At 42.9% G+C, this 115,343-nt stretch carries 100 protein-coding genes, 1 pseudogene and 2 riboswitches (2 of these 103 running past the window's edge); of the genes and pseudogenes, 71 read left to right on the top strand and 30 right to left on the bottom strand.

The window, feature by feature from the left end; translation table 11 throughout:
* From AAC978_RS04830 to larA, 16 genes are all read left to right on the top strand, one after another.
* Positions 1 to 117, top strand: the 3' end of a protein-coding gene (locus AAC978_RS04830; protein ID WP_341546878.1) for a sugar transferase. Its footprint begins 771 nt before the window's first position; the window shows 117 of its 888 coding nt (coding positions 772-888); the start codon falls outside the window, past its left edge; its stop codon occupies positions 115 to 117.
* A complete protein-coding gene (locus tag AAC978_RS04825) occupies positions 74 to 1,030 on the top strand; it encodes a glycosyltransferase (protein WP_341546877.1) in 957 nt (318 codons plus the stop codon). The genes AAC978_RS04830 and AAC978_RS04825 overlap by 44 nt, the downstream gene beginning before the upstream one ends.
* A gap of 4 nt (positions 1,031 to 1,034) precedes the next feature.
* A complete protein-coding gene (locus AAC978_RS04820; protein ID WP_341546876.1) occupies positions 1,035 to 2,192 on the top strand; it encodes an O-antigen ligase family protein in 1,158 nt (385 codons plus the stop codon).
* A complete protein-coding gene (locus AAC978_RS04815) occupies positions 2,182 to 2,928 on the top strand; it encodes a glycosyltransferase family 32 protein (RefSeq protein ID WP_341546875.1) in 747 nt (248 codons plus the stop codon). Before AAC978_RS04820 ends, AAC978_RS04815 begins: the two co-directional genes overlap by 11 nt.
* The gene (locus tag AAC978_RS04810; protein ID WP_341546874.1) at positions 2,925 to 3,824 is read left to right on the top strand and encodes a glycosyltransferase family A protein; all 900 of its coding nucleotides are present in this window, start codon (positions 2,925 to 2,927) and stop codon (positions 3,822 to 3,824) included. Before AAC978_RS04815 ends, AAC978_RS04810 begins: the two co-directional genes overlap by 4 nt.
* Entirely contained in the window at positions 3,814 to 5,340 is a 1,527-nt protein-coding gene (locus AAC978_RS04805; protein WP_341546873.1) for a lipopolysaccharide biosynthesis protein, read from the top strand. The genes AAC978_RS04810 and AAC978_RS04805 overlap by 11 nt, the downstream gene beginning before the upstream one ends.
* Before the next feature lie 13 nt (positions 5,341 to 5,353).
* Positions 5,354 to 6,496 (top strand): polysaccharide pyruvyl transferase family protein, encoded by a 1,143-nt coding sequence (locus tag AAC978_RS04800; protein ID WP_341546872.1) that lies wholly within the window; start codon positions 5,354 to 5,356, stop codon positions 6,494 to 6,496.
* Between the two features lies 1 nt (position 6,497).
* A complete protein-coding gene (locus tag AAC978_RS04795; RefSeq protein WP_341546871.1) occupies positions 6,498 to 7,691 on the top strand; it encodes a Coenzyme F420 hydrogenase/dehydrogenase, beta subunit C-terminal domain in 1,194 nt (397 codons plus the stop codon).
* A gap of 98 nt (positions 7,692 to 7,789) precedes the next feature.
* Positions 7,790 to 8,740, top strand: a complete 951-nt coding sequence (locus AAC978_RS04790) for a glycosyltransferase family 2 protein (protein WP_341546870.1) — start codon at positions 7,790 to 7,792, stop codon at positions 8,738 to 8,740.
* Between the two features lie 141 nt (positions 8,741 to 8,881).
* Entirely contained in the window at positions 8,882 to 9,811 is a 930-nt protein-coding gene (gene rfbD / locus AAC978_RS04785) for a dTDP-4-dehydrorhamnose reductase (RefSeq protein ID WP_341546869.1), read from the top strand.
* Positions 9,744 to 10,493: a sugar phosphate nucleotidyltransferase gene (locus tag AAC978_RS04780; RefSeq protein WP_341546868.1), complete on the top strand. Its 750-nt coding sequence runs from the start codon at positions 9,744 to 9,746 to the stop codon at positions 10,491 to 10,493. Before rfbD ends, AAC978_RS04780 begins: the two co-directional genes overlap by 68 nt.
* A gap of 69 nt (positions 10,494 to 10,562) precedes the next feature.
* Positions 10,563 to 11,024: a dTDP-4-dehydrorhamnose 3,5-epimerase family protein gene (locus AAC978_RS04775; RefSeq protein WP_341546867.1), complete on the top strand. Its 462-nt coding sequence runs from the start codon at positions 10,563 to 10,565 to the stop codon at positions 11,022 to 11,024.
* Between the two features lie 104 nt (positions 11,025 to 11,128).
* Positions 11,129 to 11,917: an ABC transporter permease gene (locus tag AAC978_RS04770; protein ID WP_341546866.1), complete on the top strand. Its 789-nt coding sequence runs from the start codon at positions 11,129 to 11,131 to the stop codon at positions 11,915 to 11,917.
* Positions 11,907 to 13,109: an ABC transporter ATP-binding protein gene (locus tag AAC978_RS04765; RefSeq protein ID WP_341546865.1), complete on the top strand. Its 1,203-nt coding sequence runs from the start codon at positions 11,907 to 11,909 to the stop codon at positions 13,107 to 13,109. The genes AAC978_RS04770 and AAC978_RS04765 overlap by 11 nt, the downstream gene beginning before the upstream one ends.
* 2 nt (positions 13,110 to 13,111) lie before the next feature.
* A complete protein-coding gene (locus tag AAC978_RS04760) occupies positions 13,112 to 16,954 on the top strand; it encodes a glycosyltransferase (RefSeq protein ID WP_341546864.1) in 3,843 nt (1,280 codons plus the stop codon).
* A gap of 36 nt (positions 16,955 to 16,990) precedes the next feature.
* Positions 16,991 to 18,268 carry a nickel-dependent lactate racemase gene (larA, locus tag AAC978_RS04755; protein WP_341546863.1) on the top strand — a complete coding sequence of 426 codons (1,278 nt, stop codon included), beginning with the start codon at positions 16,991 to 16,993 and terminating at the stop codon, positions 18,266 to 18,268.
* Between the two features lie 203 nt (positions 18,269 to 18,471).
* Here the strand turns inward: larA and AAC978_RS04750 are convergent, their stop codons facing one another.
* A complete protein-coding gene (locus AAC978_RS04750) occupies positions 18,472 to 20,577 on the bottom strand; it encodes an FAD-binding protein (protein ID WP_341546862.1) in 2,106 nt (701 codons plus the stop codon).
* Between the two features lie 238 nt (positions 20,578 to 20,815).
* Between AAC978_RS04750 and AAC978_RS04745 the strand changes: the two genes are divergently transcribed.
* The 4 genes and pseudogenes from AAC978_RS04745 to AAC978_RS04730 all read left to right on the top strand — a co-directional run bounded on the left by AAC978_RS04745 (position 20,816) and on the right by AAC978_RS04730 (position 25,660).
* Positions 20,816 to 21,361, top strand: a complete 546-nt coding sequence (locus AAC978_RS04745) for a hypothetical protein (RefSeq protein WP_341546861.1) — start codon at positions 20,816 to 20,818, stop codon at positions 21,359 to 21,361.
* Between the two features lie 524 nt (positions 21,362 to 21,885).
* A pseudogene (gene ftsH / locus AAC978_RS04740) lies at positions 21,886 to 23,698 on the top strand (ATP-dependent zinc metalloprotease FtsH).
* 101 nt (positions 23,699 to 23,799) lie between these two features.
* Positions 23,800 to 23,885, top strand: a riboswitch (NiCo riboswitch).
* A gap of 49 nt (positions 23,886 to 23,934) precedes the next feature.
* On the top strand, positions 23,935 to 24,837 hold the full coding sequence (locus tag AAC978_RS04735) for a cation diffusion facilitator family transporter (RefSeq protein WP_341546860.1): 903 nt from the start codon (positions 23,935 to 23,937) through the stop codon (positions 24,835 to 24,837).
* A 46-nt stretch (positions 24,838 to 24,883) separates the two neighbouring features.
* Positions 24,884 to 25,660, top strand: a complete 777-nt coding sequence (locus AAC978_RS04730; RefSeq protein WP_341546859.1) for a Crp/Fnr family transcriptional regulator — start codon at positions 24,884 to 24,886, stop codon at positions 25,658 to 25,660.
* A gap of 188 nt (positions 25,661 to 25,848) precedes the next feature.
* On the opposite strand, the gene AAC978_RS04725 is transcribed toward AAC978_RS04730, so the two are convergent.
* From AAC978_RS04725 to AAC978_RS04715, 3 genes are read right to left on the bottom strand one after another with little or no spacing between them, the layout of a single operon-like run.
* On the bottom strand, positions 25,849 to 26,646 hold the full coding sequence (locus AAC978_RS04725) for an ABC transporter ATP-binding protein (protein WP_341546858.1): 798 nt from the start codon (positions 26,644 to 26,646) through the stop codon (positions 25,849 to 25,851).
* The gene (locus AAC978_RS04720) at positions 26,639 to 27,538 is read right to left on the bottom strand and encodes an ABC transporter permease (protein WP_341546857.1); all 900 of its coding nucleotides are present in this window, start codon (positions 27,536 to 27,538) and stop codon (positions 26,639 to 26,641) included. The genes AAC978_RS04725 and AAC978_RS04720 overlap by 8 nt, the downstream gene beginning before the upstream one ends.
* A 35-nt stretch (positions 27,539 to 27,573) precedes the next feature.
* The gene (locus AAC978_RS04715; RefSeq protein WP_341546856.1) at positions 27,574 to 28,557 is read right to left on the bottom strand and encodes an ABC transporter substrate-binding protein; all 984 of its coding nucleotides are present in this window, start codon (positions 28,555 to 28,557) and stop codon (positions 27,574 to 27,576) included.
* Positions 28,558 to 29,194: 637 nt separating this feature from the next.
* Here AAC978_RS04715 and AAC978_RS04710 point away from each other — a divergent pair.
* Positions 29,195 to 32,266, top strand: a complete 3,072-nt coding sequence (locus tag AAC978_RS04710) for an EAL domain-containing protein (RefSeq protein ID WP_341546855.1) — start codon at positions 29,195 to 29,197, stop codon at positions 32,264 to 32,266.
* A gap of 156 nt (positions 32,267 to 32,422) precedes the next feature.
* Here the strand turns inward: AAC978_RS04710 and AAC978_RS04705 are convergent, their stop codons facing one another.
* On the bottom strand, positions 32,423 to 32,794 hold the full coding sequence (locus tag AAC978_RS04705) for a YegP family protein (RefSeq protein WP_341546854.1): 372 nt from the start codon (positions 32,792 to 32,794) through the stop codon (positions 32,423 to 32,425).
* Positions 32,795 to 32,934: 140 nt separating this feature from the next.
* On the opposite strand from AAC978_RS04705, the gene AAC978_RS04700 reads away from it, so the two are divergent.
* Positions 32,935 to 33,066 carry a hypothetical protein gene (locus tag AAC978_RS04700; protein ID WP_341546853.1) on the top strand — a complete coding sequence of 44 codons (132 nt, stop codon included), beginning with the start codon at positions 32,935 to 32,937 and terminating at the stop codon, positions 33,064 to 33,066.
* Positions 33,067 to 33,097: 31 nt separating this feature from the next.
* Here AAC978_RS04700 and AAC978_RS04695 read toward each other — a convergent pair whose 3' ends face one another.
* Complete coding sequence (locus AAC978_RS04695) at positions 33,098 to 33,649, bottom strand: hemerythrin domain-containing protein (RefSeq protein ID WP_341546852.1); 552 nt, start codon at positions 33,647 to 33,649, stop codon at positions 33,098 to 33,100.
* Between the two features lie 414 nt (positions 33,650 to 34,063).
* Here AAC978_RS04695 and AAC978_RS04690 point away from each other — a divergent pair, with 414 nt between their 5' ends.
* Positions 34,064 to 36,061, top strand: a complete 1,998-nt coding sequence (locus tag AAC978_RS04690; RefSeq protein WP_341546851.1) for a methyl-accepting chemotaxis protein — start codon at positions 34,064 to 34,066, stop codon at positions 36,059 to 36,061.
* Positions 36,062 to 36,181: 120 nt separating this feature from the next.
* Here AAC978_RS04690 and AAC978_RS04685 read toward each other — a convergent pair whose 3' ends face one another.
* Positions 36,182 to 36,943, bottom strand: a complete 762-nt coding sequence (locus tag AAC978_RS04685) for an SDR family NAD(P)-dependent oxidoreductase (protein WP_341546850.1) — start codon at positions 36,941 to 36,943, stop codon at positions 36,182 to 36,184.
* Between the two features lie 221 nt (positions 36,944 to 37,164).
* Between AAC978_RS04685 and AAC978_RS04680 the strand changes: the two genes are divergently transcribed.
* The 12 genes from AAC978_RS04680 (at position 37,165) to AAC978_RS04625 (ending at position 47,870) form a co-directional block, all read left to right on the top strand.
* On the top strand, positions 37,165 to 37,314 hold the full coding sequence (locus AAC978_RS04680; RefSeq protein WP_341546849.1) for a hypothetical protein: 150 nt from the start codon (positions 37,165 to 37,167) through the stop codon (positions 37,312 to 37,314).
* A gap of 134 nt (positions 37,315 to 37,448) precedes the next feature.
* Positions 37,449 to 37,874: a MarR family winged helix-turn-helix transcriptional regulator gene (locus AAC978_RS04675; protein WP_341546848.1), complete on the top strand. Its 426-nt coding sequence runs from the start codon at positions 37,449 to 37,451 to the stop codon at positions 37,872 to 37,874.
* 52 nt (positions 37,875 to 37,926) lie between these two features.
* The gene (locus tag AAC978_RS04670; RefSeq protein WP_341546847.1) at positions 37,927 to 38,835 is read left to right on the top strand and encodes a DsbA family protein; all 909 of its coding nucleotides are present in this window, start codon (positions 37,927 to 37,929) and stop codon (positions 38,833 to 38,835) included.
* Positions 38,836 to 38,850: 15 nt separating this feature from the next.
* Positions 38,851 to 39,693 (top strand): pirin family protein, encoded by an 843-nt coding sequence (locus tag AAC978_RS04665; protein ID WP_341546846.1) that lies wholly within the window; start codon positions 38,851 to 38,853, stop codon positions 39,691 to 39,693.
* Between the two features lie 194 nt (positions 39,694 to 39,887).
* Positions 39,888 to 40,274, top strand: coding sequence for a helix-turn-helix domain-containing protein (locus AAC978_RS04660; protein WP_341546845.1), 387 nt, complete (start codon positions 39,888 to 39,890; stop codon positions 40,272 to 40,274).
* 129 nt (positions 40,275 to 40,403) lie between these two features.
* Positions 40,404 to 40,727, top strand: coding sequence for a DUF362 domain-containing protein (locus AAC978_RS04655; RefSeq protein ID WP_341546844.1), 324 nt, complete (start codon positions 40,404 to 40,406; stop codon positions 40,725 to 40,727).
* A gap of 682 nt (positions 40,728 to 41,409) precedes the next feature.
* A complete protein-coding gene (locus AAC978_RS04650; RefSeq protein ID WP_341546842.1) occupies positions 41,410 to 41,835 on the top strand; it encodes a NapC/NirT family cytochrome c in 426 nt (141 codons plus the stop codon).
* A gap of 16 nt (positions 41,836 to 41,851) precedes the next feature.
* On the top strand, positions 41,852 to 43,117 hold the full coding sequence (locus tag AAC978_RS04645; protein WP_341546841.1) for an ammonia-forming cytochrome c nitrite reductase subunit c552: 1,266 nt from the start codon (positions 41,852 to 41,854) through the stop codon (positions 43,115 to 43,117).
* Complete coding sequence (locus AAC978_RS04640) at positions 43,114 to 44,886, top strand: FAD-dependent oxidoreductase (protein WP_341546840.1); 1,773 nt, start codon at positions 43,114 to 43,116, stop codon at positions 44,884 to 44,886. The genes AAC978_RS04645 and AAC978_RS04640 overlap by 4 nt, the downstream gene beginning before the upstream one ends.
* Before the next feature lie 188 nt (positions 44,887 to 45,074).
* Complete coding sequence (locus AAC978_RS04635) at positions 45,075 to 45,629, top strand: NADPH-dependent FMN reductase (RefSeq protein ID WP_341546839.1); 555 nt, start codon at positions 45,075 to 45,077, stop codon at positions 45,627 to 45,629.
* A gap of 152 nt (positions 45,630 to 45,781) precedes the next feature.
* Positions 45,782 to 46,861 (top strand): PrpR N-terminal domain-containing protein, encoded by a 1,080-nt coding sequence (locus AAC978_RS04630; RefSeq protein ID WP_341546838.1) that lies wholly within the window; start codon positions 45,782 to 45,784, stop codon positions 46,859 to 46,861.
* 289 nt (positions 46,862 to 47,150) lie between these two features.
* Positions 47,151 to 47,870, top strand: coding sequence for a hypothetical protein (locus AAC978_RS04625; RefSeq protein WP_341546837.1), 720 nt, complete (start codon positions 47,151 to 47,153; stop codon positions 47,868 to 47,870).
* Positions 47,871 to 47,971: 101 nt separating this feature from the next.
* On the opposite strand, the gene AAC978_RS04620 is transcribed toward AAC978_RS04625, so the two are convergent.
* From AAC978_RS04620 to AAC978_RS04605, 4 genes are read right to left on the bottom strand one after another with little or no spacing between them, the layout of a single operon-like run.
* Entirely contained in the window at positions 47,972 to 49,417 is a 1,446-nt protein-coding gene (locus AAC978_RS04620; RefSeq protein WP_341546836.1) for a vWA domain-containing protein, read from the bottom strand.
* Between the two features lie 6 nt (positions 49,418 to 49,423).
* Positions 49,424 to 50,548, bottom strand: a complete 1,125-nt coding sequence (locus AAC978_RS04615) for an ATP-binding protein (RefSeq protein ID WP_341546835.1) — start codon at positions 50,546 to 50,548, stop codon at positions 49,424 to 49,426.
* A 14-nt stretch (positions 50,549 to 50,562) separates the two neighbouring features.
* Positions 50,563 to 51,366: a hypothetical protein gene (locus tag AAC978_RS04610; RefSeq protein ID WP_341546944.1), complete on the bottom strand. Its 804-nt coding sequence runs from the start codon at positions 51,364 to 51,366 to the stop codon at positions 50,563 to 50,565.
* Complete coding sequence (locus AAC978_RS04605) at positions 51,366 to 52,058, bottom strand: class I SAM-dependent methyltransferase (RefSeq protein ID WP_341546834.1); 693 nt, start codon at positions 52,056 to 52,058, stop codon at positions 51,366 to 51,368. Before AAC978_RS04605 ends, AAC978_RS04610 begins: the two co-directional genes overlap by 1 nt.
* Before the next feature lie 312 nt (positions 52,059 to 52,370).
* On the opposite strand from AAC978_RS04605, the gene AAC978_RS04600 reads away from it, so the two are divergent.
* From AAC978_RS04600 to AAC978_RS04590, 3 genes are all read left to right on the top strand, one after another.
* Positions 52,371 to 52,979 (top strand): hypothetical protein, encoded by a 609-nt coding sequence (locus AAC978_RS04600; protein WP_341546833.1) that lies wholly within the window; start codon positions 52,371 to 52,373, stop codon positions 52,977 to 52,979.
* 595 nt (positions 52,980 to 53,574) lie between these two features.
* Positions 53,575 to 56,235 carry a translation factor GTPase family protein gene (locus tag AAC978_RS04595; protein WP_341546832.1) on the top strand — a complete coding sequence of 887 codons (2,661 nt, stop codon included), beginning with the start codon at positions 53,575 to 53,577 and terminating at the stop codon, positions 56,233 to 56,235.
* A 72-nt stretch (positions 56,236 to 56,307) separates the two neighbouring features.
* On the top strand, positions 56,308 to 56,802 hold the full coding sequence (locus tag AAC978_RS04590) for a rubrerythrin family protein (protein ID WP_341546831.1): 495 nt from the start codon (positions 56,308 to 56,310) through the stop codon (positions 56,800 to 56,802).
* Between the two features lie 71 nt (positions 56,803 to 56,873).
* On the opposite strand, the gene AAC978_RS04585 is transcribed toward AAC978_RS04590, so the two are convergent.
* Positions 56,874 to 57,032 carry a hypothetical protein gene (locus AAC978_RS04585; RefSeq protein ID WP_341546830.1) on the bottom strand — a complete coding sequence of 53 codons (159 nt, stop codon included), beginning with the start codon at positions 57,030 to 57,032 and terminating at the stop codon, positions 56,874 to 56,876.
* 271 nt (positions 57,033 to 57,303) lie between these two features.
* Between AAC978_RS04585 and tsaA the strand changes: the two genes are divergently transcribed.
* From tsaA to AAC978_RS04550, 7 genes are all read left to right on the top strand, one after another.
* Positions 57,304 to 58,005 (top strand): tRNA (N6-threonylcarbamoyladenosine(37)-N6)-methyltransferase TrmO, encoded by a 702-nt coding sequence (tsaA, locus tag AAC978_RS04580; protein ID WP_341546829.1) that lies wholly within the window; start codon positions 57,304 to 57,306, stop codon positions 58,003 to 58,005.
* An 82-nt stretch (positions 58,006 to 58,087) separates the two neighbouring features.
* Entirely contained in the window at positions 58,088 to 59,218 is a 1,131-nt protein-coding gene (locus AAC978_RS04575) for an AI-2E family transporter (protein ID WP_341546828.1), read from the top strand.
* Positions 59,219 to 59,340: 122 nt separating this feature from the next.
* Positions 59,341 to 59,805 carry a MarR family winged helix-turn-helix transcriptional regulator gene (locus AAC978_RS04570; RefSeq protein WP_341546827.1) on the top strand — a complete coding sequence of 155 codons (465 nt, stop codon included), beginning with the start codon at positions 59,341 to 59,343 and terminating at the stop codon, positions 59,803 to 59,805.
* Positions 59,798 to 61,555, top strand: coding sequence for an ABC transporter ATP-binding protein (locus AAC978_RS04565; protein ID WP_341546826.1), 1,758 nt, complete (start codon positions 59,798 to 59,800; stop codon positions 61,553 to 61,555). The genes AAC978_RS04570 and AAC978_RS04565 overlap by 8 nt, the downstream gene beginning before the upstream one ends.
* A complete protein-coding gene (locus AAC978_RS04560; RefSeq protein WP_341546825.1) occupies positions 61,542 to 63,485 on the top strand; it encodes an ABC transporter ATP-binding protein in 1,944 nt (647 codons plus the stop codon). The genes AAC978_RS04565 and AAC978_RS04560 overlap by 14 nt, the downstream gene beginning before the upstream one ends.
* A 220-nt stretch (positions 63,486 to 63,705) precedes the next feature.
* On the top strand, positions 63,706 to 64,554 hold the full coding sequence (locus tag AAC978_RS04555) for a 2-oxo acid dehydrogenase subunit E2 (protein ID WP_341546824.1): 849 nt from the start codon (positions 63,706 to 63,708) through the stop codon (positions 64,552 to 64,554).
* A gap of 82 nt (positions 64,555 to 64,636) precedes the next feature.
* Positions 64,637 to 65,356 carry a DUF169 domain-containing protein gene (locus tag AAC978_RS04550; protein WP_341546823.1) on the top strand — a complete coding sequence of 240 codons (720 nt, stop codon included), beginning with the start codon at positions 64,637 to 64,639 and terminating at the stop codon, positions 65,354 to 65,356.
* Positions 65,357 to 65,360: 4 nt separating this feature from the next.
* Here AAC978_RS04550 and AAC978_RS04545 read toward each other — a convergent pair whose 3' ends face one another.
* The 6 genes from AAC978_RS04545 to AAC978_RS04520 form a co-directional block, all read right to left on the bottom strand.
* Entirely contained in the window at positions 65,361 to 66,707 is a 1,347-nt protein-coding gene (locus tag AAC978_RS04545; RefSeq protein WP_341546943.1) for a cbb3-type cytochrome c oxidase subunit I, read from the bottom strand.
* Positions 66,704 to 67,105, bottom strand: coding sequence for a c-type cytochrome (locus AAC978_RS04540; RefSeq protein ID WP_341546822.1), 402 nt, complete (start codon positions 67,103 to 67,105; stop codon positions 66,704 to 66,706). The genes AAC978_RS04545 and AAC978_RS04540 overlap by 4 nt, the downstream gene beginning before the upstream one ends.
* Before the next feature lie 182 nt (positions 67,106 to 67,287).
* The gene (locus tag AAC978_RS04535) at positions 67,288 to 68,253 is read right to left on the bottom strand and encodes an ABC transporter permease (RefSeq protein WP_341546821.1); all 966 of its coding nucleotides are present in this window, start codon (positions 68,251 to 68,253) and stop codon (positions 67,288 to 67,290) included.
* 1 nt (position 68,254) lies between these two features.
* Positions 68,255 to 69,391 (bottom strand): ABC transporter permease, encoded by a 1,137-nt coding sequence (locus AAC978_RS04530; RefSeq protein WP_341546820.1) that lies wholly within the window; start codon positions 69,389 to 69,391, stop codon positions 68,255 to 68,257.
* Positions 69,372 to 70,928, bottom strand: coding sequence for an ABC transporter ATP-binding protein (locus AAC978_RS04525; RefSeq protein ID WP_341546819.1), 1,557 nt, complete (start codon positions 70,926 to 70,928; stop codon positions 69,372 to 69,374). The genes AAC978_RS04530 and AAC978_RS04525 overlap by 20 nt, the downstream gene beginning before the upstream one ends.
* A gap of 110 nt (positions 70,929 to 71,038) precedes the next feature.
* Positions 71,039 to 72,220, bottom strand: coding sequence for a BMP family lipoprotein (locus AAC978_RS04520; RefSeq protein ID WP_341546818.1), 1,182 nt, complete (start codon positions 72,218 to 72,220; stop codon positions 71,039 to 71,041).
* A gap of 254 nt (positions 72,221 to 72,474) precedes the next feature.
* Between AAC978_RS04520 and AAC978_RS04515 the strand changes: the two genes are divergently transcribed.
* The 5 genes from AAC978_RS04515 (at position 72,475) to AAC978_RS04495 (ending at position 77,577) form a co-directional block, all read left to right on the top strand.
* A complete protein-coding gene (locus AAC978_RS04515) occupies positions 72,475 to 73,287 on the top strand; it encodes a TVP38/TMEM64 family protein (RefSeq protein ID WP_341546817.1) in 813 nt (270 codons plus the stop codon).
* A gap of 203 nt (positions 73,288 to 73,490) precedes the next feature.
* A complete protein-coding gene (locus AAC978_RS04510) occupies positions 73,491 to 74,336 on the top strand; it encodes a YitT family protein (RefSeq protein ID WP_341546942.1) in 846 nt (281 codons plus the stop codon).
* A 254-nt stretch (positions 74,337 to 74,590) separates the two neighbouring features.
* Entirely contained in the window at positions 74,591 to 75,904 is a 1,314-nt protein-coding gene (gene brnQ, locus AAC978_RS04505) for a branched-chain amino acid transport system II carrier protein (RefSeq protein WP_341546816.1), read from the top strand.
* Between the two features lie 178 nt (positions 75,905 to 76,082).
* Positions 76,083 to 77,195, top strand: coding sequence for a GGDEF domain-containing protein (locus AAC978_RS04500; RefSeq protein ID WP_341546815.1), 1,113 nt, complete (start codon positions 76,083 to 76,085; stop codon positions 77,193 to 77,195).
* Positions 77,196 to 77,268: 73 nt separating this feature from the next.
* The gene (locus tag AAC978_RS04495; protein ID WP_341546814.1) at positions 77,269 to 77,577 is read left to right on the top strand and encodes a hypothetical protein; all 309 of its coding nucleotides are present in this window, start codon (positions 77,269 to 77,271) and stop codon (positions 77,575 to 77,577) included.
* Between the two features lie 233 nt (positions 77,578 to 77,810).
* On the opposite strand, the gene AAC978_RS04490 is transcribed toward AAC978_RS04495, so the two are convergent.
* The 4 genes from AAC978_RS04490 to AAC978_RS04475 all read right to left on the bottom strand — a co-directional run bounded on the left by AAC978_RS04490 (position 77,811) and on the right by AAC978_RS04475 (position 81,410).
* A complete protein-coding gene (locus AAC978_RS04490) occupies positions 77,811 to 78,404 on the bottom strand; it encodes a TlpA family protein disulfide reductase (RefSeq protein ID WP_341546813.1) in 594 nt (197 codons plus the stop codon).
* A gap of 88 nt (positions 78,405 to 78,492) precedes the next feature.
* Positions 78,493 to 79,161: a cytochrome c biogenesis CcdA family protein gene (locus AAC978_RS04485; protein ID WP_341546812.1), complete on the bottom strand. Its 669-nt coding sequence runs from the start codon at positions 79,159 to 79,161 to the stop codon at positions 78,493 to 78,495.
* Positions 79,162 to 79,165: 4 nt separating this feature from the next.
* Positions 79,166 to 80,725 carry a sensor histidine kinase gene (locus tag AAC978_RS04480; RefSeq protein ID WP_341546811.1) on the bottom strand — a complete coding sequence of 520 codons (1,560 nt, stop codon included), beginning with the start codon at positions 80,723 to 80,725 and terminating at the stop codon, positions 79,166 to 79,168.
* Positions 80,715 to 81,410: a response regulator transcription factor gene (locus tag AAC978_RS04475; protein ID WP_341546810.1), complete on the bottom strand. Its 696-nt coding sequence runs from the start codon at positions 81,408 to 81,410 to the stop codon at positions 80,715 to 80,717. The genes AAC978_RS04480 and AAC978_RS04475 overlap by 11 nt, the downstream gene beginning before the upstream one ends.
* Positions 81,411 to 81,641: 231 nt before the next feature.
* Between AAC978_RS04475 and AAC978_RS04470 the strand changes: the two genes are divergently transcribed.
* On the top strand, positions 81,642 to 82,103 hold the full coding sequence (locus tag AAC978_RS04470) for a DUF2680 domain-containing protein (protein WP_341546809.1): 462 nt from the start codon (positions 81,642 to 81,644) through the stop codon (positions 82,101 to 82,103).
* Between the two features lie 141 nt (positions 82,104 to 82,244).
* Here AAC978_RS04470 and AAC978_RS04465 read toward each other — a convergent pair whose 3' ends face one another.
* The gene (locus AAC978_RS04465) at positions 82,245 to 82,919 is read right to left on the bottom strand and encodes a uracil-DNA glycosylase (RefSeq protein WP_341546941.1); all 675 of its coding nucleotides are present in this window, start codon (positions 82,917 to 82,919) and stop codon (positions 82,245 to 82,247) included.
* Between the two features lie 127 nt (positions 82,920 to 83,046).
* Here AAC978_RS04465 and AAC978_RS04460 point away from each other — a divergent pair, with 127 nt between their 5' ends.
* From AAC978_RS04460 to AAC978_RS04440, 5 genes are all read left to right on the top strand, one after another.
* Positions 83,047 to 85,953, top strand: a complete 2,907-nt coding sequence (locus AAC978_RS04460; RefSeq protein WP_341546808.1) for an ABC transporter substrate binding protein — start codon at positions 83,047 to 83,049, stop codon at positions 85,951 to 85,953.
* A gap of 29 nt (positions 85,954 to 85,982) precedes the next feature.
* Positions 85,983 to 86,387, top strand: coding sequence for a (deoxy)nucleoside triphosphate pyrophosphohydrolase (locus AAC978_RS04455; protein ID WP_341546807.1), 405 nt, complete (start codon positions 85,983 to 85,985; stop codon positions 86,385 to 86,387).
* A gap of 48 nt (positions 86,388 to 86,435) precedes the next feature.
* Positions 86,436 to 86,617, top strand: a riboswitch (Lysine riboswitch).
* 118 nt (positions 86,618 to 86,735) lie between these two features.
* A complete protein-coding gene (locus AAC978_RS04450) occupies positions 86,736 to 87,590 on the top strand; it encodes a transporter substrate-binding domain-containing protein (protein ID WP_341546806.1) in 855 nt (284 codons plus the stop codon).
* Between the two features lie 147 nt (positions 87,591 to 87,737).
* A complete protein-coding gene (locus tag AAC978_RS04445) occupies positions 87,738 to 88,502 on the top strand; it encodes an amino acid ABC transporter permease (RefSeq protein WP_341546805.1) in 765 nt (254 codons plus the stop codon).
* 16 nt (positions 88,503 to 88,518) lie between these two features.
* The gene (locus AAC978_RS04440; RefSeq protein ID WP_341546804.1) at positions 88,519 to 89,256 is read left to right on the top strand and encodes an amino acid ABC transporter ATP-binding protein; all 738 of its coding nucleotides are present in this window, start codon (positions 88,519 to 88,521) and stop codon (positions 89,254 to 89,256) included.
* A 122-nt stretch (positions 89,257 to 89,378) separates the two neighbouring features.
* Here the strand turns inward: AAC978_RS04440 and AAC978_RS04435 are convergent, their stop codons facing one another.
* Positions 89,379 to 91,214, bottom strand: coding sequence for an ABC transporter ATP-binding protein (locus AAC978_RS04435; protein ID WP_341546803.1), 1,836 nt, complete (start codon positions 91,212 to 91,214; stop codon positions 89,379 to 89,381).
* A 476-nt stretch (positions 91,215 to 91,690) separates the two neighbouring features.
* On the opposite strand from AAC978_RS04435, the gene AAC978_RS04430 reads away from it, so the two are divergent.
* The 6 genes from AAC978_RS04430 to AAC978_RS04405 all read left to right on the top strand — a co-directional run bounded on the left by AAC978_RS04430 (position 91,691) and on the right by AAC978_RS04405 (position 98,740).
* On the top strand, positions 91,691 to 92,251 hold the full coding sequence (locus AAC978_RS04430; protein WP_341546802.1) for a manganese efflux pump MntP: 561 nt from the start codon (positions 91,691 to 91,693) through the stop codon (positions 92,249 to 92,251).
* Between the two features lie 144 nt (positions 92,252 to 92,395).
* On the top strand, positions 92,396 to 92,881 hold the full coding sequence (locus AAC978_RS04425; RefSeq protein WP_341546801.1) for a ferritin-like domain-containing protein: 486 nt from the start codon (positions 92,396 to 92,398) through the stop codon (positions 92,879 to 92,881).
* Between the two features lie 142 nt (positions 92,882 to 93,023).
* Complete coding sequence (locus AAC978_RS04420) at positions 93,024 to 94,217, top strand: pyridoxal phosphate-dependent aminotransferase (RefSeq protein ID WP_341546800.1); 1,194 nt, start codon at positions 93,024 to 93,026, stop codon at positions 94,215 to 94,217.
* An 85-nt stretch (positions 94,218 to 94,302) separates the two neighbouring features.
* On the top strand, positions 94,303 to 94,452 hold the full coding sequence (locus AAC978_RS04415; RefSeq protein WP_445900281.1) for a cell wall-binding repeat-containing protein: 150 nt from the start codon (positions 94,303 to 94,305) through the stop codon (positions 94,450 to 94,452).
* A 225-nt stretch (positions 94,453 to 94,677) separates the two neighbouring features.
* Positions 94,678 to 95,616: a DegV family protein gene (locus AAC978_RS04410; RefSeq protein ID WP_341546799.1), complete on the top strand. Its 939-nt coding sequence runs from the start codon at positions 94,678 to 94,680 to the stop codon at positions 95,614 to 95,616.
* Between the two features lie 175 nt (positions 95,617 to 95,791).
* Positions 95,792 to 98,740: an ABC transporter substrate binding protein gene (locus AAC978_RS04405; RefSeq protein WP_341546798.1), complete on the top strand. Its 2,949-nt coding sequence runs from the start codon at positions 95,792 to 95,794 to the stop codon at positions 98,738 to 98,740.
* A gap of 2 nt (positions 98,741 to 98,742) precedes the next feature.
* Here AAC978_RS04405 and AAC978_RS04400 read toward each other — a convergent pair whose 3' ends face one another.
* From AAC978_RS04400 to AAC978_RS04390, 3 genes are all read right to left on the bottom strand, one after another.
* Entirely contained in the window at positions 98,743 to 99,372 is a 630-nt protein-coding gene (locus AAC978_RS04400) for a hypothetical protein (RefSeq protein ID WP_341546797.1), read from the bottom strand.
* A gap of 249 nt (positions 99,373 to 99,621) precedes the next feature.
* Positions 99,622 to 102,273: a cation-translocating P-type ATPase gene (locus AAC978_RS04395; RefSeq protein WP_341546796.1), complete on the bottom strand. Its 2,652-nt coding sequence runs from the start codon at positions 102,271 to 102,273 to the stop codon at positions 99,622 to 99,624.
* Positions 102,274 to 102,327: 54 nt separating this feature from the next.
* Positions 102,328 to 103,536 (bottom strand): cation diffusion facilitator family transporter, encoded by a 1,209-nt coding sequence (locus tag AAC978_RS04390; protein WP_341546795.1) that lies wholly within the window; start codon positions 103,534 to 103,536, stop codon positions 102,328 to 102,330.
* 173 nt (positions 103,537 to 103,709) lie between these two features.
* Here AAC978_RS04390 and AAC978_RS04385 point away from each other — a divergent pair, with 173 nt between their 5' ends.
* From AAC978_RS04385 to AAC978_RS04375, 3 genes are all read left to right on the top strand, one after another.
* On the top strand, positions 103,710 to 104,612 hold the full coding sequence (locus AAC978_RS04385) for a DUF2156 domain-containing protein (protein ID WP_341546794.1): 903 nt from the start codon (positions 103,710 to 103,712) through the stop codon (positions 104,610 to 104,612).
* A 28-nt stretch (positions 104,613 to 104,640) separates the two neighbouring features.
* Entirely contained in the window at positions 104,641 to 105,516 is an 876-nt protein-coding gene (locus tag AAC978_RS04380) for a GNAT family N-acetyltransferase (protein ID WP_341546793.1), read from the top strand.
* 91 nt (positions 105,517 to 105,607) lie between these two features.
* Positions 105,608 to 106,465 carry a DegV family protein gene (locus AAC978_RS04375; RefSeq protein WP_341546792.1) on the top strand — a complete coding sequence of 286 codons (858 nt, stop codon included), beginning with the start codon at positions 105,608 to 105,610 and terminating at the stop codon, positions 106,463 to 106,465.
* Positions 106,466 to 106,483: 18 nt separating this feature from the next.
* Here the strand turns inward: AAC978_RS04375 and AAC978_RS04370 are convergent, their stop codons facing one another.
* A complete protein-coding gene (locus tag AAC978_RS04370) occupies positions 106,484 to 107,422 on the bottom strand; it encodes a class I SAM-dependent methyltransferase (protein ID WP_341546791.1) in 939 nt (312 codons plus the stop codon).
* A gap of 191 nt (positions 107,423 to 107,613) precedes the next feature.
* Here AAC978_RS04370 and mscL point away from each other — a divergent pair, with 191 nt between their 5' ends.
* Positions 107,614 to 108,066, top strand: a complete 453-nt coding sequence (gene mscL, locus AAC978_RS04365; protein ID WP_341546790.1) for a large conductance mechanosensitive channel protein MscL — start codon at positions 107,614 to 107,616, stop codon at positions 108,064 to 108,066.
* A gap of 31 nt (positions 108,067 to 108,097) precedes the next feature.
* On the opposite strand, the gene AAC978_RS04360 is transcribed toward mscL, so the two are convergent.
* Entirely contained in the window at positions 108,098 to 109,006 is a 909-nt protein-coding gene (locus AAC978_RS04360) for an RluA family pseudouridine synthase (RefSeq protein ID WP_341546789.1), read from the bottom strand.
* Between the two features lie 46 nt (positions 109,007 to 109,052).
* On the opposite strand from AAC978_RS04360, the gene AAC978_RS04355 reads away from it, so the two are divergent.
* From AAC978_RS04355 to queG, 5 genes are all read left to right on the top strand, one after another.
* The gene (locus AAC978_RS04355; RefSeq protein ID WP_341546788.1) at positions 109,053 to 110,165 is read left to right on the top strand and encodes an aminopeptidase; all 1,113 of its coding nucleotides are present in this window, start codon (positions 109,053 to 109,055) and stop codon (positions 110,163 to 110,165) included.
* A 53-nt stretch (positions 110,166 to 110,218) separates the two neighbouring features.
* Entirely contained in the window at positions 110,219 to 111,100 is an 882-nt protein-coding gene (locus AAC978_RS04350) for a diacylglycerol/lipid kinase family protein (protein ID WP_341546787.1), read from the top strand.
* 48 nt (positions 111,101 to 111,148) lie between these two features.
* Positions 111,149 to 112,726 (top strand): CCA tRNA nucleotidyltransferase, encoded by a 1,578-nt coding sequence (locus tag AAC978_RS04345; RefSeq protein ID WP_341546786.1) that lies wholly within the window; start codon positions 111,149 to 111,151, stop codon positions 112,724 to 112,726.
* 66 nt (positions 112,727 to 112,792) lie between these two features.
* Complete coding sequence (locus AAC978_RS04340) at positions 112,793 to 113,449, top strand: flavin reductase (RefSeq protein ID WP_341546785.1); 657 nt, start codon at positions 112,793 to 112,795, stop codon at positions 113,447 to 113,449.
* A 36-nt stretch (positions 113,450 to 113,485) separates the two neighbouring features.
* Entirely contained in the window at positions 113,486 to 114,436 is a 951-nt protein-coding gene (queG, locus tag AAC978_RS04335) for a tRNA epoxyqueuosine(34) reductase QueG (protein ID WP_341546784.1), read from the top strand.
* A 113-nt stretch (positions 114,437 to 114,549) separates the two neighbouring features.
* Here queG and AAC978_RS04330 read toward each other — a convergent pair whose 3' ends face one another.
* Positions 114,550 to 115,343 carry the 3' portion of an aminotransferase class I/II-fold pyridoxal phosphate-dependent enzyme gene (locus tag AAC978_RS04330; protein ID WP_341546783.1) on the bottom strand. It continues 370 nt past the right edge of the window, so 794 of the gene's 1,164 nt are visible here — the last part of the coding sequence; the start codon falls outside the window, past its right edge — the gene reads right to left on this strand; the stop codon is at positions 114,550 to 114,552.

Genomic DNA, 115,343 nt, shown 5'->3' with positions numbered 1-115,343 from the left:
ATTCTACTGCAAACGGTGAGGGTGGTGTTAAAGAGGGAAAAGGCAGCGGGGGTGAGAGTTAGGAGAGAAGGTAATGAACCCAAAGATATCGATAGTTGTTCCTATTTACAACGTTGAAAGGCATTTGGACCAGTGCGTCGGGAGTATAAGGGATCAGACCTATTCGCACCTAGAAATAATCTTGGTGGATGACGGGAGCCCAGATGGTTGCCCGGAAATGTGTGATGACTATGCTAAGCAGGATTCACGAATTAAAGTGATCCATCAAATAAATAGCGGGTTGTCTGAGGCCAGGAACAGTGGTCTGAGTGTCGCAACGGGAGAATATATTCTATTTGTCGACGCAGATGATTATATTGATCTTAATGCCTGTGAACGTTTGATTGATATCATGAACAATCAAAAGCCTGATATTGTGGCGGGCAATGTCAGAAGAATAGAAGGTAGCAAGGTATTCGAAATGAGCCATGCCTTAGATACCCAAGCAAAGACGATAGCAGGAGCGGATTTTTTAAAGAACGAGCTTAAAACCAAAACGATGCATAGGGTTGTCTGCCCTAATCTATTTAAAAGGGAATTTCTTTTAGCGCATCAATTAAAATTCAAAGTTGGAATTCTTCATGAAGATGCTCAATTTACGCCTAGAGCTTTTCTGAGGGCCAATGAAGTAATGGGTACGAATTTAACTTTCTATAATTATTTAATTCGCGAGGGGTCAATTACCAAGAAGGCCGACTTGACAGTTAACGGAATCGATCTTATACAAACGTGTTATGAGTTAGCGGGGATATATAAAACTTTAGAAGATAAAGAGTTAATACGTCTCTTAAATGATGATTTAGTAACCTTGTATTTGTATGGATTTCAAATAGGTCGCCTTTATCGAAAAGAATATAATCCGTTGATTAGTAAGGGGTTTCTTATCAAACGAGCACTATCCTTAAGAAATCGCGGCAAAGTTATTTTGTTTGTGATTAGTATAAGGTTGTATTTTTTCATAAATGCATTTCTCAAAGCACTCAGGAGGTAAGCATGTGGGGAAAGATTATGGGCTATGGATATTTGCCCCCTTTACCATAATAATGACATTAATATTTGCTAAGAATATGCAAGTTCCCTTAAATCCTTATGTAGTACCATTTGGTATGCTAGTCATTGTATCTATAGGTGCCCTTATCCTTTTCTTATTTACAATTAAACATAAATTGCCTTATATAGTAGTTCAACTTATTCTTTTTGCTATTTTAGCAATTCTATCCACATATATAAACGGTGAATATATGGATGGAGATTTTTTACTAACCATTATCTCTATAGTGCTTTGGATCTTTGTCTATATTGCTTCCTATATAGTCACGAGGAAAAGCCAAAATTCACGAGGTCCCTTTTACATTGTTGCTCTTACCTTGCCATTCATCGCCTATTTGTATTATCTAATTTTTCAAGTGCAGGTTAATGGTATATATTATGTACTTATATTTCTACCGATTATCTTAACCTTACAAAAAACTTATCTTAAAGTATTTGGGATATTTGTTATATTTGCCTGCGTGATTGTTTCGCTAAAGAGAACAGCGTTAATAGCAGCCGTATTAGCAGTTTTTTTTTACTTCTTTATTACATCAAGTCAAGCCAAAAAGCAGGAACATAATATCAAAAATACACTAATTGCCTTAGGGGTTGTGCTAACTGTCAGCATTGGGGTTGCTTATTTGTACGAGTACCTAAGTCAATATTTTAATTTAGACTGGCTAGCTCGCCTGCAAGCATTACAAACCGACGGCGGATCTAATCGAGATATAGTATGGAAGACTACAATCAACATGCAGTTTAACTCCACTGCTTTGGAGTGGCTATTCGGGCATGGCTATAATGCAGTACTAAGATATTCTCCTTTTGAATTAAGTGCTCATAATGACTTTTTGGAAGTGTTATTTGATTATGGACTTTCAGGGTTTGCTTTTTACATTTCGTTTATTATTTCTCTCTTTAGAGTATTTAACAGAATGTATCGAGATAAATTTGTCTTAGTAGCACAATTTGCGTCTTCACTAATCATATTTTTAGTAATGTCGACAACAAGTCATTTAGTCATTTATCCTACCTACTTTATTTATCTGGCTTTTTTTTGGGGAGTTTCAATTGCCCAATATGAGAATCAGAAAAAGGGGGTGCTTAAAATTGTGCAGTGATAATGGTATTCCCCGGATCATCCATTATTGTTGGTTCGGAGGAAGTTCACTACCACTTCTTGCTGTTAAATGCATAGATAGCTGGAAAAGGGTGCTTCCAGATTTTGAGCTTCGAGAATGGAATGAAGAAAATTTTGATTTGGCATGTAACCAATATGTGCAGCAGGCCAACGAGAGTAGAAAATGGGCTTTTGTGACAGACTTTGTTCGCTTAAAGGTACTTTATGACTTTGGCGGAATTTACATGGATACCGATGTCGAGGTTATCAAACCTTTGGATGAATTCATGAAATTGCCCGCCTTTTCGGGGTTCGAAGGTGAGGCTTATATAAACACGGGAATTATTGGGGCAAAGAAAGGGAATAAGTGGATTAAAGAGTTAATAAAAGACTATGATGATAGAGTGTTCATCAAAGAGGATGGTAGCTATGATCAAACGACGAATGTAAAGATAATTACCAATACTACTAAAAATATGTATCCCATTAATCTGGATAATACGCTGCAAGCGTTTGACGATGTGTCATTTTACCCTTTGGACTGGTTCTGTGCTAAGTCCTACGAAACTGGAGAAATAGTCAGGACCGAGAACACACATACCATTCATCATTTCTCGGGTTCGTGGCTGCCTTGGTCACATAGATTAAAAAGCTCTCTAACACGAGCCATTGGCAATGAAGGCATGAGAAAGATGTCACATGTAAAACAGTTTCTTTTGAGAGGTATAAGGAAATGAATGTAGTGACAATCTTCACTCCTACCTTTAATCGAGCATACCTATTGTCTGATCTGTATGAGAGCCTGCTTCGCCAATCCAACAGAGGTTTTGAGTGGCTAATTGTTGATGATGGGTCAAGTGATGACACAGCCGAACTCGTCGCGAATTGGATTAACGATGGTGAAATTCTTATACGCTACTATAAACAAGAAAACCAAGGTAAGCATATAGCCCATAATAAGGGGGTGGAGCTTTGCCATACACCCTTGTTTTTCTGTGTCGATTCAGATGATCGTTTGCCTAGGGAGGCTGTTCAGTTCATATATGATTTATATGAAGAGGAAAAAGGAAAAAGGATACTGGGGTTTTATATGCGCAAAAGTGACTTTAGCGGTCATACTCAAGGAATGAATTGGCCACATCATGTCCAATATGCAACGTTAAATGAACTTTATCAAAAATACCGGTACCGCGGCGAGGCAGCCATTATTCTCTTTACCGAGGCGATTAAACCGTATTCATTTCCACAGTTTGCGGGGGAGAAGTTTGTGACTGAAACAGTGTTCTATGATCAGATCAGTGCTATTGCCCCCATGCGTTTAGATAATCGTATATGTTATCTATTTGAATATAAAAGGGATGGATATACTCTTCAAGGAATGAGACTTCAATTTAATAATCCAGTAGGTACGGGGTATAATTTTTTACACCATATTGGTTATATGAGCGGGTTTCTCAAAAAATGCAAAACTATGGGTCAATTTTTGGCGTGGACAGAAATGTTTGCTATTGATGAGCCGCTCTATAAAACAATCCAAACGCCAATGTATGTTAAATTCTTTGGGCACATCCTCAAGTCACATTATTTAAAGCTATTTATTAGACATAGAGGGGCGCTGAGTAATGAGGCTTGAGGCATCAATTAAAAACACCTTTTCCGCTATTACGATGCAGCTAGTAGCCATGCTCATCGGATTGATATTGCCACGTCTATACTTATCGAATTTTGGGTCGGAGGTCAATGGGTTAGTGAGTTCAATTACTCAGTTTATTGCCTATTTCACTTTGGTTGAGGCAGGTTTAGCAAGTGCTACGACAACGACGCTTTATCTGCCTTTGGCTGAAGATAATCATAATAGAGTCAATGAAATATTAGCTGCTGCCAAAGAGTTTTACTTTCACATTGGCTATATTTTTAGCGGCTTAGTCTTATGTCTAGCTCTCATTTACCCCTCTGTCATTAAGACGAATTCCTTAACTAATATAGAGATGGGAATTCTGGTTTTAGTACTGGGTTTTAATGGAGCCTTTGATTTCTTTACTCTTTCTCGATATCGAGCACTACTCACGGCAGATCAGCGATATTACATTGTCGCAAATGCATCAACGCTTGCGAGTATTATAAATTTCCTTCTGGTCGTCCTTACTATGTATTTTAATTGTAGCGTTGTTGTCGTAAGAACAGTGGCTTTAACTAGCTTTATTTTGCGAAGTCTTCTTTTAAATATCTATGTGCGTCGAAACTACAAATATGTAGATTATTCGGTTACCCCTGATCATCAGGCCTTAAATAAACGTTGGGATGCCATGATTTTACAATTGCTTGGGTTAGTCCAGAATGCGCTGCCGGTTGTTATGCTCACCTTCTTTAGCAACTTAAAAGTTGTCAGTGTCTATAGCATATATAATATGGTGGCGGCAAGTATTCTTTCGATACTGGCGTCAATTACGAATGGGTTTTCAGCATCGTTCGGTGATATGATCGCCAAAAAGGAAACCGAGGTGTTACAAAAAACATATATACAATATGAACTCCTATTTTTCATGCTTATGATTTGGGCCTATTCCTGCATGAATATTCTCTACCTATCCTTTATTCGGATCTATACAGCGGGTATCCATGACGTTAATTACCTAGAACCCTTAGTAGCGTTTCTATTTGTGTTAAATGGTCTCGCTTATAGCTTTAAGACACCCGCAGGAACACTCATCGGTTCGGCTGGGGTTTTCAAAGAGACTAAACCTTCGACGATGATTCAAACGGCTATCGCCATAGGATTATCCTTGCTTTTAACACCCTTTTGGGGTATCGTCGGGGTTTTAATTGCCCTCATAATATCTAATCTATATCGCGATATTGACTTGGTAATATTTATGTCAAAAAATGTAACGAAGCTGCCATGCAGACAGTCCTTTATACGTATACTTAACGGTATCCTAATGTTTGGTATCACAAATTTACCCTTTCATTTCCTTGTTATTGATACAGGAGGTTTTGGGCAATGGTTTCTCACGGCAATAGGAGTTGCCCTCTGGAGTATGGTCGTAGTAATAACCTATAACTTAATCGCTGATAGAGAAGTATTATTTCAGATTTTGCGAAGGCTAAACGGTTCAAAAATAAAGCTTTACAGGAGAAGGAAGCTTTAAAGGAGAGGGAAGTATGAAAATTGGCATAATGACTTTTCATCGAGCCTTAAACTATGGGGCACTCCTGCAAGCGTATGCCTTGCAAGAAACCATGCTATCTTTAGGGGCTGATTGCGAAATAATTGATTATCGCAATCCCTTAATGGAAGACTTATATAGGGTTAAATCCTATAGGGAATGTAGTGGCATAAAAGAGCGCATATCATGCGTATTACATGCATCCTCGGACAAAAGAACTCATGAAGCTTATGAAAAGTTCAGGAGGGATTATCTTATACTTTCTCCTAAAATGAACCTGGATAGCAAGGACTTAAGCTCCTGCAACAACGAATATGATAGGATCATCTGCGGAAGCGACCAAGTTTGGAATTACAGAGCGCTTAATTTTGATAAGAACTACTTCTTGGATTTTATAACTGATCGGGATATGAAGTATTCCTACGCAGCTAGTTTTGGTGTGGACACTATACCTGAGGAATATTACGAAGAATACAGACGTCTTTTACTCGATTTTTCGCATTTATCAGTAAGGGAGAGCCAAGGATGTGAGCTCGTTTATGCTATATGCGGCTTGAGACCGGAACAGCATATTGACCCTGTGTTCTTGCTTTCGGGTGAGATGTGGGCAGAGAAGATGGGGTGTACTCCCCCTCAAGAAGATGATTATATTCTTGTCTATTCATTTGAACTTACCGATACAATGAAGAGGTTTATAAGTGATTTAGCAAGGAGGACTGGGAGCAAGGTTTTGGTGTTTGGACGTTCATTTAAGAAAATACTGAATGCGCCCTACGAAAACATCCATAGTATATCTCCTCGTGAGTTTGTAAGGTATTTTTTTAATGCGAGATACGTGGTAACAAACTCTTTTCATGGCACAGCCTTCTCCATTCTCTTTAATAAGGAGTTTTATACAGAATTGCTGGTTTCAAGTAACCAGGTAAATAGTCGTTTAGAAAATATATTAAAAGTAATGAACCTCGAAGATCGGAAAATAACTGAAACTTATGAAGAGGACCATCTTCTGGCTAGTAGGGTGAAATGGGATGAAGTGAACGAGATCGTTAGTGCAGAGCGACGAAAAGCACTACATTACTTAAAGTCTTTAGCACAGATCTCTCCTGGAGGGACTGAAACAATAGGGAGGGTAATGTAATGTGGTTACTATATTCGTAAAAAGGGAAGATTGTTGTGGCTGTACAGCCTGTTTCAGCGTGTGCCCAAAGCTGGCTATTACTATGAAACCGGATCAGGAAGGGTTTCTATATCCTCATATTGACTATGGTTTATGCGTAGAATGCGGGCTCTGCCAAAAGGTATGCGCCTTTCAAAATGGCTATGAAACATTGGACAACTTTTCCGAGCCAGAGGTTTATGCGATTAAACACAAAACAGAAGAGATCCGTGCTGTAAGTACGTCGGGGGGGATGTTCACAGCTCTGACCGATGAGATCTTAGCTTGGGGTGGCGTGGTCTATGGTGTTGGCTACGATGATAATATGGTGGTATATCACCAACGGGCAGAAGATGCTGATCAACGAAATACATTGCGGGGTTCAAAGTATGTTCAGAGTGAAATGAGACAGACCTTCTCGGCTCTTAAGAAGGATCTCAGAGCGGGCAGAAGGGTTTTATTCACGGGTACTCCCTGCCAGGTTGCTGGACTAAGAGATTATCTGTATCAATCTGGTGCCGATATCTCAAATTTAATACTGTGCGATATAGTTTGCCATGGAACCCCTAGCCCGTTGATATTCGCTGAATATCTAAAAGTTTGCGAAGCTAAACGTGGTAAGAAGATAGTTAATCACTTCTGTCGATCTAAAGTTGAAGGGTGGCATGCCCATGTAGAGATGAACGTTTTTTCTGATGGGCAAGAAGATTATAAGTCATTTTTATCACAGCTTTATAAAAAAATTTTTCAATCTCATATCGCCTATAGACCTGCTTGCCACAATTGTAAATATACTAATCTAAGGAGACCCTCAGATATAACGATAGCGGATTTTTGGGGTGTTGATCAAACACTGCCAGAGGTTGACGATAACAAGGGCGTGTCCTTAGTGCTCATTAATTCGGGAAAGGGGAAGAAGATATTTGAAAAAATATGTTCCCGAGTTTTGTACATACGAAGCAATGCAGCAGCCTGTTTACAACCCAACTTGGAAAAGCCAACCCAGCCATCGCCTAAGCGAGATGAATTTTGGCAGAATTATAAGACGTATGGATTTGCTTATGTGATTAAGAAATACTTCGGATATGGGGTTAAAGGAGATATAAGGCGCCTTATCTCGAAGATTTTGCGTAATACTGGGCTTTTACCTACAGTGAAGAAGGTGCTGGGGAAATAATTGAATATCCCAAATGAAAAAGTCAACTGCTTGGGGATAAAGAGGATAATTTTGGGAGATATTATTGATATATGCCAAGGGAAGTGAGGACATATATCATGGACTTAAGTATCGTCATTGTCAACTGGAATTCCGCCGAGTTGTTGATGAAATGTTTAATTTCGATGGAAAAATGGTTTCAGGGTTTAACCTATGAGGTATTTGTGGTAGATAATTGTTCCAGTGAAGACGATATTGTCATACTCAGGAATGAAATCCAACCCCGGTTTCCTAAGGTTAATATTTCCTATAATGCAACGAATATTGGTTTCGGACGGGCTAATAACCAGGTTCAATCCCTATGCTCAGGAAAATACACCTTATTTCTAAATCCGGATACCTGTTTTATCAGCACCGGGATGAAGGAACTGTTGACAACCTTTGACCAAGATGACATCGGTTTGGTGGGCTGTAAGCTGTTAAAGGGTGATTATACTGTGCAGTTATCCTGCTTTCATTTCCCGTACTTTTGGAGTGTTGTAGCCAACTCCTTGTTAATAAGCAAGCTATTACCGATAAAAATACGAAGAACCTTTAGCTATGGTATTGCAGACCAAGCAAAGTCATTTCACCCAGATTGGGTACTGGGTGCTTTTATGGTATTACCCACAACGGTCATAAGCAGGGTGGGCGGGTTTGACCCCGCTATCTTTTTGTATGGAGAAGACATGGAGCTTTGTTACCAAGTAAGAAAAATCGGACTGAAAGTATGCTATGTCCCAGATTTTGCGATTGTCCATTATGGTGGTTGTTCTTGGCGCAAAGCTTGGTCAGAGTCTAGAAAAGAGGCTAAGGTGCATAAAGCAATCCTCTACTTTTACCATAAACATAAAGGTAGAGGGCTAGAGTCGGCTGTACGGGTTATTTTCGCCCTCGGTGCACTTATTCGGATAATCATTTATACCTTAGGATATATTCTGCCAAGGGATTTAAGGCAGAGTACAAAGAAAATAAAAACCCAGTGGTTAATTCTATTAACCCAATTCAGAAGGGAATTTTACAGTGATTGATAAGTAGCTTGCAGAAGGCTACTTTTTTTGCGCAAATTTGTGTGTACTAGTCAATTGGCCAAGAGCATAAAATGTTACCATATTAAGATTTCGAGGAGGACCCTAGCTATTGTTAGATTAGATAGCTAAGGAGGATTTGCTGTGAAGGTTGTTGTGTGTGGTGCAGGTGGTATGTTGGCTTCTGATGTCAGTACAATTTTTGACCAAAGGGGACATCGCGTAACCAACTTAAGTAGCGAGGATTTAGATATAACTAAGCTTGAAGCAGTCAGGGTCAAGCTGAAAGACCTACAGCCTGACTTGGTATTCAATGCAGCAGCCTATACCAATGTGGATGCGTGTGAAAGTAAACCTGAGCTTGCTTATCAGGTGAATTGCCTAGGGACGCGCAACTTAGCAATAATTGCTGATAAAATCGATGCTGCTCTGGTCCATATTAGCACTGACTATGTGTTTGGAGGTCAGGGCAACAAGCCTTATCGGGAGTATGACCCGGTTAATCCGCAAAGTGTCTATGGTAAGTCGAAGCTTGATGGGGAATTAATGGTGCGCCAACACTGTCGACGACATTATATCGTAAGAACTGCCTGGCTTTTTGGTTATTACGGTAACAATTTCGTGCGGACGATGCTTCGTTTGGCAAAAGAGCATGAATACTTAAGGGTGGTTAACGACCAAAGGGGTAGCCCCACTTATACACGAGATTTAGCCATAGCTATTGCTGATTTGGTCGAAAAGGACACTTATGGGACGTACCACCTTACCAATGGTGGTAGCTGCACTTGGTTTACATATACGCAGGAAATAATGGAATTGGCAGGACTCAATAACGTTAAGCTAGAGCCTATCACGACCCAGCAGTTAGACAGACCGGCAGAACGACCAAGGTATTCTGTGCTGGACAACTACGTGTGGCGCCTAGATGGACACCAACCGTTACGCCCCTATAGGGAGGCATTAGTAGACTATCTCGAGCAAGAGGGCTTGATTAGGGGGGATAGACATGAAGGGCGTGGTATTGGCCGGGGGGACGGGATCAAGAATTTTTCCCTTAACGAAGGTGACCAATAAGCATTTATTGCCGGTTGGTAAATGTCCCATGATTTATTATCCAATAGCCAAACTGAAAGAGGCTGGGATAACCGAAATATTAGTTGTGACCGGTAGGGAACATATGGGGGAAGTCGTCAATCTGCTGGGAAGTGGCAATGATTTGGGCTTGAATTTTACCTTTAAAGTACAAGATCAGGCGGGGGGAATTGCCCAAGCGTTGAGTTTGGCAGAAAACTTCGCAGTTCAAGATGCGGTGACCGTGATCTTGGGTGACAACGTTTTTGAGGAAAGCTTGCGGGATTATGTAGAGGAATTTCGAGGGCAAGGACATGGTGCGAAGATATTGCTGCAGAAAGTGCAAGATCCTGGTAGATATGGGGTGGCTGAATTAGATGAAAATAATAAGGTCCTATCCATTGAAGAAAAGCCGACGACGCCAAAAAGCAACTACTGTGTAACTGGAATCTATATGTTTGATGCTGAGGTTTATAGCATAGTGAAAACCTTGAAGCCTTCAAAGCGTGGGGAGTTGGAGATAACCGACGTGAATAATGCCTATATTCAAGCGGGTAGCTTGTCTGCAGATATTATTTCGAGTTGGTGGATCGATGCAGGGACCTTCGACTCCTTAAAAACTGCCCACGACCTGGTGCATGAATTTAAATTAGATGATCGAGTACTTAAGATACTAGAAGCTTAATTAAGCATAGCTAATTAGAAGCATAGTTAATTAGAAGCTTAACTATTAGGTGGTTAGGGGGACTCAAAAATGGTTAGAATTGAAGGAGTAGTAACAAAGCGACTGGTGAGACATTGCGATGACCGTGGATTTTTTATGGAAATCCTCCGTGACGATGATGAGTTGCTGGCGCGTTTTGGTCAGGCATCCCTATCCATGTCTTATCCCGGTGTGATTAAGGCCTTTCATTATCACGACCGCCAGGACGATTTGTGGTTTTTTCCTGTGGGCAGTGCCCAGGTTGTATTGTATGACTTGCGTGAAGGATCGCCAACTAAGGGGGCTACCCAAGTTTTTTACATGGGGGAAACCAATCCGTTACTGTTGGTGATACCTAAGGGGGTTGCTCATGGCTATCGGGTTTTAGGGCCAAACCCGTTGATTATTACCTACTTCACTACGGAGTCTTACAATCCAGCCGACCCTGATGAACAAAGACTGGCTTGGAATGATAAGGGTATTAACTTTGATTGGAGTACCCAAAATCGCTAAGGCTTCATGGAATAAGATATGGAGAGTTTGGAATCTGAATGGGCGAATTTAGAGCAGATTTAGGTATAGGCAGAAAAAAACAGAGTTTTTGGGATCCTAGTTCTATGGTCGCAAGTCTATGGCAAAACCACGAGTTAATTAAACAATTTGTTAAGCGTGAAGTGATTGGCCGCTACAAGGGGTCTTATTTGGGTTTGCTTTGGTCCTTTCTCAATCCACTATTTATGCTTGCTGTGTATTCCTTTGTATTTAGCGTGGTGTTTGAGGCTAAATGGGGAATGGGTACAGGAAGCAAAATTGAATTTGCATTAGTCTTGTTTTGTGGCTTAACCACCTTCAACATTTTTGGGGAAGTAATCTCCCGTGCTCCTCATTTAATTATTGCCAATGTAAACTATGTCAAAAAAGTGGTGTTTCCACTAGAAATTTTACCCGTCGTAGCCTTAGGCTCTGCTCTAGTACAAGCTGCAATCAGCTTGGCACTTTTAGTCGGTGCCTTGGTTGTTTTCACGGGGATATTTCACTGGACAATGATTATGTTCCCGCTGGTGTTATTACCGCAATTATTATTAGTCTTAGGAGCGAGCTGGTTTTTAGCCTCCTTAGGCACTTTCCTGCGTGATATTGGTCACGTGGTTGCAATCATAGTGCAAGTTCTGATGTTTATGACACCGATCTTTTATCCCCTTACCGCTGTGCCGGAAAAGCTGCGTTGGCTGTTTGAGATAAGTCCGATTTACCATGTGGTGGACGATATGCGTCGTATATTTATCTGGGGCCAGCTGCCCAGCTGGAGCTGGCTTATCCTTAATATCTTGCTCAGCAGTTGTATAGCTATGCTGGGCTACGTTTGGTTTCAAAGAACACGAGGTGGCTTCGCTGATGTCCTCTGATCTTGCGGTATCCCTTAAAAATGTGAGTAAATGCTACCATATTTATGATCGTCCCAAGGACAGGCTATTGCAGGGACTCTGGCGCGGTAACAAGCAATTCTATCGTGAATTTTGGGCGCTCAGGGGCGTTTCCTTTGATGTGAGAAGGGGCGAAACCATCGGCATTATTGGGCGCAACGGCTCTGGTAAGAGTACAATTCTGCAGATTATTGCGGGAACGCTGACGCCGACTGACGGTAGTCATGCTACAAGGGGCCGGGTGTCGGCCTTGTTAGAGCTGGGCAGTGGTTTTAATCCTGAATTTACTGGACGGGAAAATGTCATCATGAGCGGGGCGATTATGGGGCTGTCCAAACAAGAGATTCTCCAGCGTATGCCGTTAATCGAGCAGTTTGCGGAGATCGGGGAATTTATCGATCAGCCCGTAAAGCTCTATTCGTCGGGGATGTACGTTCGTCTAGCTTTCGCCTGTGCCATCAACGTGGACCCGGATATCTTAGTCATCGATGAAGCCTTAGCGGTAGGTGATTTGCAGTTTCAGCTGAAGTGTATCGAAAAAATGAAAAGCTTCAAGCGTGCAGGGAAAACGATCGTGTTTGTCAGTCATGATGTCTACACCGTGCGTAATTTTTGCGATACAGCTATTTGGATGAAGGACGGAAAAGTGCATCTATATGATGATGTTAATACCGTCACGGAGCGCTATCTGGATTATATGCAATATACGGGCACAACGAAGGAAGAGCCGAGGGATGTAGCCGTAGTAAAAAAGAGTAGTATTTTAACCATTGATAACGTGATGTTTTTAAACGAGAATCGAAATCCGCAAAGGGATTTCTACTTTGCGGAACCGGTTACAGTGCAGATAGACTATACCTTGCACACTCCCAAGGAAGGAATTGTGGGTGGGGTGGCGATATATGACAAGCAAAATACCTATGTCTGTGGTTTAAATACAAAACTTGATAAGCAGGCTTTACCCAATCAACCGGGTCGATACCGATTAGAATTGTCCTATCAAGAAATGTCCCTCTTGCCGGGCACCTATTTCGTTGATGTAGGATTCTTTGAGGATTCTGCAGTAATCCAATTGGATTACAAAAGCAGAGTAAAATCCTTTCGCATTTTTTCAGGCGAATATATCGGTGAAGGGTTAACCCTGCTTAAACACGATTGGAGTTGCAGGTCTTAAGCATGAGTTGTAAATATGATTATCAAATTGATCTAACCGAGAAAACCTCCCATTCCTTGCTTTTGAAGCGCATAACCCCGGGGTCGCAGATTTTGGAATTGGGATCAGCTACTGGGTATATGACACGTTATTTAAAAGAGGAACTAGGGTGTACAGTGACCTGTGTAGAAATCGACGCCATGGCGGCAGCTAAAGGGAGTATATACAGCGCGAAAATGATCGTCGCTGATTTGGACTTGATGGAGTGGAATAAGGAGTTACAGGGGAAAAGCTTTGACCATGTTGTGATTGCTGATGTCCTTGAACACCTCAATGACCCTTGGCAGGTAGTCCGGGTGGCAGTGCAATTTCTAAAGCCGCAAGCTACCCTGTTAATTTCTGTACCGAACATTGGACACAGCTCAATCCTGATGGAGCTTCTGGAAGGTAGATTTGACTATCGACCGACAGGACTACTTGATGATACACATATTCGCTTCTTTACCCGCAAAAGTCTGTTAGATTTGTTGGATCGGGCGGGAATGTGTCCCATTGAGTTAATGGGTACGGAGATAGAGCCGGAAGATACTGAATTTGGGCAAAGCTATGGTTCGAAGACGGCACCGCTGGCGAGGATACTGAAGGATAGAGAGGATGCCCATATCTATCAGTTCGTTGTTGTGGCGAAGAGACAAGAGGAGGTAGCAGACCATGTGTACCCCCGGCATTTGACTATTGAGAGCAGTTCGAAGAGCAAGGATTTTTTGCAAATATATTGGTCCGATTGGGGCTTCTCAGAAAGCAAATCTGTGACGGTTCCCTTGGGCCGCGACCAACAGGAATTTGTAGATCATAAAATTGTACTACCTGAGAGTGTGGGTGAAAACGGGGTGTTGCGTTTAGACCCTACAAATTTTCCCGCTTTTGTGGAAATTAGAGATATTGAACTGAAAACTTGGGATAAGCATGGTCCGGGCCAACTGGTCAGTCAATGGTCCGCAGAAACCGGTTATAGCAATATAAATTTAAGTCAGGGTATGATCAGAATCAGTGATGTGGCTAGTTTAAAAATACTTTGTCCCAATGACGATCCCCAGGTGACCTTGTCTGAGGTGCCGCCACTTAAAGAGCAAAGTGTGCTGTGTTTTAAGATGCGGGTATCAAGGGATTTACAACAAGCAGCCTTAGGGGAAGTGGTCGCTCAACAGGCTAACATAATAGAGTTACGCCAATCCCTTAAAAATCGAATGGCGGATGATCATGAGTTGAATTCTGTTTTGCAAAGAAGTTATGAAGAGCATGATAACCGGGTAGCGGAGATCAAGGAGTTGAATTCTGCTTTAGCTAGAAGTCAAGAGGAGCTCGGTAGGCGGGTAACGCATATCGATGAGTTAAAAAATGCTTTAAACAAGAGCCAACTGGAACTTGCTAACCAAGCAACTGATATTGATGAGCTGAACGCTATTATCGAAAGCAGCCAAGAGGAGTTAAAACAACGGCGGGCTAAGGTTGCTGATTATGAGCAACAGCTCAAGGAAATTAAGAGCTCGACGGTTTGGCGCACCACCTCAAAGTTAATGAGAATTGCCTGCTGGAGTCGTAAGCAAATAAAACTAGGTCGTGATCTGCTTCGGGGTGGATATAAGCAAAGGCTAATCCCCTTAGATAATATTATTCCTTTAGCGGATGAGGGTCCCAGCTATTGGCAAGCGGTGGGAGAAGATCCAAAGTTTTTGTTATCGGGTCCTTTTCCGCACGGTTGGTCGGAGATTCGCTTTAAGGCTGCAAGCCCACTTCCTTTGAAGGTACGGATCTATTTTGACCGGGGCAGAGGGTTTAATGAGACGGAAAGCTTGGTTCTTGAGGTTGTCTGCGGGGAAAATATACAGGATTACCGCGTCATAGTCTTAGTTGGTTATGATATTAAGCAAGTAAGGCTTGACCCGGGTGAGGAGGAAGGAACGTTTGCCATTGATTCCTGTAAAATTGCCAGAGTTACCCGCCTAGGCATTCTATTGCGGGCATTCGGGCTGTTTTTCCAACGTCAAGGTTATTCTGGGCACAGCATGAAGCTGTGGGCAACGCAAATAGGGAGTGCGCTCAAAAGAGGTGGGCCAAAGGGTTTGTGGCGCTGGGCGAAAAACTTGATTAACCCCCAAGAAGATTACAACCTCTGGCTCAAATATCACACCTTAACAGAAGCACGCAAGGAAATACTCCAGACCCAATGCTCAGAATTGACCTTAAAGCCGGTAATCTCTATTTTGGTGCCAGTTTATAATGTGGACGAAAGATGGTTGCGCTGTTGTCTGGATTCTGTACGGGAGCAAGTTTACCCCCATTGGGAGCTATGTATAGCTGATGATGCCTCAACAGATCCCAGAGTGCAAAAAACACTTAAGGAGTACGCGGCTAAGGATGCAAGAATAAAAGTTGTCTATAGGGAAAAGAATGGTCATATATCGGCTGCTTCTAATTCTGCCTTGGAATTAGCAACGGGTGAATATATTGGTCTATTGGATCATGACGATTGCCTAACGGCGGATGCCCTCTACGAGAATGCCCTACTTATCAATCAATATCCTGAGGCAGTGATGATCTATAGTGACGAGGATAAAATTAGCGAGGATGGGGTTAGACATTCACCCTATTTCAAACCCGATTGGTCGCCCGACAACCTATTAGCCCAGATGTATACCTGTCATTTTGGGGTGTACAAGACCAGTGTGGTTCGGGAGCTGGGTGGGTTCCGTCGCGGGTTCGAGGGAAGTCAAGACCACGACCTTGCCTTGAGAGTTTCAGAAACCACCAATAAAATTTACCATATCCCCAGAGTACTTTATCATTGGCGTACTGTAGCAGAGTCCACTGCGGCAAGTGTCGGGGCTAAGAGCTATGCGACAATTGCCGGTCTAAAGGCTGTGGGTGAAGCCCTAGACAGGCGGGGAGAAGGAGGCTGGGCAGAGTCTTTAGAGCACTATCCATACTATAGGGTACATTATCCGGTGAAGGGGGACCCTTTAATTTCGATTATCATTCCGACACGGGATATGGCTCGACTGTTAGGAAAATGCTTAGAGACTATTTTTAATAAAACGACTTATGCCCATTACGAGGTATTGATTGTTGATAATGGTAGTGTCAAGCCGGAAACAAAGCAACTCTTTGCCAAGTGGCAGCAGCTTGAACCGCAAAGATTCCGAGTCATTCATCTCGATATGCCCTTTAATTACTCTCGCTTGAACAATCAGGCGGTGCAACAGGCTAAGGGTGAGCTGGTCGTGTTGTTAAATAATGATATGGAGATCATCACCCCGAGCTGGCTGGAGGAGATGGCCGGTCAGGCAATGCGCCCCAGTATTGGCGCAGTTGGTGCAAAGCTTCTGTATGCAGACCAAACCATTCAACACTCTGGCGTAACACTGGGGATAGGGGGGGTAGGGGGCCACAGCTATCGTGGATACGATTCGGAGGAGCCGGGTTACTTTGGCCGTTTGGTCATTGTGGCTAATTATGCTGCAGTGACAGGTGCCTGCCTGATGGTAAAGAGAGAGTTGTTTGACCAAGTGGGTGGTCTAGAGGAAGAATTGACGGTGGCCTTTAACGATGTTGATTTTTGTCTGAAGCTGTGGGCCAAGGGTTATTACAATGTGGTGTTGCCTCAAGTGAAGCTGTATCATTTTGAATCAAAAAGCAGGGGCTATGAAGATACCCCGGAAAAAATGCAGCGCTTCCTTGGTGAAGTAACCTATATGAAGAAGCACTGGCAAAATTGTTTGGAACGCGATCCTTTCTACAATCCAAATCTGACCCTAGATAAAGAGGATTATGCTATTGATTTTCTAAGGTGGCAGAGTTTACAATAGGAAAAAAGCTTGGGCAAGGAAAGGAATGGGATAAGGATGAAACGAGAGTATAAGTTTAAATATGATGAAGAGTACCTTAGCCTAGCGCTGAATCCGGATCAGATCATCCAGGAGCTCCAGGCAAAAGATATTCAGCCTCTTGAGGATGTAGTCAAGGAAGTCAACAAGGTTCTCGATGCTCCGATTGCTTCGCCGCCGTTTAATACCCTTTTTCAAGCAGGTGATCAGGTGACGATCGTCGTGAGTGATATTACCCGCTTGGTTAAGCTACATGAGTACTTGCCGACCATTGTCAATCGCTTGAATTCCCTGGGTATACCTGATAAGGATATACTTATCTTGACTGCTACCGGTACACATCGCGGGCAGACAGCTGATGAGAAAAAGAAAGTAGTCGGTGCGGAGATGTATGGTCGCTTGGAAGTCATTGACCATGACTGCGATCTTTCCGAGATGGTATATGTTGGAAAGACTCCACGAGGAACGGAAGTTGTGGTTAATCGTTTGGTGGTTGAGCGCAAGGTTATTCTCACAGGTGGAATCGTTCACCACTTAATGGCTGGTTTCGGTGGGGGACGCAAGTCAATTCTTCCGGGCGTAGCCAGTAGAGAGACCATTGCTCAAAACCATCTCCACTCTTTAGATCCCCATGCGGAACAGTCGAACCCCTTGATCGGGGTAGGAGCGCTCATTGATAACCCTTTACATGAGGATATGGTCGATGCCACTCAATTTGTGAATCCGGCCTTTCTCCTCAACGCGGTGATTCATACGGATGGACGCATTGCCAAGCTCTTCGCCGGTCATTGGCTAAAGGCTTGGGAAGAGGGCTGTGTATGGGCTGATGAAAATTATGGAGTACCGATTGAGAAAAAGGCCGATTTGGTGATTGCCAGCTGCGGTGGTTTCCCTAAAGATATTTCTCTTTATCAAAGCACTAAGACCTTATTTAATGCTTCCTTGGCTGTCAAGCCTGGGGGGAGGATTCTCGTTCTGGCAGGATGCCGAGAGGGTGCCGGAGCGGATGAGTTCTTCGGTTGGAGTGAACCTCTTAAGGAGCAAAAGCTTGATCCGGAGCTCCGCAAGAACTTTACGATTCCCGGCTATATTTTCTATGCTGCTGTAGAATCAGCGCGCAAGGCAAAAGTCATCCTATACTCGATGATTGAACCTGAGCTGGTTAAACCCATGGGGATGACCGGAGTGACCTCCCTAGACAAGGCTTTAGAATTAGCACAAGTAGACAGAGAGAATCAGGATATAATCATCATGCCTTATGGGGGAGCGACAATTCCCCTCTATCAAAAACGGTAAACTCTTCAAGAGTAAATTCTTCTTATTGATACTTATTTTTGACAAAAGCCGATTCGAATGATGAATCAGGCATAACAAATTAATTAGTAACAAGAAAACCGAGGCGGACCTCGGTTTTTCTGTGTGCGACAGGTAGTCGCACCGACTTGTTTAACATGGAAACTTTGTGAATTATGAACTTGGCTTAATAGACACTTCCTGTTTTAGGCGGATGCCTTGGCAAGCGCGTCATTAACTGCGTCATTGAAGCCTTTCATAGTTAGGGTCGCGCCGGAGATTACGTCAATCCCAGTGGACTGGTTAGCAATGACCGCTTCAACGTATTTAGGCAACGCTGCGCCACCAATGGTTTCGGTCTCTTTTTGTTCGTCTACAGTAATGGCTGTGATCTTTCCGCTGGCAATCGTGACGCTCACTTTAATATCGTCTCCGAAAACCCCGGCACCAGTGCCTTGATAGGTACCGTCCTTCCAGTTGCCGGAAGAACCGACGGAGCTTGCCGTAACGGCGGTGGTGCCAGACTCAGAAATCGTTGCGTTACCGCCGGAAAGGGAGGAGGCGTGCTTCCCGGCCAGACGACCAAAGGTGTAGCAGCGGCCGATGGAAAGACCTGTAGCATGGAAGGGATAATCTGCCCCGCCGTAGAACTGTCCGCCGAGGTTACCGGCGCAGTAAAGTCCTTCAATAGGCTTCTTATTTTCATCAAGTGCCTGTGCGTTGGCGTTTGTATAAACGCCGGAGCAGAGGGCCGAGACACGTAGATGGCGTCGGATTCCATAAAAAGGAGCTTTCTTAATTGGATTCAGCCATTTTTTATCCTTGCCGAAATCTTCATCTGATCCACTTTCGCACAGTGCATTGTAGCGCTCGACAGTAGCAAGAAATGCTTGCTTATCCTCAATGCCAAGCTTGTCAGCCAGCTCTTCAAGGGAGTCAGCACGCCAAGTATCGATCAGGTGAGAGAAGACGCCAGTGCGGGCTGAACCATTGTGGGAGGCAGCATATTGTTCATCGGAAATCTCCGGCATGTATTTTTCCATGACGGTAGGGGGGACAACGGATTCGAAGGCTTCGTTATTCATATAGTTGCTATCGTAGACTTGGCAATACCAACCGAGAGAACCCTTCTCCGGATCGTCGTAGTTCTTGCCGCCCTTGTACATATCTTCATGGAGCATAAGGTCGTTCATGTAGACAAAGCCAATGAACTCGTTGCAGAAGCGTTTACCTTTCATGTTTACGGAAAGGAAGGGTTCTTCGAACATGAGTCCCGCGTCAAAGTCGTGGAGCATTTTGGTATGCCCAAGTTTTTCCATGACTGCCCCGGCAGTGATCGCGAGAAGGTGACCGTCGCCTGTCTTCTGGTACTGTTTCTTGTCAAAGTTCTCCACATCAGGGCACCAGTGCTTCACCATAGAAGGGTTGTTTTGATAGTCACCGGTGGCTAGGATAACGGCTTTGTTAGCGTTGAATTTTACATAAGTCCCGTCGGAAAGCTGGCCGACGACACCTTTCACCTTACCACCATCCACAATAAGCTGAACCCCAGGAGTGCTGTAATAGATCTTCATGCGGTCAGAATACTGCTGGGCGGCCTCGTCAAGCACATAGCTCAGGAAAGTACCGATATTATTTGGTTTTGGTCCAATCCAGGGCGCATACATATGGGCCTTAGCTGTGCCATAGTCGAACTTGGAATAGCGATGATCGGTCCATTCCCCAGTAAAATCCATGCTGGTGTCCAGGAAGGCGAAGAGTCCTTTGTCATTGGGCTTTTTGGCAGAAGTACCGGTCAGACGCGCGCGGTCGTATACCCATTGCACGGCTTCGCCGGAATTCAATACGTAGGCTTTAAGAAGCTCAGGATCAGAACGCCAGTTGTTTAGACTGTTTGTCTGCTGCACATAACGCAGGAGCCCTTCGGTATCACTCTTGTCGACGATGAGACCGGAGCCGCAGTTTCCTTGAGAGACGACCGTACTTTGCTTTTGCAGTACAGCGACAGAATTGCCCTCCTCAGCAGCAGTGACTGCAGCCGGTACACCAGCTGCTCCGGCGCCGACAACGACGATGTCTACTGTAACCTCGCCGACAAACTTAGTAATGGGGTCAAGCTGTACCAAAGAATCCTTAAATTGATCGAGAGTTAAGGATGCCGGAACCGAGTCGGCGCCTGCCGAAGGGGTGGGGGTCGTTGAGGGAGTCTCGTCGGCAGTAGGGCTACAGCCTGTTAGTCCGACGAGGCCGATGCCAGCCGCTCCAAGGGCGGCAGTTTTGAAAAAGTCTCTGCGGGTGAGATTTGTACTCATTATTTATTCCTCCTCCTAAGTGATTGAACTAATTTGAACAAGTTGCTTAATCATATTTTACTAATCATCACTGGAAATCGCATCGAACAGATTTGGCTTTTTGTCTAAATCGTTTGGACAAACTCTAAAAAATGTCCAAAGGAAACAAGCTCTCGTTGCCCTTTCTCACAGAAAAATTTATTATTTTAAAGGACTATGGTAAAATAAACTTACTTTCGCAACTGGGGGAGGCTGTGATATGGCTAAGCTGAGCGAAGGACAAATTAAGATCTATGATGCCCTGGAAAAGCTGGTTCAGACGAAGAGCATATCGGAGGTCAAGGTGATAGATGTTTGCCGTTTGAGCGGTGTTCCTAGGTCAACTTTTTATTCGTATTTCTATGATATCTTTTCTGTACCCCAGAAGATTTGGGATGATTTGATGGGAGATACCCTATATAAGATCGGTAACGGTCTTACCTGGGACGAGGGTCACCGCATGATGTTTGAGAACATTTTGCAGCACAAGGCTCTTTTCGGCAAGATTTACTGGGAGAATGACAACAATTCGATCTTGGAATATGGTTACCGAGGAGGATATTCCGCGGTGGAGGGTAATGTTGCGGTCCGCAAAAACCACCGGTGGACGGAGGCGGAACTTCTTGAACTTGACTATACCATCCGGGCGTTAGCCGCGCTCACCACAAAGTGGGGCAGAGACGGTATGGTCGTACCGGTCGAGGCGGCGGTCCGCATCTTTAGTACGCATGTGCCGCCTTTTTTAAAAGAGCTGTGCGACACATAAAAATCCACTTGGTTCGGAAATATGAACCCAATAGGGCGATATAGCTATCAAACGAACATAGTGTTTAAGCAGCGAGATAGAAAGAAGGACCAAGGATTTCCCTTGGTCTTTTTTGTGCGCTTCAGACTTTCATTCAGCTTAGGATGCATCACTGATGAAAGAAAACTTTGTCTGGTCAAGTCAAAATTTGATTTAGATCAAAGATTTGGAGTTTAAAAGCATCTATAATTATGTTACACCTTTAAGGGTTCGTTTCTGGAAAGCTTAATAATATGTTATAATAATTATAAATAAGGACTGCTATTATGGTATGTTCCTAGTTGAGGAAAGGAATGTAAGCTGTCCACTAACGACGTCTTCGATATGCATGAGGTGATCAATAAGACTGTATTTTGCATTTCTGCGGTAAAAAGAAGCCTTGGCAGAAGCGCTAATCAGGCAAATTTCACGCTTATAAAAACACTATGAAATAGTGCAACGATTATCACGAAACTAGAATAAGCAGAGATAAGGAGAAAAACAAGATGGATGAAGTAAAAACACCCAAGAAACCCTTGATTTACTACTATATAATTGCCCTCTTGACTATATTGCTGTTCAACTATTTAGCTGCGCCTAAACTATTACAACAAAAAGTCGAAGAAGTGGACTATGGAACCTTCATGAGTATGACTGAAAAGAGAGAAATTGGTAGTGTCGAGATTCAGAATAACCAAATTGTCTTTACCAACAAAGATAATACCTTATACTACAAAACTGGCCTAGTGGATGATCCTAACCGAACCGAACGTCTTTATGAAGCAGGTGCTAATTTCTCCAAGGAAATTGTCAAGGAAGCATCACCATTGATGACCTTTCTCCTTACTTGGATTTTGCCCTTGGTCATCTTTATCGGCATTGGTCAATACATGTCCAAAAAGCTCATGCAAAGAGCTGGTGGTGGTAATTCCATGATGTTTGGCATGGGCAAGAGCAATGCCAAGATTTATGTGAAATCCACTGAAGGCATCAAGTTCTCAGACGTGGCCGGGGAGGATGAAGCGAAAGAAAACCTGGCAGAAATTGTGGAGTACTTACATGACCCTTCTATATATAAAGAGATCGGGGCTAAGATGCCCAAAGGTATCTTATTAGTAGGTCCTCCCGGCACGGGCAAGACCATGTTGGCGAAGGCTGTGGCTGGGGAATCTCAGGTGCCCTTCTTTTCGATCTCGGGTTCAGAGTTTGTGGAGATGTTTGTCGGCATGGGTGCCTCTAAGGTGCGCGACCTCTTTAAACAAGCCAAGGAAAAAGCACCCTGTATCATCTTTATCGATGAAATTGACGCCATCGGTAAAAAGCGGAACGGACAGTTTGGTGGCAATGATGAGCGTGAGCAAACTTTGAATCAACTGCTCACCGAGATGGATGGTTTTGAAGAGAATACCGGTGTGATCATATTGGCGGCTACCAATCGCCCTGAATCCCTTGATCCAGCTTTGCTGCGTCCGGGACGTTTTGATCGCCGTGTGCCAGTAGAGCTACCCGATTTAAAGGGCCGCGAGGAAATACTCAAAGTCCATGCCAAAAAGGTTAAAACTGATGCGAGTATCGACTTCACTAAAGTAGCACGCATGGCTTCTGGGGCTTCCGGAGCGGAGCTGGCGAACATTGTCAATGAAGCCGCCCTGCGTGCCGTGCGTGATGGACGAAAATATACAACTCAGTCAGATTTCGAGGAAAGCATTGAAGTCGTTATCGCCGGCTATCAAAAGAAGAACGCCATCCTTACGGATAAAGAAAAGCTAATCGTCGCTTATCACGAGGTGGGTCATGCCTTGGTCGCAGCCAAGCAAAGCGATTCTGCTCCAGTAGAAAAAAATCACAATTGTCCCGCGTACTTCAGGCGCCCTTGGCTATACCATGCAAGTGGATGAAGGCAATCACTATCTGTTGAGCAGAGAAGAGATTGAGAATAAAATTGCTACGTTTACCGGGGGGCGGGTAGCCGAAGAGGTTATTTTTGGCTCAGTGACCACAGGAGCAGCGAATGATATCGAGCAGGCCACGAAATTGGCCCGAGCGATGATTACCCGCTATGGCATGAGCGAGAAATTTGGCATGGTGGCTATGGAAGCAGTTTCAAATCAATATTTGGGTGGCGACACTTCCCTCACTTGTTCAGCGGAAACTCAGGCCCTAGTGGACAAGGAAGTCGTTGATCTAGTGAAAAAACAATATGAAAAAGCCGAGAAGATATTGCAAGAGAATCGCGAAAAACTGGACGAAATCTCTAAGCATCTTTATGAAAAAGAAACAATAACCGGAACTGAATTTATGGAGATTTTGAATTCGTAGGCATATTATTTGCTTTTTCTTCAGCCTGGAATTGAAGGTTGACAAAAGTGGTTTTAAATTATTATAATAAATTAAGTAAATATTTCACATCTATAGAATATACTTTAATACCTGAGCAGGTCATGAACCGATAGGTTTATATGACCGGGTCGGCAACGACAGCAGATGAGAAATCTGTGGGACAGCAATGTTCCACAGATTTTTTTACTGTAAAAATACAATAATTGGAGGATTCTATGCTAAGAGACTGGGATAGACGGGCTAAAGTTGCACTTCTCTCGATCATATCCAACACCCTGTTGATAATTTTCAAGGTTATAGCCGGTATTTTAAGTGGATCGGTAAGTATAATCTCCGAAGCCATTCATTCGGGGATGGACTTAATTGCTTCCTTGATCGCCTTTTTCTCAGTGAGACAATCTGCCAAGCCTGCTGACCGGGAGCATCCCTACGGTCATGGTAAAATTGAAAACATTTCTGGAATCGCTGAAGGGCTGTTAATTTTTGTCGCCGCTGGGCTGATTATCAAGGAAGCAATTGCCAAGATCCAAGCTCCGATTGCCATTGAACAGACGGGGATAGCCATTGTGGTGATGTTGGGGGCCTCTATTGTAAACCTGCTCGTTTCGAGAAAACTGTACCAAGTTGCCAAGGAAGAAGATTCAATGGCTCTGGAAGCCGATGCTCTACATTTAAAAACTGATGTATATACATCATTGGGGGTAGCAGTAGGACTGGTACTCCTTAAAGTAACCGGACTTAATGTTCTTGACCCTCTTGTGGCGATTATCATCGCTTTACTGATCATCAAAGAAGCCTGGCATTTATGTTATAATGCATTTCAATACCTTTTGGACACCAAATTATCGGATGAAGAAGAAGCACGCATCGAAAAGATCATCAGCGATCACCACGATATTTTTAAGGATTATCATAAGCTTAAGACCAGAAAGTCCGGGAACATGAAGCATATTGATTTCCATATTACTGTTGATCCACATCTCACTGTAAAAGAAGTTCATGATATTATTGGCGATCTAAAAATGGATATGTGTCATGAATTTGGCAATACAAGAGTAAATGTTCATGTGGATCCTCTTAGAGAGGATAGAAGCGAAGAAGAGGAATTTGAGCCTTGAAGGAGAAATAATAACGCTAATACGCTTCAATTATAGAAGAGAAGCCGTGGATAAATTAGCAGAAGGTTGGGAAAGGAAAGTAGAAATGAGCGAACACGAATGCGGTCATGGTTGTAATCATGGGTGTGGCCATGGAAGTGACCATGGTATTGAAGGTGAAGGACACGCATCCTGTGTCTCAATAGTGCCGATATTTAATCATCTTGAAGATGAGCAGATGGCTGAAATCACAGAAGCGGTTCGCTCTGCTTCCTATAAAAAGGGCGAGATCATTTATCGAGCCGGGGATCAATCCGATTCACTCTATATTGTCAGAAGTGGGAAGATCAGAATCTATCGTCTATCTGAATCAGGTAGGGAACAATTGGTACGTTTCTTAAGGCCGGGGGATTTTACAGGTGAACATGCCTTGTTCAGTGAATCAGTTCATGAGTCCTATGCCGAAGCAATGGAAAACACGGAGGTTTGCCTGATTACACGTACGGATTTGCAGCAATTCCTTTTGAACTACCCTTCGATTTCCTTGAAAATGCTAGCAGAATTCTCCAGTAGGCTGGAAAAATCGGAGAAACAAACCACAAGAGTTTCGACGGAGAAGGTGGAAACCAGGCTTGCCCTCTTCTTGGCGGAGTGTATCGATAAGGAAGCTTCGTCCACGGAGTTTATACTCCCCATGAGTAAAAGGGACCTAGCCTCCTTCCTAGGGACTACCCCGGAAACAATCAGTCGGAAATTAACAGAATTTGAGGACGCGGGATATATCAAACAGAAGCCCCATAGAAAGATAGAGGTACTCGATTTAGATGAACTGCTCCTAATCTAGTTATTATTTTGTGTCTTTAGAAGCCTTCAGGCCTCTTAGACATATTCTTTTTGGTATCTAATGATGCTATGGTTAATTAGCAACCGATTATGTAGGCAAATCAAGTCTTAGAAACACGATAAGAAGCCGTTCAAGGTAGAATTAATTCCACCTTAACCGGCTTCTTTCAGTACTGAACGCAATCTCATTTAGTGGCTTAAAAGCATGCGATCATCATCCAAGGTGTTTTGGCTTTGCTGGGAGAAATGTTCCAATAAACGGGAAACCGTCATCTCTTCTCGAGCCTTTCCGGCGATATCCAGAAGGATTTTTCCCTGATCTAACATGATCGTACGGGTTCCGGTTTTAAGGGCGGTCTGGATATTATGAGTGATCATCATGGTGGTGATCTGATCCTGACTGACGATGTCTTTGGTAATCGCCATTATCTTTTCGGCAGCGGCAGGATCAAGAGCTGCAGTGTGTTCATCAAGGAGTAACAGGGCAGGTTTAGCAATGGTGGACATGAGCAGGGAGAGGGCCTGTCTTTGACCGCCCGAAAGCAGTCCGACCTTGGTCCTGAGGCGGTCCTCAAGGCCCATGTCCAGCTGGGCGATTTTTTCACGAAAAACCTTTACGTCCTTGGGGTGAACACCGAGACGCAGGCCGTTTCTGCTGCGGCGGTTATAGGCAAGGGCAAGATTTTCTTCGATCGTCATATCCGGTGCCGAACCTTTAAGAGGATCCTGAAAGAGGCGTCCAATCCTGGCGGCCCGCTTGTGCTCAGCAAGGTAGGTAATGTTTTCTCCTTGGAGAAGAATTTTACCGCGGTTGAGCCAAAAGGTACCGCCAATGGCATTAAACAGCGTGGATTTGCCGGCACCATTGGAACCGATGAGGGTGACGAATTCACCTTTTGCAAGAGATAGGGTAACTTTGTCCAAGGCCACATGCTCATTGGGTGTGCCTGCTAAGAAGATTTTGGTGGCGTTGCTGATTTCAAGCATCCAATTCCACCTTCTTTCTCATGTTGTGCAGCTCGAGATGCTTTTTCACCACGGGTACGGCCAAGGCAATGACGACGATGACTGCTGAAACGACCCGAAGCATATAGGCGGGAAAGATGCTCGACTTCAGGGCGGCCGCGATGATGAAGCGGTAAATAAGGGAACCGAAGATGGCTGAGAGCAGCCCGATAGTCAAAGAGCGACGGCCAAAAATCGCTTCGCCGATAATGGCCGAGGCTAGGCCGACGACCATGATGCCAATCCCGGAGCTGATGTCGGCATACCCCTGATACTGAGCGAGCACTGCGCCGGCTAAGCCGATACAGGCGTTGGAAATGGCCACAGCAAGAATTTTCATAGCATCGACATTGATTGAGGAAGCCTTGACCATCTCCTCGTTGTTGCCGGTTGCTCGGATGCAGAGGCCCAAATGGGTCTTGAAAAACCAGATGAGAACAACGGCACAGAGAAAGCAAAAGGCGAAGGGGACAAGAGTCTTAAGAATTTCTTTGCTGACCGGCAGCCAGGCTATTTGTGTGAAAAGAGTGTCACTGCCGATTAAGGATAGATTGGAACGGCTGCCGAGAACATAAAGGTTGATACTGTAGAGACTGCTCATGGTGATGATTCCGGCAAGGATGGGGTGGATCTCCAGCTTGGTTTGCAGAAGTCCTGTCACCGTTCCCGCCGCGGCTCCGGCCACGATGGCCAGCAAGATGCCGAGCAAAGGATGTCCAGCTAGGGTCAGGACAGCCGAGACAGCGAGGCCGAGCGTAAAGCTCCCATCGGCAGTTAGATCAGGGATATTGAGGATGCGAAAGGAAATATAGATGCCCAGTGCTAGCATGCCGTAGATAAAGCCGAGCTGTAGGGAACCGATCAATAAAGTCATTATCTTACCTCCTGCGAGATTAAAAGGTGGGCTGATTAGTCGATGATTTTAGAGCTGTCGAGTACGCTTTGGGGAAGGGTTAGTCCGAGGGCATCCGCTGTGGACTTGTTAATGACCGTGGTAAAATCGGTGACGATTAGGGATGGAATCTGTTCGATGGGTGTACCCTTCAAGTATTTTTCCGCCATTTCGGCAGTGATGCCGCCAATTGTAATGTCATCGATACTGACGGTGGCAAAAGCACCGGATTGGACCATGACAGCTGAGCTGCCATAGACCGGGATTTTAGCATTTTTGGCGATTTCAGCTACCTGAGGCATGGCACTTTGAACCACACTGTCATTAGGAATGAAAAAGGCATCAACCTGGTTAACTAAAGATTGTGCGGCTTGCTGTACTTCCGAAGAGGAGGTAATGATAACTTCTTTATAATTTAATCCCACCGAATCCAGGTATTTCTTGGCGTTTTCAATCGTCGTGACGGCATTGATTTCACCGGTATTATAGATCAACCCATAGGTTTGGCGGTTGGGCGTTAGTTGGTCGGCAAGCTTGAACATCTCACTGACAGGGATAGCATTGGAGGTACCGGTGGCATTCTTATCTGGTGTGTTCATATCGGTGATGACCTTGGCGCCTACCGGGTTGGAAACGGAGATGTAAAAAACAGGGATACCGCTATTCATATTGACAATCGCTTGAGTAGCTGGAGTGCCGATGGTCACAATCATGTCCTTCTTTTCATCAACCATCGTTTGCATGATCGAGTTGAGAGTAGCTGTGTCACCATTGGCGTTTTTGTAGTCAATGATCATTTGCTCCTCAGTATAACCGAGCTCCCGCATCTTAGTGGAAAAACCTTCGCGCATGTCCGTAAAAGCGCCGTTGTCAGCAAGCTGGACTAAGCCGACCTGGATAGCATCCGCTGAAGCCTTGTCTTGGGGAGCTGTCTCCGAACTGCAACCGACAGCTGCGAGGAGAAGAGTAGAGATTAGGAGACCCACAAGTGTTTTTTTCATTTCTTTCATCTTCCTTTCACTTTTCACCACGATGTGGATAAGTCAGTTGGTTTTTCAGGAGAGGCAAAGGCTTTGAAAATAATAAAAGCCTGTCCTTGATCGGGATCATCCCAAAAGGATAATCCGAATCAAGGACAGGCTTAAGCCTGCGGTGCCACCTTGCTTGGTAATATAAAAATATTACCCAACTCTTCCAGAGTGCCAACACACTCCTGCCTGATAACGCTGGCCTGCGTCGCACTATACTAGAAAGCAAAGGCTTTCGTTCCCTGCGCCCTCAGTAGTCCATTTGCCGTACCGCTTTCTGCCGAGTTCCCAGCCCTCTCAGCTCTCTGTAAGTGCGCTTAACGGTTTAATTTCTACTTCAACGGTTTTCATTACATTATCACGATGAAAAATTCTTGTCAAGATTTTCTTGAGTGCGTATTGCCCTTGCTGTCACTGTTACAGCTCATGAAAAAGATGCTTCGGTTGAGAAAGAACTAATATTCTCAGGAAAAATGTCGATATATAGCTATAGAAGATAAAAATCCCGTTAGCACAACGATAGTTCCGATGTTATCTTATATATAGATTTGTATAGCTCGAAGGATTCTATTGAAGAATTGTGCTGCCTGAAATTTTAACGAGGTATAATATGGACTATTCAACATTCTGGGGAATGCTCCTCATAGCAATTGGTGGTATATCTTTTGTTTGCGGCTTTTACGCAACAAATGGAGTCTTTAAAACGACGATCAATCGATTATTGATGATTATGTGCTGTGCTCTTTTAGTTTGGTCTTTAGGCCTTGCAATTACTGCGGCAGCGGATAATAAAGGGATTAGTATGATCGGCTATCTGGTTGCGCCTATAGGCTGGGGACCAATGTCCGGAATGCTCTTGCATTTTACTCTATTGCTAACAGAGCAAAATAAGCTCTTAAAAAAGTGGTGGATCTATCCCGTACTCTATGTGCCTGGTCTAGTGATGATTTATGCCTTTACGATTCTTCCGGCCATGGGTCTATACGCAGATGATTTTATCCACACCCTATACGGATGGGTACCGGCAGTCAATTATGATTTATGGGATTATACTTTTTATGTTTATTATATTGCTTTCACCATTATAAATCTCATTCTGTTGCTGTCAACGAGAACAACCTCCCAAGATAAAAACATACGGACTCAGGTTACGTGGTTAGCAATCTGCTATATCATAGCCTATACACTCGGCACGTTATCAGACGTTGTCTTTGGCTACTTAAATTTTACAATCCCTCGTCATTCAACTGTTTTTGCTCTATTACCCATTGGAGCAATAGCCTATTTTGTTAAGAAATACGGACCATTAGGTCCTGTCCCAATCACCCAAAGCGAGGGTTTTCGCACCGAAAAGGCCCATAGCAATGTATACCGAGTTATGAGCTTTGGCTTTGCTATCGGAAGTATTTTAAACATTATTAGTCAAAAACTTTTATACCAGGAAACGGGTTTACCTAACATAAATTTATTTAGCATGTTTTTGATTGTGATAGCTGTAATAACCCTCATAATTAGCGAGCTCAGGATCAATGGATTACTAAAAGAAATGTTAATTGCCATTGTTTATTCGCTTATTATTCCTTATATTACTTTAAGATTCGTCCAGTATGGAAGTATTACAATCTGGGCTTTTGTATTTCTACTATTCATCCTTTGCTTAATCTATAATAGGCGAATCCTGTTGATCACTATCACGATGTCAGCTTTGATGACCCAAATACTGGTTTGGGCGATATCTCCTAGTGTTCAAGTGGAAGTGAATGTAGCAGATTATATAGTAAGGCTTGGTCTAATTGGCCTTTCGGCTATTTTGTCTGTTTTTGTGAACTCTGTCTATGTTGCGAAGCTTAAGGAGAATTATTCTTATGATGAAAAGCAGACCCTATTAGCAGAGATATCACGAGATTTTATCTCTGCCGAAGAGTGGAATAAGGATGAGATACTTCATAATTTATTGGAGAAGTGCGGTAAATTTATCAAGTCTGACCGAGCCTATATCATTGTATTCAAACAAGATAAGGGAGATTTACACTATTCATGTGAATGGCTGGCAGATGGAACACAATCGTTTCTGAAGGACTTTGGAGTTTTAAGTTCTGATATCCATCAGAAGTTTCTTGATCAGTTTGAAACAGAAGGGGTAATGAAGCTTCCTGATGCAAATCTATTACCTCCCCTAGCCGGAAAGTTTAAAAGAATGCTTGCGGAACAAAATATTCGAGGTATGGTCAATTTGCCGGTAAAAGAAAAGGGCGAGATCATCGGCATCATGGGCTTTAATTCCTCAAGACCCTTAAGGGAATGGAATTTTGATTCAACTCATTTTATGGAAATTGTCGCCAATGTCGTTTCCGATATGCTTCTGAAAATTAAGACTGAGAATAGAAATAAATTTCTTGCCTACCATGATCAACTTACCCAGCTACCCAACCGTACTTTATTTAAAGAACACATGGATGAGACAATCAAGCAGGCAAGCAGAACAGGGAAAACCCTCGCAGTTGTTTTTCTAGATATTGATTCGTTTAAAGCAATCAATGATACTATGGGACATGAGATTGGTGATGCGGTCCTCTATGAAGTCGCCCAGATACTATCGGATAACATCCGTTATTGTGATGCAGTTTCTCGTTTCGGTGGCGATGAATTTGTCATCATCTTAAATGAGATCTCCACTAAAGATGAGGCTAGCAAAATTATGGATGAGCTCATAAGTGCAATTTGTATGCCGCTCAATTTACGAGGTCAGGAATTTCATGTGACCTTCAGTGCAGGCTGCGCTTTATATCCAGAGGATGGAGAGGATTCTGACGCCCTGCTCAAAAACGCTGACACCGCTATGTATTATGCGAAAAGGCTGGGAAAAAACCAATATCTAATGTGTAACCAGGCTATGAAAGATCAGGTTGCAGAACAATTGATGCTCACGAATCATCTTCACCGGGCACTTGAAAGAGAAGAGTTAGTGGTTTATTATCAGCCTCAAGTTGACATTGCCACAAAATCTATTGTGGGCTTTGAAGCGCTACTTAGGTGGTCAATTCCCGAGCGAGGTATCATCAGCCCTGGGCTATTTATTCCTATAGCAGAACAGACAAGACTGATTAATCCAATCGGTGAATGGGTTCTAGAAACTGCCTGCCGGCAAAATAAGCTCTGGCAGGAAAGAGGATTTTCCGGACTGCGGATGGCTGTGAACGTATCTGTAGTTCAGTTAGGCAACCCAAATTTAGTGCAACAGGTGGAAGGAATTTTGAAGAAAACGGGCTTGCCGCCAAAGGATTTAGAACTCGAAATTACCGAAAGCGCCGCCAGTAATGATGTCGATAATATTGTTTCCGTTCTTGCAAGCCTGAAAGCTCTTGGGCTCACCTTGTCCATCGATGATTTTGGTACAGAATATTCCTCCTTAAGTCGTTTGAAGGTTTTGCCCATTGACCGCATAAAAATGGATATGCAATTTGTGCATGGTATTGAGGGAAGTGAAAAGGACCAAGCCATCGCCAAGGTAATAATAAACCTTGCCAAGAGCATGAATCTTCAGGTTATCGCCGAGGGTGTCGAAACTAAAACTCAGCTTGATTTCCTGAGCCAACGGTCCTGTGATGTGGCGCAAGGATATTATTACTACAAGCCGATGCCGGCTGAAGAGATCGAAAAAATATTGGATTCCCTTATTTAACCCGGAATGCTTTTTTACTGATGATACAGTGATGACTTTCCCTTATCGAAGGCTTGCAGGAGAAGTTTCGGAACACAACAAAAGCACTCTAGTTAGAGTGCTTTTGTTGTGTTTTATTATGTTTGCAATTGTATTTTTTATATCTAGATGCTATTCTCAAAAATCTGACTCAACTGTTGCAACAGGTGCATTTTTGCGGACGCTCTCAATTCCATTCAAGCAACCAGCTTTCGCCTTATACCCTTCGGATGTTGCAATAATTTCACCATTTCTTGCCTTAAGTCGAAAACGAAACTCGCCTGCCTTATCTTCATACATTTCAAACTTAGGGTTCACAGCTTGCTTTACAGGATCTTCAGTCAAATCCTCAAAATTAGCAATTGGCGCGTTAACTTTTACACTTTCAATGCCATTCGAACAGGATTTTTCAGTAGTATATACCTCGGAAGTTGCAATTGTCTGTCCATTGCCTGCTTTTAAGTCGAATTTGAATCCAGTTGATATCTTCTTAAGAACAAATTTGGCCATGGTTAAACCCCCTTCAGAAATACTATTTTTCTACAGTTTAACACATTTTTCGAAAGGGACACAATTATATTTTACTTGTTGTATTATTCATTCGACATGAAGATCTGAAATTAAATTATTATGGTGATCAAGAGCTGGCAATGGCCATCGGTGAAGAGATTTCAAAAGGTAAGTCTTATATGGAAAGAATCGGTCCAGTAAAAACTGTAATTGGTGAACGCTTACAACAATGTAAGGAGCTTCTCCACAGGGATGAAGAGGCTGAAGGGTAGATACACATCAAATTCCCTTTACTAGCTTGACTTATTTTGACTTCAGATATTTTTCTTCAAATTTATGGAGGGTTTCATGCAGCTTTTCATGGGTTCCTTTACCCATAATCTCTTCTTCAAACCCTTCAAACTGCTCGAGTAGCTGCGCTTGCACGTCCATTGGTATTTTCTGATCCCCCATGGGAAATAGCACGGAGTTTTCCTTTTCAATGTGCGCACGCATGAGATTGATGTAGCCTTTCGCTGCTTCCACAAATAAGCTTCCTTGCAATGTGTTGTTTTCAGTGGATTTTCCCATTTCGGAAATATAATGCCTGCCTTGATTGTGCTCTATTAACATTTGTCCAATCGGTCCTCTTTCGTTAGGTATACCAACCTTCTCCATCGCCGGAAACATCAGACCTTCTTCTTTTCCATGGTGACATTTATCGGCAAACAAACGCAAGAAATTAACCATTTCGTCAATATCCTTGGTGTCTACCGTGTCTGACCGTTTGAAGGTATTGACCATTTGTTCCAGAATTTCAAGTCCGAAGAGAATACCCTTGTGTTCGTTCCGTAAATCTTCACTGGCATACATCATTTGTTTTGCCTCCCTTGTTATTTAGTTTCATCGTTCACAAGAAATTCCTTAAGTTATGTACATGAATTGTCGATACTAAATTATACCATATATCAATCTTATTATACTCACATCAATATATTTCGTATCTGATTTTTATGAAGTTTTGAATGATTCATAGAGTAGAACGTTATGAGTCTGAGAAAATATTTAGATAAAGTAAAAATAACTCGTAAAATTAAGTATTGTGTCAGTTTTTTGTGAATGTTATAATTATCTAATATATATAAACATAATCTTCTAAAATTGCTATGATTTTTCTAATATAGAACGAGTAGAGCAGTTTTAGATTAAGAAATGATTTTTTAGTATAATCAAAATTTATATATAATGATCCTACATAAATAAAATATAAAGAGGTAAAGGAGAGTTGTCATGTCAATTAGAACGAAGCTACCATTGTTCATCTCCCTTTTAGTTGCTATCGCCCTTGTAGTAACTGGTGTTTCCGTTTACTACTCCGTCTCGAAGGTTGTAACTGAACAAAGTCACCATGAGTTAGAAACAAATGCATTACGTGTCGGGCAGGATATTGATAATCTAATTAAACAAGAGAAAACAATTGCTTATGCTTTATCGCAAAATAAAGTTTTTGTCGAACTACTCGAAAATCCCACAAATCAAGCTGCTCTTAATGAGGCGAATGATTTCTTAGCTCAAGTCTTCAAGCAAATGCCTAATCATCAACATATTCAAGTGAATAATCGCGATGGCATAATTATCGCAGATAGCGACGTCAAAAACATCGGTTCAAATTCTTCAAAACGAGAATACTTTAAGCAGGCCATCCAAGGGAATGAAAATATCAGTGAAGTTTTGCAATCGAATGTTGGTAATCATGACAACATCATTGTTATTGCCGTTCCGATAAAAAATGCTGCCGGGGAAGTCATTGGCATTTTGGGTAATGTAGTGACGACAAATTTCTTTAGTAGCAATTTGGCAACGGTAAAACCTGGTGAAGAAGGATATGCTTTTTTACTTGACCCCACCGGAAAAATGTTAGCTCACCCCAATGCAGAATTGATCAATCAACCGGTTCCTGTTCCGGAAATACAGGCTATTTCGGATAAAGGAGAAAAACCTACCGAGTTAGTCGCTTTGTCTAGTCAATATACCTATCAAGGCCAAGAAAAAGCCATGAGTTACGCTATTATTCCGGGGACAAACTGGTTATTAGCGATTACGGATAGCGTAGCGGATATTAATGCACCGGTTCGTGGGGTCATGGTTACCATGCTGATTATTCTCGTGGTTGTTACCGCGCTGGCAGTTCTAGTCGGAATTCGTATTTCACGCACCTTCACTAAGCCGATTGCCGCCCTTAATGAAGCTATGGCCAAAGTTGCCGACGGTGATTTTAGAGTAGCAATAAGCATTGATTCAAAGGATGAACTGGGAACCTTGTCCCGTAGTTTGAACAATATGGTGGAAAAGGTTCGCGGGCTTTTAGTGAATATGAATGGAGCCATTACTAACTTAAACGGTTATAGCAATAATTTAGATGAAGCCGCGAGAACTACTGCTGTCTCAGTAGAGCAAACCTCGATGGTTACTCAACAAATTGCCAAAGCCATTGAGTCACAGGCATCAGGAACAGAAGCGGCCTCGATGAAGGTTTCAGCACTCGGGGTAGAAATCGATCAAATCAATGAACAATCCGTATATATGCAACAAAATTCAAATGAGATTGGCGAAATCGTCAATCGCGATAAGGCAGTGGTAGAAAAACTCTTAGAAATTACCGATCAAAATGGACGAGAGGTAGAGAAGATTCAGGTTGTAACTCAAGAGCTTGAGAAGAGTTCGAAAAATATCGGTGATATTACCCTAGTCATTAGCGGGATAGCTGAACAAACGAATCTCTTGGCACTCAATGCCTCTATCGAAGCTGCTCGTGCCGGTGATGCTGGGCGAGGGTTTGCCGTGGTTGCTGAAGAAATTCGCAAGCTTGCTGAACAATCAACCGATTCAGTGAAGATGATCGATTCGATCATCAAGGAAGTTCAGGATGGAACGATGAAAAATGCCACCTCGGTGAATGCCATCCAATCTATTTCCCAAGCACAAATGAAGTACGTCACCGAAACCCAAAGAGCCTTTGACGAGATCATCAATAAGATTCAAGAAATATCCGCGCAAATTCTTTCCACGGCCAACGCCTTAGACAACATGAATCGAAGTAAAGAAGATGTCGTAGATTATATGCAAAACATTTCGGCATCGAGTGAAGAAGTTTCCGCTTCAGTAGAAGAGGTTACAGCGACTGCCGAAGAACAAACGGCTATGGTCGAACGACTTGGTCAGTTAGTTCATTCTATTAATGGTATGTCTAATGAGCTCATGTCTCAGAGTTCTGTCTTTAAATTTTAACAACGGAGCCTAGAAAAAGCAGAAGCCTCACACTGGAAACCAATCCGGTGTGAGGCTTACTTATATGAGGCTTACTTGTTTTTATTTAGGAATCAGGAACATTTGACACTATTTTAGAAATTAAACGCAGGTATAGCCGCCATCGATGGGTAATATTACCCCTGTGACATATGATGACTCATCAGCTGCTAAGAAACATGCAGCTGAATTTAATTCGCCCACGTTTCCGTAACGTTGAAGAGGTACAGTACGCTCCATATAGGCGGTGAATTCTTCGGTTTTCAGAGTATCGGCAGTTAATTCTGTTGCAAAATAACCTGGGCAGATACAGTTGACTGTCACACCGCGGGTAGCCCATTCTGCTGCCAAGGCACGGGTAAGATTTACGACACCGCCCTTAGCTGCATGGTAAGCAGAAGCTGGGGCTGCGGAATTGCCGACCATTCCATACATAGAAGAAATGTTGATAACACGTCCATAACCAGCTTCAAGCATCACTTTGCCAAATTCCCGAGCAGTACGGAAGACGCCGGTCAGGTCGATGGAAAGGTTGTATTCCCATTCTTCATCTTCCATTTTTTCAGCGGGGACCATTGTTCCGACCCCTGCATTATTAACGAGGATATCGACTTTGCCAAACTTGGCTAAAGTAGCTTGAACAGCAGCTTTAACAGAATCTAATTGAGTTACATCGCAAGCAACAGGGTGGACTATAACCCCATATTTGCTTTCGAGCTCTGCGGCGACTTTGCGCAATTTATCTTCGCGGCGAGCAAGTAATACAAGATTTGCACCTTGTTCAGCCAAACCATGAGCCATTTGGGTGCCCAATCCACTAGATGCACCAGTAATAACAGCGACACGACCTTTTAAATTGAACATTTGCTACTCCTCCTAGGTATATAATTATGAAACGTTGTTTCATTTTGGTTCTCTATATTATAGTATGCCCTAAAACGGTTCAAAAGACAACGACATTGTAATTAAAAGAACTATTAAAATTAGTCTGAATTAACAAATTATATCTTCAATATATTTAAATAATATGTTATCATAATAGTGAGAATTAACTGAATAAACTTTGAAATCAAGGAGGAATTGATATGGAATCGCTAGCAGTAGCATATGTTTTAAAATGTAAGCAAGAAAAGTTGAGCAACTTGTCTTCGGGGATGGTTCTTGAAGAAGAAAATCTCAAAAATGAAATTTCAAACCTCCAAAAGCTTTATCAGGAACTCTGCGAAAATTATTAAATTGACCATTGAATTTGGATAAGAAGGGTAATTCATCGACGATATGTCTTTGAATTACCCGTTTTTTTTTGAAATAACTCTTCTTTTGCATATATCACTAATTAGTGATATAGTTATATTGAGGAGGCAAGATCATGCTTTATAAAACAGAAGATAAACTGGATTTGGCTCTTCTTATTGCTTTAAGTAGGGCCACACAGGCAGTGCATAGGAGATCAGCGGTTATTTTCAAGGAAGGGGATATGACCTTAGCCCAGTTCGCGGTTTTGGAAGCGTTGTACCATAAAGGAGATATGACGATCTATCAAATCATTGAGAGCGTACTTTCCACAAGTGGAAATATGACCGTGATCATCAACAATCTTGAAAAAGAGAACCTGATCCAACGCCATGCAAACCCCAAGGATAAACGGTCGTTTTTGATTGCAATCACTGAAAAAGGAAAAGATAAGATTGAAACCACCTTCCCGAAGCACCTACAAGATCTGAAGAATTGCTTCTCAATATATACTGAGGAAGAAAAGGATCAGCTAGTTAGTTTGCTTAGAAAAATTGTCTAATTAAGAGTAAATAAAATAAGAGTAAATTAAATGAAAATAAGGTGAAGATGAAATGAAAGATAAAGATATAGTAGAAATCGTTCAATTTACAGATCCTGTTTGTACATGGTGCTGGGGTAGTGAGCCATTGCTGAGAAAGCTCGAAACGAGGTTTGGTGATCAATTAAAGGTTAAATTCATTATGGGCGGGCTGGTCAAGGATATTAGAGATTTTTATGACGGCTTTAATGATATCGGGGGAGATGCCGAACACTCCAACAGGCAAATTGCCAAGCACTGGCTTGAAGCTTCGGCAAGGCATGGTATGCCGGTGCAAAGCGAGGGATTCAATCTATTCTCTAATGAAAATCCCTCTTCTTATCCTCAGAGCATCGCTTATAAGGCAGCACAGATGGAAAGTGATGAGCTTGCCGACAAATTTTTAAGACGAATCAGAGAAGCAACAGAAACTGAGGCCAGACAAACCAATCGTCTAGAAGTCTTGATCGAATTAGCTACAGAGGTTGGGCTTGATGTGGCGAAGTTTATCGAGAGATATACAGATGGCTCTGCTGAAAAAGCTTTTATGGAAGATTTGCAGCTTGTGGTCCGTTATGGGGTGCGAGGCTTTCCTACTTTTCTAGTCAAGTATGGTGAGAAAGAAGTGCTTATGCGGGGCTATCAGAATTATGAGGCTATTAAGTCGGTAATCAAGGCTGTATCGGCAGATAAGGTTAAAGAGTACAGCTCGGAAAAATCAATAGGAAATGTCATGACTTTTATTCAGAAATACGGCAAAGTGGCACCCGTTGAGATTCAAGAAGCCTTTGCTTACACCTCAGTGGAAATGGAAGCCCTAGTCAAGGATTTACAGGAAAAGAAAATGATATCTGTTATCCCGGCAGGAAATGGTCTCCTGCTCGAAGAGAAAAAACAAGGATTATTCTGCGATGAAGAAACCGGCGTTTGTAAGATGAATTAGAAAGGGATGTGTAGAATGAGTGAATTGAGAACAGTGCAGAAGATTACTCAAGGGGTGCGGGCTGTAGATGGGGCTGGGGTGAAGCTCGTTCGAGTGATTGGCTATCGTGACACGAAAGAATATGATCCGTTTCTGATGTTAGATGCTTTTGACTCAAGTAACTCTGAAGATTACATTAAAGGGTTCCCTTGGCACCCTCACAGAGGGATTGAAACCATTACCTACTTGATTCAGGGTGAAATGGAGCATAGTGACAGCCTCGGCAATAAGGGAGTTATCAAGGATGGGGATTGTCAATGGATGACTGCGGGATCTGGGATCATTCATCAGGAGATGCCTAAGCCGGCAGAACGAATGCTGGGAGCACAGCTCTGGTTAAATCTGCCCGCCCAAGATAAAATGACTCCTCCACAGTATGGGGATATAAAAAGCGAAAACATCCCTGTCCTTGAGGAAAACGGCAATAAGGTCCATGTGATCGCCGGAGATTATCTGGGCACCCCTGGGGCTTTTGCAGGGAAGCATGTGCAAGCCAATTACCTTGATGTGGAGGTCGCACCAAATAGTGAATGGTATTTAGATAGTCAAGAGGATTGGACACTTTTTATCTACATCGTTCAAGGTGCAGGTAAATTTGCACCAGACAGTGAGACGATCATAAATGAAAAGCAGGCAGTCTTATTCAACGAAGGGCGTAGATTCTGGGTTAAGGCAGGGGATAATGGGATTCGCTTCTTGCTTCTCACAGCTAAACCCCTCCACGAACCCATAGCCTGGGGAGGTCCTATCGTGATGAACACAAAGGAAGAGCTCAATCTAGCCTTTAAGGAGCTAGAAGAAAACACGTTCATCAAATAAATATTTTGATATTGCTATAAATTTCCCTTAGACAAAAGCTCTAAGGGAAATTTTTTGTGAAATATCTTGACGTCGTAAGATATTAAAGGTATATTTATTCATATACCATATACCCCCAAGGGGTAGATTTACCAAACGTAAATAACCTGAGATAGTGCTAATCATGTTTTGCACGAAGAAAGGAGGACAATAAAATGGCCTTGAGCCGAGAACTCAGGAGCAATAAAGAATCTTTTATAGAAATTGGTCGCTATATTAATAAGTGCAGGATACAAAGAAAGAAGTCAATTCAGCAGCTGAGTGTAAAGTTAGGAGTGAATCCTTCTTATCTGAGTGAGATTGAACGGGGAGAGCGAGTTCCTGACGATTATTTCATACGGAGTTTGAAAGAACACTGTGGACTTGATGAAAATTATATATTTAATTGTCTGGGTAGATCTCCATTGGTTGCTCGAGAAGAACTCGATCAGCATTTGGTTTTGCAAGAAACCCTGAAGGAAATAGGAATGTCCGGACTGTCCAAGGAAGAAAAAGAAATAATTTATCGTAAGTTTTATGAAATTGCTAAATCCATACTATAAATTACCAATTTAGTTCATCAAGGTTGGGAGCTATTCATATTTGAACCGCCTGAATTGGAGCCTAGTAATGTGAACTGAATGTGCAAGAATTGTGATACTTGGAGGAAGAGTGGAGGAGGCGGAGCTTAGATGTCGGCGTATATCCTAGAAAAGCTATGTCTTGGCTGTCAACGCTGTGTTCGCGCCTGTCCACAAAACTCAATTCATATGGTTGGCCATACGGCGCATGTCAACCCTGAACAGTGTATAGAATGTGAGGAATGTGTGGAGGTATGTATGCAGGGGGCAATCACCTTTCGAGAGGCTGAGCAAAATCTTCAAAGGCTAGAGAAGGAATTAGACGAACTTCGTTCTCGTTGGCCGGCTCATTCTGTCAAACCCGAGATGGTCAATCAACAAGAAGAATTAGAAGAAGAAATAGCGGATTTGAGAAAGCGACTAGAGAATAATTAAAATAGAGTAATTAAAGATTTTGAGGTGAACACGATGATACAAGTAACTGAAAAAGCAGCAGAAATGCTCAAAGATTTGATATCAGGACAAGATAATCAGCAAAATAAGTTGCTGAGGGTTTCCATGGGTGGCTATGGCTGAGGCGGGCCAAATTTTAAATTAACTCTGGATGAGTTAAAGAGGGAAAATGATATCATGGTAGAATCTCAAGAAATTAGGGTCGTTTATTCGTCCACATTCGAAGAATATCTTACTGATTCAGTTATTGATTATGCTGACGACTTCTATGGTCGAGGCTTTTATATTAGAGGGTCGGGGCTATCATCTTGTTAATTCAGAGATTCAACTTCATTTCTTATGGTGTTAATTAACTTAAAAAGTGAGCAGGTTCTTAATCATGTTGCTTAGTTAAATATTAGGTATTTACCCGGAAGCTTAGATATGCTGCCGGGTTTGTTTATGTTTTGGGGGTAGTAGCAGTAATAGATGCTGTTTTTAGGATTTTATTGTTTTCGTGCTACTGGAAGTTTTGTTAGAATATGTAGTTCAAATTAGAATGATTGAAGAGGAAATAAGAAATATTTGGAGAATCTACAATAATAAGTACTAATATTTCGACAATTTAACATTGCCTTTATCAAAATGCTAAAAACAGTATGGTGTGGAGGGATGTGAGTATGCAATGAAAAAGCTTGTACTTATTGTCGGTATTCTTTCTTTAAGTTTTGGTTTGCTGTTACTTACTAAACACCCAGCTTTGGGCCTGGATGGACCGGTTTTTTGTGGAAGCTGCCATGTCATGGAAGAACAAGTAGAAACCTATTTGCATTCAGCCCATCGCCTAGGCACAAAATGTGGTGATTGCCACGTGCCCCATAGCTTGGTTCCTGGAGCGATAAATAAGGCCTACACTGGGACCAAGGACTTTATTGGTGTACTTAGGGATAAAGATCCTTACACAATTGAGGTAAGTCCACTTGGCCAAGACATCATTCAAGAAAATTGTCTGCGGTGTCATGGCGATCTTCTTCATGTGGTAGGAGATACAAAAAGGGATGGGGGAAGGTTTTGTTTTGACTGTCATCGCGATACTCCTCATCTAAATTAAGAAGGAGGTAAAAGGTATGGAAAAGAGGTCTTTATCCGGAAAAGCCTTAGTTTTGATCATTTCTTTAATAGTGGTTTTGGTAGGGAGCATTGCCGTAGTCATCTGTATCTTTGACTCTAACAACCAAAAACTAAAGACGGAGCAATTAGGCCAAATTGCCGCGGATGAAGTAGATCCTGCCGTCTGGGGTCAATATTATCCAATGCATTATCAGTCCTATCTGCAAAATGGTGAGAACACGGAGATGCCTTCTCATTTTGAGACCAAGCCATATATGAAGATTCTGTATGCAGGGTTAGGCTATGCCAACGAATTTAATGAGCCAAGGGGTCATGTCTACACCTTAGAAGACATTCGGGCGGTTGATCCCTCCAGATATAAGGTAGGAGCCTCCTGCAATACCTGTAAATCAACCCAAATACCAGGGCTCATTGAGAAATATGGCGCAGAATATTATACATCTTCCTTTGAAGAGATTAATTCACAACTGGAATATCCCATCGGCTGTCTGGATTGTCATAACCCCGAAACCATGGAACTCAGGATTTCTCGTCCCGCTTTGATCGAGGCCTTTGCAAGGCAAGGCAAGGACATCACCCAAGCAACCAGACAAGAAATGAGATCCTTAGTGTGTGCTCAGTGCCACGTTACTTATTATTTTGAGCCTGGAACCAAAAAAGTGATGTTCCCATGGGACAAGGGAGTGAAAGCAGATCAGATACTGGAGTATTTTGATGAAAAGAACTTTAACGAATGGAAGCATCCTGATGCAGATACGGGTTTAGTAAAAGCAAGGCATGCTGAATATGAAGTCTTTCAAGGTAGTACCCATGAATCAGCTGGACTAGCTTGCGCAGATTGCCATATGCCTTATATGAAGATGGGTAACACGAAGGTCAGCTCACATTATTGGACAAGTCCTTTGAAAAATATTGAAGAAAGCTGCGGTGTCTGTCATCGCGAAGGTGCTGAGTGGTTAGAGAGTCGCGTCGATGATATCCAAGCCAAGACCAAGGAAATTCAGGATATCGCCGGAGAAACCATGGTGCAAGCAGTCGAAGAAATTGCCATCGCTCGCCAAACACCAGGTGTCAATGCGGATTTACTTGCTCAAGCCCAGCAAATGCATCGCGATGGTCAATGGTATCTGGATTATGTTATGGTCACCAACGGCTATGGCTTCCATAATCCGATGGAATCCATGAATAATCTAGGTAAGGCGATTGACTTTGCCCACCAAGCCATACAATTAGCGAGGGATGCGACAGGAGGGAAAACATGATGAAACGTTGGATTTGTAAGGTTTGTGGCTACATTCATACCGGTAATGAACCCCCTGAGCGTTGTCCCCAATGTGGTGCGCCGAAAGAGGAGTTTAGACTCCTTGAAGAAAGTGAAAGTGCTGTAGAGCAAATTCAAGCAGATCTCCCCGCGGAGTTTAGACAGGAAGTTGATGTTTTGGTTGTGGGGTCTGGTGCAGCTGCCTTCTCCGCCGCCATTACGGCAAAGAATGAAGGGTGTTCGGTTATCATGCTGGAAAAAGCCAGTGAGATAGGGGGCACAACCAGACGATCTGGCGGTGGCTTCTGGATACCGAACAATCGTTTTCAACGTAAGCATGGAATTGTCGACAATCGGGAGGAAGCCCTCAAGTACATGGTTCGTTATTCTTACCCCCACTTATATCAGCCCGAGGCAAAGCGCTACGGTGCTCCCCAGAACGAATTCGCCTTAATCGAGGCCATGGTGGATCATGGGGCTGAGATGACCGAATACCTCGAGAATATCGAGGCCTTTAAGCTGATTGAACAAATTAACTGGACGGGAAAGCTCCAGGTGGATTATCAGGATCACCTGCCGGAGAATCGTTCGATCCGTGGACGGGTATTGTTTACCCAGGACGAAAAGGGTGAATTGACATATGGCTATGCTCTGATCAATAGCTTTAAAGCCTGGGCTGAGAAAAATGATATTCCTATCTTAGTTGATCACCGAGTTACGAAAATACTCCAGGATGAATCGGGACGGGCCGTTGGATTGGAAGCTAGGACTAAGGGGAAATTGGTTAGCTTTTCTGCGAAGAAAGGCATAATATTTGGTTCCGGTGGCTACTCACATAATCCGGAATTGATGTTGCATTTTCAGAGGGGTCCGATCTTTGGGGGCTGCTCTGCACCAACCAACACCGGTGACTTTATTCGCCTAGGTGGGGCGATCGGTGCAAAGCTAGGGAATATGAGTGGTGCTTTCCGTGCCCAGAGTGTCTTTGAAAGCGTCTTGGAGAACCCCGATGGCTCGAATAATTTGTTTTTTATTCCCGGTGACGGTGTGTTGGAAGTCAACCGCTACGGCAAGCGGGTCATGGATGAGAAGAGGAACTATACAGATCGTGGTATGGTGCATTTTGTCTGGGATCCCAATCGTGCTGAGTGGACGAACATGTTGCTTTTCATGGTTTTCGACCAACGAACGGCCGATCTTTGGCAGGGTGATCCCCCGTACCCGATGGCTGGCAGTATAGCTCCTTACATGATTGTCGGTAACACCCTTAAGGAATTAGGCGTAGCTATCTCGGCTAGATTAGAACAATTGCAGAGTAAGACTGGTGGCTTCACCTTAGATGAGCATTTTAACGAGTCCTTTGTGGAAACTGTCCAGACCTTCAATGAATACGCTAAAAACGGTGTCGATCTCGATTTCAGGCGCGGCGATTTTGCTTATGATCGAGAGTGGACTACCTACCCGCCCACAAAACCTGGCGTCCAGTGGCCGACTGATATGAATAAAAATTATACCATGGCCCCCCTGAGTGAAGAGGGACCATATTACGCGATCATACTGGCCTCGAGTACCCTGGACACCAACGGCGGGCCGATGATTAATTCGCACTCCCAAGTATTGGATTACGAAGGCAAGCCAATCCCCGGCTTGTATGGAGCAGGGAACTGCATCGCCTCCCCTACAGGTAATGCCTACTGGGGGGGTGGTAGTACAATTGGTCCAGCCTTAACTTTCGGTTATCTTGCCGGACTTCAGGTATCAAAATCATAGTCTGAGGTTCATTTTCTACTAAGGGACCATAGGGGTGCAGGTAACTGTGCCCCTTATTAGTTAGCATTTTCATGAGTTTATGGCTATTCTGTCTGAAAGTATTGGTTCTTAGAAAGTTGTTTCTTATGGATCGAATATAGGTATAATAATTCTAAAGACAGTGTTGAAAAGAAAGTGAGATGGATAATATGAGTAATGTCATAAAAATTTTAGGGATCAGCGGAAGTTTGCGTCGAAATTCATATAACAGTGCTGCTTTAAAAGCTGCCCAAGAGTTGCAGCCCGAAGGGGTGTTTATTGAAATCGCTGATATTTCGCAGATACCTTTTTTTAATGAAGATCTCGAAGCAGAGGGTGTCCCCTCGGTCGTTGAGGAATTTAAAAAGAAAATAGTTGCTGCCGATGCTTTATTGATTGCCACCCCGGAATATAATTACTCGATTCCACCGGCTCTAAAAAACGCTCTTGACTGGGCTTCGCGGGCAGGAAGGCCCTTGGATGGGAAGCCCCTGGGGATTATGAGTGCTTCTACGGGAATGCTTGGCGGGGCGCGTGTTCAATATCACCTCCGCCAGGTTTGTGTTGGGCTTAATCTTCAGCCCCTAAACAAGCCAGAGGTCTTCATCATGAATGCCCATACGAAATTTGACAAAAACGGCACACTTAATGATGATTTTACTCGTAACGCCATCTCCAAGCTAATACAGGGATTAGTAAGCAAAACCTTACAGCTGCAGAAGTAAGTGCAAAAATTATAGATTGCTAATTGTTGGAATCATAGAGGAATTGTGAAAAAAATCGAGAATATTAATGAAAGATATTAGAAATATTTATCACATTGATCATGAAATATTATGCACAAATCTACAAAGAGAAAAATGGGGGTATTAAAGGAATGGATTCAATTTTTTTTGCAGCACTAACTCCAGGAATGGCTGAAGCCACAAAGCAGGTAATGCATGAGCTGAATTTATCTTTTCCCATCAAAGTAGTAAGCTTTGAAGAAGGCCCAGAGGTGGTCAAAGCTAATTCTCATGTGGATGTCATGATTAGTAGAGGTCTTATGGTAGATTTAATGAAAAAGTACACGGATAAACCAGTGGTAGGACTGACCATGACGATCGACGAGATCTTCGAAGCAGTCAATCGACTAATCATTAGTGGAGCAACCAAAATTGGGGTTGTAGCACATCAAGGATATATAGAAATGGGAAATTCGGATTTTGCCTTAGGGGACTTGACGATACATATTCGACCCTGGAATACCCTAGAGGATATACCCAGAATTCTAGAACAGTTGAGAAAAATAGGAGTAGACGCAATTGCGGGAGATAAAGGTGGCTCTACAGCGGCGAAGGAACGGGGGTTTGTTGTAGATACTCTCGAGTCAGGCTTAAATGCCATGAGAAGGTCAATCAATGAGGCCTCAAAGATTGCTAAGGCTCAAGAACGAGAGCGTGAGAAGGAACGGGAGAAGTCACGCCGATTTGAACAAGTGCTGAATGTGCTTTACTCTGATTTGGAACAATCAGCTTCTTCTATCCAGGAATTAACGGCATCCTCAGAGGAGCTGGCCGCTTCAAGTCAGGAATCCTCTGATATTGCCCTCACAGCCGCCCGGGAAGTGAATGGTATTTCCGAAATATTAGATGTGATTCGACGAGTGGCACAACAAACTAATTTATTGGGTCTTAATGCCGCCATCGAGGCTGCACGGGCTGGCGAACATGGTAGGGGCTTCTCGGTCGTTGCGGAAGAAGTTCGTAAGCTTGCCGATGAGAGCAACAAGTCGGCCAGAAATATTGATGAGATGCTTAATCGCTTTCGCGAGTCGGTCAATCTGGTCCAGAAAAATGTTGAGGAGAGTAATGTAATTACTCAGGAACAGGCAAAGGCCACCCAACTTTTAGCACAAAAGTTGGATGAACTTAGGCTAGTAGGTGAAAAACTTAATTCTATGGTAGGATCAAACTGACGATGAACAAGAAAAAGGCTTAGTAATGAACTTAAGGGCATTCTTAAGCCTTTTTCTTTACACTATTTTCAATCTCAGTTGTGAAGCCAATGTAGCCATAAATGAAATAGTTGAGTATTTTAGATAAAGGAGGCTATTGCGCATATAAAAAAGAAATTTGTAAAATATTTAGTTTATTTCTGAAATGTAAGAGGTTAATGGAAGTCGATGCAGAATTATATAGGTAGAAACTAAATAGAATTCAATTAGGGGGATGTTCACAATATTATTCTGAAAGGAAGTAATGCCAATGGAGCAGAACGTAAAACCTTTTGAGAAGTTTTTTTCCGGGAATCATTTGATTCTGGGCGAGGCAGGCTCTGGAAAAACAAAGTTAATATGGTCTATCCTTCAGGACAAAGAGTATGTCAAAGAGAATTCGATCAACATTGTGCTTACAGACTCTGAGAAGAGGATGTGGGAAGAGTCGCGTCAAAATCCCGTTACAATTGTAAATCCATATGATTCAGATATTTCTTGGGCTACCAATCCGAGCAAGCCAGGTGTGTATTATTGTGCTTGTGGGTATGTTCCAAGAATTATTACTTTTCTGGAGTGTTTGGCTACCTGGGCCATTCAAAATGAAAACAGCATGGAACACAAAGTACGCGTTTTTATTGACGTCTCCTCAAAGACCTGGGCTCTTCCTGAATTCACTGAGCAAGTCAATAGACTACATTTCATAGCCTTCAATCAGGACGAAGCCTCTTCAATCGAAATTTGGGCCGCGCTAGGAAGTCTTAAGAAATTGACTGATCAGGCTAAAGCTATGTTTGCCAGCATTAATCTCGTGCTGATGGACCCAATCTCTCCGGCTTGGATCAATGAGATAAAAGATACCGTAGGTACGAAATGCGACAGTCTTCAGGAAAAATTAGCAAAGATCAAGAGCGGGGGAGAAAAAGGATACTATTACGCACCTTGCAATGGTTGCGATCTCTATTTCCAGTCGCAATTCAATAAATGCTAAAAACCATAAATAAATAAGAACCACAAAATGAATTAAAACCACCTGCCTATAAGGGCAGATGAATAGGGTAGGCTGATTCAATCAGCCTACCCTATTGCTTTTTAACGTTCTTGATCTTGCATCGAATAGCCATCTCGCTTAACATCACTCATACTTACAGAGTCATCTTTTGCGTCAACCTTCATCAGCCTTTTAACTACTCCATAAGGCACCTGCAAGGAAAGTTCATCCCCTCTCCCGGAGATAACCCATAAGGTTTTATACCCCTTAGGTAAGGTTTGGAGCTTCTCTTCGCCACGACCATCAGTAAAATAGATTAACAAGTTAACCTTATGCTCATTGGCATATTCAAAAACCGGGGTAAATCGTGTGCCACCTCGGGTATTGATTCGCTCTTTAATATCCTTTGCCGATTTGATAGTATAGACGCGTCTGATCTCGCTATCACATTCGACAATTGTGATTTCGTGATGATAGTTTCTAACAATAGCAAGGACTTCCTGTACGGCCTGATTGAATTCCAGATCGCTGATGCTACCGCTGATATCTAAGGCCACAATGATGTTAGCCTTATGGCTCCTGAGTTGACCTCTTAAATCTAAGCGCTGGGGTTGTCGTCTATTTCGGCGGGTTACAGTCTTCTTGTTATTGCTTTCCACAGATCCCATCAAGCGTTTGAGATAAAGGTTCCAAGGCAACTCCCCCTTGTTATTTTTAAAGGAAGAGATTAGGTTTTCTAAATAATTGGGAATGCTGCCTTTCTGGGCCTGAGCAATATACTGCTCAGTAAATTCTTGCAGGGTTTTAGCATCGATCTCACTGGAATCCTCCCAAAGGTCATGGGTTTTGGCAGGATCATAGGCGGTAGCTATCGCATTAATCAGCTGGTAATCAGCGGCTTCAGTATCATGGCGATCCTCGTCTTCTTCAAGATCACTTTCATCCCTAGATTCCTCATCCACTGCCAATAAGTCCAGAGCCGTTTGTAGCTCTTCAACATAATATTCGAAGGTCTTGAAAGGCAAAAGCTGTAAAGAATAATTCAGATTAACCCATTTCAGAGTCACCGAATAGGGGGGGAGATCCTCTAAAAATGTGTTTACGACGATATTCATGGCCATGTTGATGGCAGTTTTGCTGTGGGTTCCCTTGAATTCTTTGGCTCTAATGAGATGTAGGGATATGATGTGGAGAATTTCATGCTTGATGGTGCTCTCCATTTGCAAGAGTGTAAGATCTAAAAAAATGATGGGATTAAAATAAATGATATATTTAGCCCCTTTGAAATTTACTGCTGTAGGACTGCTGATATCAAAGCGTATTTCTTTAGACATCTGCAACAAGAAGTAGCCAAAAAAGTGATCCCCGTCCTCCATTAGACTCAAATTCACCTGATCCACAAGGCTGAAAAACTCGGCCTCAAACTCAGGGGGGATGCTTAGCTTGGCCTGCTCGCCATAGTTGCGTTTTGCTTGGATAAAGCTACTGATGACTAAATCGGCTTTTTGGTTAAGCTCTTGTACTTGGCTAGCAAAGGTTGTTTCCATAGAGTATCACCTGATTAAACGATAAGCTTCAAAATATGATTCGACAAACGCCTCATTCTCGATGGCAAGCTTGTAGACTTCAGGAAAGCTGTTTTTAATATCCTTCATAATACCGATTTTCAAATCGACAGGATAGAGCTTCAGAAAATCGATCAGCCTGTCCACAGCATAGCTTAAATCATCACCCTCGTTCAAGGTGGCGGATTCTAAGGTTTTGAGAATATTCTTGGCGGCGAGATAGAGCCGGGTGTGGCTTTCTTTCTTTATTATCCCCTTGAGAGATTCAGGAAGGGATGGCCCTGAAAAGACATCTGCATAAGAGATAAGGGCCTGATGATCAGATTCAACAAAGCTTATAAACTCTTCGGCGATCAAGCGTCCCACATTTCCTTTGAGGACATTGAGAAAGACCGAGCGAGGTATGGAGGCTTGACTCTCTAAATAGATCTTATAACTATTAGAAATCCGTTCATAGCTTCTGGGGGTGGCCCTTAGATCATCCTCATTAATTTTATGCAGATATTCTGGGAAGGTAGAGATAAACTCGATAACCTTATCCTGAATTCCGGCCTCCATAGCCCAATCAATCCATTGATTATAATCGGGCTCCATGGGTAACCACACAAAGCGATTTTCTTGGGCGGCATCCATATCCACAACCTGGTAATCAAAATCCGCACCATATTTGCTGGAAGGATTCATGGCAGCTAAGATTTTGACATTCTTAGGCAACCTATAGCCGTTGATCTCCCGATTTAAGATTAAATTCATCAGTTCCTGCTGGACGGTATGTTCACAGCGATTGATCTCGTCGATAAATAAGAGCACCGTTCTACCTTTAACTACTTCCTCATCGGTTTCTCGAAGTTTATGATGCACGGCATAGACTGTGGTTTTCTTTTCAACCCGTTCCTCTTGATCATGGATAACATAAGATTCCACGGTTGGTAAACCGCCGATTTCACCTTCTTTGAGAAGGTTCCCATTGATAACGACGAGACTCCATTGATTTTCTTTAGCAATTTCCTTCGCTAAAGCTGTTTTGCCGATGCCGCTTTCGCCCACGATTAAAGGGACTCCTTCGGTAGCAAGGACTAATTCAACACTTTTTAAGGTGCCGGTAAAATTCATGTTAGCTCCATCTCCTATAACATCTTCAGCTTTTCATCGACAGTGACTCTTTTTGCCTTTCTACTTCCATATTGATCGATAAACATGATTTTGTCGATGGGCATTTGGGCGCTGGTTTTATTGATATAATTGCAATTTATAAAATCTCGGACATATTTTTCTTCAACATCCTCATGGGCTAATGTTTCCTTTAAAACCTGTTCTAATTCTGCTTGGGATACTTTATCGATTACGTATTTTATGACTAAGATATTAACTTTTAAAAACTCTAAAATTTTATCCTTCGCTAAATCAGGGACAAAGATTATTGCACTTTCATGATTTTTGATAGCCAGAAGTTCTGCTTCGTGAGTAGGCGACTTAATGTATCTTAAGGCATCATAGCTGATTTTCACAGCTTCTTTCTGGGCAACAGGGCAAGGAGACTGGATAAACTTTAAGGAATCGTAGTTCCTGCGTATTGCTAATAATTGCTGCTCTTCACTTGGATTTTTGACATATTTAATAGCCCAGCCAGCTTGGTCGAGGGCTAATTTGATCAACTGATCGCTGGGACTCTTAATATACTCTAAGTTAATCCAGCTATCATGAATTGCTTTGATCATCATTTCATCTGTAGGGTTATCGACAAATTGGATGGCTTGACCGTTATTGGCAATAGCTAATTCCTGCATCTCGAGCGTTGGCTGATCGATATATTTTAAGGTCAGGCCATTTTTCTGAACAGCCAATAGCTTTAACTCATCATTGGGATTCGGTAGATAGGCGATAGAGTTTGGATTGGTCTTGATCATTTCGATTAGTTTGGCGTTTTCCATCAACCCTTCACCCACTTGGCCACCACAAACCCAGGATTCCCTTCTCTTTTTTCCTCAAGTGCTAGGGCCTCGGCTGTAGATTGAACGTGGGGAGGGAAGAAAAGACATTCGCCCATCTCGATAGGTGCACCGATTTGCCATGAGGCGATCTCTTCCTTAGTATAAAGAGCGGCACGGGCAAAGACCGAAGTAGGCTTGTTGCGAACTATTTCAGCGTAGTATTCGCTCCAGGCACTCTGGCCGGCGATGAGCCCGATCATGAGACAGCCCCCGGGCTTTATATGTTTAAAAAGCTCTTGCAGAACCTTTTCTGGTTCAGGGACGAATTCAAATGCGGTCATTGAAAAAATTCCATCATAGGTTTCAAGCTGATCTAAAACTTCGGTAATATCTGCATGCCACCAACGAACAGGCTTAATGCTAAGATAGTTATTTGTTAGTTCTTCTATCTTTTGTTGAGCCAGAGTCATCATTTCAGCAGAAATATCGACAGCCGTGACTTCATATCCTTCTTGCACAAGCCAGCTTGTATATTGTCCGGTACCACAGCCGATTTCCAGGACTTGAGGACCCGGTGCCTTAAACATGGACTGGGCTAGGTGACGTTCTACTTGATCAGATGCTGAGCCAAGCGTAGTTGCGTACCAGGAATCATAATGTGCGGCAATGGGGTCAAAAAGTGCTTCGTTCATTAGCAATCACCCTCGTGTTTTTATTTGAGCATTTTTGAGCATAGTGCATAATTTTCTACTTTTTGTTAGACAATTCCTGCTTGATAACTAGCTGTTGATAATTCGTTTTAATAATTCCTTCTATCTGTAGACGTCTACCCCTAAGATTCCCTCTTTAGAAGGCAACTTCTCCTTTGGTAGAAGGCTTCAAATCATAGTCAATGGTGCTTAAGTCTAAGGTGGTTCTTGCCGATATAGATAATATATAGATATTATATCAAACTACAATTGTACGACATGTTTAATTGTATGACATGAAAGGGAGGATATCAAATGGATATGAATAAAATAACCCCGGTAAGCCCTTATCAGAATACTGACAATAGACTGAAGTCCGAAAAAACAACACACAATAAAGGGTCAGAAGCTAATAAGCCTGCCGTTGATGACGTGGCAGCGATATACGAACCGAGTGAGTCAAAGGTTGACAATTCTCTTGGTAAGATGTATTCTCCGGATTCTGAAACTATTTCCAGATTGAAGGCCGACGTGGAAATGCGCACGGAACAACTAAGAAGTCTGGTGGAGAGACTGCTGCTGCAGCAAGGACATAAGCTGAATGATGCAACGAACATCTATGCACTCCTTCGGGAAGGGAAAGTACAGGTAGATCCGGAGACGGCAGCCAAAGCTCAGGACGAAATTTCAGAGGATGGATATTGGGGAGTTAAACAAACCTCTCAGAGGATATTTGATTTTGCGATTGCCCTAACGGGAGGAGATCCCAGCAAGGCAGAAGCAATGAAGGAGGCGGTGAAGGAAGGCTTTGCCCAAGCACAGAAGATTTGGGGTGGGGAGCTACCTGAGATTAGTCAAAAAACCTATGAGGAAACCCTCAAAAAATTTGATGAGTGGATAGGGAATAACGAAAACGAACAATAGTGCATTATTGTGTTGGTAGGTCAGTCTCCTCATGTGATGAAAATCAGATGATAACCGCTTGCAATCGTTAACTAGCAGGCGGTTATTTATTGCTAGCGAGGTTTTCTTTAGCACAACTATTAGGTTTACGACCCGGAAAATGATATTATTATTGATAAAGGTTGTATTTGATGCGGTTTTATGTGGGAGAGAAACTAAGATGGAAAAAGACTACACTTATGAAATCGTTAATGAACTGCGAGCCCGACCATTCACATTGCTTCAGGTTTTGAAAAAGTAGATGAGCGTAAAATATATAATAGTTATCTGGATTGCCTGGGTCATGTTTACAATATTCGCTACGGTGAGTTTGCCTATGATGTTTACTTTAGATCCGAATTAAGGAGCCATGATACATTTTCAATCCATAAGGCTTATCAGAACAATAAGATTATCAGTCAGGGATTTAATACGACGAAATCGGAAAACTCCTTCGATATTTTATTTGAATATTAATTTTAGAAGTAAGTGATTGAGTGATTGATTTTAAGAGCAGACCTTCTGGCCTCAGGGTTTGCATTTTTCTAAGTTAGACAAAACGAAGGATTTGAAATAGATGAGAAAAAACCTAGTGATCGGCATCTTAGCACATGTAGATGCAGGCAAGACAACATTATCGGAGAGCATGCTTTATCAAAGCGGCAAAATAGGGAAATTGGGCAGAGTCGACACAAAGGATGCTTTTTTAGATACATATGAACTGGAACGTGCAAGAGGGATCACCATTTTTGCGAAGCAAGCTATCTTTGAAATGGGGGAGACGCAGATTACCCTATTGGATACTCCGGGTCATGTGGATTTTTCGGCGGAGATGGAGAGGACCCTCCAGGTTTTGGACTATGCTATTTTAGTGGTAAGCGGCTCTGATGGGGTACAAGGGCATACCCAAACCTTATGGCGGTTGCTTGATAAGTATCAAATACCTGTGTTTATATTTGTCAATAAGATGGATCAGGTGGGTACAGATCAGGAAAAGCTCAGGGAAGAATTAAAAAGGCAGCTGTCTGATGGTTGTATTGAATTTAGCCCAATAGCCACGGAGGATTTCTATGATCAGCTAGCCATGTGCGATGAAGTCATGCTGGAAGATTATTTGGAAACAGGAAAAATTGCTGTTGCACAGATTCAAAGAGCTATTCTCAAGCGGAAGGTTTTTCCGTGTTTTTTTGGTTCAGCCTTAAAACTTGGGGGCGTTGAGCAATTACTGCAGGGCATAACGCACTATAGCGTTGTACCTGATTATCCCCAGGAATTCGGGGCGAAAATATTCAAAATTACCCGAGACGAGCAAGGAAACCGTCTTACTCACTTGAAGCTTACCGGCGGTAGACTTAAGGTGAAAGATGTCTTGAAAAATAGCGATTGGCAAGAGAAAGTGAATCAAATTCGGATCTACTCCGGGCAAAAATTTGAGGCAGTAAACGAAATCGAGGCAGGTACAGTATGCGCGGTCACCGGACTCAGCCAAACGAGACCGGGAGAGGGGTTAGGGATCGAAGAGGCTTCAGATACACCGGTCTTGACACCGGTGCTGTCTTATCAGATTATTCTACCTGCTGACTGTGACCCCAGAGTCATGATCCCCAAGTTACGTCAGATCGAAGAGGAAGAGCCGGAGCTGCATGTGGTCTGGGATGAGCAGTTACAGGAAATACAGGCCCAAATCATGGGGGAGGTGCAGATTGAGATTCTGCAGAGCCTTATCCGTGAGCGCTTCGGGGTAGAGGTAGAATTTGATGCGGGAAGAATCCTCTACAAAGAGACGATCGCTAATGTTGTCGAGGGAGTAGGACATTTTGAACCCTTACGACATTATGCTGAGGTACATCTCTTATTGGAACCGGGTGAACCCGGCAGCGGTTTGCAGTTTAGCACTGAATGCAGTGAGGATATCCTAAGTAAAAACTGGCAAAGACTTGTCTTAACTCATTTGGCCGAAAAAGCGCATAAAGGAGTTCTCACCGGCTCAGAGATTACCGATATGAAAATTACCCTCGTCGCAGGTCGAGCTCACGCAAAGCATACAGATGGTGGTGATTTTCGCGAAGCCACCTACCGAGCAGTGCGTCAGGGATTGATGGAGGCAGAATCTATCCTGTTGGAGCCTTATTATGCCTTTCAACTGGAATTGCCGGTGAAAATGGTCGGCAGAGCTATGACTGATATTGAGAATATGCGGGGTACTTGCGCAATAGCTCAGACAAATGACGAAATGTCCGTTCTTGTGGGTAGCGCTCCGGTGATTACTATGAAGAATTATCAAAAAGAGGTAGTTGCTTATACTAAAGGTCTGGGTAGGCTGTTTTGCAGTCTGAAAGGATACGAGCTCTGCCACAATGCGCCGGAGGTCATGGCAAGCATCAGCTATGATGCGGAAAACGATTTTGCCAACCCAACAGGTTCAGTTTTTTGTACTCATGGTGCTGGATATTCAGTAGCCTGGGATGAAGTGAAGAACCATATGCATCTTGAAAGCTATCTACAAGACAAAGCTTTTTTAGAAGGAGAGGGAGTTCAGTACCACCCGAAAAATACAGAAGAGAAATGGATCAGCCTAGATGAGATTGATCAAATCATCAACAGCACCTTTTATGCCAATCAAGGGAAGAAATCTGCTTGGAAAAAACGCAAAACAGCCCGTGATAGCTATTATGAATCAGCCAGCACTACTGTCAGAGAAATGGAAAGCAAGGAAGAGTATCTTCTGGTCGACGGTTATAATATTATTCATGCCTGGTCCGAGCTGAAAGAGATGGTTGAAGAACAGATGGACGCTGCCAGAATGAAGTTACTGGATATTCTCAGTAATTATCAGGGGATTCGCAAGTGCCAGATCATCGTTGTGTTTGATGCTCACCTAGTTCAGGGGCATCGTGAGGAAGCGATCGATTACCAAAATATCCATCTGGTATTTACCAGGGAGGCCCAGACGGCAGATCAGTATATCGAAAGATTTGCACATGACAATCGAAAAAAATACCATATAACAGTTGCAACCTCTGACGGTCTGGAACAAATCATCATTAGAGGAGCAGGATGTTCCCTGTTATCTGCCAGAGAGTTGAAATTGGAGATCGAGGGAGCCAAGGAAAAAATGATGCAGGACTTCCAAGATGCAAAGAAGAGTGAACGAAATTATCTAAGTGATGCCTTATCTCCGGAGGCAAAAGATCAGCTCGAACAAGTTAAGAAAGGCCCCTCGACCTTGATAGAATGATTGGATAGATATAGTAATTAATGCTAAAATGATATAGATCTATAATTGTTATTGAAGTGGAGGTTAAGAGTAATGAGTGACAGTAAAACACTTGAAAATTTGATGGAAGCCTTTGCCGGAGAATCCCAAGCGAACAGAAAATACCTTGCCTATGCAAAGAAAGCTGAGCAAGAGGGAAAGCTTAACGCCGCAAAGCTCTTTAGAGCGGCATCCGATGCCGAAACCCTTCATGCCTTGAAAGAATTTGAAATTGCCGGGAAAATTGGCTCGACCAGTGAAAACTTAAAGGACGGGGTTGCTGGGGAGACTTATGAGTATCAAAGTATGTATCCGGGCTTTATCGAAACTGCTAAAGAAGAGGGGAATAAAGCTGCTGTAGCTGTCTTCACTTTTGCGATGAAGGCTGAAGAAGTTCATGCTAAGCTCTATCAAGAAGCATTAGAAAACATGGACGAAACTGAGGAAGTATTTTATTACTTATGTCCGGTCTGTGGAAATATCGAAAAAGTGGTTCCAGAAAAGTGTAGTATTTGTGGAGTTTCTGGCGAGAAATTCATTAAATATTAATGTTAATTGAGAGAAAAGCAAAAGGAGCGTTTAGAATGATATCTAAACGCTCCTTATTTTAGAAACTAGTCTTACAAGCAATCATAGCAGGGTGTATCGATAATTTTAGCTTCCCTCACAGGTTGGCCATTCGTAATGCTTAAAATTTCATCTGCTTTCCAGCTCAAATATGCAATTACCCCACCCATATAAGCAAATGCGGCAATAATCCATTCGATGTTTTCAAACATAATATATTCCTCCTTTAATATAACCCCTCAATTTTTATCTATCTAGGCTTTATCTTTAAACTAAGTATAGACCATATTTAGGAGAAAGTTAAATAAGGATAACAAATAGATTAGATTCGAGTTTGTTATCGGTCTGAATGAGACGAGACTGTCAGGGCTGTTTATATTTATGACTTTTTGGTAAGATTACTTTCTGTTATGATTATATCAATGGTGTTGCCAATCATATCGCTAGCTAGAATAGTTGTGCAGACAATAGGAGTAATAATATATGACTACTTCTCGAGAAATTAAAATTATTGCGCGCATTCGCACAGATTTTCCTACCAAATTCGGAATTCCCCGTCAAAGTGGACTGATTGACGATTTAAAGGCTGTCGTTGTCTTTGAGACAGAGTACCGCAATGCCGATGCCTTGCGTGGGTTGGAGGGATTCTCACACATCTGGCTCATTTGGGAATTCTCCGAGGCACTTCGTGACACCTGGTCACCCACAGTGCGCCCCCCACGACTGGGCGGTAATACACGGATGGGAGTTTTCGCGACCCGTTCTCCTTTTCGACCCAATGCAATTGGTCTTTCCTCAATTAAGCTTGAAGGTATCGAGGTACATCCGGAGCTTGGACCTTTATTGCATGTTTCCGGTGCCGACCTGATGGACAACACCCCTATTTACGACATCAAACCCTACCTAGCTTACACAGACTGTCACCCAGAAGCGGTGGGTGGTTTTATCGAGCCCCTTCAAGCAAAGAAGCTTGAAGTAGAGTTTCCCAAGCAATGGCTCCAGTTAATATCTGAAGACAGACGTGAAGCGATTTTGAGGGTGCTGTCTCATGACCCAAGGCCGTCTTATCAAAAGGATCCTAAGCGGATCTATGGTCTTGAATTTGCAGGATTTGACATTCGTTTTACGGTCCAGGACAATCTGCTTTCCGTTTGTGAAGTGGTGAGCAGAGCCGACCAATCCTAGGTAGCTTGACTGTACGTCAAGTATGTAATTGATTAAGGATAATGCAAGTCGCATTATCCTTAATAAGGAGCGGTAGTTAGCAATGATTGTGAAGCCGGACAACCTTAACTTTAAAGCCATCCTTAAAATAATTGTACTTTTAGGGATTACTTTACTCGTGGTTCTTAATTTTTCGCAGATTATGCTTTTCGTGGGAAATTTCTACCTGATCCTTTTTCCCTTGTTGCTGGGAGCAGGGATTGCCTATGTTCTCAATTTGCTTGTGGTGGCCTATGAGAAGATCTGTTTTCCTAAGAGTAAGCATAAGACGCTCATAAGCACTCGCCGGGGGATAGCCGTTTTGTTATCCTTGTTGACTATTGCTGTGGTGCTGCTTTTTTTTCTGCGCATTCTTATTCCGCAATTTGCCGAGACTCTGGCCTTGCTTTACGCTGGCTTTCCAGCGGTCTATGACGATGTCATGAGTTGGCTTAACCGCTATGCCGGCGAATTACCGGGACTGCAGCAGCAATGGGAAGAGCTTAATATGGATGGCACAGCGGCCCTGAAAAATGGCCTGGGGCTTCTTGGGAATTGGGCCTTGGGTACAGTGACCTTAATGGGAACGGTATTTGGTGTTGTCGTAAACACTATTTTAGCCATCATCTTTGCAATCTACATTCTATTTTCCAAGGAAGAAATTGGTAGAAATATAGATAAACTTCTTAGAGCATATATGAGACCTGATCACCGGTCGAAAATCTATGTGGGTTTGAATACAGCTCATGAGACATTTTCCAATTATATTGTGGGGCAAGGCAAAGAGGCTGTTATACTCGGTGTCTTATGCACTCTAGGCATGTGGATTCTTGGTTTTCCTTATGCCACGACAGTTGGCCCTGTTGTTGGTCTAACTGCACTGATCCCGATGGTGGGTGCGTACCTTGGGGCTGCTGTAGGGTTTATTCTAATTCTCATTGTCGATCCCTTGCAAGCGGTACTGTTCCTTGTATTTATCATTATCTTGCAGCAGATTGAAGGTAATATAATCTATCCGAAGGTCGTCGGTCAAAGTATTGGCTTGCCGGGAATATGGGTATTGGTTGCGGTAATCATAGGTGGCGGTTTGATGGGTGTGATGGGTATTATGTTGGGAGTGCCAACAGCCGCGACCGTGTATAAGCTACTCAGCAAGGATGTAAATAAAAGACTACAGAGGCTGACTTCGCTATAAACGGGAGTACGTTTGTGATATTTCCTTTTGCTGGTTGTGTTTAGGGAAAATAGATATTAAAATGTTGTATGGGCTAATTATCCGTGATGCAACATTTTCTTGTTTATAAGGGAGGAATTGTGATGAACAGAGAGGGGATTGCATTTAAAATTCGTTCACTAACACATCTTTGCAAACGGTACGCAGTGAATTGCGACCATTTCCAATTCGAAAAAAACATTACAGCCACTAACATTTGGATTATTGACTATTTAATAGAACATAAGGATGAAGCTGTGTTTCAAAAAGACTTGGAGACTATGTTCTCAGTCAATCGTTCAACAACTTCTAAAGTCATTAAACTCATGGAACAGAAGGGATTAATTGAGCGACAGGCCGTGCCGAGCGATGCACGACTAAAGAAGCTGGTACTCACCCCCAAGGCGCTGGAAATTCATCAAGTGCTCATCGAGGATATTGACACGCTTGAAAAGCTAATGGTACGTGGTTTTACAGATGAGGAAATAAGCCAACTTTCATCCTATATTTGTAGAATGAAAGGAAATATAGTAGAAGGAAATCTAGAAGAAGGATTAGCCTATGATTAAAAGACTTGCCCGCAGTATCAGACAATATAAAAAAGCAACTCTATTGATCCCTCTTTTTGTTACGCTGGAGGTGATTGTGGAGGTCATCATTCCTATATTAATGGCTAATCTAATTGATTACGGTATCGATGCAGGAGACATGAATTATGTACTCAAAATGGGAGTAGCGCTTTTTATTGCTGCTTTGATTAGCTTGCTATTTGGTATCCTAGCCGGACGGACTTCCGCTGTAGCCTCGGCAGGTTTTGCGCAAAATCTCCGGAGGGATATGTTTTATAATGTACAGCACTTTTCCTTTTCGAATATTGACAAGTTCTCTACGGCAAGCATTATTACCCGTCTGACCACAGATGTAACCAATGTGCAGAATTCTTTCCAGATGCTGACCCGTATGGCTATGCGGAGTCCGGTGATGCTGGTTTTTTCTTTGATTGTATCCTTTAGTATTGATCCGCAGTTGTCTCTGATTTTCCTCGGCAGTATTCCTATCCTAGGTGTGGGGCTCTGGCTTATCATGAGCAATGCGCATCCTATTTTTGAAAGGGTGTTTAAGACCTATGATAAGCTGAATAATGTGGTTCAGGAAAACCTGCGTGGCATGCGTGTAGTCAAATCCTTTGTTCGTGAAGATTATGAAAAGGAAAAGTTCATGAACATCTCCAACCGAATTTACAAGGATTTTACCCAGGCTGAAAGACTGATCGCCATCGCCATGCCTCTGATGCAGTTTTGTATGTATGCCTGTATCCTGTTGGTTTCTTGGTTTGGAGCCAGGGCTATTGTTGCTTCTGGGGGGGACCCTGTGAATGGGCTCTCTACAGGAGAGCTTTTAAGCCTGATTACATATGCAACTCAGATTCTTATCAGCCTGATGATGCTTTCCATGGTCTTTGTCATGTTAACCATTTCCCGTGCCTCAGCTGAGAGAATCGTCGAAATTCTTGATGAAGATAGCGATCTCCGGAACGGTCCCCAGCCTAGCTTTGACCTTAAGGATGGGGAGATTCGCTTTGATAATGTTAATTTTAGCTACGGAAAGCAAGGGGATAAGCTAGTTTTGGATCATATCCATCTGACTATTGAATCCGGCGAAACCATTGGTATTCTCGGTGGAACGGGGTCCTCTAAATCAACCTTAGTTCAGCTGATTCCCCGACTTTATGATGTGACCCAAGGTAGGGTTACTGTGGGCGGGGTGGATGTCCGAGACTATGATATTGAAACTTTACGCAACGGGGTGGCGATGGTTCTACAAAAGAATGAACTCTTTTCAGGGACCATTAAAGAGAATCTGCGCTGGGGTAATGAGCTTGCCACGGAGGAAGAGATGATTCATGCTTGTAAGCTTGCCCAAGCCCATGATTTTATAGAAAGCTTTCCGGAAAAATATGATACCCTCATTGAACAGGGTGGCACGAATGTATCAGGGGGGCAAAAACAACGACTTTGCATTGCCCGTGCTTTACTGAAGAAGCCAAAGATTCTTATTCTTGATGATTCGACAAGTGCAGTGGATACAAAAACCGATGCCCAGATTCGCAGAGCTCTACGTGTCGAAATCCCCGAGACAACTAAGATTATCATTGCCCAGCGGGTATCCTCAGTTCAAGATGCCGATAAAATTGTGGTCATGGATGATGGGAAAATCGCGGCTATCGGAAGTCATGAGGAATTGCTGGAAACTTGTCCGATCTATCTAGAAGTGTTTGAATCACAAGCCAAGGGAGGGAAGAATAATGGGGATGAGTAAAGGATTCTCTCGTTCTTCCCAGAGCAAAACGCCTGGAGGTAAGCCGCCGAGGGCCAAGCTAAATCCTCAGACTGTGCAGCGGCTCCTCTCCTATATGAAGAATTACAAGCTACAGCTGTTGGTTGTTATGGTCAGCATTATCATCAGCTCTGTAGCTAGCGTCATGTTGGCCTTATTTTTGCAAACCTTAATTGATGACTATATATCCCCACTCTTACTGGAAGCCGTACCGAACTTTTCAGGCTTGTTGCAGATCGTTCTGATGATGGCTGGAATTTACCTAATGGGAGTTTTTGCTACTTTCTTTTATAGCCGCATCATGGCCTCTATCACCCAAGGGACCTTGAAAAGAATTCGGGATGAGATGTTCGCTCATATGCAGAAATTGCCCATTAAGTATTTTGATTCCCATACCCATGGGGATGTTATGAGCCATTATACAAATGATACGGATACTTTGCGGCAGATGATATCCCAGAGTATACCTAATGTCTTCTCTTCTATGATTACCCTTGTAGCGGTGTTTTTTGCTATGCTCAGCCTTAGCATTTGGCTCACCTTATTTGTTATCATCTGTGTCTTCCTCATGTTGAAGGTAGTAGGCAGTGTTGTCGGGAAGAGTGGGATGTATTTTGTTAAGCAGCAGCAATCCTTAGGAGAATTGAACGGTTACATCGAAGAGATGATCAATGGGCAGAAGGTTGTGAAGGTCTTTACTCATGAGCAAAAGGCTAAAGAGATTTTTGACTTCAAAAACCAAGAGCTTTGTGCTCAGGCCACCGCGGCGAATTCATATGTCAATATTGTAATGCCTATGATGAACAATTTTGGCTATTTGCTTTATGTGCTTTTGGCGTTAGTCGGCGGTCTTATGGCTATTGGTGGAGTGACTAATTTTACCATTACAGGGTTCAATCTACTTACCTTGGGGACCATCGCTTCCTTCCTGCAGCTTTCCCGCAGCTTTATCATGCCCCTTGCCCAAGTATCTCAACAGTTGAATGCGATCATTATGGCTTTTGCCGGAGCTGAGCGGATATTTAAACTCTTAGACGAAAAACCAGAGGTAGACGAAGGTTTAGTGAGCTTAGTCAATGTTAAAAAGGAGCAAGAAACTCTCATTGAAACCCTTGAGCATACCGAGCTGTGGGCTTGGAAAGTTCCCTGTCAGGATGGAACCTTCACTTATCAAGAGCTTCAAGGCGAAGTTCGTTTCTTCGATGTGGATTTTGGCTATGATGAAACGAAGATGGTCTTGCATAATATCACGTTATACGCAGAGCCTGGGCAAAAGGTTGCCTTTGTCGGGGCCACCGGTGCAGGAAAGACCACGATTACCAATCTCATCAATCGTTTTTATGATATTGCCGATGGTAAAATCCGTTATGACGGAATCAACATCAATAAAATTAGAAAAAGCGACTTGCGACGCTCTCTTGGTATCGTGTTACAGGAGGTCAATCTGTTTACCGGAACAGTAATGGATAATATTCGTTATGGCCGCTTGAATGCCACCGATGAAGAATGTATCGCTGCTGCCAAGCTAGCTAATGCCGACGGATTCATCCGTATGCTGCCTGATGGCTATCAGACAGAGCTTTCCGGGGATGGCAGTGGATTGTCCCAAGGCCAAAGGCAATTGATTTCTATTGCCCGTGCTGCGGTAGCAGATCCACCGGTTATGATTCTGGATGAAGCCACATCCTCAATCGATACCCGCACGGAAGCCATCATCCAGCGAGGGATGGATTCACTTATGGAGGGCAGGACGGTGTTCGTAATCGCTCATCGACTTTCTACTGTGCGCAACGCCGATGTGATCATGGTCCTTGAAGAGGGGCAAGTCATCGAAAGAGGTAACCATGAGAAACTAATTTCCCAAAAGGGTCAGTACTATCAGCTCTATATGGGGGCCTTTGAACTGGAGTAATAAGATAATCACGCTGATGTCACACTAAGATCACCCTGATGTAAGCCAGATCGTATATATTTTGCTAGGCACGTGGCTCTGGAAGGAATTGTATGAAGAAGTAGAGAACTAATCAAGAAATACAAGATGAATACAAAAAAAGAACTAATAAAGTACTGAAGATCTAGTAACTGAAAATAAAGTAATCGAAGAGATGATGATGTGTTAGAGGGGTTTGGGAATGAGGAGAAGTGATGGGAGACTGCTCAAATCATTAAGTCCGTTTGTAAAAATCATTCCTCATATCATGACACGGCGGAGCGATGCACAGAATTTTTATAAGCAACTTGTTGACGTCGAGCCCATTGACCAATATATCAACCAAAAGAAAACTCAGGGGTACCAGCTCAATTATATACATTTGTTTATTGCGGTCTATGTACGTGTTCTTGCTCAGCGACCTCAGCTGAACCGCTTTGTCATGAATAACCAAATCTATGCGCGCGAAGGTATCTTGATATCCATGGCCATTAAACGATCCTTACTTGATGAGGGCGAAGAAACTACGGTTAAATTTGTTTTTACAGGGCTGGAGAGTATGGATGAGATAGTGGAGATCGTGAATCGTACCTTGGATGAAAGCATAGCTGTCGGGACGACCAATGATGTCGATAGTATTGCCCAACATATTATGTCTTTACCAAATGGGTGCGTGAAGCTTTTGGTGGGGACTCTAAAATGGATGGATCGTTACAATATCCTGCCCCGTAAGATTATTGAGGCCAGCCCTTTCCATACCTCCCTTTTCTTTACCTACCTTAAGTCCATCAATCTGGATTTTATCTATCATCACCTTTATGATTTTGGCACGACGGGAATCTTTGTCTCCTTAGGGAAGGCGAAAAAGGTACCTGTTGTTGATGGAAATCAGGTCCTGGTCAAAAAGTGCTGCACTATCGGCTATGCTTTAGATGAAAGAATCTGCGATGGTTTGTACTACTCTAATTCTTTCAAATTAGTCAATAAGTATCTGGCTAATCCTTCCCTCTTAGACGAAAGGTTGGCGAAAGCTGAAGTGGATGTGGGTTAAGGATATAGAGAAGGAACCAACGTTTCGAGAAGAATCAAGGGGTTTGCACGGGTAAGAAGCTTTATGAAAGAAGGTTAATCTTATGCAAAGTAAAATTGCTGAAGCGATCAAATTAAAAAGTTATCCTGTAGCTGTTTTTCGAGCCGATTTCAAGCCGGATGGGGCCATGGAGTTTGTGGAAGGAAAATGGGGCTGTGCTATTTCCTTGCTTAATATGGCGGCCAAGGGACGAACAGCTGCGTTTAGTCTCCCTACCACTACTTGTAGGGGAGGGAAGTCCGGTCTAGGATTTCAACGCTATGAATTGGGTTTTATTGAGTATTTCCTGTCTACTGGCGGGGTAGGTGGAAGAGAAGGTGAGTTTTACAAGAAAAGTCCTGAATTAGCAAAGGCTTTCATTGAAAATTTGCCCGAGATTTCTCATCAAGAATTCGTTGTCTTTAAGCCTTTAGCTGAAGTAAATGAAGACGAAATGCCGGAGAGCATAGTCTTTTTAGTCAATGCGGACCAAATCTCTGCCTTAACAGTATTAGCGAACTTTGATCAGCCCACACAGAATAACGTGGAGGCAAACTTTGGAGCGGGCTGTCATCAGACCGTACTTTATGCTCTCAATCAAGTTGATGCGGAGCATCCCAAATGCTATATTGGCCTTACAGATCTTTCAGCGCGTAAATATATTGATAAAGACATCCTCTCCTTCAGTATGCCTTATCAACGCTACTTAGAGCTTGAGGCACAGGTGGAAGATAGCTTCCTGACCAAGGAAACTTGGCTAAATCTCTCCGAACGTATTGAGTAAGGTATTAACCGGTGGTTTTACGCCGTACAGTCCATGTTTTCCACCAAGTTCTAATGATGATTGTGCAGAGGATCAAAGCTCCCGAGGTGAACAGAGAACCACTCAGAACCCGGAGACTTAGGTAGGGCCTTATGATGGAGCTGACTGCCATAAAGTCAAGACCGAGAACTCGCCAAAGATAAGTCTGGAGAAAGCCGGCAATAAGAAGACAGAGGCTCATACCGATGAGGCCGAGGTTGAGAAGGATTACTCCTGCAACTCCATAGCGATAGGTCTTGGGGGTCGGGCTCTCCCGGTCACTTAAGATTGTATAGGCACCGGCAAGAATCAAAAAGCCGATGGTGCCAAACAAAGCCAAATGAGCATGACCAGAAGTTATATAGGTGCCATGGGTATAAAGATTGACCCAGGGAATAGTCATCAGCAATCCCAGTAAGGTAGCTCCAGTCAGATGGTGAAATATACTGCTCAAAATTAGCCACACGGCGAGCTTTTCTTTCAGGTTCAGCACCTTGTGGTTTTTAAACCCTTTATAGATGAGGTTGGCCAAGAGAAATACGGGGATAGCTTGTATCACGCTGAAGAACGATCCTAAGAAGAGCCAAATCGAGGGAAAGCCAATCCAGTAATAGTGGTGCCCCGTACCGAATAATCCCCCCATCACCGATAAAGTGGCTTCAAGATAAAGCCACTTTTCTATATCCTTTTTGTTGGCAATGCCCGTGGCTACGAAGAAAGAAGCAATAAAGCCGCTGGTTGTTAATTCAAAGGCCATCTCTTCCCAGAGGTGAACGACCCAAAACTTCACGGCTTCATCAGCAACCGGATTGCTATAGTGGAGTATATTGGGAATCAGTAATATGCAAAGGAAGGCGACACCGACTGCCATTATTCCCGTTGCCGGGGTTAATCTCTGTCTATTCTCCCAAAGGGTTCTCCCTAAATTGTAGGCTTCAATTAAGATGCCTAAGGAAATTCCCGCGTAGAAAATGGGCAGGCCATCGAGATATTCGCGCCCATTGCCTATTTCTAATGCCAGGCTTCCGAGTAATGATAAAGAGGTTACCAACATAATTAAGAATTGCCAACGGGCAAGCTTTGGGGAATAGATATCGGTCTTAAGCTGCTCTGCGGTGAAATAATAGACCATACCTAGCATCCCGATAACCGGCCAAAATGTGGCCAACGCCAGGTGAACCGCACGGCCATATTCAGCAGAAATCGGTGAGGGTAAATCGGGGAGGACCAGCGCGGATGCGCCAAGCAAGGCAACAATTCCTTGAGAACCAAAAAGGAAAACAGCATAGAGCATAAATCTGCGGGCAATTTGTTTTCCGGTGAGCGCCTTCAAAGAATATCCCCGCTTTCTAGCCTTTTCGGTTCGGGTGGCCATCCTAAGGTGGGAATGGTCCTCATATACTCGAGAAAAGCAATAAGATCTTGCGTTTCCAAAGGGGTTAAGGAGGGATGTTTCTCTTCTTGATGGGGAGGGATGACTGGTGGGTGACGAAAGAATGCGTTGATATCATCAGGACTGCGTTTGGCCATAATGTGAGTAAGGTCTTCTCCTGAGTACCCCCCCTGGCCAAGTAAAGTATGGCAGCTCACACAATTATGGCTCTGCCAAACTTCTTTTCCCGCGTTTGCCTCTTGGCTCATGGGCTCATCAAGATTCCAAGAGAATCGAACACTTAATACAAAGACAGTCCATGAAGCTAAGGAAATGAGAATAAAGGTTCTGAGTCTCATTTAATCATCCATTCTCTAAACTGGTTCATTAACACTTGCGTAGTCGTATTTAGTATCGACATATTTACCAAATACATACAAAAGGGAACCGTCCTAACTAAGGCCGGTTCCCTTTTGTATACTATAGTATTTCAATATTATTATTAGGATGAGTAAATCTAGATGATTAAAACTCCGTGTATTTAGCGTTGGCTCTTGTCATAGGGTATGCCTTCAGCTTTCGGTGCTCTGGATTTTTGTGAGGTAAAAGCGAGCACGACCATGGTGGCGAGATAAGGCAACATCTTATAGAAAGTTTGGTTGATGTCCAAGGCATGCAGGAAGGGGATGAGGGCAATGGAGTAAGCCAAGGTACGCAGGAAGGCGAAGAAGAGAGCGGCCAGCAAAATCTGAAAGGGTTTCCATTGACCAAAAATCATTACAGCCAGCGCCAAGAAGCCGAAACCGGCCACCCCGGTGTGACCATTGATATTGCTATTCATTACCCCTACAGCATAGAAGAACCCGCCGATTCCCCCCAGAAAACCGGAAAGACTGACACCGGCGTAGCGCATCAGATAAACATTGATACCTACGGAATCAGCAGCGTGAGGATGCTCACCGCAGGCCCGCAGGCGCAGCCCGAAACGTGTCTTATAGAAGATGATGGCTGCTATAACTAGGAAAAGGAAACCAAGATAGACGGTAATGTAAGTGTTTTGGAAAAACATTTTGCCGAGCACGGGAAAATCTCCTAAGATCGGAACCTTGCGTATGTAGAAATTCACATTGGTAGTGATCCCGTCACTATTAAAGGACATTTTGGAATAAAGGAGGATCATCCCTGGAACCAGCATGTTTAATGCCGTCCCAGAAATGGTCTGGTCAGCTTTCATGGTTACGGCAGCTAGGGAAAGGAGTAAGGAAAACAGTATTCCGGCCACGGCAGAAACGACCATGCCCATGAGCAATATATACTGCGAATTCATCGGTAAGCCTTGAGTAAAGTAGACAAAGAGGCAACCAAAGAAGGCACCGAAGAGCATAATCCCCTCTAAGGCGATATTGATGACCCCACTGCGTTCGCTAAACATCCCGCCCAATGCCACTAGGAGCAAAGGGATGGCCACGGGAAGCGTATTTTGTACCAAATAATAAATTGTGTCCATACTACGCCTCCTCCTTTGCCGCGCTAGAATTATCATGATGGCTAGAAGAAACTTCTTCTATGCTATTTTTCTTTTTGAAAAGCTTCCTGAAGAAGGAGGCAACCGTGGTGTTCATCAGCATGGCAAAAGCTGAGAAATAAATAATGACCGCAATCACGATATCGATAATTTCTGGTTTATATCCGTAAAGGCTTGCTAAGGTGCCACCCCTTTGAATATGGGAGATAAATATCGCCGAAAAAATAATTCCCAAGGGATTATTGCTACCGAGGAGGGCTACAGCGATTCCATTAAAGCCATTGGCAGCGATGACGTTGATAGGCTCATAAGTCATGCTGCTACCTGCAATCGTCGAGGGTGCTAAGATCGCAAAGGCTCCACCAAGCCCAGCCATGGCTCCGGCAATGCCCATGGTAAGGATGATATTGCGCTTTCCGTTCATTCCGGCATAGGTACTGGCATACTTGTTAAACCCTGTGGCTTTCAGTTGAAAACCAAAAGTTGTCTTATTCAAAATAACCCAGAGTGACACGGCAATAAGTATGGCAATAAAAATGGAAACATTGGCATTGGAACGTTCTATGCCTAAGGTAGGCAACTGAGCGGTGGCGGGAAGATAAGCAGTACGCGTCTTGGAGGAAATATACATTGTAGCATTGCCCTGAATGAGCATATCCACCAAGTACATACCAATATAATTGAACATGATAGAGGTAATTACCTCATGGACGTTCAAAATGGCTTTGAATATCCCTGGGATCAAGCCCCAGAGGAGTCCGCCAACCATACCGGCGAGGACGCAGGCCACCCAATGAACACCAGCGGGAAGCTCCCACATAAAGCCTACATATAAGGCAAAAAACATACCCATGGTATATTGGCCGGAAGCCCCGATGTTAAAGAGCCCCATTTTGAAGGCGAAGCCCACAGCTAATCCGGTCATGAGGATCGGGGTTGCATAGTAAATTACATCTGCAAAACGTTTAAAGCCACCAATGAGTAGCATTTTCAAACCAGAAAATGCATTGGCAGGATCGGCGATGGCCATGATGATAAATGCAAAAACAAAGCCAAGAATGATGGACATGAGGGCGGCAGTCCAAGCGGAAAAGCTTTTACTATGGATGAATCGTTTCATGCTCGTTCTCCTTTTGGTGATTGCGTTTTGCTCCTGACATGTAAAGACCCAGCTCCTGGACGGTAGTGGTTTGGGGATCTAATTCGCCGACAATTTCACCCTCATACATGACCAAAATTCGGTCACTGACGTTCATGACTTCTTCAAGCTCCAAAGAGACCAGCAGAACAGCCTTACCGGCGTTTCGGCCGGCCACAAGCTGTTTGTGAATATATTCGATGGCCCCCACATCCAGCCCGCGGGTGGGTTGAACAGCTACCAGCAATTCATGCTCTTTATCAATCTCGCGAGCAATAATCGCCTTTTGCTGATTACCACCAGACATGCTACGTACAACAGTCAGCGGGCCTTGCCCGCTTCTTACGTCGTATTGTTTGATCAATCGTTCTGCATAGGAGCGTATCGCTTGGCGTTTAAGGAAACCCAAACGTTGAAATTCCGGCTGCCAATAGCGCTGAATCACCAGATTATCTTCTAAGGTATAATCCAGAACAAGTCCATACTTGTGGCGATCCTCGGGTATATGGCTCATACCAGTTTTTGAGCGGGTTCGAATGGATGCTTTCGTAATATCCATGTCACAAAGGGTGATGGATCCGCTTGTCTGCTTTTCTAAGCCGGTCAATGCTGAGACGAATTCAGTCTGTCCATTGCCGTCAATACCTGCGAGACAAACAATTTCGCCGGCGCGAACTTGGAAGGATACGTTGTTCACGGCGTCTTTCTCACTGGTTTTCGAGGGGACAGTGATATTTTTAACGGACAAAACCACTTTTTCTGGATGGCTTTCTTCTTTTTTAACCCTAAAACTCACGTCCCGACCGACCATCATGCGCGAGAGATCTTCTTTCGTTGTTTCCTTTATTTCAACAGTGCCTACCCATTGTCCTTTACGCAATACAGTGCAACGATCGGCAACCGCCATAATCTCGTTTAATTTATGAGTTATGAATAAGATCGATTTACCTTCTTGAGCAAAACGCCGCATGATTCCCATCAGTTCATCTATTTCCTGAGGAGTTAAAACGGCTGTGGGCTCGTCAAAAATCAAGATTTCATTATCCCGATAGAGCATTTTAAGAATCTCAACCCGTTGCTGCATTCCTACCGAAATTTTTTCAATGACAGCATCGGGATCCACTTCCAGACCATATTGTTTACTTAAGGCTAAGACCTTTTCTCTGGCCTTAGTCTTCTGCAAAAAACCGAAGCTATGGGGCTCTACCCCGAGAATGATATTATCAAGAACAGTAAAAATCTCCACCAGCTTAAAGTGCTGATGGACCATACCAATTCCTAGAGCGTTAGCATCATTGGGGTTATTGATTTTTACAACTTGTTGGTTCTTGCGGATTTCACCGTGCTCCGGCTGGTATAAACCAAAAAGAACGCTCATTAACGTGGATTTTCCGGCACCGTTCTCTCCCAGCAAAGCGTGTATTTCACCCTTTTTTAAGCGCAGGGTGATATTATCATTAGCTTTAATACCGGGAAACTCCTTAGTGATATTGAGCATTTCAATAATATAATCGTCCATGCTAACCTCTCTTCTTCTTCATCAATGAACTGCAGAAAAATAAGGAAAAGGGGAAAGGGTAGTCCCTTTCCCCTATAACAGGTTGCCATAAATGAGGCTAGTTATTGATATTATCTAACTTCAACCTTAACTTTAGCAAGCTTAAGTCCAGAAACAAGTTCATTTGCTGTTGCATAACCATTAGGGTCTGCTACAGTGATGGTACGGATAGGATCTACTGAACCATCAACAAGCGTTGCATAAGCTTTTGCGTATTGTTCTTTGGTGAATTTTTGGAAACGGTCAAAAGCATTACCGTCGGGTTTGTCTAGGACGACAGTGGGGAGGCCAATACCATCATTTTTAGCATCGAAGTAGGTTGTTTTTCCGGCATAAGCACTCCAGGTATTTGTCTTGTAGATAGATTCGAGAACTTGCACAACAGAAGCGCGCAGGCCTTTGGTAGCCGAAGTAATAACGGTTTCACTATCATATCTTTGATCCACGTCAACGCCGATGACCTTTTTGCCAGCTTCAGCAGCTGCGGACATGACACTCTTACCGACCGAACCGCCACAAGCGAAGATCAATTCTGTGCCACCTTGGTACATGGTTTTTGCGGTAGCTTTATTGGTATCGGTTTCTGCAAAATCACCAGTGTAATGGTAAATTGCCGAGACAGCGCCATCGGCAAGACCTAATTCAGCAGCGGCTGCTTCAGCACCTTGTAAATAGCCATAACCAAAAGCTTGAACAGCAGGAACAGCCATTCCGCCCATAAAACCAAGCTTAGTCATGCCGTCCATAACTGCAGCATAACCGGCTAAGTAGCCGGACTCTTCTTCAGCGTAGAGGACACTTGCTACGTTTTCTTTGGTTTCAAAGGTTTTATAATCAGCAGTATGGGGAGTTCCATCCAAGAGGATGAACTTAACTTCAGGGTATCTGGTTTGTGCTTCAAAGATAGGAACTTCAAATAAGAAGCCCGGTGTGACGATGACCTTAGCGCCGCCAGTGACAGCTAGATCGATGGCAGCTAGGTAGCCTGTATCAGAAGCTTCTTCGGGTTTGTAATATTTGTGGGTAACATTGTTGGCTTCAGCGAATTCAACGACACCTTCCCAAGAGCCTTGGTTGAAGGATTTGTCATCGATATTGCCTTTGTCGGTGATGAGAGCAATCTCAAAGCCGTCCTTTGGAGCTTCGGTGTTTGTTCCAGCACTAGGCGGATTTTTGGTGGCTGTACTGCCGCAGCCCGTAGCCATAAGGGCTACTAATAGAAGAACTAAGAGCACCGATGTGACTTTTTTCATTTTCCTCTTCTCCTTTTGTCTCCTTGTTTTTTGGCATATTTATGTATTATGTATCCCTAATTCATTGTACCATTCAAGCTAAATTTTTCAACTATTGAATTTAGAAAATTGGGCGTTTTTTAATTCATTCGACGGACATAATGATACAAGAGTGTGATAAAATTATTACTTGAGAAAGTCCACGAAAAGCAATTATCGGATGAATTCTATGGATGTTCGACAGTATTCAACTAGTATATAAAGGACGAAGGATAATGAATCAACAATCGAATTCAAAGAAGAGTAATTTATCTTTTTCTATTATAGGGGCAGTTGCAATAATCGTCATTGTGGCTCTTGTATATTGGGCTTGGCCTTATCTTAGCCGTTTGAGTGACCCTGATCAGATTAGAGACCTTATTATTCGCTCAGGGACGTGGGGGCCTCTGGTTTTTATCTGCATGCAGGTGGTGCAAATTTTAGTTGCGCCCATACCCGGTCAGGTCATTGGGTTGATTGGGGGCTTTCTATTTGGTCCTTTCTTAGGTTTGCTTTATACGATAATTGGAGCTACTATTGGCTTTACTCTGGTTTTTTTACTCACCCGAAAACTAGGGCGTCCTTTTGTAGAAAGAGTAGTATCTAAGAAAAATGTGGACCGCTTTGACCATCTTACTAAGGAGAAGGGTGCCTGGGTCTTCTTTTTCATTTTCCTTTTGCCGGCTTTCCCGGATGATCTGATTGCTTTTATAGCCGGATTAACTGCTATTCCTATCCGCACTCTGATTTTGATATCTCTGGCAGGTCGATTGCCAGGATATGCAGTATTAGTATTTATGGGGAACGGCTTGACCTATGAAAATCTAAACCCAGTGGTGGCGTCATTAGCTTTGCTGCTATTCTTCTTTGCTTTAGCAGGGTGGAAGAGAAGGTGGCTCCGTGAGTTCGCCGAGCATCAGAATCGCACTCAGTTTATCACGGAACAATGGAATTTGTATTGGCACAAGATTATATTTTGGGTCATCGTAATCGTTGTCCTCTTAGTGATAGCTTACGAAGCTGCGACGGTGATTCCGATTCAAAGGTAAAGAAGTAGGCTTTTTCCTATAATATGACATTGTCTAATCAACTCTATCGAGATAAAATTAATTATATAGATCTATGTCTAATTGTATTGATCAGAGTGAAGCTCTGATGTAAATAAGCAAGGGAAGAAGGATGATGCGTATTGAGTGATGATCAGGCTGCGGTCATAGGGCTACCACTAAAAGAAGTGAAGAGCCATCAGAAGATGAGGATGCGAAGCCTAGTTAAAAGGGGTATTGTTATTACCATGGGTGCTATCAGTATGGCCCTGGGCTTAGAAGGCATTCTCATTCCCAATCAGATAATTGATGGTGGGGTTACAGGGGTATCGATGATGTTATCCTATTTAACCTCAGTAAACTTAGGGGTTTACTTATTTTTCCTCAATCTACCCTTTTTCTTTTTAGGATATAAGCAAATAGGAAAAACCTTTGCTCTGAGTATGCTTTATGGGATTATTATTTTATCTGCTACAACTTCATATCTCCATCATATAACTCCCTTTGTCCAGGATGTACTGCTTGCGGTAGTCTTTGGCGGGTTATTGCTAGGATTTGGGGTGGGATTAGTTATTCGTTCGGGTGGAGTTTTAGATGGAACTGAGACCTTAGCCATTCTTATCGAAAAAAGAGCCCCCTTTTCCGTAGGGGAAATTATCATGATCATCAATGTTATTATTTTTGCTGTGGCTGCTTTTGTTTATGGGTTAGATAATGCTTTATATTCTATGTTAACGTATTATATAGCCTTTAAGACGATCGATATTGTGGTTAAGGGCTTTGATGATATGAAATCGATCTACATTATTAGTGATCAAAATACAGAGATCGCTGATGCTATTTCATCACGCTTGGGACGTGGGGTAACCTTTTTGCAAGGTGAGGGGTCTTTTACTGGAGATGTGAAGCGCATCGTGTTTTGTGTGTTTACTCGCTTGGAAGAAGCAAAGATTAAGGATATTGTTCGGGAAATCGATTCGTCAGCTTTCGTGATCATTAGCGACGTGGGTGAGGTCAAGGGCGGACGCTTTAAGAAAAAAGATATCCATTAATATCAAGCTAAAATTAATAAACTTTATTAAAAACATGAGAAGAATATGGTTAAATTTCAAGTTATATAGACTTAGCCTGCAGGATATAATCCTGTGCGCTAAGTCTTTAATTAATTTCCCGGGAATTTGCGAAAATTCTATTAATTTCACTTCGATTGACATGACTTTAGGCTAGATGGTATCTTAGAATAGTTTGTTGAAAAAAGTAAAATTATATAGTTATAAGAAGAAAATCGTTAGAAGGGATCGAAGAAATGAAGCTTTCAAACAAGGATATTTTAATAACTGGATTTGCACTCTTAGCCATGTTTTTCGGAGCGGGGAATTTAATTTTTCCTCCTATGTTAGGATTACAAAGCGGAGACCAACTTTCTTGGGCTTTATTTGGCTTCATCATTACTGGAGTAGGACTTCCCTTTTTAGGGGTTACGGCGGTAGCTAAAGCAGGTGGCGATCTTGAACTACTTGCTAATCGGGTTCATCCTACCTTTAGTAAAATAATTACTACCATATCTGTTCTGTGTATTGGCCCCTTGCTGGCTATTCCCAGAACGGCTGCCACAACCTATGAAGTAGCTGTTGCACCATTGACACAAGGGATGAATTCCCAATTGGCCTTACTATTATCCTCCGTTATCTTTTTTGCCCTAACCCTATTCTTCGTTTTGAGACCGACCCAACTCTTAGATAGTGTGGGTAAAATCCTTACCCCACTGATGCTCATTTTTTTAGCTGTTGTCATCTATGTGGGTGTTACACAGCCACTAGGAACTGCGAGGGAAAGCATTTTTGTAAATCCGTTTTCCCGAGGTTTTTTAGAAGGCTATAACACTATGGACGCTATTGCTTCCGTAATTTTTGGGATGATTGTTGTCAAAGGCATAAAAGAAAAGGGTGTAACCGACAATAATCAAATTGCGAGGATCACTATTATTTCGGGAATGATTGCTGCGATAGGGCTGGGTGTAATCTACATTGGCTTGGGCTATATAGGCTCTACTACGGGAACCTTATTTACCGGAGAAAATCATGGACAGATGCTCATCTTTATCAGTGAAACATTATTAGGTGTTGCCGGCAGAACGATTATTGGTGTCGTTATGACACTTGCCTGTCTTACCACAGCCATCGGTTTGGTTGCCAGCTGTGGTGAATACTTTAGCCGCTTGACCCATTATCGAGTAAGCTATAATACGATTGCGCTCATCACAACCTTGGTAAGCTTTGCTCTAGCGAATATAGGTTTAGCTAATATCTTAAAGATATCGGTGCCCTTGTTAGAATTCGTGTACCCCATCATCATTGTCTTGATTATGCTTTCTCTTCTGCATAATTTCTTTAAGGGTAAGAGAGTGGTCTATGTTTATACGGTGGGAGTAATAGTTCTTTTCGTTATCCTCGACGCTATCCATGATATTGGCGTAAGCTTGGGAGTAAATCAAAGTATTATTGCGAAGATACTAAGCCTGTTGCCTTTTTATCAGCTAGGGCTGGGTTGGGTCATACCTGCTTTATTAACATTAGTCATAACCCTAGTCCTGTCTTCCAGGAAATCAGTTGAAGTATAAAATGGGCTTAGATAATTTCTAGTTAAAAGCAGTACTCTTCTGTAGAGTTCTGCTTTTTGACATTAATCTTTGTAAAATCACATTTTCATTCCAAAGAATTCAAAAAAATTACAAGATTCTGTAGTATAATGGACATTGAATGAGTACAACCCATAGATTTGAGTTTAGGAGAAGGCTCATGGATATCGACTGGAGATTATTGCTAATCACCGAAGTGTTCTTGGTTAACCTTTATGTTATGACCATCTCGTCAAAGGGTAAGACTGCTCCGATGAAGACGCTCCTGATATTATCTGTTTTTACAATAGGACTGATCGGGATGACGTATCTTTTCACTACAAAAATCTACTCCGCTGGAAATCATAATGGGGTTTTTTTGCTATTCGGTTTTTTGTATTTAGTACCCTCAAGGATGTTATACGACCAGCCTCTTAAATATTCCTTAGCAATCATCTGCACATCATGGCTTCATACCCTCTTCTCATTATCTTTAGCTATAAGAGTAGAGCCATTGCTTAATGAGGCATGGTCCGGCTGGGTGATTCTACTCATCTTAACCTTGTTCTATATATTTACCTTGCCATTCTTTATCTCTTCCTTAAAAAGGACCACGTATGCTCTGCGCAAAATTGATGACGAGATGTTGAACTATTATATTATTTTAGGAAGCCTCTGGTTTCTCTCCTATATCCTACTCAATACTCAATTTTACAGATATGATAGCGATGGGTTTGAATTTGTGATTACTTTAGTGTTGACCCTTTGCACTATTCTTTCCTATAAGGTGTTTTATTCCTTAATAGTGATCAGTAACACGGCAAAGGAGCTTACCAAAAGAACGAAAACCGATATTCTAACGGGTTTGAAAAATCGCGATGCATTTTTTCGGGATGCCCAGAAGCGTTTAGATAGCCGAAAAGCTTTTTCGATTGTTTTTATTGATTTAGACCAATTTAAACAGGTCAATGACCGTTACGGTCATGCAGAAGGAGATCGATATTTGGTGCAGTTTGCCAATGTATTACGCCAGTTTTATCGTGACCAAGGTACCCTTTATCGACTATCCGGAGATGAATTCGTCTTTTTATATTTGGGCCGTACGATTGAGGAGTTTTGTGGCCAATTGGAAAATAAAATAATACCAGCCTATAAGAGTAAGATTCGTTTTAAAGGGTTAAGCTTAGGCTATGCTTCTTTTCCTAAAGATGGAGAGGATTTGAGTACCCTGCTGAAAACCGCGGACCATAATATGTATCTGCAAAAGAAAGTCAAACATTTCGATCGAATCTAGTGACTTTTTAGGCAATATAGTGTTAAGAACAATGATAATTAATAGATAGAAACAATATAGAGGGGGAATTTGAATGATTCTAGAGAAGGCTTTTTACGAAAGCTCAGCTGGACTTTTGGTCACCGATGCAGACTTCAAGGTTATCTGGGCAAATCGCTTTGAAGAGGAGTTCTATCAGAAGACCGTTATAGGTTTAGACGTAATAGACTGCCATAGACCAGAAAACCGCGAAAAGATCTGCGAGTTTCTTAGTAAGTTTAAAGCAGGGGAAACAAAGGAGTTTACCAAAACTGCTGTAGGCATGTTAATTACCTATAGTAGCTACACTGTCAATGGAGAATTCGCAGGAGTGGTCAGAACGAGGATTCGGTTAGTTGAATAAAGCAATGGACTACCTTTCTTCAGAAATGGCCTACCTCTGCGTTTGCTTAAAATGTAGATGGCAGGCCATTTTTATGCCAAGTTTTTCGCAAGGGCATAAAATAGGCCCCTTTTCGAAATATAGTGAGGACAGCGTTGTTGAGACAGTCATGAAACTAAAGATCGAACAATCCTGGAAAAAGTCATAGAAAAAAACATGGACATTGTTGGGCAAGCGTGAAGACCATCTAGAAATTATTTCTTAAGCATGCTCTTAACAACGGTCTCTAAGGTGCTTTTCTTTAAGGGACCTTGATATCCTGTAAGGATATAACCTTCTGCATCAATAAACATGGTTGTGGGAATGGTCGAAACGCCGTAAACTGCGGCGGCTTGTTGATTTTTGTCCAGATAGATAGGGAAGTCATAGCCTTGTTTCTGAACAAATTTTGACCCTGTCTCCTCGGTCTCCCGTTGACCATCCACCAAATCAACCATGAGGAAGACCACATCTTGCTTATAGTCTTGATAGACTTCGTTGAAATGGGGCATTTCTTCACGGCAGGGAGGGCACCAGGAAGCCCAGAAATTTAGAACGACCGGCTTACCTTGAAAATCAGAAAGCTTGTATGTATTGCCATCGGTTCCATAAACAGTGATATCGGATGCTAAGGTCTTTCGTTTATTTGAGGTGTTCCCAGGGTTTTGAGAGGCAGATTCTCCCTGATTTATCGGGGCCCCTTGGCTTGGGTCGACCTTTTCCGATAAAGAGGAGTAGGCAGCATAAGCCACTCCTAGGAATAAGGTAAAGGCCACGATACCTAAGATCATTTTTATTTTACTATTCATATCATAATATCCTCCTCACTCCATTTTGTTCGCAGCTATCGATGTCTATCAATGTGTTAATGCCTGTTAATTCCATAGACTACCGTGATCAGGAAAGTAGGTTTAGAAAATACCCCAACAGTCCCGTCGCCATTAAAATTCCAACAATGACCAAAAGTCCTCCCGAGATGAGATTGATGAGGCGATAGTTTCGCTTAATGAAGTCAAAGGTTGATTTCAAACGGTCTAAGAGTACAGCGCTAGCGACAAAAGGGATTCCCAAGCCTAAGGAAAAGCATAAGAGCATTAAAACACCTTTGAAGCTTCCACCCTCTGAGGCGGCAAACATCAAGGCGGATCCTAAAAATGCTCCGACACATGGAGTCCAACCTATTGAGAAGATGATACCGAAGAGTAGCGATGAGGAAAAGCCCAAATTAACCACGTTGGCCTCAAACTGCCGCGGCCGATTAAGAAAGGGAATCCGCAGGACGCCTAGGAAGTTGAGCCCGAATAAGATGACAATTAGTCCCGAGACGATATTTACTCCTTGGCTATATTCTCGTAATATATTTCCCACAGTTCCGGCAAAAGCTCCGAGGGTAACAAAGACTAAAGTAAAGCCAAGAACAAAAGCAAGTGCATTGGTCAGGGCTTTCTGTTTGTTTTCTTCAGATCCCTGTCCGGCAAAATAGGAAATATAGATAGGTAACATGGGCAATAGGCAGGGGGAGATAAAGGTGATAATCCCTTCCAGAAATATAAGCAAATACTCCACGTTATCACCCTTTCAACAACAGGGGATTAGAAAAAATAAACTTAAATTCTGTACCTTTACCAAGCTCGCTATCTACGGTCAATTGAATGTTATGCCTTTGGGCGATTTGTTTGGCGATGGCCAGTCCAAGGCCTGTACCAGATATATTTTGCTCATTCTTGGATTTATAAAAACGGTCGAAGATATAGGGGAGATCTGCGGAAGATATGCCCACTCCTATATCCTTAATCGATAATACTTGATCAGTAAAGGTAACCAAGACCTCGCTTTGCGGTGGAGAGAATTTGACGGCATTATCTAAGATGATTAGAAACATCTGGCGAAGACGTACATAATCTCCTTGAAGGGTGCACTGGAAAGGGTCTTGTTCGTTCTCTGTTTTTATGACGATGTCTTTGCTGCGGGCGATATTCTGGGCGCTACGAACCACATCGCTGAGTAAATCGCAAAGGTTGAGCTCAGACATTTCAATTTTAAAGTCGGGATTTTGCAGCCGAGTTAAGTCTAAGAGATCATTGACTAAGCGCTGGAGTGAAATGCTTTCCTTAAGCATTTGTTGATGATAGGCTTTGACCTGATCCGGATCAGTGACGACTTCATCACAAAGGGCTTCCAAAGAGCCGCGGATGACGGTGACTGGAGTTCTTAGCTCATGCGAGATATTTGAGATAAAGTCACGACGCAGTTGTTCTAAATGTTCGCTTTCGTGGCTAGCTAACTCTAAACGTTCACTGAGGATATCGATAGCTGAGGCTAGTTCACCAATTTCATCCTTTTGCTGAACACCGGTCTTGGCCTCATAGTCCCCGTTAGCCAATTGCAGAGTAGACTTTTTCATACGGTTCAAGGGTTTCGTAAAGGTGTATGCTAAGAGTATGGAAAGGAGAAGAGAGAGGAGGAGTGCTACCCCGATGCTCAGGGCCAAAATCCCCGCCCCCTGTCGAAGAGCCACCTTTGTCCCTTCAATAGGTGAATGGAGAAGCAAAGCTCCGACGACTTTATCTCCGGATTTGATGGGGGCACCTACAGTTAAGGTAGGAGTAGTAAGAAGTGAGCTAAACCCTTCACTAAAGGTGGTTCTCCCCAGGAAAACCTCTTTAACAACCTGATTGGCGTCAGCCGGTAGATCAGCGTAGTTAATCTGCCGGTTAGTCATATGGCCGATGGTCATTAGTTGAAGAGATTCATCCACGATCCAGACATCTGCCATGGCAATCTCATCCAAGAATTGGAGGTAAGAGCTATAGCCACCCATACCGGAAATCATGCCACCCATTCCGCCCATGCCCATACCGTTCATCATACCACCACCCATACCCCCCATGTTGCCCATACCGTTTCTTCCGGTCTCGTTGCTACGGGTTTCGGTGGAGATATTAGAGTCGCTTAATAAGGTTGACAGGGTTCCAGCTATGGAGGTTGCGCGTTTTTCCATTTCAGTTTGGTGTAGCTGAACAGTTTGGTCCTTGAACAAGGACATAAACACACTGCCGATAATCAGTGAGAAAAGGAGCAGGCTCATGGAAAAATAAAGGGTGAGTTTAAGAGCGATTTTATTCTTCATAGTTTTTTTCCTCGAATTTGTAGCCTACGCCCCAAATAGTCTTTATCTCCCAGTTTTCATGGGGGAAGGAATCCAGTTTGGACCGCAAACGTTTAATGTGGGAATCCACGGTACGAATATCGCCAAAGTAGTCGTAACCCCAAACGCTATTGAGGAGATTATCACGAGAGAATACTTTGTTGCTGTTCGAAGCAAGAGTCCAGAGAATTTCGATTTCCTTCTTTGTTAAAGAGACGGGGTGTTGGTCTATTGTTACGATATAGTCGTCTAGATTGATCAGTAGATTAGCAAAGGTTAAGATTTGCTTTTTTTGCCCGTCCGTCTGACTGATTCTGCGTAGAATGGCCCGTACTCTCGCCATGACCTCACCGGGAGAAAAGGGTTTGACAATATAGTCATCGGCTCCAATATCCAGACCCATGATTCTTTCAAAATCTTCGCCCCGGGCAGTGATCATGATGATCGGGACGTTAGAGGTCTTGCGAATTTCTCGGCATACCTCAAAACCATCGATTTTGGGCATCATTACATCTAATAGGACCAAGTCGGGCTGAAGCTTATGAAAAAGCTCCAGAGTATCATATCCATCCCAAGCAATATGAGGCTGGTAGCCCTCTTTTTTAGCGTATTCTTCTAATATCGAGGTAATTTGTTTATTATCATCGGCAATTAATAATGTCAACATAATGATCCTCCTAAGTATCGATATCCTATTTTACCATAGGATTGTAAAAATACCTGTGACAAAAGTATGTCATTTGCTAAGGAGATAAAGTTTTAAAATATAATACTTTTTGCCCAAAAAAGACATAGTTATGCCATAAACTTTGGTTACTCTATAAGCAAAGGTTCAGACGTAAGGATTTTTGAATCTCACGGTGGGTAGTCATCGGACAACTAATTAGGAGGTATGAAAATGACAAAGTTCAAAAAGGCAATTCTAATCGGAGCCATCGTGCTCGGGGTTGGGGCGACTTCCTCAACAGTCTTAGCTGCTTCAAACTACAAAAATCCAGCAGAGGCCTTGGCGGGTATCACTGGAAAAACAGTAGAAAGCGTACTTACCGAGCAATATCAAACTGGCAAGAGCTTTGGAGCCATTGCCGACGAAGCGGGTAAACTTGATGAGTACCAAAAAGAAATTTTAGAAATGAAAAAGGATACTTTAGCACAAAGAGTTCAATCAGGTGATCTGACACAACAAGAAGCAGATCGTATAATTACAGCCGTTGAACAGAATCAAGGATATTGCTACGGCGATGGTTATGGTAGAGGCCGTGGCGGAATGATGGGCTACGGTTATGGTGGCATGATGGGTCGTGGCCAAGGCGGCGGATGCGGTGCCTGGGGAGGATTCGGTTACAACCAGACTAGATAATAGGTTAGAGTAGAGAGTAGCCTGGATAGGCAGAGGAAACATTTTTAAAGACTATAATAGTTGTGTAAAAAGCCAGACTGTAAGGAATATGTCCTTGCAGTCTGGCTTTGCTGTACTATACAATCCTCTGTTGCTATTTGATCAGATATTATCTATCTGCCAGTCAATCGGTTTCTTTCCTAGTGAGAATAAAAAGTCATTGGTCTTGGAAAAAGGTTTGCTGCCGAAGAAGCCGGCATAGGCCGATAAAGGACTGGGGTGAACTGACTTGATAATGCAATGTTGAGACTTGTTGATAAGAGCTTGCTTTGCTTGGGCATTTTTACCCCAAAGAATAAACACAACTGGGTCTTCTCGCTCGTTCAAGAGCGCTATGACTTTATCAGTAAACAGATGCCAGCCGATCTGACTGTGAGAATTAGCCTCACTGGCACGCACTGTCAGGGAAGTATTAAGAAGGAGGACGCCTTGATCGGCCCACTTTTTGAGATAACCGTTGTTCGGGATGGCGCAGCCAAGATCGCTTTGTAATTCTTTATAGATATTTTGCAAAGAGGGCGGCGCAGGAACACCAGGTTTGACAGAAAAACTTAAGCCATGGGCTTGGTTAGGGCCATGGTAAGGATCTTGCCCTAAGATAACGACCTTCACCCCATGATAAGGTGTAAAGTGCAAGGCATTAAAAATATCATACATATCCGGATAGATAGTTTTTGTGCGGTATTCGTCAATTAGAAATTGTCTTAGGCGCAGATAATAGTCTTGGTTAAATTCATCTTTAAGCAATTCATGCCAATCATTCTTTAATATTTGCATTTTCATCACCATTACTCATTATAACATATAAGTATTCGCATATTTTTCAGAAATTTCTAGAATATATTTTTAAATTAATTGTGTCTATTAAGGAAATATAGTATAAATAATAGAGGGAGGCATGTGGATGAGAAACGACAGAAAAAACTTAACTAAAAAAATAACAATCATCCTCGCCTTGATTTGTTTTACAATAGGGGCCAGTACCAGCATTTATGCTCAGGATGATCCGCGGGTTTTATTCATTAGCTCTTATTCTCAGAACTATAATTCTGTTCCCGATCAGATAGCAGGAATTCATGAGGCACTGGATCCCCATCGGATTCTATTAGACATCGAATATATGGATACCAAACGGTTTGACACTCAAGAACATATCGATAACTTCTATGCCTCGTTGCAATATAAACTAAAGGTTCTGGATCCCTATGATGCCATCATCGTGGGCGATGATCAGGCACTTGAATTTGCCACGACCCATCAAAAAGATCTTTTTGATGAACTACCCATCATCTTTTTAGGGATTAATGATGTAAACCGTGCTGAAAAGGCTGCTCAGAATGAGTATATAACAGGTGTCATCGAAATTACCCCTTATAAAGAGAATATTGAACTGGCTTTGAAGTTTAATTCGAATGTCAAACGGGTCATCGGGATTTTGGACAACAGCATTACAGGAGCCGGTCATAAGGACCAGTTCTATGGTGCAGTAGGCTATTACCCGAGTCTTCGCTTTGAGGATATTAATACATCCGAATATACCTACGAAGAATTGGCGGAAATCTTTCAAGGGATACAAGATGACTCTATCATTTTGTATTTAGATATGCATCATGATAGGACTGGGGAATATAAGACCATCGAAGAAGCTGCGGCCTTTATTAGTGAGAATACCTATGTTCCGGTGTATCGGCCATCTATAGGTGGGGTAGGGCAAGGTATAGTAGGAGGAATCCAGATCTCCTATCAAGAGTCCGGAAAGATTGCTGGAGATATGGTTTTGCAGGTTTTAGCTGGAACGCCCATTGAGACAATTACCATGATTGATAAAAGCCCTTATTATCCAATTTTTGATTATCAAGTGCTGCAGAAATTTAACATGGATAAAGGCTTGGTCCCTCATGATGCGGTTCTTATAAATAAGGAAGTTAGCTACTTTGAGGAACATCTTTACTTTATCTTGGGCATCTTTGGAGTATTAATTGTTATGCTGATCATTAGTACTTTGCTGGGGCTGGATAATCTAAGACATCGATCCATGCAAAGGAAGCTGAAGGAAAGCAATGAAGAGCTTTCCGCTACATATGAAGAATTAGCGGCTACTGAAGAAGAGCTGCGTTTTCAATATCAGGTTATTGAAGAAAATGCCCGAAGGAATGAGCTCTTAAATCAGAAATACGAGCATGCTATCAATAGTACGAATAGTGTTGTTTGGGAAGTGAATCTACAGACTCGGAAGGTATATTTTTCTGAAAACATCAATAACCTATTCTCTTTACCTCTTCATTCCATGGGGAATATCGATCGGGTTATGAGAAGGTTTTTAACTGGTGACACGATACGAGGAATAGATGAGGAAATCCAAGCCTATCTTAGCAAAAAGAAGAACGAAATCAACCTTCAGGTTCCTCTTAGAGCTGGGAGCCTAACCAAATGGATTAAGATTCAAGGGAAAGCCATAAGTGGAGATCAAGAACAGTTACTACTGTATGGCATTTTAACTGATGTGACCGTAACGAAGCTGCAAGAAGAGTATATCGATCAGCTTGCTCACAATGATTATCTAACCGGCTTGCCAAATCGCATGTCCTTTATGAATAAATTGATGGAAGAAACCCAAAATGGGAATCCTTTAATCATCATCTTTATGGATATTGATAATTTCAAGGAAATTAACGATACCCTTGGCCATGTTTGGGGAGATAAGGTACTGCGCGCCGTAGCGCAAAGATTGTCCGAGAACGCTTGCCAAGGTATGTTTATCTCGCGGTTTGGCGGCGATGAGTTTCTGGTCCTAAGTAGCAACGGAGGTGGGAGTGTCGAGGGATGTATAAAGCATATCCGAGAAATCTTTGCCCAACCCATCCTTATCGATAACACTGAATTTAATATTAAGTTTAGTATAGGAATAACCCGTTTCCCAGAAGACAGTACGGATATTCATCAATTGATTATGAACGCTGATACGGCTTTATATCACGTGAAGAGAAACGGGAAAAACAATCATATGTTCTATAATCAAGAGATGCAAAAAGAGCTTCGCAATAAATCTGAGGTTGAAGGGATTCTCCGTAAATCCCTCCAAGAAGATGGCATCTATCTCCTCTATCAACCACAGGTTAATGTAAAGACGGGTGAAGTGGAGAGCTTTGAAGCATTAGCTCGATTGAAGAATCACGCGATTCCGCCCAATGTTTTCATTCGGATTGCTGAGGAGTCGGACTTGATTTGTCAGATTGGTAGAGCTGTGACCATAAAAGCCATCCAGCAGTTAGCAAGCTGGCGAGACAAGGGACATCCGAGAAAAAGGATCTCGATAAACTTTTCCAGCAAACAGATGCGAGATAAGGAATATCTTGCCTTCCTCGTTGAGACTCTTAAAGAATACAATCTTAATGGCCAGTATGTAGAACTAGAGATCACAGAAAGTATCTTATTGGAGGAAACAAATCTCACCCTAGAGTTTTTAGAGCAGGTAAAAAGCATGGGGATAAGTATCGCCTTGGACGACTTTGGCACAGGCTTCTCTTCAATCAATTATCTTACCTATATTCCGGTGGACAAGGTGAAATTAGATAAGACCCTGTGCGACAAGTTCCTAAACTCGGGTAATACGAAAGTTATCGATAGCATTATCGCTTTGGCTCATGGTCTTAACTTAGTGATTACTGCTGAGGGTATTGAAGAAGAATGGCAGTACGAGCGGTTGAAAGCTAGCGGTTGCGATATGATTCAAGGTTATCTCTTCAGCAAACCTCTAGAATCCGATCAAGCAGATCAAATCTATGACATAAACTTTTTTCAATTTGACTAAGCAAAAGCAAGTCGAGATGAGGATAGAGCATGAAAGATGTGACGGCAGCGATTATGTTCCGAGATAATCAAGTATTCATTGCCCGCCGAGCTCCTGGTGAGAAACATGCGGGAGGCTGGGAATTTCCGGGTGGCAAAGTAGAAGTAGGGGAATCTCCTGAAGAATGCTTAAGACGTGAGCTCCTAGAGGAGTTTGGGGTCGAGGTGGAGGTTAAAGAATTTGTAATGGAAAGTATCTACACCTACACTCAAGGGTCAATCCGCTTGTTAGCTTACATGGTCAATATCCTTAATGGTGAGCCTCAGCTTAGGGTTCATGATTGCTATGAATGGGTGAACACAGGTGAGCTTCTAGATTATAATTTGCTTCCGGCTGATGTGCCCATTGCCCATAAGTTGACTCAGATTAAACTTTGTAGGGCGGTTGACAGATAAGTTCTAGTATTGTAGACTTAACATAATTTCATATACACCTCACTTTTTGGGTGGGGTAGAGGCGCGATGTTTATTAGTCCTTTTTGGAACGGGAGCAGTGATGATACTAAGGAGAAGGAAATATCGCCGAAGCTAATAATACGCTCAGTATTGTCTGCTGGGTCTGCAGTGAATAACTGCAGGACTGTCTTAATAAACGTCCCAGTTTATTGAGTTGTGCTATCTCGACGGGGGAAATGAGGGGTATTTAAGCAACATGTTTTTTGCGACCTGAGCTCCGCCTCAGGTCTCATTTATTTTTGTCAACAAATTATTAAAAGAAGGATGTAAGAAGGAGAGGGTTCATCAATGAAGAGAAAATTATCATTATTGGTTGCAGTAGTCTTATCGACTATGCTGCTAGCTACAGGTTGTGGCGCCAGTAGCGATCAAAAAGCTGGGGACACTAAGGCCCCTGCGGGTTCAGAAAAGGGAGTATTCAGAGTAGGTCTTGAAGCAGGCTATGCTCCTTTTAACTGGACACAAATGGATGCTGCTAATGGTGGGGTGAAAATTGATGGTAGCGCTGAATATGCTGGTGGCTACGATGTGGAAATCGCCAAAAGAATTGCTGAAGGCTTAGGCAAAGAGCTGGTCATCGTTAAAACCGAATGGGATGGGCTTGTGCCATCATTAACCTCGAATAAAATAGATGCTATTATTGCGGGGATGTCTCCCACCGCGGATCGCAAAGAAACTATCGACTTCTCCGATATCTATTATCAATCAGATCTTATTATGGTCGTTAAGAGTGGCAGTCCTTTTGAGAATGCTAAATCAATTCAAGATTTTAAAGGTGCTAAAATCACTGCCCAGCTCAACACCTTCCACTATAGTGTTATTGACCAAATCAATGGTGTCGTTAAAGAAACAGCCATGGATAACTTCCCAGCTATGCGAGTAGCTTTAGAATCCGGCATGATTGATGGATATGTTTCAGAGCGTCCCGAAGGAGTTAGTGCTCAAGCAGCCAATAGCAACTTTAAAATGGTAGAGTTCACAGAAGGGTTCCAAACCTCGGCTGAAGATACAGCTATTGCTGTAGGAGTCGCTAAAGGAAGCGAGCTCACAGTAAAAATAAATGAAATCTTAAAGGGTATCTCTGAAGATGATCGGATCAAGATCATGGATGAAGCTATTAAGAATCAGCCCGCAGCAAACTAAGCATAATTTCTAAATATTTTTGTGCTACTGCGAATAATACGTTATAAAACCGGCTACATTTCATGCAGTCGGTTTTATACTTTGCTAATTATGATTTGGATCTGACACCCCGTTTTTTGAGGCTCATAGTATTTAAGGAGGAAAATAATGAGTTTAGAGTGGATTATCCGAATATTATCCGAGAATTGGCCTATGTTCCTTCGTGGAGCGGGTATTACTCTCTTGATCTCCATTACAGGAACATTAATCGGGTCGGCCATTGGCCTGATTATCGGTGTTATTCGAACGATACCTAGTCCGGAACGAGGACTTAAGCGAATACTTCTTAAAGTAGTCAACGGAATTTTAGGTTTTTATATTGAATTTTTCCGAGGCACGCCAATGATCGTGCAAGCGATGGTTATCTATTATGGATCTGCCTTGGCTTTTGATATTCATATGAATAAGTTATTTGCGGCAATCTTCATCGTTTCGATTAATACAGGGGCCTATATGTCGGAGATTGTACGGGGCGGAATTATATCTATTGATAAAGGACAATTTGAAGCAGCTCATGCCATCGGTATGAATCACTTTCAGACGATGTTCAACGTGGTCTTACCTCAGGTGATTCGCAATATTCTTCCGGCTACCGGGAATGAATTTGTAATCAACATTAAAGACACCTCAGTTCTTAACGTAATCGCCGTCACAGAGCTTTATTTCCAAACGAAGTCCATTGCCGGCAACAATTTTAGATACTTTGAATCTTTCTTAGTAGCCTGTGTTATTTACTTTATCATGACCTTTACAGTTACCCGTATTCTCCGTTACATTGAAAGAAGAATGGATGGACCGGAAAGCTACATTATGAATCAAATGCAGGTGGAAACACCTGAAGATATGCTACGGCGTACTCAAAATAATAAGTGAGGAAGGAGGGGTAACCATGGAAAAAGTTATTGAAATACAACATTTAAGCAAATCCTTCGGTGCCAATGAGGTGTTAAAGGACATCGATTTTTCAGTAGACAAGGGAGAAGTGGTTTGCATCATTGGCTCCTCCGGCTCGGGTAAATCGACCCTGCTACGCTGCATTAACCTCCTAGAGAAACCCAGCGGTGGTCAAATCATCTACAAAGGGGAAAACATTCTGGATGACCAACACGATATCTATAAATACCGTCAAAAGTTAGGGATGGTCTTCCAGCAATTCAATCTCTTTAATAACCACAATGTATTGAGCAATTGCATGGTTGGGCAAATCAAATTATTGAAGCGCACCAAGGCTGAGGCCGAAGAAGTAGCAATGAAATACCTCAGAGTTGTGGGCATGGATCAATATATCAATGCTAAACCCAAACAATTGTCCGGAGGCCAAAAGCAAAGGGTCGCCATTGCTCGTGCTCTCTCCATGGAGCCGGACGTCATGCTGTTCGACGAACCTACTTCCGCTTTGGACCCCGAGATGGTCGGGGAAGTATTGAAGGTTATGAAGGAACTGGCTGATTCGGGACTGACCATGTTGGTGGTTACCCATGAAATGGGCTTTGCTAAGGAAGTCTCAGACAGAGTCGTTTTTATGGATAAAGGGGTCATCGCCGAAGAAGGATCTCCTGAGCAAATTTTTAATCGCCCTACACAAGAGCGTACGCGAGAGTTTCTAAAACGCACCTTAAATTCTTAAGGTTTAGGCACGTCATATTAGCGTTAGATTCTTCATTTGGTCCTTCACTTAATTCAAAGGGGTCACGATTCAAGCCTTTGATTGCGTAAATAAAACGACCTAGGATGGTATAATTCACCTTCCTAGGTCATTTTGCATTCCTCTAAAGCCACTTTGAATTGTGTCTCATAGAGCTCCTTATAGACCCCTTTCCGGTCCACTAAATCTTCATGACGTCCTTGCTGGACGATTTCTCCATCCAGGAGCACAATGATTTCATCCACGGCCATAATGGTAGAGAGGCGATGGGCGATAATGACACTGGTTCTCCCCTTGAGAATGGGCTCAATGGCTTCCTGTATATGGGACTCACTGATGGAATCCAAGGAAGAGGTCGCTTCATCCATAATCAAGACCTTAGGATTTTTTAAGAGTACTCTGGCAATCGAGAGCCGTTGTTTTTCACCGCCGGATAGTTTTAAGCCACGATTGCCGACCAACGTATCAAAGCCCTCAGGAAGGGTCTGGATAAAATCATAGATATTGGCTTCCTGGCATACTCTGATCAAATCCTCTTCTTCCGCCAATTCGTTGGCATAGAGAAGATTCTCGCGAATGGTTCCATTAAAAAGATAGGTGTCCTGGGAAACCATACCAATATTTTGGCGAAGGAAGGTCAGATCCAGATCTCGGATATCCTGTCCATCGAGGAGCACCTTGCCTGCTGTTGCATCGTACAAACGAGGAATTAAATTGACTAAGGTGGATTTTCCGGTTCCGGAAGGCCCCACAATGGCCACCGACTTGCCCTTTTCTATGGTTATGTTCACATCTTTTAAGACAGGTTTGCCGTCATAATCAAAGGAGACATGGTCAAAGATAATTTTCCCAGTACAGCTCTTGGGGATGATTGCGGTTGGGCTGTTTTTGATCTCGGCTGGGATATCAAAATACTCAAAGATACGCGAAAATAGGGCCAGGGAGCGAATGACATCGACTTGAATCGTCAGGAGGACACCCACCGGGCGATAAAGTCGACCCAAGAGGGCTACAACGACCGTGATATCCCCAACGGTTAGGCCTGAGCCCATCTTAATCATCAGAAAGCCGCCAGTCAGATAGATAATCATCGGTCCCATATTGATAAAGGTGTCAAAGATGACCCGAAAGGACTTACCAACGAGAATCTCGCGAATACTGAGGTGAGTAATTGCTCGGTTGATCATTTCAAATTTCTCATATTCTTTTTTTTCACGGGTAAACAACTTAACTAATAGTTGTCCACTGACACTTAAGGTCTCATTAAAAAGTTGGTTGGAGGCATCGCTGTGCTCTTGCTTGGCCATGGTGATGGACCAGCGGCGATTACCCACCTGATGGGTGGGTAGGATGAAAAGGGGGACAATGATGACACTAACTAGGGCGAGAATCCAGTTTTTTTGGAAAAGGGCGACTAAGGTCGTGATGAGAATAATCGAGTTGCTGACAATCTGTGTCAAAGTTCCCACAATAACGTTCTGAATGCCGTTGATGTCTGTGGTCATGCGCGTGATGATTTCCCCTTGATTGTTGTTGGTAAAGAAACGGTGGGACATTTTTTGCAGATGATCATACATCTGATTTTTCATATCATAGATGATGTTTTGGGCTACCCAAGTCGTGAGATAGCTTTCCAAAACATTAATCATATTGGCAATGACCAAAACGATAAAGGAAAGAAGAATCAATTGTATAAGTAGATTAAAATCTTTTCCAATCAATCCATCATCAATAATTCGACCGGATAATAATGGTGGCAAGAGACCAAGGATGGAAGAGGCTATAATGGCGACGAAAACTAAGGCGAGTCTCGGCCAGTAGGGAAGTAGGTAGCTAAAGATCCGCCGAAGGAAGGCTTTAGTCACCTTAGGACGGTCGCGCTTTTCTTCATCTGTAAGGGGGGTATGTAAGCTTCGCCCAAGGGATTTGCCGGTCCGCATAGAATCCTCCTCGCAAGGTTATATTTAGAGTATCCGCATCATTGTCCTATTGCCATTATAGAGGATTCCATTCTGGATGTCACATTGCAAAAAAGGGATTGCAAAAGCGGTATTGTAAAAGCTCTGCAGAAGGTAGAGGTTGCCAGAAAAATGTTGAAAATCTATGGTTAGATGATATAATAGTTGACAATATGGCGTTTCCATCGGGGAGTAGTTAGCATAGCAGTGCTTTGTGGCAAGTCAACATAATGACTTTCGAGTCTGGCTTGTCTCATAGAAAACCCGACCTCGCCAGCCCCAAATTGATGCATCTCAGAAGGTGGAGTCGCTGGTTGCACATGACCAGGGGGAAAGTATGCAACGCCGTTATGCTTTCCGACAGTATAATAAAACGAGACTCATGGGTAGTTTTAATTAGAGCTACCCATGAGTCTTGTTTTGGCTAGATGAATACAAGGCAGTTAGGAGTATGTTGAATGGGAAATATTGAATTGTTCATCATTGCCATCGGGCTTTCTATGGATGCTTTTGCTGTAGCTATCAGCAAAGGCTTATCCATGCGACGGATGAACTATAAAACAGCATTAATTACGGGGGCCTTTTTCGGAGGCTTTCAGGCATTAATGCCTTTGCTTGGATTTATGCTTGGAACTCGGTTTGAGTCTTATATTACCTCAATTGATCACTGGATCGCCTTTATTCTCCTTTCCATTATTGGTTTCAACATGATCAAGGAATCCCGTGGCCCCTGTGAAGTGATCGAGGACCGGTTTAATCTGAAGGATATGGTGGTGTTATCGCTTGCCACGAGTATTGATGCCCTAGCCATCGGTGTAACCTTTGCCTTTTTGCGAGTGGACATTCTTCCGGCTGTATCTATGATTGGGGTGATTACCTTCATTTTTTCCTTCCTCGGGGTTAAGATCGGCAATGTCTTTGGAGAGTGCTATAAATCCAGGGCGGAATTCTTTGGTGGCATCATCCTCATTCTGATGGGTATTAAAATTCTTCTAGAGCACCTGGGCTTTATGGGCTGATAACCTGCAAGAATTGTAATATGAGAATATTAAGTTTTATGTTATAATTAAAAAAACTAATTTCATGATGTCCAACCTACTTTGGTTGATCATTATGAATTAGATAATTTAGAATTAATTGAATAAAAATGGAGGGATAATCACATGAATGCCTTAGAATTTGCTGTCAAAATGGAACTTGAAGGAGAGCAATATTACAGAGAGCAAGCTGAAATCAACAAAGGAAACAGCTTACATAAAGTTTTTTTGATGCTGGCTGACGATGAGAAAATACATGCGAAGCTGTTGGAAAAGAAAGCTAAGCAATTAGATTATGCCCTAGAACCTAATGAGACTTTGGCCACGGCCAATCACGTCTTTAGCGATAAGGATAGCGTTAGAAACGAAATCAAAGCGTCGCCCAGTCAGATTGATGTTTATCGAGCAGCTTTAGATAATGAAAAGGAAAGCATTGATCTTTATCAAAAATACGCTGCAGAAGCATCAGATGACGAGACGAAAGACTTTTTCAACTACCTAATCCAACAGGAAAAGGAACACTATAGCATCATCGATGAAATAGTCATGTTACTTAGCCATTCGGAGGAGTGGGTGGAAGACGCTGAGTTTGGAGTAAGAAAAGACTATTAGAAAGAGTTAAGTTTAGGAAACCGGAACCGCGCATTTGCCACAAAGCAAATACGCGGTTTTTGTTTCCTAATAATTGCGGTAATCAGGATTTTGGTGCTATGATAGTAGAAATACAGCGATATGAAGAGAAGAGGCGATCTCGATGATTTCTCTAGCAATGAGAGAACAAGTCAAAAGCAGCTCAATTATTCGTGCAATGTTTGAAGAAGGAAAACGCTTAGCGGCGATTCATGGTACTGAAAATGTTTATGATTTTAGTCTGGGTAATCCCAGCGTGGAACCACCGAATGAAGTGAAAGAGGCGATCTTCGAAATTATCAATGAAGAGAACTCTATGGCTGTTCATGGTTATATGAATAATTCGGGGTTTGAGGACGTGAGAGAGGCTATTGCGGATTCTTTGAATCGACGATTCGCTACACAATTTTCATCTGAAAATATTTTGATGACTGTCGGAGCAGCAGGTGGTTTAAATGTAATTATTAAAACCCTTCTAAACCCAGGTGATGAGGTTATTACCTTTGCACCTTTTTTTGGTGAATACCGCAATTATGTGCAAAACCATCAAGGCCAGCTCCTTGTTGTCTCACCAAATACTAAGGATTTTCAGCCCAATCTCGAGGAGTTTAAGGAAAAGATTAACCCAAAGACCAAAGCGGTCCTCATTAATTCTCCTAACAATCCGACCGGGGTAGTGTATTCGGAAGAGACGATCATACGCCTCGCAGATATTCTTCGCGAAAAGCAACATGAATATGGGTCAGAGATTTATCTGATTGCAGATGAACCTTATCGTGAGCTTGCCTATGACCAGGTAGAAGTGCCCTATCTTACTAAGTATTATGAGAACACCATCGTCGGTTATTCCTTTAGCAAATCCCTATCTTTACCCGGTGAGCGGGTTGGTTATTTAGTGATTCCAACCCAAGCAGCAGATTTTAACAACCTAATCAGTGGGGCTAATATTGCGAATCGGATCCTCGGGTTTGTCAATGCACCATCTCTCTTTCAAAGGGTCATTGCGAAGTGCCTCAATGCTCAAGTGAACATTGAAAGCTATAATCAGAACCGGGAACTTCTGTATAATGGATTAGTATCTTTCGGCTATGAATGTATCAAGCCGGAAGGGGCTTTCTACCTTTTTATTAAGACACCATTGGAAAACGATGTTGAATTTTGCAATCTCGCAAAGCAAAAAAATATTCTGATCGTACCGGGTAGCGCGTTTTCTTGCCCGGGGTATGCTAGAATTGCTTATTGCGTACCTTACGCGACCATTGAAAGGGCCTTGCCCGGCTTTAAATCTTTAATAAGTGACATGAAGGGACAGAAATAAGTAACATTTTCGAACGGGAAGTCCATATAAAGCCATTTCAATTGCTACCGGTGAAAACTACCCTGATGCCTTAACGGGTGCTGTCTTGGCGGCGAAGAATAATATCCCTCTTATCCTTGTTAGAGTTAATAGTGCGAAGGAGAATGTGACTGAGTACCTTAATGCTCTTTCCCTTGATAAAGCATTTATTTTTGGCGGGCTGGGAGTTGTTTCAGATCATGTAATCAGGGAGTAAGATGCACTAGCGTGAAATAATAGTACGATATCAATAGCGTGATATTATTAACGTGATATAAGTAGAAAAGAGTGAAGTAAGATCCCCCGAATTCGACCATTCTGGTCCTAAATCGGGGGATTTTTGTATAATAATTTTTAATTATGAAGGAAAAGAGAATAATTTGACGAATTCAGTAAAGGTTCGTTAAAATGCTCACAACCAAACAAAATAGTGGGGGTAAAAATGATTAAAATTGTTGCGGACTCGACTTGTGATTTATCCGATGAAGTGCTTAAAAAATATAATATCGATATTGCTCCTCTCACCATAAATATTGGCGATAAGGATTATCGAGATCGCATTGATATTTCCCCAGATGAATTCTATGGCATGATTGAGGGCCTTGATACCGAACCCAAAACCGCTATGCCGAGCCCGACCGAATATTTAAAGTTTTTTAACCAAGCCATTCAGGACGGTCATACATCGATCCTCTGCATCTGTATGTCTAGCGGGACAAGTGGGGCTTATCAGTCGGCTGTTCTAGCTCGTTCTTACTTTGTTGAAGAACACCCGGCTTATGCTGAGGTCATCCATGTTGTAGATTCTAAGTGTATGAGTCACGGTAGTGGCTGGCTTATTCTCAAGAGTGCCAAAATGAGGGCAGCCGGTGCCAGCTTTGAAGAAATTGTCGAATTTATCGAAAGCAAAAAAACCTACGTAAAGCATTACCTGTCCGTGGATGATCTTGATCATTTAATACGGAGTGGTAGGTTGAGCAATGCCAGTGCTTTCGTAGGTAAGTTGTTGAAGCTCAAGCCAATTATGACCATGAAAAATGGGAAAGGTTCCATCGTAGCCAAAGAACGTGGTCGTAAAAGAGTCCTCGAACACTATGTTTCGGAGTATATAAGGAGAAACGATCCAGATAACACTGACTTTATGATTATCGGCTATACCTCGGATATAACCTATGCAGAAAATCTTAAGCTTAAGCTTGAGAAGGATACGGATTTTCAAGGTGATATTTATATCATGCAAATGGGAGTTGCCGTAGGGACCCATGTAGGCCTAGGTGCACTTTCGATGTTCTTTATGGAAAAAGGAAAACAAAGGGATAATATCTTAATCAATGAAGTTCACGGGCTGGCTGAATTGAAAAATCATTTATTGCGGAAGTGACATGAGAACCCAGACAGAAAAATGTCTGGGTTTTAAAATACCTTTATATTGATAAGTATTATTAAGAAGGAATATGGAGTTCTGTGGAGAATAAAGAATATTTAGAACATTTTTTAGTTATTTAGATTATTTATTTAGATAACTGGAGTGAAAGCATAAAGTGGGGAGGTGCCCTATGAATAAGGTGCTCGACTGGCCTAGTAAAGAGGGAAGAGGTATTGTCATAATCCTTGTCATCATCACTCTGCTCTGGGGTGTTGTACCTTCCTCGGGCTTTGCTGTCCAGGAACCAGTGAACATACTTATTTTGAACTCTTATCATCAAGGATTACAGTGGACGGATGATCAGACAGAAGGGATTTTGAAAAAACTGCATGGTTCAAGCAAACAGATTGTTTATGTTGAATATATTGACTGGAAAAGGTACCCTACAGATGATCATCTTGATAACCTATTCACTAACTATAAGACAAAATATGCAGATAAGGAAATTGATATGCTTTTAACCACCGACGATATTGCTTTGGAATATGCCCTTAAGCATCGGGAAGAGATTTTTTCCAATGCACCGATTGTTTTCAGTGGTGTTTTAAAAAGTAGCGCTGATAAACTATTGCAGGGTCAAGATAGAGTGACAGGTGTCTATGAAAGTCTTGATTCAGAAGGGACCCTTAAACTTGCCTTACAGCTTAATCCGCAATTGATGAATGTTTATATAGTCCATGACCTATCGGAAAGCGGGAGGGCTAGCGGCGATGATGTGATGAAGACCGTCCAAGCGTTGAATTCTTACCAAGGGAAAAATCTAGTAGCATACAGCTTAAGTGCCTTGAGCATCGATGAAATCACTCAAAAGGTAGCGACCCTCGAAAAAGACAGCATTGTTTTGATTGGCTCCTATAGTATCGATAGAGATGGCGGCATTTTCTCACCGGAAACCGCAGCAAGGCAAATTAGTGAAAGTAGCAGTGTTCCGGTCTATTCCCTTTATGAGTTTCTTCTGGATAGCGGAGTCATAGGGGGTAGTCTTGTTAGCGGTCTGCTCCAAGGAGAATATGCTGGTGAGCAGGCTTTAAGGGTTTTAGCTGGTGAAAAGATCGCTGACTTACCGATTTTTGAAGAAGAAACCTTTGTAAAAGGGCTGAATTACAACGAATTAGAGCGTTTTGCTATTCCAAAGTATTTGATTCCTAAAGATAGCATCGTGATTAATAAACCCTTCTCGTTTATGGATACCTATAGAATTTTGGTCTATACCACAAGTGCGGTCTTTATGGTGCTCGTTTTCTTGATCGGGGTGCTTTTAGCTAATGTTCGAAGTCGTAAAAGGGTGGAAAAAAGCTTACGCGCTTCAAACGAAGAAATTTCCGCAATGCATGAAGAACTTACAGCTACCGAGGAAGAACTTCGAAACCACTTCGATGAGTTAGTTAATCATCAGCACCAATTAAAAAAGACTCAAGAGCTCTATCAATTGGTGCTAGATGCGGCAATCGATACTATTTGGGATTGGGATTTGATCTCTGATAAGCGAGTTTTCGCTTCTAGTACCCTTGATGTCCTGGGATATTATGGAGAGGAAATTCAAAGGATAGAGCACTGGATCTCCCTCATTCACCCAGAGGATCTACCGTCCTTTCACCAAAACTTAACAGAGCATCTTACTCTGAAAACCCCAAGATATTTCAGCGATTATCGCATAAAGGATAAAAGCGGGGCCTATAAATGGATCCGCTCCTTTGGCAAAGCGATGTTTGACGAAAGTGGAAAACCCTATCGAATGGTAGGCTCCCATCGTGATGTTTCAATTCTTAAGGAGCAAGAATTAAAGATAGAGCATTTAGCTTATCGTGATTCTCTCACGGGGCTACCCAATCGGGCTAAAATACAAGAGATTATTGAGCGCGAGATAGAAATTGCCCATAAGAATGGGACAAAGTTGGCAATTTTATTTCTGGATGTTGATAATTTCAAAATGATTAATGATTCCTTTGGACATCCCATAGGGGATCGGCTTTTGGTCACAATTAGTCATTGCTTGTCTCAAATTGTCGAGAACAATGTTGTGAGCAGGTTAGCTGGAGATGAGTTTCTAATTTTGATTCGCAATATTTCCGACAAACAGGAAGCCATACAATTTGCTAATAAGATAATGGCAAAATTCGAAAAGGCCCTTAGTGTCGAAAACCAATTGTGTTATGTTTCGGCTAGTATCGGCATTTCCTATTACCCTGATGATGGGGACGACTATGAAGGATTATTAATCAATGCGGATACAGCTATGCATAAAGCAAAGGAAATAGGCAAGCGTCAGATTGTGGTTTTTGATCTGGAAATGAAGAGGGCTGTAGCTGAGAAAGCCGAAATCCAGAACAATTTACGCAAAGCAATTGTTAATAATGAATTTATACTTCATTATCAGCCCCAAGTAGATCCTTTTACAGGAAGAGTCCTTGGCTTAGAAGCGTTAATTCGCTGGCAGAAGGATGATATACTCATTCCCCCCAATAAGTTCATAAGTATCGCTGAAGAAACAGGGTTGATTGTGCCGATGGGGGACTGGGTGCTTCAGCAGGCATGCGTTTTCCTTAGAAAGATGCATGACATGGGCCATCGTGAATTAACAATGGCTGTCAATATTTCTGCTCTGCAATTGCAAGAGGAGAAATTTGTGGAAAATGTCCTCCAGGTTCTACGGAAAAATGGTCTTGAGCCAAGCCGCTTAGAACTGGAGATTACTGAGACCATGCTTATAGAATTTTTAGACGAAAAAATCCTCAATGTCTTAGACAGTCTTAAAGAAAATCGCATCAAAATATCCTTGGATGATTTTGGCCTAGGATATTCTTCGCTAAATTACATCAAGCAACTTCCTATATCAACCTTAAAAGTGGATAAATCATTTATTGATGATATCCATGATACTCAAGATCGTAAAAATCTAACAGGCTTGATTGTGACCTTAGCGCACCAACTGGGCTTGAAAGTTGTTGCCGAGGGCGTCGAAAGGCCAGAGCAAAAAGAATACTTGATGAGGTATAAATGCGATGCTATACAGGGATATTTAACAAGTAAGCCCTTGCCCGAAGAGCAAGTGATTGATTTACTAAAAGATCATCTTTAAGCCTAATCATAATAGAGAAAATCGTTTCTAATAAATGACCAATTGATTTCTCTTGTTTGGCGATTGATTATTTCACCGAATTGATCGGAGAATTCTTGGAGCCTGCATTCAAGAGGGGGATAGGACAAGGAGCTATTGGGATTTATTTCATAGCAGTATTTAGCGTGAATGCAATTCGGAATATTAACTAAGTCTAAGATCTGCTTTGTTAGATAAACACACTCTCCGTAGCCACCACCTATGAGGTGCACTTTGGATCCTTGGCAAGAGTCCAGATAACTCTTAAAGGCCGGTGGAAGGTACTCTAGTAGATATCCTTCAAAATTCTCGTGAGGACGGCATTGATAATTCGGTATATGGCTTGGTTCTAAGAGCACGAGTAAGCCGTCATGAAAGGGCATTGTGCAGTGATGCTTCAGTAGCTCGTGTTTAATCTCAGCACTATCAAGGCCCTCCTCATTGAGTAGCCGATGAGCCAAATCTGAGCAGTATTGCTTAAAAATAGGCTGAATGGATAGAGATTGATCGATAAAGGTAGGGATAAATTCGCCTAGATAACTATCTTCGAAGATATCTATGAGTAGGGTAATATCTTCGAAAGAGTGCTTGGCGAGAAATCGCTTTACTTTCAAAAGATAATTAAAGTTATAGAAGTGAGAGTAGGATTTTTGAATATCAACTAGCAATAACCGATGTTTATAACGGTGGATTATCGACATAGCTATCACCTACTAATTTAGTTCTATTCCTCACTTATAGTATACATTAATTCTTGTGTGAAAACTCTATTTTGGATAAAAAGGATGAATATTACATAAATAATGGGGGCATCGCTGACTACTTAATAGAAGTAGTATTGCGACACCCCCATACAGGTTTCTTTAGGAGCTTCTTCTCGTGAGAAGCTTCAATATTTCCCTAACAATGAGGGGGATAATGGCTAAGCCAAGGACGATACCCCAGTCTCTTAGGGAGAGCATTTGCAGCTTGAAAGCGCTGGAGAGGAAGGGGACAGAAATAACCATAAGCTGTAGCAATAAGCCGACGATGATCGCTAAAATGAGGTATTTGTTGGAGAAGATGCCTAATTTAAAGATGGACTTGGTAGCACTTCTCATGGATAAGGAATAAAAGAGTTGCGAGGCGGCTAGAACGACAAAGGCCATGGTACGGGAATAGGTGAGGACATGCTCAGGAATAGTAGCGGAGCCTAAAGTATAGCCATATTCACGGAGACCCACATAGAAAGCCACAAGTGTCAAGGTACCGATGAGAATACCGCCGATAACAGCTCTTAGGGCGGCCCCATGGGCGAAGAAACTCTCTTTAGGGTCACGAGGTTTTTGTTTCATAACATCTTTATCCCCGGGGTCCACCCCTAAGGCGATAGCCGGCAGGGTGTCGGTAATTAAGTTAATCCATAGGAGTTGGGTGGGCATGAGGGGAATTGGCCAGAAGAAGAGAACCGAAAAGAAGATGGCCACAATCTCGCCCAGATTACAGGAAAGAAGGAAGATAACGGCTTTCTTAATGTTATTATAGATATTACGGCCTTCTTCGATAGCATGGACAATGGTCGTGAAGTTATCATCGGTTAAGATCATATCGGCGGCGCCCTTGGATACATCAGTACCTGTAATCCCCATGGCTACTCCGATATCGGCATTCTTAAGAGAGGGGGCATCGTTGACACCGTCTCCGGTCATGGAAACGATATTGCCTTGGGATTTGTAGGCTTTGACGATCTTTACCTTATGTTCAGGAGACACTCGAGCAAAGACCCTCAGTTCACCCACGCGTTGAGCAAACTGCTCATCAGATAATTCGTCGATCTCAGCACCGGTCATGCTCTGTGCCAAGGAATCGGCAATGCCTAATTCTTTTGCAATCGCCACAGCAGTATTTTTGTGGTCGCCGGTGATCATCACCGGTGTGATGCCTGCGAATTTGGCATCGTGGATAGAGCCCTTAACTTCTAGACGAGGAGGGTCAATCATTCCCACCATACCAAGGACGGTGAGATCGTGCTCCATTTCCTCGGGGTTGATGATATGGTCCACATCTTTATAAGCGGCACCGAGAACGCGCAGGGCGTTATCGGACATCTCTTCGGCAATTCTGAGATACTCGTTTTTCATAGCTTCGGTAAGGGGAACCACTTGATTATTCACCAAAGCTGTGGTGGCAAGGTTGAGGATATTGTCAATAGCTCCTTTTGTGTGAACGCGATAGCCCTCATCTTCTTCATTGAGGGTGGACATCAGCTTACGATCGGAATCGAAGGGATTTTCGCCTACCCGTTTATGTTCGGCATTGAGGGTCTTTTTGGTTAGGTTAAAACGATTCCCTAGGACGATAAGAGCGATTTCCGTAGGGTCTCCCGTCCCTTGACCATGCTCGTATGTGGCATCGGAGCAGAGAACAAAGGTTTTCATTAACTCTTTTTCTTGGATGTCTGCATCCAGATCTGAGCCTTCGCGGGGAAGCTCTTTCATATTTTCAAGGGTGTAAAACTTAACCACGGTCATCTGGTTTTGGGTGAGGGTTCCGGTTTTATCGGAACAGATGATGTTCACAGATCCCAGTGTCTCTACTGCAGGAAGCTTTTTCACGATAGCATTGATTTTAGACATCCGAGTAACACCAAGAGCTAAGACAATGGCTACGATGGCAGGCAGACCCTCGGGAATGGCCGCTACGGCTAGGCTGATGGCGGTCAGAAACATTTCAAAAAGATCACGTTTTTGGAAGAAGGCGATGACAAAAATCAGTACACAAATACCTATGGCGAGATAACCCAGTATTTTACCCAGCTCTTCCATTCTTTTTTGCAGAGGTGTCATTTCATCGATTTCTTCATCGAGAATTTTTGCGATCTTACCGATCTCAGTTTCCATAGCTGTGCCGACAACTACCCCTTCACCGCGCCCATAGGTAGCCAAGGTTGACATGAAGGCCATGTTGACTTGATCACCAAGCGGGGTCTTGGGGTCGTCGAGGATTTTTTGGGCCTCTTTTTCGGTGGGAACGGATTCACCGGTTAGAGCAGACTCTTCAATCTGAAGGTTGGCACTTTCAATCAGGCGCAGATCCGCAGGGATAAATCGTCCCGCATCAATGATAACAATGTCCCCGGGAACAAGTTCTTCGGAGTTAATTTCCTTTACTTCTTCATCCCGGCGAACAAGAGTTTTTGGCGTGGTCAATTGTTGCAACGCTTCGATGGCCTTTTCAGCTTTAAACTCTTGAAAAACACCAATCGCTGCATTCAGGAGAACTACGAGGAGAATGATAATTGCATCGACATATTCGCCTATAAACAGGGTGATTATGGCAGCTACTAGAAGTACATAGATCAGCATATCTTTCATTTGAGCAAAGAAAAGAGAAATTAAGCTTGTTTTAGGTTTCCCCTTTAGTTTATTAGCACCATATTGTTCTAATCGTGCTTGGACTTCTTGAGTCGAGAGCCCTGTGCGTGGATTAACATTGAGCTCTCGCAGAACACCTTCCTGAGGTTTACTAAACCACATAAGAGGATCACGCTCCTTTATTTTTGTTAAAAGCAATTGTCAACTAGGAGTGGGTTAGGATTGTGTTGTGATTGAGTTAATAATTACGTTAAGTTGAGGATCCTTTTCTTTGAGTTTATTTGTGATTAGTTCTCGGATTTTAGCAGTTTCAAGAAGCAGAGCGGAGGGTACCGTTAATTCGAAGATGACATTCATACTGCGATAGCTTTTTGTCATACGAATATTATGCGCTACAAAGGCTTCATTTACTTCCTTCACCGAGTTGTTTACGAGATGATTCATAGCATGGATCTTCAGTTCATCCGTCGTCAGAGGATCGATATGTATGACAATATTGATGTTAAGTTCTTCTGAGATGCGCTTTTCTAGGTCATCAATAATTGCATGCGATTCCACGATGTCGACAGTATCGAGAATTTCAGCATGAATAGATGCGATGGTTCTACCTGGACCATAATCATGGACTTTTAGATCGTGAGTGCCAATAATATGCATTCCTTCATTAACCATGCCTGTAATCTGATTAGCTAGCTCAGTATTCGGAGATGCCCCCAGTAAAATATTTACTGTGTCTTTGGCAATAGTATACCCGGTAAAGAGGATAAAAAGAGATATGAGTAAACCCACGTATCCATCAATGGCTATGTGGTAATAATGGCCGATCAATGTCGATAGAATAACAGCACTGGTAGCTATGACATCATTGAGACTATCAGTGGCAGTGGCTCTGATGACGCTGGAATTGATCGCTTGACCGATATAACGATTATAGGAGACCATCCAGAGTTTGAGGGCCACTGAGAGCACTAAAATAATCAGTGAGAAAGAACTGAAAATGACGGCTTCAGGGTGAAGAATTTTACTGAATGAATTTTTGAGTAGTTCAAAGCCGACCATAATGATAATAAAGGAAACGATGAGGGAGGAAATGTATTCAATTCTACCGTGGCCAAAGGGATGCTCCAAATCGGGTGGCTGATTGCTCATCTTAGCGGCAATGATCGAGATGATTGAGGAGCCACAATCGGACAGATTATTAAAGGCATCAGAAATAACCGCAATACTGTTCATAAGAAGTCCAATGATCAGCTTGAGTGTGAATAATATGAGGTTGCAGACGATGCCTAACACCCCGGCTAAGACCCCATAAGACTCACGAACCTGTTTATTCGTGGTGTTTTCATAGTGGGGAATAGAACGTCGAATAATGTATTTAATCAATGTAATACCTCTCTCGAGACAATAGCTTACGATATTATCCAATGTATAGCATCCCAAGTTTTATCTATTTGATTCGAAGGAAATTTGGAGTATGATAATAAAGTATGCTTAGTAAAATGGTGCTAAGTTTATAGACATTACCAAGTTGTTCCTTTAGAATAATAATATCATGCTTAGGATAATTTTAAAAACGCAGTACAATAAGGTGGAAAGAAATGATTAACTTTAAAAAAGTAGAAATCAGTGATCAAGAGTGGGTAAAACCATTGCTTAAAGCATCAAATTTAAGTGGTGGACATCAAAATTATACAAATATCTTTTCTTGGTCAGATATGTACAATTACCAAGTGGCCAAGGTCAATGAGTTTCTTGTTGTTAAAGGGCAAATCGACGGTGAACCTTCATACTATTTTTATCCCGCAGGAACAGGAGATGTGCAGCCGGTTCTGGCGGAGATGAAAAGAGATGCTGAAGAGAATCACCACGAGTTCATTGTTCTAGGGATTTCTGTGGAGAATATGACGACTATGAAAGCATTGTATCCTGAACACTTCGAATATCAGGATATGCGGGATAGTTTTGATTATGTCTATCTAGCTGAGAAGCTGGCGACTTTGGCCGGAAGAAAGCTTCAAGCCAAACGGAACCATATTAATCGATTTCAGGCTAACAATAATTGGTCCTTTGAATTACTTACTCCGGACAATCTCGCTGAGTGCTGGAAAATGAACTTAGAATGGTGCCGGAGAAACAATTGTAAGGATGACGAACAACTAAGAGCTGAATATTGTGCGGTAAAGAAAGATTTTGATTACTTTACGGCCTTGGAGCTTGAAGGGGGAATCATCCGTGTCGATGGTAAAATTGTTGCTTTTACCATGGGGGAACGCTTAAATTCTGATACCTATATCGTCCATGTGGAGAAGGCCTTTAGCGAAATACAAGGAGCCTATCAAATCATCAACCGTGAGTTTGTAAAGTGGATTGTTGAAACCTATCCGGATATTGCCTATGTGAATCGGGAAGAGGATATGGGTTATGAAGGCTTGCGCAAAGCCAAGCTATCCTACCATCCGGATAAAATGGAAGAAAAATACCTAGCTAGGTATTTTGATTAAGGATCAGTTCAAGCAACGGAGAATATCTATGAAAAAAATACGGCTGGCTTACTCTGAGGACATAGTCCGGCTTAAAGAAATATGGCAGCGTTGTTTTGGGGACACGGATTCCTTTATTGACTTTTACTTTACTCATCGCTTTAAAGCTGAACAAACGGCTGTTTATCTGCAGGATAATTCTATCGCTGCTATGCTGACCATGATTCCTATCCAGTGGGTCGATGGCATTTCTAAAGGAATAAAGATCGATGGAGCTATGCTCTATGCCATAGCCACCCATCCTGATTACCAGCACCAAGGTATTGCTACTGAACTCATGGGTTGGGCAAAAAATTACTTACAGGACCGGCAAGTGGAACTATGTGTTCTCGTCCCAGCAGAGGCTCATCTGTTTAAATTCTATGCCCAGCAAGGGTATCAAGTGGGATTTGCTGTTCAGGAGACTGTGCTGAGTGCAGAAGAAATGAGAGCTTCTTCTGAGCCGGGATTCCCTTGTTCTGTCCGGCCAACGACCTCTCTGGTCTATAACCGAATTCGCAACCAGCTTCTCCAAGGAAGTATCTATATCGCTTATGGTGAAGAGGAGATTGCTTATCAGAAGAGAGTATCCCAGCTTTCCGGTGAGGATATCTATGAGCTCAATTTTAATGGGACCCAGGGGTGCGCTGCTGTCGAGCGAATGGATGAGAAGAGAGTTCTGATCAAGGAGCTTATACTCTCAGCAAACCTTATCCCTGAGGGATTGGGTGCTTTAGCGCAAAAGATTGCCGCTAAAGAATTTATCATGCGAACTCCAGCGGGTAGTATGACGATGGGAGGTCAGATCCGTCCCTTTGGTATGTTAACTACAAGCAACGCCGAACTGCTCGGAAAAACGGGGTATCTCGGTTTAGCCTTTGATTAGTTTAAAACCCGTCTTTTGACGGGTTATTAATTATTTCTTCGTTCTATAGTAAAATGAAAGAAACACAAATAAAAGAAGTGGAGATGAGAAAATGACGGTCCGCATATTGACTGATAGTACAAGTTATATTGACAATGATCTCAGAAAAGAATTGGATATCAGACGGGTGTCATTGAATATCTCATTTGGAGAGCAATCGATGCGGGAGATCGATGTGACCAACGAAGACTTCTATCAAATGATGGAGAAAGAGGGGATCCCGAGCTCTTCACAACCTTCGATCGGGGAATTTTATCAAGAGATGGAGAAAGTGGTGTCCCAAGGAGATCCTTTGTGTGGAATCTTCTTATCATCGGATATGAGTGGGACATATTCTACGGCACTCTTGGCGAAAGAAATGGTCATGGAAAAGTACCCTGAGGCTCAAATCGAAATCATTGATGCTCGTTCCAACTCCATGCAGCTGGGATTTGCTGCGTTGCAGGGAGCGCGGGCTGCTCAAGCGCAAAAAGCCCTTGCTGAAGTGAAGGAAATCGTACTTGAGAACATAAAACGCAGCCGTTTCTTGTTTATCCCTGACAATCTAGATTATCTTAAAAAAGGCGGACGGATCGGTGGGGCTAGTGCCTTAATCGGCAACCTGTTTAAGATTATACCCATCCTCACTGTAGAAGAGGGGAAGGTTGTGGTATTGACAAAAGTGCGACATAAAGAAAAGGCTATTCTGGCTATGATTAATAAGATGTTAGAAGATATCAGCAAGTATGGGCTGGGAGAGATTGCTGTTCATCATATTAATTGTCTTGATGAGGCTCAGGCATTAGTAAAGAAGATCAAGGAAAAGGTAGCAACCCAGGTGAAGGTCATTCCGATAGGTCCAGTTATTGGACTTCACGTAGGTCCCGGGGCTATTGGGATAGTTTATTACACGGAAAAAGATATGCGTTAAAAAGCCCAGTTCTAATACTTATTGACGGAGATGCTTAGATAGCGGAAGCAGGATTTTTTCTCTAATACTACCTACCGTCAGCACAGTGCGTCCTAGGACACATTGCACAGAAGTGGCGAGGGTTCCAGGTAAAGTGGGTTTCTTAGGCTGTGGTGGGGGAGTTGGCTTTCGACCGTAGACCATGCCGAAACCAAAGTAGCCCTTATAGTGCTTCATGAAGTTAGCGTTTTGCTGGAGACGCGTATATAAGCCCGGATGATTTGAGACCTTCTGTACAAGATCCTTAATGAGCATGAAATCCTTTTTTAGTTCATTGAAGATTAAGTTGCTATTGGTATTGAGCAAGGTCTGGGGATTTCTGATTTCGACGTCTGCAAAACCCACTTCAGATGCTACTTTGCACCAATCGTCATAGGATAGTGGATTAGTACCTTTTCCATAACATAATTCTAGCTGAGAATGGAGCTGATCTGGCAGCTCATGCAGTAAGGACATTTCAAGATCGGCTATTCTTCCTTCCGGCTTCAAGACTCGGAAGAACTCCCGATAGGCTTTTTCTTTATCTAAGAACACGGTAATCGATTCACACATGACCCAATCAAAATGGTTGGCGGGGTAGGGTAGTTGGTAAGCGTCAGCAATCTGAAATTCTACTAAATCTGTTACTTTTTCGTGAATTGCTCTCTGGCGAGCCTTTTCAATCATTTGGGGATTGAGATCAATACCAATAACTCTGCAACCACGCTGCTTTGCTAAGTGGCAAGCAGTCAAGCCGCTGCCACACCCAGCATCGAGAATAATATCTTCGGGTTTGACTTCCATGACTTCTAGATTTTTCACGGTAGTGGGAAATCCTCCAGGGTGAGAGCTTCCAATACCTAACCAAGCTAACAGTTCAAAGTAATTCATCTGCTCGACGGTCTTAATCTGGTTAACGGCCTCGCTGATTTCTTCCATGGAACCCTTCCTTTCTCCTTTACGAAGGGAATTACTACTAAGTGGAAAAATATACCACATCTATGGTAGTATATTCAGTAGAGTTCTATTCGGAAGCTTATATAAGGTGTAGCAAGAAATGTAACTTTAGGGTAGAATCTACTTGAAAAAATTGTGACCAATAAACTAAAAAGAAATGGAGTTTGAGAATAATGTGGAAAGAATTTAAAGAGTTTGCCATGAAGGGAAATGTTATTGATTTAGCGATAGGTGTTATTATCGGCGGTGCTTTCGGAAAAATTGTCACTTCTTTAGTTAATGACGTCATTATGCCTCTCGTTGGACTGCTCTTGGGTCAAGTGGATTTTTCGAATCGATTTATTACTTTAGGCGAAGGAGAATTTCTGACCATTGCCGCTGCTCAAGCTGCTAAAGTGCCCACGCTTAATTATGGATTATTCATCAACAATATCCTTGACTTTTTGATTGTGGCTTTCACGATCTTTATCGTTATCAAGCAGATTAATCGTTTTACAAAAAAGAAGGAAGTCAAAGAAGAGGCTGTACAAGAAGCGACGACAAAGCTTTGCGATTATTGTTTTGTGGAAATACATAAAGAGGCGACCCGTTGCCCTCATTGTACTTCAGTGTTAGAAAAAAAATAATCCATGGCGCTTTACGCACCATGGAAAAGAATTATGCCTTTGCAACGAAACTACGCAGAAGCAAGCGTAGGTCCTCAGGTAAGGGAGCACGGATGGTCAGGAGCTCTCCTGACACGGGGTGATTGAATTCATAAATAAAGGCGTGGAGCGCTTGTCGGTCTATGCGTGCAAAATTCCCTCCATAAAAATCATCACCGATGAGAGGATGGCCAAGATGTTGACAATGGACGCGGATCTGATGGGTGCGCCCAGTCTCGAGAACAAATTCTAAGAGGGTGGCGTCCGCATAACGTTTGAGGACTCGGTAGTGGGTGACAGCAGGTACTCCTTCTGGGGAAACTTGTCTGACAAGATAACTTCCCGGTGTATGGCCGATGGGAGCATTAATCGTGCCCTCATCTTCCTTAATCAGTCCTTCGACGATACCCAGGTAGCGTTTGTGAATGCGTTGATGATTATGTTGCCAGAACATTTGCTGGTGGGCAAACTGATTTTTTGCGACCACAACGACCCCGGAAGTATTGCGATCGATACGATGAATGGGCCGAAAGGGCCGAGATTCACCTTTGGTCAACCAATAGCCGACCACGGCATTGCCGATGGTTCCCGAAGGATAGCGTGGATTAGGATGCACAACCTGCCCGGCAGGTTTATTGACAGCTAAAAAATAATCATCCTCGAAAAGAATCTCCAGGGGGAGATCTTCACCGGGAAAGCTATTGGTCTCAGGGGTTTGTAACTGGATCGCTAAGGTCTCGCCAGCTTTGCCTCGAGCGGTCAAAAAGGTAAATAGTCCATCCACCCAGACTCGTTCTGATTGCTTAAGCTTTTGAAGGAGCCTTCGGGAAAAGTGAAAGCGGCGGTAAAGTATTTCTTGATATTTTATTCCCTCATCTTGAGGTTGAAGGGTGTATGTCCACAGGTCAGTTTGTTGTTCCATAAATGCTACTCCTTAAAAAAGTCTACAGAGGAAGAAGGATTTGAATTTGAAAGATCCACGAATTGAAAAATTAGCTGATTCAATCATCAATTATGCAGTTGAACTAAAGCCGGGGGAAAAAGTCCTGATAGAAGTTAATGGTTTAGAGGTTCCCTTGGCTCAAGCCTTAGTTCGGTATGCCTATGAAGCCGGCGGGGTTCCCTTTTTATCTGTTAACAATCATACCTTATTGCGCGAACTTTTAAAAGGAATGACCGAAGAACAGGCCCGGGCATGGGCAAAATGGGATCTCGCTCGCATGAAAGAAATGGATGCCTTCGTCGGACTTCGTGCGACGGAAAATGCCAATGAGCTTGCCGATGTGGCGGGGGAGAAGATGAGTATTTATCAAAAGGAATACTTAAGAACCGTCACGGACCAACGCGTATCTCATACAAAATGGGTGGTTATGCGCTATCCAAATGCTTCCATGGCTCAACTGGCCAATACGAGCATTGAAGCCTTTGAAGATTTCTACTTCAAGGTCTGTAATCTGGATTATGCCAAGATGTCCGCAGCCATGGGCCCCTTGGTTGAACTCATGGAGCGTACTGATAAAGTGCGGATTACCGGACCCGGTACGGATCTGACCTTCTCGATTAAAGGCATGAAAGCTATTAAATGTGATGGGCATCTGAATATCCCTGATGGGGAAGTATATACTGCACCCCTTAGGAATTCAGTCAATGGTGTGATTTCTTACAATACAGCCGCTTTGTACCAAGGCTTTACCTATGAGAACATAGTTTTAGAATTTAAAGAGGGAAAAGTCATTAAAGCGACGGCTAATGACACTGAGCGGATTGAAGAAATTTTTAACACAGATGAGGGGGCTCGTTATATTGGTGAGTTTGCCATTGGAGTCAACCCCCATATCCTCCACCCTATGAAAGATACTCTTTTTGATGAGAAGATTGACGGAAGCTTCCACTTCACACCCGGAAATTGCTATGATGATTGTAATAACGGCAATAAGTCTGCGGTTCATTGGGATCTGGTGTGCATTCAGCGTCCGGAATATGGTGGCGGAGAAATATATTTTGATGATGTCCTGGTGCGTAAAGATGGACGTTTTATGGTTACTGAATTACAAGGCCTCAACCCGGAGAATCTGAAGTAATTTATAGCGTCACCCATTGGTGGGCTTCAGCGTTACCAAAGGAGATATGTATAGTGAACAGCAAGAAACTTCGATTAGTTTACAATCCTTATTCGGGTCGCCGCCGTCTTATTAACGAGTTAGATACGGCTATTCGCATCTTCCAAGAAGGGGGATATGAGGTCTCTGTTCATCGGACGAAATCGCCTATGGATATTGAATATGTCGCCTCACAAGCTATGGATGTGGAATGCTTGGTCGTAGCTGGGGGAGATGGCAGTATTCATCAGGCTGTTAATGGTTTGATGAAGATCCCCGCCCAACAGCGTCCCATCTTGGGTATTCTACCTGTGGGCACTGCGAACGATATAGCCTATGGATTGCGTCTGCCAAAAAAAATATCTACTGCCTGTGAAGTCATCGTTCAAGGCTCGACCCTTGACATTGACCTTGGTCAAGCCAATGATCGATATTTTATCAACGTCTTTAGCGCTGGTTTGCTGACTGATGTATCACCAAAGGTTGATGTTCATATCAAGAATCGGTTGGGTCAACTGGCCTATTATCTCAAGGGAATTGAAACCCTACCCACCTATCGCCCCTTCAAGGTTGAGTATGAATTAGAAGGTAAGTCCTATAGTGTGGAGGCCATGCTACTGCTGGCTGTCAATGGGATATCCGTGGGTGGGTTCAAACAGTTGGTTCCGAAGGCATCAATTATCGACGGGAAATTAGATATTATTATCGTTCGTGATAGCGGTTGGCCGGATACCATGCGCATGCTCCTGCATTTGGTTGGTGGAGGAAAAGTAGCCAGTGAGCAAATTGTTCAATTTCAAACGTCTAATTTAAAGGTTTATACCGAGCGGCCAGTTCTTTCGGATTTAGATGGGGAGTGGGGACCGGATAGTCCATGGGAGATTAAGATGGGTCCAAAGCTTACCGTGCTTTGCTAAAGGGACCGCTAGGTCCTTTTTGATTTTTAGGCGAAAAGGGGGAGAGGGATGGACAACTTCATTGAAGAACTGATTAAAATGGTTAGCGCCATATCCCCCTTCTATTTGGTGGGAGGGACGGTACGGGACCAGCTATTGAATCAGCCCAGTAAGGATATTGATGGTATCGTTGAGATATCTTTGGCAGAGCTTGAGAAGCACTTGCGGGAATGGGATTATCACCCCATAACAATTGGGGCTAAGCATCAGACCCTTAGTGTATTTCAGCAAGGAGAGCGGGTTGATTTTAACCCTTATGATGGGGACTTGATAGCTGATGCCCTGCGCAGGGACTTCACTATCAATGCTATTTTCCTAGATGCCCGAACCGGAGAGATCATTGATCCTCTGGACGGTAAATCAGATCTCGAAAAAAAAGTCCTTAGAGCTTGTGGTAATCCACAAGAACGCTTTAAGGAGGATCCGATTCGCATCCTTCGCATGGTTCGTTTCAGTGTCAAATATGGCATGGAAATAGAGGGAAAAACCTTTGCGGCTGCTCGCAGCCTTTTGAGCGATCTAAAGGAGGTAGCTTCTGAACGAACCTCCGAGGAGCTCAGTCGAATCCTAACCCTAGATGATCCTATAGCGGGATTACGCTTGCTAGATGAACTAGGTTTTGTAGATGTGTTCTTACCGGAGCTGGCTCGTCTGAAGGGTTTAGCCCAGAATCGCTACCATCTCAAGGATGCCTGGGAGCATACTTTGCAGGTGACCAAGAACACCCCGCCACAGCTCATCTTACGCTTAGCCGGAATCTTTCATGATCTTGGGAAATGGGAGGTTGCTAGTCGAGAATGTTATGTCTGGGGAAGGTGCAGGGCTGAAGACAAGGGATATTTTATTGGTGAGTTTCAAATTCTTGGGCGGCAACTGCATCGCTATAACGATGAGTTTGTTGAGGTTCACGGGGCACGTTTGGATCATTATCCTCAAAAAATTCAAGTGAAAAAGATTCACAGGGATCCATCTCAACGCAGTGATTTCCAATGGCTTCAGGGTGGGAAACGCCATTTTCTTGGTCACGAAAAAGAGAGCGGTCAACTAAGTCAACAAATCTTATCCCGTTTTCGTTTTTCCATGGTTTTGGGCAGAGAAGGAGAGGGCGGAGAAAAGGATCTCATATGGCTTGTGGAAAACCATATGAGTGGCACCCAAAGTTTTTTTTCTGAACTCCGGGGTGAAGGAAGCGGTATACATCTCCACCACAAGATGAGAAGCTTTGTCTGGGATAAAGGATGGGATGGGCGAACTTACAACTTAAAAAGAGTCGACCTACTCTTATCTCTATGGCGGGCAGATTTTTATGGGGGGAAGAGACGGGAGATTGGGGAGGAAGAAATCTTCGATCGGCTTATCGAAGAGCTTCGGGCTGTTAACTTAGCTGTCCAAAAGCGAAATGAAGAGCTAGATTGGGACGAACTGGTGAAATTCGCCCGTGACCATAATATCGAGGGTAGGCAATGGGGGGACTTTAAGGAAACCCTGCGAAGGTCCCTTGTGGTAAGTGAGGAAGAGATTCTACTTAATCAGGAATATCTGGAGAGGGAGTATAAGCACTTTCGAGGCAGGGACAAAAAATGTTGACTGATTAATGGTAATATATAATTAATATATCTACTCAACTCAAAAGAATTGAAAGAGGTGTAAGTGATGAGTGCAAAATGGAAATGCTTGGTCTGTGGCTACATTCATGAAGGAGAGAACCCCCCTGAGGTTTGCCCAATCTGTGGAGTTGGGCCTGAACAGTTTGAGAGGATTCAGGAAGTGTCTGAGCAAAAAGATAATAAGGCTGTGCAAGAGCCTAAAGATGGTACATCAGTTGTTGAACCGATGGATCGAGAGACAGCTATAATTCAGTCACTTTATGCTATCTCTTATGGATTGTATATTATATCTGCTCATCATGACGGAGTGGACAATGGTCAGTGTGCTAATACTTGCTTTCAAATCACAGCGGAGCCTCCACGAATCGCCATCGGCATCAACAAAAATAACTATACCCATGAGTTAATTACCCAAAGTGGTAAATTCGGAGTATCTGTTTTAAATCAACAGGGACATGACTATGTAAGACTGTTCGGCTTCCGATCGGGACGGAATATAGAAAAGTTTGCCGATATACCTAACGTACACCGTGGGGAATCAGGAATTCTTCTTCTGGATGATGTGATTGCCACCGTGGAGGCGGAAGTTATCGGTGAACTGGATGCTGGGACCCATACATTATTCCTTGGGGAAGTTAAGGCTGGTGAGGTTCGTCAAAAGGCCGAGCCGATGACTTATGCTTATTATCGGGCAACTAAGTAGAAGTTAGCAGTGAGTAATAGGGAGGGGGGCACAGCGATGGAGCCTGCTGAGGCAAACAGCTGGAAGCAACGCATAAAGGAATTAGCGTACCAGTCGGGATTTTCAGCGATTGGCTTTACAAGTGGTGCCCATCTTGAAGGTTTGAAGGAATATTTGGAAGAGCGTATCGGATTAGGGTATCAACTCTCCTTTGAAGACAAAGACCTCCAAAAGAGAGTTGATCCCAAAGCTACTTGGCCTCTATGTGAAACAGTAGTGGCCTTGGCTTATCCTTTGCCCTTATCAGTTAAACCTCGTGAAGGCGAAGGCGTGCTTGCTCGTTCTGCGGTGGGGGAAGATTATCACAGACTTGTGCGAAAGGCTTTAGATTCACTTATCAGCTCTATTACCACAGCGGGTTGGCCAGGGCAAGGACCATTGATCCAAGTGGATACGGGACCCTTAAATGAACGAGCTTTCGCAAAAAGGGCCGGTTTGGGCTGGATCGGCAAGAATCAACAGTTGATTATCCCAGGAGTAGGTTCCTTTGTTGTCTTAGCATTAATACTTTTGGATCAGGCACTTCCATCTGATGAGCCTATGGAAAGTCGATGCGGAGAATGTACACGTTGTGTCCAAGCCTGCCCCGCACAGATTCTGGGGCAGGCTCGTTTTCAAGCGAGCCGCTGCATCTCCTATCTAACTCAAAGCAAGGAATGTTTATCTGAGTCACAACAGTCTTCCATCGGCAATCGCATCTTCGGTTGCGATACCTGCCAAGAGGCTTGCCCTCATAACCGAAATCGCCTTGATATGGAAGAGGAGTTAGAAAACGCTGGGGAAGGCATAGTGGATACGAGAGGTGTGGATCTCTGGGATACTCAACACCTGACGAAAAGCCAGTTCATGCGACAGTGGAAAAATAGTGCGGCTGGATGGAGAGGAAAAGGAATTCTGCAGCGCAATGCCCATCTGGCCCTACAGAATCTTAATATGATAAAACGCTGAGGCAGCCAAGAACTATCTGTTCAAGGGCACCTCAGCGTTTTCGTTAGATTATGTTTCAGATACTGCATAAAGCTAGATATACGCTAGATTTAGCCTGTACACACCATTTTGCGCTACTTGATCCGTTTACTTACAAATCGCTCCATTCGGTTCAATGCTTCCTGGATTTGCTCTGTAGAGTAGGCGTAGGAACAACGGATATGGCCTTCTCCTGAAGGACCAAAAGCATTACCGGGAACCACAGCCACTTTTTCTTCCCGTAAAAGCTCCTCGGCAAATTCTTCGGAAGTCAATCCTGTAGCCTTGATGCTGGGGAAGGTATAGAAGGCGCCTAGAGGTTCGAAGCAGGATAGGCCTATTTTGCGAAAGCCATGGACCATCAAGCGACGACGACGGTCATAGGTCGCTACCATATCTTGCATGGATTGCTCGGCCGAGCGTAGCGCTTCCAAGGCTGCCACTTGGGCAGTGATGGGGGCACATAGCATGGTGTATTGGTGGATTCGGGTCATGGCTTGAATAATGTCAGGATGTCCGGCTACATAGCCGATTCGCCAGCCAGTCATGGCGTAAGATTTGGAAAAGCCATTGATATGCAATGTACGGTTGCGCATATTGGGTAAACTGGCGAAAGCGGTATGATTACCGCTATAGGTCAAATCGGAATATATCTCATCGGCTAAGACAATCAAATCATGATCTTGGACAAACTTAGCAATGGGTTGATAATCTTCCCAAGTCATGATTGCTCCGGTAGGATTATTCGGATAAGAAAGCACTAGTACCTTGGTATTGGGAGTATATGCTCGTTCTAAATCCTCAACACGAAGACGGAAATCTTCTTCAGCCCGTGTCGGAACGTAATGAACCTCGGCACCAGCTAAGGCGGCACAAGGGCCATAGGAAA

The organism is Desulfitobacterium sp. THU1 (assembly GCF_038181555.1).
In the GTDB taxonomy this organism is placed as follows: domain Bacteria; phylum Bacillota; class Desulfitobacteriia; order Desulfitobacteriales; family Desulfitobacteriaceae; genus Desulfitobacterium.
Note: the sequence above shows the minus strand (reverse complement) of the source record. Positions and strands in the feature narration are given on the sequence as shown.

What these genes read in the sequence shown, in the direction of transcription:
- AAC978_RS04515 (WP_341546817.1), top strand. Translation starts at nt 72,475, where the DNA reads ATGAATCAACAATCGAATTCAAAGAAGAGTAATTTATCTTTTTCTATT.
- AAC978_RS04630 (WP_341546838.1), top strand. Translation starts at nt 45,782, where the DNA reads ATGGATTCAATTTTTTTTGCAGCACTAACTCCAGGAATGGCTGAAGCC.
- AAC978_RS04685 (WP_341546850.1), bottom strand. Translation starts at nt 36,943, where the DNA reads ATGTTCAATTTAAAAGGTCGTGTCGCTGTTATTACTGGTGCATCTAGT.
- AAC978_RS04780 (WP_341546868.1), top strand. Translation starts at nt 9,744, where the DNA reads ATGAAGGGCGTGGTATTGGCCGGGGGGACGGGATCAAGAATTTTTCCC.
- AAC978_RS04695 (WP_341546852.1), bottom strand. Translation starts at nt 33,649, where the DNA reads ATGATGTATGCCAGTGAAGATTTACGGAACGAACACAAGGGTATTCTC.
- AAC978_RS04670 (WP_341546847.1), top strand. Translation starts at nt 37,927, where the DNA reads ATGAAAGATAAAGATATAGTAGAAATCGTTCAATTTACAGATCCTGTT.
- AAC978_RS04775 (WP_341546867.1), top strand. Translation starts at nt 10,563, where the DNA reads ATGGTTAGAATTGAAGGAGTAGTAACAAAGCGACTGGTGAGACATTGC.
- AAC978_RS04600 (WP_341546833.1), top strand. Translation starts at nt 52,371, where the DNA reads ATGGATATGAATAAAATAACCCCGGTAAGCCCTTATCAGAATACTGAC.
- AAC978_RS04735 (WP_341546860.1), top strand. Translation starts at nt 23,935, where the DNA reads ATGCTAAGAGACTGGGATAGACGGGCTAAAGTTGCACTTCTCTCGATC.
- AAC978_RS04700 (WP_341546853.1), top strand. Translation starts at nt 32,935, where the DNA reads ATGGCCATCGGTGAAGAGATTTCAAAAGGTAAGTCTTATATGGAAAGA.
- AAC978_RS04375 (WP_341546792.1), top strand. Translation starts at nt 105,608, where the DNA reads ATGACGGTCCGCATATTGACTGATAGTACAAGTTATATTGACAATGAT.
- AAC978_RS04665 (WP_341546846.1), top strand. Translation starts at nt 38,851, where the DNA reads ATGAGTGAATTGAGAACAGTGCAGAAGATTACTCAAGGGGTGCGGGCT.
- AAC978_RS04445 (WP_341546805.1), top strand. Translation starts at nt 87,738, where the DNA reads ATGAGTTTAGAGTGGATTATCCGAATATTATCCGAGAATTGGCCTATG.
- AAC978_RS04430 (WP_341546802.1), top strand. Translation starts at nt 91,691, where the DNA reads ATGGGAAATATTGAATTGTTCATCATTGCCATCGGGCTTTCTATGGAT.
- AAC978_RS04410 (WP_341546799.1), top strand. Translation starts at nt 94,678, where the DNA reads ATGATTAAAATTGTTGCGGACTCGACTTGTGATTTATCCGATGAAGTG.
- AAC978_RS04530 (WP_341546820.1), bottom strand. Translation starts at nt 69,391, where the DNA reads ATGAAACGATTCATCCATAGTAAAAGCTTTTCCGCTTGGACTGCCGCC.
- AAC978_RS04475 (WP_341546810.1), bottom strand. Translation starts at nt 81,410, where the DNA reads ATGTTGACATTATTAATTGCCGATGATAATAAACAAATTACCTCGATA.
- AAC978_RS04610 (WP_341546944.1), bottom strand. Translation starts at nt 51,366, where the DNA reads ATGGAAAACGCCAAACTAATCGAAATGATCAAGACCAATCCAAACTCT.
- AAC978_RS04825 (WP_341546877.1), top strand. Translation starts at nt 74, where the DNA reads ATGAACCCAAAGATATCGATAGTTGTTCCTATTTACAACGTTGAAAGG.
- AAC978_RS04490 (WP_341546813.1), bottom strand. Translation starts at nt 78,404, where the DNA reads ATGAATAGTAAAATAAAAATGATCTTAGGTATCGTGGCCTTTACCTTA.
- AAC978_RS04710 (WP_341546855.1), top strand. Translation starts at nt 29,195, where the DNA reads ATGGACTATTCAACATTCTGGGGAATGCTCCTCATAGCAATTGGTGGT.
- AAC978_RS04520 (WP_341546818.1), bottom strand. Translation starts at nt 72,220, where the DNA reads ATGAAAAAAGTCACATCGGTGCTCTTAGTTCTTCTATTAGTAGCCCTT.
- larA (WP_341546863.1), top strand. Translation starts at nt 16,991, where the DNA reads ATGAAACGAGAGTATAAGTTTAAATATGATGAAGAGTACCTTAGCCTA.
- AAC978_RS04525 (WP_341546819.1), bottom strand. Translation starts at nt 70,928, where the DNA reads ATGGACGATTATATTATTGAAATGCTCAATATCACTAAGGAGTTTCCC.
- AAC978_RS04455 (WP_341546807.1), top strand. Translation starts at nt 85,983, where the DNA reads ATGAAAGATGTGACGGCAGCGATTATGTTCCGAGATAATCAAGTATTC.
- AAC978_RS04450 (WP_341546806.1), top strand. Translation starts at nt 86,736, where the DNA reads ATGAAGAGAAAATTATCATTATTGGTTGCAGTAGTCTTATCGACTATG.
- AAC978_RS04660 (WP_341546845.1), top strand. Translation starts at nt 39,888, where the DNA reads ATGGCCTTGAGCCGAGAACTCAGGAGCAATAAAGAATCTTTTATAGAA.
- AAC978_RS04585 (WP_341546830.1), bottom strand. Translation starts at nt 57,032, where the DNA reads ATGTTTGAAAACATCGAATGGATTATTGCCGCATTTGCTTATATGGGT.
- brnQ (WP_341546816.1), top strand. Translation starts at nt 74,591, where the DNA reads ATGAAGCTTTCAAACAAGGATATTTTAATAACTGGATTTGCACTCTTA.
- tsaA (WP_341546829.1), top strand. Translation starts at nt 57,304, where the DNA reads ATGACTACTTCTCGAGAAATTAAAATTATTGCGCGCATTCGCACAGAT.
- AAC978_RS04480 (WP_341546811.1), bottom strand. Translation starts at nt 80,725, where the DNA reads ATGAAGAATAAAATCGCTCTTAAACTCACCCTTTATTTTTCCATGAGC.
- AAC978_RS04750 (WP_341546862.1), bottom strand. Translation starts at nt 20,577, where the DNA reads ATGAGTACAAATCTCACCCGCAGAGACTTTTTCAAAACTGCCGCCCTT.
- AAC978_RS04500 (WP_341546815.1), top strand. Translation starts at nt 76,083, where the DNA reads ATGGATATCGACTGGAGATTATTGCTAATCACCGAAGTGTTCTTGGTT.
- AAC978_RS04510 (WP_341546942.1), top strand. Translation starts at nt 73,491, where the DNA reads ATGAGGATGCGAAGCCTAGTTAAAAGGGGTATTGTTATTACCATGGGT.
- AAC978_RS04765 (WP_341546865.1), top strand. Translation starts at nt 11,907, where the DNA reads ATGTCCTCTGATCTTGCGGTATCCCTTAAAAATGTGAGTAAATGCTAC.
- AAC978_RS04625 (WP_341546837.1), top strand. Translation starts at nt 47,151, where the DNA reads ATGGAGCAGAACGTAAAACCTTTTGAGAAGTTTTTTTCCGGGAATCAT.
- AAC978_RS04575 (WP_341546828.1), top strand. Translation starts at nt 58,088, where the DNA reads ATGATTGTGAAGCCGGACAACCTTAACTTTAAAGCCATCCTTAAAATA.
- AAC978_RS04555 (WP_341546824.1), top strand. Translation starts at nt 63,706, where the DNA reads ATGAGGAGAAGTGATGGGAGACTGCTCAAATCATTAAGTCCGTTTGTA.
- AAC978_RS04705 (WP_341546854.1), bottom strand. Translation starts at nt 32,794, where the DNA reads ATGGCCAAATTTGTTCTTAAGAAGATATCAACTGGATTCAAATTCGAC.
- AAC978_RS04340 (WP_341546785.1), top strand. Translation starts at nt 112,793, where the DNA reads ATGAGTGCAAAATGGAAATGCTTGGTCTGTGGCTACATTCATGAAGGA.
- AAC978_RS04425 (WP_341546801.1), top strand. Translation starts at nt 92,396, where the DNA reads ATGAATGCCTTAGAATTTGCTGTCAAAATGGAACTTGAAGGAGAGCAA.
- AAC978_RS04680 (WP_341546849.1), top strand. Translation starts at nt 37,165, where the DNA reads ATGGAATCGCTAGCAGTAGCATATGTTTTAAAATGTAAGCAAGAAAAG.
- AAC978_RS04800 (WP_341546872.1), top strand. Translation starts at nt 5,354, where the DNA reads ATGAAAATTGGCATAATGACTTTTCATCGAGCCTTAAACTATGGGGCA.
- AAC978_RS04725 (WP_341546858.1), bottom strand. Translation starts at nt 26,646, where the DNA reads ATGCTTGAAATCAGCAACGCCACCAAAATCTTCTTAGCAGGCACACCC.
- AAC978_RS04605 (WP_341546834.1), bottom strand. Translation starts at nt 52,058, where the DNA reads ATGAACGAAGCACTTTTTGACCCCATTGCCGCACATTATGATTCCTGG.
- AAC978_RS04535 (WP_341546821.1), bottom strand. Translation starts at nt 68,253, where the DNA reads ATGGACACAATTTATTATTTGGTACAAAATACGCTTCCCGTGGCCATC.
- AAC978_RS04360 (WP_341546789.1), bottom strand. Translation starts at nt 109,006, where the DNA reads ATGGAACAACAAACTGACCTGTGGACATACACCCTTCAACCTCAAGAT.
- AAC978_RS04550 (WP_341546823.1), top strand. Translation starts at nt 64,637, where the DNA reads ATGCAAAGTAAAATTGCTGAAGCGATCAAATTAAAAAGTTATCCTGTA.
- mscL (WP_341546790.1), top strand. Translation starts at nt 107,614, where the DNA reads ATGTGGAAAGAATTTAAAGAGTTTGCCATGAAGGGAAATGTTATTGAT.
- AAC978_RS04380 (WP_341546793.1), top strand. Translation starts at nt 104,641, where the DNA reads ATGAAAAAAATACGGCTGGCTTACTCTGAGGACATAGTCCGGCTTAAA.
- AAC978_RS04470 (WP_341546809.1), top strand. Translation starts at nt 81,642, where the DNA reads ATGACAAAGTTCAAAAAGGCAATTCTAATCGGAGCCATCGTGCTCGGG.
- AAC978_RS04655 (WP_341546844.1), top strand. Translation starts at nt 40,404, where the DNA reads ATGTCGGCGTATATCCTAGAAAAGCTATGTCTTGGCTGTCAACGCTGT.
- AAC978_RS04760 (WP_341546864.1), top strand. Translation starts at nt 13,112, where the DNA reads ATGAGTTGTAAATATGATTATCAAATTGATCTAACCGAGAAAACCTCC.
- AAC978_RS04385 (WP_341546794.1), top strand. Translation starts at nt 103,710, where the DNA reads ATGATTAACTTTAAAAAAGTAGAAATCAGTGATCAAGAGTGGGTAAAA.
- AAC978_RS04650 (WP_341546842.1), top strand. Translation starts at nt 41,410, where the DNA reads ATGAAAAAGCTTGTACTTATTGTCGGTATTCTTTCTTTAAGTTTTGGT.
- AAC978_RS04720 (WP_341546857.1), bottom strand. Translation starts at nt 27,538, where the DNA reads ATGACTTTATTGATCGGTTCCCTACAGCTCGGCTTTATCTACGGCATG.
- AAC978_RS04540 (WP_341546822.1), bottom strand. Translation starts at nt 67,105, where the DNA reads ATGAGACTCAGAACCTTTATTCTCATTTCCTTAGCTTCATGGACTGTC.
- AAC978_RS04810 (WP_341546874.1), top strand. Translation starts at nt 2,925, where the DNA reads ATGAATGTAGTGACAATCTTCACTCCTACCTTTAATCGAGCATACCTA.
- AAC978_RS04635 (WP_341546839.1), top strand. Translation starts at nt 45,075, where the DNA reads ATGAGTAATGTCATAAAAATTTTAGGGATCAGCGGAAGTTTGCGTCGA.
- AAC978_RS04805 (WP_341546873.1), top strand. Translation starts at nt 3,814, where the DNA reads ATGAGGCTTGAGGCATCAATTAAAAACACCTTTTCCGCTATTACGATG.
- AAC978_RS04495 (WP_341546814.1), top strand. Translation starts at nt 77,269, where the DNA reads ATGATTCTAGAGAAGGCTTTTTACGAAAGCTCAGCTGGACTTTTGGTC.
- AAC978_RS04395 (WP_341546796.1), bottom strand. Translation starts at nt 102,273, where the DNA reads ATGTGGTTTAGTAAACCTCAGGAAGGTGTTCTGCGAGAGCTCAATGTT.
- AAC978_RS04460 (WP_341546808.1), top strand. Translation starts at nt 83,047, where the DNA reads ATGAGAAACGACAGAAAAAACTTAACTAAAAAAATAACAATCATCCTC.
- AAC978_RS04570 (WP_341546827.1), top strand. Translation starts at nt 59,341, where the DNA reads ATGAACAGAGAGGGGATTGCATTTAAAATTCGTTCACTAACACATCTT.
- AAC978_RS04370 (WP_341546791.1), bottom strand. Translation starts at nt 107,422, where the DNA reads ATGGAAGAAATCAGCGAGGCCGTTAACCAGATTAAGACCGTCGAGCAG.
- AAC978_RS04675 (WP_341546848.1), top strand. Translation starts at nt 37,449, where the DNA reads ATGCTTTATAAAACAGAAGATAAACTGGATTTGGCTCTTCTTATTGCT.
- AAC978_RS04465 (WP_341546941.1), bottom strand. Translation starts at nt 82,919, where the DNA reads ATGCAAATATTAAAGAATGATTGGCATGAATTGCTTAAAGATGAATTT.
- AAC978_RS04405 (WP_341546798.1), top strand. Translation starts at nt 95,792, where the DNA reads ATGAATAAGGTGCTCGACTGGCCTAGTAAAGAGGGAAGAGGTATTGTC.
- AAC978_RS04440 (WP_341546804.1), top strand. Translation starts at nt 88,519, where the DNA reads ATGGAAAAAGTTATTGAAATACAACATTTAAGCAAATCCTTCGGTGCC.
- AAC978_RS04770 (WP_341546866.1), top strand. Translation starts at nt 11,129, where the DNA reads ATGGTCGCAAGTCTATGGCAAAACCACGAGTTAATTAAACAATTTGTT.
- AAC978_RS04615 (WP_341546835.1), bottom strand. Translation starts at nt 50,548, where the DNA reads ATGAATTTTACCGGCACCTTAAAAAGTGTTGAATTAGTCCTTGCTACC.
- AAC978_RS04645 (WP_341546841.1), top strand. Translation starts at nt 41,852, where the DNA reads ATGGAAAAGAGGTCTTTATCCGGAAAAGCCTTAGTTTTGATCATTTCT.
- AAC978_RS04435 (WP_341546803.1), bottom strand. Translation starts at nt 91,214, where the DNA reads ATGCGGACCGGCAAATCCCTTGGGCGAAGCTTACATACCCCCCTTACA.
- AAC978_RS04745 (WP_341546861.1), top strand. Translation starts at nt 20,816, where the DNA reads ATGGCTAAGCTGAGCGAAGGACAAATTAAGATCTATGATGCCCTGGAA.
- AAC978_RS04595 (WP_341546832.1), top strand. Translation starts at nt 53,575, where the DNA reads ATGAGAAAAAACCTAGTGATCGGCATCTTAGCACATGTAGATGCAGGC.
- AAC978_RS04560 (WP_341546825.1), top strand. Translation starts at nt 61,542, where the DNA reads ATGGGGATGAGTAAAGGATTCTCTCGTTCTTCCCAGAGCAAAACGCCT.
- AAC978_RS04420 (WP_341546800.1), top strand. Translation starts at nt 93,024, where the DNA reads ATGATTTCTCTAGCAATGAGAGAACAAGTCAAAAGCAGCTCAATTATT.
- AAC978_RS04345 (WP_341546786.1), top strand. Translation starts at nt 111,149, where the DNA reads ATGGACAACTTCATTGAAGAACTGATTAAAATGGTTAGCGCCATATCC.
- AAC978_RS04590 (WP_341546831.1), top strand. Translation starts at nt 56,308, where the DNA reads ATGAGTGACAGTAAAACACTTGAAAATTTGATGGAAGCCTTTGCCGGA.
- AAC978_RS04565 (WP_341546826.1), top strand. Translation starts at nt 59,798, where the DNA reads ATGATTAAAAGACTTGCCCGCAGTATCAGACAATATAAAAAAGCAACT.
- queG (WP_341546784.1), top strand. Translation starts at nt 113,486, where the DNA reads ATGGAGCCTGCTGAGGCAAACAGCTGGAAGCAACGCATAAAGGAATTA.
- AAC978_RS04620 (WP_341546836.1), bottom strand. Translation starts at nt 49,417, where the DNA reads ATGGAAACAACCTTTGCTAGCCAAGTACAAGAGCTTAACCAAAAAGCC.
- AAC978_RS04690 (WP_341546851.1), top strand. Translation starts at nt 34,064, where the DNA reads ATGTCAATTAGAACGAAGCTACCATTGTTCATCTCCCTTTTAGTTGCT.
- AAC978_RS04640 (WP_341546840.1), top strand. Translation starts at nt 43,114, where the DNA reads ATGATGAAACGTTGGATTTGTAAGGTTTGTGGCTACATTCATACCGGT.
- AAC978_RS04715 (WP_341546856.1), bottom strand. Translation starts at nt 28,557, where the DNA reads ATGAAAAAAACACTTGTGGGTCTCCTAATCTCTACTCTTCTCCTCGCA.
- AAC978_RS04790 (WP_341546870.1), top strand. Translation starts at nt 7,790, where the DNA reads ATGGACTTAAGTATCGTCATTGTCAACTGGAATTCCGCCGAGTTGTTG.